This is a genomic window from Hymenobacter negativus, assembly GCF_016056375.1.
GTDB lineage: Bacteria > Bacteroidota > Bacteroidia > Cytophagales > Hymenobacteraceae > Hymenobacter > Hymenobacter negativus_A.
Genome location: NZ_JAEDAE010000003.1, coordinates 227,991 through 340,960, shown reverse-complemented (window position 1 = coordinate 340,960; position 112,970 = coordinate 227,991). Strand labels below are relative to the sequence as shown.

Genomic DNA, 112,970 nt, shown 5'->3' with positions numbered 1-112,970 from the left:
TGTGAAAATCAACGGCCGCCCGTTCGATGAGTTCGATGATGTGTACAAGCCCGAGGTCATTATGGGCGACAACTCCTACTACACCGTGGAGCGCAATGGGCAGCTGGAAGACATCAAAATTCCAAAAAACTTCCTCGACAAATTTGGCAAGCAGAGCGCCGACAGCCTGCTGGTGCGCCCCCGCGAAACCTTCGCCGTGGACCGCGTGACGCCCGGCGGCAACGCCGCCAAAGCCGGCCTGCAGGTGGGCGACGTGATTACGAACGTGGCCGGGCAGCCGGTGCAATTCTTCGATGAGCTCCAAGCCGTGCTGCTGGCCAACAAGGACAAGACCGTGCCCGTGCAGGTGCAGCGCGGTGGCCAGCCCCTCACGCTGAACATTGCCGTCACCAGTTCGGGCCGCATCGGCTTCGAGCGCAAGTCGACCCTGCAGCTCGGCACCCGCAAGTACACGCTGGCCGAGTCCATTCCGCAGGGCGTAAGCAAGGCCTTTGGGGTGATTGGCTTACAGGCGCGGGCCTTCGGCAAAATTTTCAAAGGCGAAGCATCGGCATCGGAAAGCCTGGGCGGGCCGGTGGAGATTGCGCAGCAGTTCGGCGGTACCTGGGACTGGCAGCACTTCTGGGGCCTGGCCGGCGGCCTGAGCATGGTGCTGGCCTTTATGAACCTGCTGCCCATTCCGGCCCTCGATGGCGGCCACGTGGTGTTCCTGCTCTACGAGATGATTCTGCGCCGCAAGCCATCGGACAAGTTTCTGGAAGGCGCCCAGCGCGTGGGCACGGTCCTGATTCTGGCCCTGATGGCGTATGTGATTGTGTTCAAGCAGGTGATGAAGCTGTTCCACTAAACGGAACTTATACCTGTCATCCTGAGCGCAGCGAAGGACCTTACCACGATTGAACGATGCAGGTAACTTACTTGGTTACTGCCGTTGTTTCAGCGTGATAAGGTCCTTCGCTGCGCTCAGGATGACGGAAACCTCTCACATCAGCACTCTTAAATCATTCTTTCCCCATGCGCCTGCTCACCCTCCTCGCGGCTGCGCTGCTCCTCTTTCCGCTGGCAGGGGCCGCGCCGGCGTTTCACGCCTATCACTCCACCATCACGGAGATGCGCTACAACGCGGCTAAAAAGCAGCTGGAATTTTCAGTTAAAGTCTTCGTTGACGACTTCGAAAAGGCGCTTTCGCAGGGCCAGCCCACCCGCGTTAACCTCGCCGATGCCGGCCCGCGTCCGCTGGTGCTGGCCACGGCGTACTTCCAGCGCACCCTGCAGGTGAGCGTGAGCAGCGGCAAGCCGCTACTGCTGCAAGTGCTGGGCATGCAGGCCGAAAACGACGGCTGCTGGTTCTACTGCAAAGTGCCCCTGCCCGGCCCGGTCACAGCCGTGAAGCTGCGCCAGGCCGTGCTGCTCGACACCTTCGCCGACCAGATGAACATCGTGAATATTGAGGCCAACGGCAAGAAGCAGAGTGCCCTGTTCCGCGCCGGCCACGAGGAAGAAACCATCGGTTGGTAATGTAGCGTGGACTCTGCGAGTCCGCGCCTTCGTGAACGGAAGCTAGCCCAGGCGCGGACTCGCAAAGTCCACGCTACGCCTCAATTGCGCCGCGCAGGAACTGGCAGAACGGCACCATCGCCGCAAATACGTCCACTACGTGGGCCCGAAAATCGGCGTGGCTCAGCACTTCGGCATCGCTCAGCTGGTGCGTGGCGGTGAAGCTTTTGTGCTTTAGCAGCTCGATTTCGGGGTGGTCGACGGAATAGGCGGCAGGGGATTTTTTGAGCTTGTCGCCGCTCATCGTGCCGAAGTAGCGCCGGAAATCGGGCGCGGCCAGAATGGCTTTCAGCTTGTCGGCGTTGTAGTCGATTTCCTGGCGGATGGCGGCCAGTTGCGCTTTATCGGGCATGTAGAAACCGCCGCCGATGAGCGTATTGCCATTGGGGCCAATCTGCACGTAGTAGCCGGGTGTTTCAATATCCTTGCCGCTGGCGGTGAAATAGGCCGAAAAGTGCGTTTTATACGGGTCTTTGTTGTTGCTAAAACGCACGTCGCGGTAGATGCGGAAGATGCTCTTGCGGCCTTCGGGGCCGGCGATGCCCGGGTCCAGCTTAGCCAGCTCCTGGTACCAGAACTCGGCGTCTTCCTCAAATTGCTTGCGTAACGCGTCGTAGGTGGCCTTGCGCTCCTGGAACCAGGGCCGCTCGTTATTTTTGGTGAGGGCAGTGAGGAAAGTGAAGAGGGGTTTGAGCTGCATAGCTTGAGAAGTGTGGTCAGTCGGACTCCCCTCACCAAGGAGGGGATGTTTCAGCTTTAGCTGAAACGGGGGGTGGTTGTTGGCGTTGAACAGCCTCGTCAGGCTTTCGTTCGGAATTATCCCAATGCCAACAACCACCCCAACTGCCGCGGCGCGGCAGCGTCTCCTCCTTGGTAAGGAGGGGAGTTTTCGTTTACTCAATCCTCTTCTTCTTCATGCTCAGCCTTCGCCTCGCGCACGGCGGCGCTGCGGCGTGGGGCGGGCATGCGGCTGTGCTCGCCCCGAATGGCCTGCCAGATGTTCTCGTTGAAGGCAAGGTCGGGGGCGGCGTCTTCGCGGGTCAGGTCGAACTTTAGGGAGCGGCGGGCGGGGGCGTTGAAGGCGGTGTTGCGCACGTCCTGCGGCGTGGTGGCGGGGCGCAGGGTGTAGGGTTTGAAATCGGGCTTGGCGGTAAAGCAGGCCCAGAGCGGCAGGGCAGCGGCATCGTACTGGCTCATGGGCGGCAGGCCGAGAATGAGCTCCAGCGTGCGCAGCATGCCCGAGGTGGTGTAGGCGGTGTGCACCACGGCGTGGCGGCGAATGTAGGGCCCCACCAGGTAGGCCGTGGAGCGGTGCGCGTCGATGTGGTCGGGGCCGTTCTGGGCGTCGTCTTCCACTATCATCACCACCGACTCCTTCCAGACGGGACTTTTCGAGAGGTGCTCGATGAGGCGGCCGAGGGCTAGGTCGTTGTCGGCGGCATAGCTCAGGGGGCTGAGTTCGCCCTTGCGGGCGCCGTAGGTGTGGTCGTTGGGCAGGCGGATGATGCTGAGGTCGGGCAGTTGGTTGGCGGCCACGAGGCGGTCGAAATCCTGCTCCCAGATTTGCTCGCGGTTCACGTCGCGCACGTGCAGGTCGAAGCCGGCGTAGGCTTCGCAAAAGTGGCCCTGGAGGGCCGGCACGCTGGCTTTGCCCTTGTACACAAATTCCCCGTAACTGCGGAAGCTGCGGCCGGCGCGGCGGCAATAGTCCCACAGGAAGCCGTCTTTGGGCTCGGCTACTTCGCCCCGGCGGCCTTCAAAATCGTACTCGCCGCCCCGGCCGCTGTAGCTGACCGGCCAGTTCTTCTCGACATAATCGGTGGCGTAGGCGGCGGTGCTCCAGTTGTGGCCATCGGCACTTACTTCGGCATCCACGTAGAAATTATCGAGCAGCACAAACTCCCGGGTGAGGGCGTGGTGGTTGGGCGTTACTTTTTCGGGGAAGAGGCAGAGGCTGGCGTCACCGTTGCCGGCCGGCAAATCACCCAACACCTGGTCGTAGGTGCGGTTTTCCTTGATGATGTAGAAGACGTGCCTGATGGGCGAGGCCTCGCCCACGCGCTGGGGCACGGGGCTGCCGACGGGCACTTCGGGCGCGGCCTCGCGGGCTTTGGTGAAGGGTGTGTTGGCATAAACTTGGGCGGAGAACGCAGCCAGAGCTTTTTCGTCGGGCACGGGCAGGCGCGAGAGCGAGCCCAGCAGCAACCCGCCGATGTAGCCTTTGCCCTTTTCGCCGTCGTCGCGCACCGGGTTGGGGCCGTCGGGATTGGGCTTGGAAGTGATGCCTTTGCCGTTGGCAATCAACAGCTGCTGGCCCACCACGCGCACCGCCGTGGGGTACCAGCCCGTGGGGATGAAGCCCAGCGGACGGCTGGCACGGGGCTCCCGCACATCAAACACGGCCAGGCAGTTGTTGTCGGCATTGGCGATGAAGAGTTGGGAGTCGTCGGCGCTCAGGGCCAGGCCATCGGGTGTGCTGCCGGCGGGCGAGGCGGGAAAAAGAGCCGTATTCAGCGTTTCGGTGACGAGGCCGGCGCGGGTGTCGATGACGGAAACCGAGTTGCTGTTAGCGTTGGCCACAAACAGGCGGCGGCCGTCGCGGGTCAGGGCGAGGTCGTTGGGGTGGCTTTCGACGGGAATCGAAGCCAATAGCTGTTGCTTTTCGGTATCATAAACCGCCACCGCATGGCCGCCCCAGAGCGTGACGTAGAGCCGCGTACCATCGGGACTGAGCAGGGCGCCGTATGCCTCGGCCGGCAGCCTGAGGGTGCGCAGGACGCGGCGCGTTTTCAGGTCGAAGGTGTAGAGCGAATTATCCTCCCGCGTCACGGCGTAGAGCGCGTTGCGGCGGCCATCGACGGCGAGGCCGGCCACGCCGATTTTCTGCTTCGGCCATTTCGCACCCAGCACGAAGGCGCTGTCGGGCTGGAGCTTCTGGCCCTCGATGTGGAAGCAGTGAATGCGGTTGTGCTGCCCGCCAGAGGCGTAGAGCGAGCGGCCATCGGGCGCGAAAGCGAGGCCGGCCCAGGCAGCAGGCACCACTTCGGTATCGAGCACCTGGCCGGTGGCGGCGTCGAGCAGCTGCACCGAGTTTTCGCCCCAGCCGGTGTTCACTACGGCGGCCAGGCGGCCGTCGGGGCTGGTTTGCAGGCTCAGGGGCAGGTCGCCGAGGGGCGTGGTGGTGCCGGCGGGGCTGAGCTTCCAGCCGTTGGAAAGCAGTGTCTGGCCGGTGCCGGCGATGGGACCGGGCAGCACGCCGGGGGCTTCGGGCGAGGCTTTGGTGCTGGGGTTGCCGGAGCAGCCGAGCAGCGCCAGCAGCGACAGTAAGGGCGCGAAACGGCGGTATTTGACGGAAATGTGCATAAGCGGGCGGCCGAGCGGAGCAACACCCGCGCCAGCCAACGCGAAGGTAGCGGGCAGGCCGCGCCGCGCCCATTAAGTGGGCGTTACCGATGCGGTGCGCGAACTTTTATCATCGGCATAAAATAGAAACTCCTGAATGCCGTTGTAGCCGCATTCCTCTTCATTACGGTTCTTTTTATGCTGCGTCGACTCTCGTGCTGCGTGCTGTTGGTATTGCCCGTTTTTCAGCTGCTGGCCCAGTCCTGCACCCCGCCCGCCGGTGGCCTGCCGGGCGCGAATCCGGCGGATTTCTGGAGGCAGCAGCGGCAGTTTCCGCGCGTGCGGGCTGCTGAAGCGGCTACCGGCCCGGCCGTGGCCAACCTGCTGCGCACCCACTACCTCGACCCGCGCCGGCTCGAAATCATGTTTCGCCTGGTGAAAACCCGGGTGGAACTGGAAGTGTGGGCGCGCAACCAAGGCGGTGGTCCGTTTGAGCTGCTCCACGCATATCCATTGGCAGCCACTTCGGGCTCGCTCGGTCCCAAGCGCCGGGCCGGCGACTACCAGGTGCCGGAAGGCTTCTACGAAATCGACCGCTTCAACCCCAAGAGCAATTACCACCTCTCGCTGGGCCTCAACTACCCCAACGCGGCCGATTTGGCGCTGGGCGAGCCCAACCCCGGCGGCGACATCTTCATCCACGGCGGCGAAGCCAGCATCGGCTGCATGCCCATCACCGATGCCGGCATCGAGGAAGTGTATTTACTGGCCGTTACGGCCCGGGCCGCCGGGCAGGCGGTCATTCCGGTGCACATTTTTCCGTTTCCACTCACGGAAGTAGAGCTGGCGAAGCACGCCACCAGCCCGCACCTGGCCTTCTGGCGCGGGCTGATGCCGGGCTACGCGTATTTTGAAAAGCACCACGAGCCGGCCGAGTTGCTGCAGCTGGCCGCGAAGTAGCGCGAACTTTCGCGGGGCAGCATTTCGGTTATGGCTCGCGCTGCTACCTTGCCGCTGTGCCGCGCTTATTTCTGCTCTTTCTGGTTTTAATTGCCCTGTTCAACGTCAGCCGCGTGCTGCGCGAGCCCCGCCCGGACGCCGACCGGCCCATGGATTTCCGCACCTGCTACGTGGGCCAGGCCGTGCTGCGCCAAGGCCAGAACCCTTACGCCGACGCCACGCTCAAAAGCGGCTGGCAACGCATCATTCGGCAGGAAAACATCCGCAGCCGCACCCAGCCGGGGCTGCCCAACCTGCCCTTTCTGTACCCGCCGTGGGCGGCGGGGCTATTCGGACTCACCATCGGCCGGCTGCCCTATGCGCTGGCGTGGCCGCTGTGGTATGCGCTGGCCCTGCTGAGCCTGCTGCTGCTGGCAAAGCTGTGGCCCAAAGCGCTGCGCATCAAAAACACTGAAATGGTGCCGTGGTGGCAGTTTCTGCTGGCAGCCGTGGCGCTGAAAGGCACGGTGCCGGCCCTGCTCACCGGCCAGCCCACGTTTGCGGCGTTGGCGCTGGGCGTGGGGGCGCTGGCGCTGGGCCGCAGGGTGCAGCGTGCTGCTAATGGCACCGATACTAGAAATGAACAACCCGCGACAGTTATTTCCGAAGCCGCATCAGTCTCACAAATTGCGGGCACAAAGCCACTTTGGCAACCAATAGCAACCGGCGTATTGCTGGGCCTTGCTGCCTTCAAAGTCACGCTGCTCCTGCCCTTCGCCGCGTGGTTTCTCTGGAAAAAGCAGTGGCTGACGCTGGCTGTGGCCGCCGCTGTGGGGTCGCTGCTGAGTACGGTGGCGTTCTGTTGGGCCAATTATCCAGCCGATTTATTGCCCACCTACCAGCACCTGCTGGCCCAGGTACGCGCCCAGTCCTTCGACCCCGCCGACCCTGACTACCCCCTCACCCAGGGCCTGACGCTGCGCCTGGAGCTGGCCAACGTGCTGGAATGGCTGTGCCCCGGCAGCAGCTCTTGGCACGTGGTGCTGCACAGCGTGCTATGGCTGGGAGCCGGGCTGCGGCTGCTCTGGCTGCGGCAGCAGCGGGTGCCCCTGGCCGACTGGTACCTGTTTCTGGTGCTGAGTACACTCACGCTACTCACCACTTACCACTTGTATTACGATGCCATTCTGCTGCTGCCGCTGCTGCTTTTTAGTCGCTTCCTGTCGTGCCGGTGGCAGTGGGGGCTGCTGGTTTTAATGTTGCCTTTGCTGCTGCCGCTCAACGGATTTGCGTTGGCGCTGGGCAACCCGGCGGGGCTGCATTTCCTGTATTTTCTGCCGCCGCTGGGGTTGTTGGGCGTACTGTGGCTGCTGCTGGCGCGGCCAGTCAGGGCAATAGGGGATTTGTCGGGCCGCTTATGATGCTACACCACCCGGCACGGTTTTTTCGTTAACTCCGCATTACCAATTGCCCCGATTACTCATGAAACGCCTTTTTCTTGCCTTGCTGCCGCTGCTGCTCACCCTGGCTGCCAGCGCCCAGCGCCCTACCGATATCTGGTATTTCGGCCAGCAAGCCGGCCTGACTTTCGCCGACGGCAACACCCCCAAGCCGCTGAACGACGGCAAGATGAGCACCTACGAGGGCTGCGCCGTGGCCACCAACTCCAGGGGTGAGCTCCTCTTCTACACCAACGGCGAGACCGTATGGAACCGCAAGCACCAGCCCATGCCCAACGGCCGCCAGCTGATGGGCAGCGGCAGCAGCACCCAGTCGGCCCTCATCGTGCCCGACCCCGGCTCGGGCAACATCTTCTACATCTTTACGGTGGCGCCGCAGGGCACGCCCAACGGCCTGCGCTACTCCATCGTGGACATGACCCGCGCCGACGGCTTCGGCGACCTGCCCCGCGTGAACCTGCTGCTCATTCAGCCGGTGGCCGAAAAGCTGGCCGCCGTGCGCCACGCCAACGGCAAGGACGTATGGGTGGTGGCCCACCGCTGGAACTCCAACGCCTTCGTGAGCTACCTCGTCACGGCCGATGGCGTAGCGGCCAAGCCGCTGATGAGCAACGTGGGCAGCATGAACGCCGGCCCCGGCCGCAACGCCATTGGCGCGCTCAAATTCTCGCCCGACGGCAAGCACCTGGCGGCCGCGCTCTGGCGCGAAACCAACAAGTTTGAAATCTATGATTTCGACCGCAATACCGGCAAGGTGAGCGACCCGCGCAGCTTCGGCCCCTTTGCCGAGGCCTATGGCGTGGAGTTTTCGCCCGACGGCAGCAAGGTGTACGGCACCTGCAACGGCACCGGCGGCGGCGAAACCCAAATCTGGCAGTTCGACCTCAAAACGAAAAGCAAAACGCTGGTCGGCAAGTCGGCCAACCGCAAAATCGGCGCCCTACAGCTCGGGCCCGACGGCCGCATCTACGTGGCCCGCGAGGACAACCCCAACCTCGGCGTCATTGAGCAGCCCAATGCCTTGGGCAAGGACTGTAAATACGTGGACGAAGGCCTGAAGCTGGGTGGCCGCCGCAGCAAGCTGGGTCTGCCGGCTTTTGTGGTGGTGCCGAATTAGAGCGGCTGTCATTGCGAGCGGAACGAAGCAACCCGTCCTGTACAATGTAATAAGCCTTGAGATGTAAAAAGCCCCGGTACTGTGCGGTACCGGGGCTTTCTGGTAAAAGAAAATGTCTGGTATTGACAGGACGGATTGCTTCGGCTACGCCTCGCAATGACAAATGCTCCGCCATGACAAACGGCCTACTCGCTGGCCCCAATCTTGAAACGCAGTACGCCAAGGGCCACCGAGCTATACGGTGAATCTTCGCTGAACAAGCCCACCACGTCGCGGGTGCTGATGCCGGCCTCCCAGATGGGCGACACGATGGTGAGGCCCAGCGGCAGGCTCTTGCCGTAGCCCGCGCCGCCCGTGAAGCCGCTGCTCAGCTTCAGCCAGTTGAGGGGTTTGTAGTCGACGCCGAGGCCCACGAAAGTGGTGGTGAGGTTGCCGGCAACTTTGTTGAGGGGCGCGGTAAGGTCGAGGCCGGCTTCGAAGAATTTGTTGATGCGAATGCCGCCACCCAGGCGCAGCTTGGCGGGCAGGGCGGCCGTGCGCTCTTTGGCGGTGGTGTAGGTGAAGAGGTTCTGCTTGTCGGTGTCGAACTGCGAGCTGATTTCCTTGAACACGTTGTAGGTCTGCACGCCGGTGGAAGCCGTTTGCTGGAGCTTCTGGTCGGAAGCTTCAAGCACGTTGCCGGTCCAGGTCATCGAGCCCATGTCGGTGACGGCCGCGCCGAAGCGGAAGATTTTGCCGATTTCGGCCGATAAACCGGCGTCGAAGCCGTTGCCGTGGCCCACCGGTTTCAGGCCCGAGCCCGACTCGTAGTTGAAGTTGGACGCATTGGTAGCCAGCGCGCCGTAGTCCACATCGAACACTGGCGAGAGCGACGTGTAGGCCGTCAGGCTGCCGCCGCTCACCCGGATATCGGCAATGCCGATGCCCTGAATGTAACGGTAGCCCGCGCCCAACGACAGCTTAAGGCCATCATTATGAAACACCTGAATGCCGTAGGCCACGTTAAACTCGTTGGTGACGGCCGCCTGAATGCTGGTGCCGTCGAGCACAGTGGAAATGAGCGGCGCATTGGCCGCCGTGGGCGTGGGCGTGCCGCTGGTGTTGGGCGTGGGGTAATACTGCTTCACCACGGCGGCGTTCTGGCCGTTGATGATGATGTCGGCGGCGTTGCGGTTGAGGGCCAGGTGGCCGCCGATGCGCTGCCGGCTGCTGAAAGCCAGCCCGCCCAGGCCGTTGGGCAGCGTCACGGCGAAGCCGAACAGGTTGGTGTCGAGGTTCAGGTTGAGCACGTTGTCGCCGCTGAGCTGGTCGACCAGCGTGGCTTTCTCTGCCGCCCCAATGCTCTGGCTGCCGTCGTAGAGAATGTGCTTGAATGTGGTTTTGGACAGCGACTGCGAGCCGATGCCCGCCCCTACTTCGCCAATGGTGAAGGCCACCCGGAAGTTGGTGCTGCGGCCCAGATTGGCGGGGTTGATGCCGATGGCCTGATAGTCCGTGGCGAAGGTGTTGATAACGCCGCCCCGGCCCGTGGCCGAGAAGTTGCTGAGCTCGTTTTGGGCGAAGGCGGTGGCGGGCAGGGCCAGCCAGGCGGCCAGGGATAAGAGGCAGTAAGGGACTTTCATGCAGAATTACGCTAAGGGGTGGCGAAGATGCGGACACAAAGAACTCGGCGCCGGCCCGCTCGCCCAACCGCAGTCGGCCAGCGCGCCGGTAGCGTCGACTATTTGCGCCCCGTGGCCGTATTGATTGTCGAAACGCCCGTTCTTTGCATTCGCAAGCTAACGCCAACCGCCCAAACATTGCCACCCAAACGCCTTTCCGCCGCCGAATACGCCGCTGGTATCCGGACCGGCTCCCGCACGGTGCTGGGCCGCGCCATCACCCTCGTCGAAAGCACGCTGCCCAGCGACCACGCCCTGGCCCAGGAGGTGCTGCAGGCGGTGCTGCCCCACACCGGGCGCAGCCTGCGGGTAGGCATCACGGGGGTGCCGGGCGTGGGTAAAAGCACGTTTATAGAGGCGCTGGGCCGGTTTCTGGTCGAAACCAAGGGCCTGAAGCTGGCCGTGCTGGCCGTGGACCCTAGCAGCCAGCGCGGCGGCGGCAGCATTCTGGGCGACAAAACCCGGATGCCCTGGCTTTCGGCTCAGCCGGCCGCATTTATTCGGCCCTCGCCCGCTGGCAGCAGCCTGGGCGGGGTGGCGCGGGCCACGCGCGAGGCCCTGCTGCTGTGCGAAGCAGCGGGCCACGACGTCATTATCGTGGAAACCGTGGGCGTGGGCCAGTCTGAAACTACGGTGCACGGCCTGGTCGATTTCTTCCTGCTGCTGATGCTGGCCGGGGCCGGCGACGAACTGCAGGGCGTGAAGCGCGGCATCATGGAAATGGCGGATGCCCTGTGCATTACCAAGGCCGACCACGGCAACGAGAAGGCCGCCCGCCGCGCCAAAGTAGACTACCAGAGCGCGCTGCACCTGTTTCCGGCGCCGCCGTCGGGGCAGGTGGTGCCGGTGCTGCTCACCTCGGCGGTGGAGGGGGCGGGCATCGGGGCTGTGTGGGAGGTCATCGAAAATTATGCCGCCGCCACCCGAGCCAGTGGCTATTTCGGGCAGCGGCGGCAGCAGCAGCAGTTGCAATGGCTGCACCAAAGCATCGCGCAAGCCTTGGAATCGCGTTTTTATGCCGATGCCAGGGTGCGGGAGCGGCTGCCGGCGGTGCAGGCGGCCGTGGCCACCGGGCAGCTCACGCCCTTCGCGGCGGCCGAGGAGTTGCTGGGACTGTAGCGGGCCAGGGCCGGCTAGAGCGCGGCCAGGCCGTTTTCGACGCGGTGCGTGGTGGTTTCGCGCACGGCGATGGTGGCCGCGCCAGGGGCTTTGTTCTCTACTTGGATGGTGTAGCGGTAGCGGTCGGGGCCCACGCGGAGGGTAAGGGCGTAGCGGCCGCTGGGCAGGGTGTTGAACTTGAGCCGTGTACCGTATGCGGGCAAGCGGTGGGTTTCGTTGAGGATGGTGGTGGCGGTGCTCAGGTTTTCGACCCGCATGGAAATGGGCCGGCTGAAAGCGCTGTAGACGCGAACGCGCAGGCTGGCGGCATCGGGCTGGGTAACCTGCACGGGCTGCGGCTGCTGGGCCTGAGCGGCGAAGCTGACCATGGCGGTCAGGACGAGAAAGGCGGGGCGGAAGTGAGCGGAGAAGTTCATGTTAACAAGCGAAAAAAGGTGGAGAATGGAGGTAGTGTCCCACGGCCGGTGTCCGGTTTCGAACGGTAGCGACCCGGGGACGCTATACTAACTTCCATCACCATGCCATTCTTTCAATTCACTAAAAATCAAAATCATACCTCAACAAACCGCTGTTTAGAAACGCAAAAAACCGTTCGAAGCCGGGCAGGTGCCCGATTCCGAACGGTTTGCGTGGTTTTAGGGTCTGAACGGCCGCTTATATCTCGTAGAACAGCGAGGTGGCGGGTTCGCGGCGCTGGTCGAGGGTTTCGCGGATGAAGCCGGTTTTGAGGTGTTCGTAGAGCGAATGGCGGTCGACCACGGCGGCAATGCCCTGGGCCAGCAGGCCGCCGAGCAGCAGCTGGAAGATGGCCCCGTGGCGGTCCGTCATTTCGAGCACCAGGATGGCGGCCGTGAAGGGCGAGCGCACCACGCCCGTGAGAAAGCCCACCATGCTCACCAGAATGAGCAGGTTGCGGTCGGGCACGGCCACGCCCAGCACCCGGCCAATGCCATCGCCCAGCAGGGCTCCGGCGCTGAGCGAAGTGGCAAACACGCCGCCCGCGCCCCCGCTGCTGTAGCTCAGGGCCATGCCCACAAAGCGCGCCGGGAACAGGTACCACGCCGTGAGGCCATCGTTCTGAAACAGCAACCGGTTGATGATGGGCTTGCCGGTGCCCACGCCATCCGCGCCCACGGCGTAGGCCAGGGCGGCCAACAGCAGCCCACAGCCCAGCACCCAGCCGGCCTGGGCGGGGAGCGAAACAAAGCGCTTACGAAAATTTCCCAACCAGAGCAGGGTTTTGGCAAACACGGCCCCGGCCAGCCCGCACAGCACAGCCACCAGCATGATGGTGGCCGTGAACCAGCCGCCGGGCGAGGTGATTTTGGGGTAGCCGAGGTAGAGGTACGGCCCCAAAAACTGCTGCGCCGTGAGCCCGGCGATGATAACGGCCGTGAACACGGCCATGCGGAAGCGCGACAGGTGAATCTGGGTCAGTTCCTCCACCACAAACACGATGCCGCCCAAGGGAGTGTTGAAAGCTGCGGCCAGCCCGGCCGCGCCGCCCGTGACCAGGGCAATCTGGCGCGAGAGCTGGGGCCAGCTGGCGGGCTGGAGTCGGTTGATGGCCCGGAAAATGGCGGCCGAAATCTGAATAGTGGGCCCCTCGCGGCCGATGACGCCGCCGCCCAGCAGCAGCACCACACTGCTCAGCACCTTCACGATGGCCACGCGCAAGCCCAGCAGGTGTACCGTGCGGGTGTGGTGGATGGGGTTCGACAGCTCGATGCCGGCCATTACCTGCGGAATGCCGCTGCCCCGTGCCGCCGGGGCCCACCGCTGCACCACCCACCAGGCCAGCAAAAAGGCCAGCGGCGTGAGCCCGAACGCCAGCAGCGGCTGCTGCCGGAGCCAGCTAAAGCTGAGCTGCTCGGCCCACACAAACAGCTTTTCGTAGCCCACGGCCATCAATCCCACCAGAAACGAGGCCAGCCAGAACGGCAGGCTTTGCAGAATCAGCTTGCGCACCCGCTCGGTGTAGAGGCGGCGAATGATGCGCTGGTCGAGCCAGGTGAGGATTCGTTGGTAGAGTGAGGAGGCTTCGGGCACGGGGAGTGGCGGATGGTACGCGGGCAAAGGTCCGGCCTGGTCCATGAACAACGCGTTAGTTACGCGGCCGGGGGCACTGGGCCCTGCGCAAAATTCGCCGGCCGGTCCCCTATTTCTGATTGTCCGTAGCTTGCCAGACCTTTTCCACCGCTTTTCTGCCACACATGAAGTTTTTTCTGCTGCTGCTTTTTCTGGGCTTCTTCAGCAATGCCTGGGCCCTCCAGCCGGAACCAGTGGTGCAGCTACAGGTGCGGGTGCTGCCCGAAACGCACGCCTTCACCTGTCGCTACACGCTCACGGTGCCAGCCGACGACACCGCCACCACCCTGGCCCTCCACCTGGACCGCCGCTTTCGCATCGAGCGCGTGCAGGCGCCGCGGGCCCGGCAGCAGCGCGTGGCGCGGGTATATTATCCCTTCTTCGCTGATACCGTGCAGTGCGTGCAGGTGCGCTACGCGGCCCGCAGCCACCACGCCCGGCGCATCACGCTCACCTATTCCGGGGTGCTGACCGAGAAGTTTTTCACGGAGCAGGTGATGGAGCTCAGCGGGCACACGGGCTGGCTGCCGTTTCGGCCCCGGCGCGAGTACGAGCCGGTGCGCTACGCGCTGGACGTGCGCACCCCGCCCGGCTACCAGGTGCTGAGCACGACGGCCCCACACCAGCATGGGCCGGGGCGCTGGACGTTTCGGGGGCGCACCAGCGCCATTGAAATCACGGCGTTGGTGGGGCCACATTTTGCGCAGGCTCAGGCACGGGCGCGGCCGTTGGTGGGTGTGGCCAAGGCCGGCCCAGCCTTGGCGCGGGCCGATTCGGTGCTGCTGCGCCAAGCGGCGGGCATTATCGGCTTCTACAACCGCACCATCGGGCGGCAGGATTCGATTAAGGGGTTCACGGTTTTTCTGCCGGGCACCAACCGCGACGCCTTTGGGCTACTGGCCAATGCCACGGTCATCACCTATTCAGAGTTTAACACGGCCGACCGGGGCGACTTGCTGATTCTGGCCCACGAAATCAGCCATAAGTGGTGGGGCTACGGCTCGGTGCACGACGAAAATGACTGGCTGAATGAGGCCTTCGCCACGTATTCGAGCCTACTCTACCTGCAAGCCCGCGGCGATACCGCCGGCTACCGCGCCGAGCTGGCCAAACGCGCTGCCACCATCGCCGGCACCCCGCCCCTGCTGGGGTTCGACCGCACCAAATACGACTACCCGATGTACCGCCGCGTCATCTACAACAAGGGCACAATGATATTGGCGGCCTTGCACGCCCGCTTGGGCACAACGCGGTTTGTAGAAGTGCTGGCGGCCACGGCGGCCCGGCAGGTGAGCACTACCACCGCATTTCTGGACGTGGTAGCCCAAACCGCCGGGCCGGATGCGCGGGCGTGGCTACTGGCCGAATTGCAACGGTAGTCCAACCGCCCTCTACCCCCGCCGCGGGCGCAGGGCCAGGTAATCCAGATAGTACAGCACTTTCACCGACACGGAGTTATTGTGTGGGGTGTTGATGGTGTTATTCAAGTTGTCGAAATAGAGCGGGGTGGCGGCGTTGGCTTCGAAGAAGGACGCACCGGCGTTTTTCCAGACGATGCTGACCTGGGAGCCGGGCGCGAACCACCAGGAATAGACGGCGTCGATGTTGAAGGCGTTGAAGGTGTTGTCGCGGTTGCGGTCGTAGGCGGGCTCGGGGGTTTCGAGGCCATCGGGGTGCAGGCGGGAGAAGTCGCGGTAGTGCACGTTGCTCACATAGTGCCGCAGGCGGATGTTGAACGACATGCGGTTGGTGAAGGTGTAGGTGGCCGTGGCGGTGTTGGTGAAGGTGGTGACGTGGCGGCGGCCCAGCAGCACGTCGCCCTGGTCGCCGCCAAAGCGGCGAAACACGGGCGCATCGGTGGAGTCAGAAGTATCGAGGCCGCCGGCGTAGCCAATCTGGTTGCGGGCAATGGCGTAGCCGATGGAGTACACGAAGCTGAGCTGGTTGCTGGCGCGGTAGCGCGGGCCGAGCGTGAGCGAGTAGCTGCTGCGGCCGGTGCGGTCGCCGTCGGCGGCAAAGTGCCGGAAGCTGTAGTTGAGGTCCCAGGCGAATTTCTTGCGGTAATCGGAGGAGAAAAAGCCGTTCAGGCCAAAGGTGGCGGGCTTGCGCACGTAGTATTTGCCCAGCGGCGCACGGCGCGGGTCGAAGTAGTCGCGGGTGAGGGGCGCGGCGTCGAGGTTGATGCCGGTGGTGAGGAAGTTTTTGGTAAAAGTGGTGTTGCCGCCCGCGTACAGGCCCATGTCTTGGTACAGATTGGGCTGCTCCAGGCGCGAATACGAGGCGCTGGCGTAGGTAATGAGCTTGTTAACCTTCCAGAAGGGTTTGTAGATGTTGTAGTTGGCGTAGAGCGACTGCGAGATGTTGTTGTTGGCAAAGAGCAGGCCGAGGTCGTTGGGGTTGTAGCTGTGCGATTCGATGCCGTGGTCAAGGCCCCAGGTAAAATTGCCCGAGATTTTGTTGAAGGCCAGGTAGTACTTGTAGCCGTTCTGGTCGTCGATTTCGTCGGTGGTGCCAAAGGCTTTGCCGCGCCGACGCGAGTACACCACGCGGCCGTCGAGGGCGTAGGTGTTGGCTTTGGTGGCGAAGCGGAAGAGGCCGCCCGTCACGTTGGCATCGTAGGTGGCGCCGGCCCGCGTCACGTTGGTGTTCACCAGGCTCACGTAGGAGTTGTTTTTGAGGCTCTGGTCGAGCACCACGATGTTGTAGTTGCTCAGCGGCTGGGTGAGGATGTCGCGCCGCTGGCCGGTGGTGCTGTCCTGCACGGTGGCGTACACGTCGTTGCTGATGGCGTTGAAGATGCCCACGCCCAGCCCTTTGCTGGTACGGCCCGAGACTTTGGTGGCGTTGAGCAGGCGCGTGATGCCGGGGTTCTGCACGATGAACTCGCCGGCGTGGCGCTTGCCGTCCTGGTCAGTGCTGCCGGTGCGCAGCTGGCCATCCACGCTGCCAAAGCCCAGCGGCTGCGCCCCTACCCGGCGCGAATAGAACAGGCCGCCCTTGTTGAACAGCTCGGTGCCTTCGGTGAAAAAGCCCCGGTTTTCGTTGTACTGCACCTCGAAGGGCGAGAGGTTGAGCACCTGGTTGTCGCTCTGCACCTGGCCGAAATCGGGCACCAGCGTGGCATCCAGCGTGAAGCTTTCGTTGATGCCCCACTTCACGTCGGCCCCGCCGTTGAAGGTGGTGGTGGTGTTCTGCTTGCCCTGCTCGTTGTAGGGGTAATGGTTTACGTAAGCCGACACGTAGGGCGTGAGCGAGAGGCGCAGCGGCGGCTTTAGGTCGCGCAGGCCGGTAAGCTCGCCCCACTGGTTCACAAAACCGTCGACCTGCGGCTTCACTTCGTTCCAGAAAAATTTCTGGCGGGAGCTGCGCCGCTGCCGGCCAAAGTTCAGCCCCCACACCTGCTCGGGGGCCTTGCTGAAGCGAATGGCGGAGTATGGAATGCGGATTTCGGCTATCCAGTCGTTGCCGCGCAGGGCAGTGCGCGAGTCCCACACGGCATTCCAGGAGCCGTCCTCGCCGTTGGTGGGCGACTGCCGGGCATCAAGCTGCACCCCGCCCGAAGTCAGGATGAATTCGTAGCCGTTCAGGTGGTCGTTGTAGGTATCGAAAAACACCCCAAACCAGTCCGAATTGCCAATATTGTCCCGCGCACTCAGCTCCCGAAAAATAGAATCCTGCGACACGTCGTGCATGATGGCGCCCACGTAAATCGCGGCATCGTCGTAGAGCACGCGCACTTCGGTGGGGTGTTTTTCGACGGGGCCAGGCGTGGGCTCCAGCTCGTAAAAATTGGTGGCGATGGGAGCCGACTGCCATACGGCCTCATCCAGCAGCCCGTCGAGCTTGGGCGGGGTGCTGATGCGCGTGGCCTGAAGCTGGCGCTTGGGGGCCGGCCGGGCCGCATCGGTAGCGACCGGCGCTTTCTGGGCCTGGGCCACCCCAATAAACAGACTCAACCAACAAAGCAGTAAAAAACAACGCATAGTATTCGTCCGAAACAGAATAGCTTTCGGAGGGGCGAAGAGATGCTGAATGAAGTGAGATAGTTGCTTGCCGGCGGGCAATTTTGCCGGGAACAGCGAGATAAACGGGCATAAAAAAGCCGGTTTCTCCCGAGAAAAACCGGCTTTTCTGCGTTTCCTTCTCCCCTATTCCTGGGTCGAAATCGTCATGTTAAACTTTTTGTCCTCGGCGTGGCCGGTGAGCTTGCGGTACTTAGCCGCCAGCTCATCCGACTGCTTTTTGCCGTTCACCGTCAGCCCCGAGTTGTTGAGCTGGAACTGGAGGTTTTTCTCATTCGCACCAAGAATGCCGTCCTTGCGCAGCTCGTTCCGCAGCTCTTCCGTGTCGACGCGGGGCGGGGCCGGTGGCGCGGGAGGGGCCGGCAAATCCATCATCGGCGGGGCCGGCGGGGCGGCCAATGGGGCCCGAGGGGCACGCGGCGGCCGGGGCGGGCGCGGCCCCGGGCTCATGTTGAAGCTGGTGTCGCTGCGGCCGTTGCGGCGAATGACGATGGCATCGTTGCCGCTGAGCGTGCGGCCGTTGGCTTCGGCAAACAGCTTCAGGTACTTGTCGCGCACTTTGGCCGACTGGTCCTTGCCGTTCACCGTCATGATGGTGGGCGTGAGGCGCAGCTGAAAATTGTCCTTGTCCTTGATGAGGCCATCCTTTTGCAGCTGGTCAATCAGGCCCTCATTGAGCTTGCGGTCCCGCTCGGCGCGGTCGCGGTCACGGTCGGCCCGGGCACGGTCGCGGTCAGCCTGGGCGCGGTCACGGTCAGCTTGGCGGCGGTCCCGTTCGGCCAGGATGCGGTCGTTGTCGGCGCGGTCACGGTCCCGTTCGGCCATGGCCCGGTCCCGGTCAGTCTGTTCCAGGTCCTGCATTTCCTCCTGCGACTCGCGAATGCGCTCCTTGATTTCCTGCCGGCGCTCCTGCATTTCCTGCTGATGCTCCTGCATGAGTTGGTTGTGCTCTAATATCAGCTTTTGGTGCACCCGCATTTCGGGGTCCTGGTCGCCATTCATGCGCAGCTGCCGGCTCGATGAGGCCGTGCTCTCGGCCTGCTTCAGCTGCACGCGCACTTTCTCCAGCTCCCGGTTGATTTCCTTGCGCTGGGTGGCGCTCAGGCCCTTGGTGGCAGCAGCGGTGCGCAGGCCGCGCTCGGCTCCGCGCAGGGCATCCAGAGTAGCGCGGCTGGTTTCGGGGTCCTGGCCACCGTTGAGGGTTTTCAGGCGATACACGCGGTTTATCGACCCGCCGGGGGCCATGCGGAACGCGCCATTCATCGGCCCGTTCATGCCCGGGAAATCGAACTGAAAATTCCGGTTGAAGTTGCGTTTGAACTCCTTCTCCGCTTCCACTTTCCGCCGCAGGTTGCGCTCCATGTGCCGCTCCATGTCGCCGTCATCGGTGCGGAAGGCAAAGCCTCGCATGTCAGGAGCCGGCGCCATCTGAATGATTTCCACCTGCTGGCCCTTCCCTTTCTTGGGCTTGCCAATGGCAGACTCCACGCGTTGGCCATTCACCACGAGGTCCGTCAGACGGCCCTTTTTATCCTTGGTCACCACCACCGTGCCGGGGTTGCCGGGGAAGGGCATAGGTCCCATTTCCTGGCCGTTGATGATAACGCGGCGCTGCTCACGCTTCCGGCGCGGGGGGCGGCCGTCATCGTTCCGCGAGTCCTCATCGGCCGGGCCCGCCTCGTCCTTGATAACCGTGATTTCGCGGCGCACTTCGGTAGGCTGGCCGGGCGTGCTTACGTTGGTAGTCGTGGTTGTGCTGGTAGTGGTGGCGCGCTTGTTGGTATCGGCCACGCCAGCGGCTTTGGCGGACGGCGTGGGGCCGGTTTGCCAGTCGAACGCGGCCGGCTTGGCTGCATGGCTGGTATCGGCCAGCGGGCCGGCCAGGGCCACGCTGCCGCCCAGCAGACCCAGACCGCCCAGCACCAGCGCGCCAGCCATCAGGCCTTCGGCTACGGTGGGGGCAGCGGGGCGACGCTGCACCAGACGGCGCACCCGCATCAGCAGGGCTCCGGGCCGGTTCATGGCGGCCAGGGCGAGGCGTGGGGCCGTGGGCACCACGGCACTTTGGCTCCATTCGGCCAGGGCCGTGAGGGCGCGGGCCAGCCGGAGCGGGTCGCCGCCCACGAGGGCCGTGGCGGTGTCGTCGCAGCAGTTTTCGCGCTCGGTGCGCACGCAGTTGGCCATAAACCACACGGCCGGGTGGTAGAAAAACAACACTTCGGCCACGGTTTGCAGCAGGTTCACGAGGTAGTCGCGGCGCAGCACGTGGGCCAGCTCATGGGCCAAAATTGCCTCCAGGCAAGCCGGCGACAAGCCCGCCACCGTGCCCAGCGGCAGCAGAATCACGGGCCGCAAGTGGCCCACCACCAGCGGCACCTGCACCAGCGCAGATTCCAGCAGCGCCACCGGCCGCTTCACGCCGCTGCGGGCAGCCAGCGCGGCCAGCCGCTCCTGCCACACGGCCGGCAGCGGGCGCACCCGGTAGTTGCGCAGCCGCTGCACATACAGCAGGCCGCCCAACATGCGCAGGCTCATGGCCAGCAGGCCCAGCAGCCAGGCCACCACCAGCAGTGGCAGGTTTTTATCGAAATACCGCAGGCCCGTGGCTAGCCAAGCGGGCGTGGACGAATGGGCAGCTGAGCTTGCGGCAGGAGTTGCCGCCGAGCGCAATTCTACAGCATTGGTGACGGTTGTCACCGCTTTTTCTACTCCTTTCGAAGCGACTGAAACGCCCGCCGCCGGAGACTCAGCTTGCTTCATCGGCACAATCTGCTGCGTTTTCACCGTACCAGGGCGCAGCAATACGTCTTGCGTCGGGCTTGAAGTAAAATACAGCCCAAACGTGATGCCGGCCAGCGCTACCACCACGCCCAGCGCCCCGGCCGAGGCCGCGTAGCGCACTTCGGCCCGCTGCCGGCGCAGCAATAGCAGCGCCCCGGCCAGCACGGCCGCCACCAGCGCGCCCTGCCACAGCGAATGCAGCAAGGTCCAGCCCAGCGCCCGCGTGAGGGCGGGCGAAACGAATTGCTCAAGCGTGGTCATCGTCGTCGGAGTTAGGTGTGGAGTTTTGGATTTCAATATCATTCAGCAGGCGGCGGATTTGCGCCAGCTCGTCGGCCGAGGTCTGGCGACTGCCCAGGGCCTGCATCACCAGCTTTAGGGCCGAGCCGCCGAACGTGGCGTCCACAAACTTGTCGAGGAGCAAGCCCTGGGTTTCCTGCTCGCGCACCGCGGCGCGGTACACGTGGCTGCGGTCGGCGTCGTCGCGCCGCACCAGCGCTTTTTCCAGCATCAGCTGCAAAATCTTGAGCGTGGTGGTGTAGCCCACCTCCGCCTGGCGGCGCTGGCTCAGGTGGTCGTTGATGGCCCGCACGGTGGCGGGACCGTGCTGCCAGAGCACATGCAGGATTTCCAACTCGGAATCCGTAGGTTTGGGGTGCGGTGCTTTGCTCATGTCGAAAGATACGAGTTTACTACGAATTATTTCGTAGGATGAGACAAAGATTATACGAACACATTCGTAGTTGCAAGATACATCTACGAATTATTTCGTAATCCCACCCTTGTCGATATCAATTCGCTGTCAAACAGTCGATTAATTTTCAACCAACATAGGCGGTTTGGTTTGCACTGGCCAACGGGAGACGCAAGTATGCGTCTCTACATCGGGCAGGGGCTAGTTCTCGTGCTGCCGGCGTTTCGTTAGCGTGACGCGGGCGCGCTGGCAGATGCCGCCCAGCGGCGGGTTGAACTTGCTAACGCTGATTTTCACCTTGCGCACGCCGGGCAGCTCGGCCGTAATGCGGTCGAGCACGCGGTGGGCTACGTGTTCCAGCAAACGGGCGGGGGCGCGCATTTCCTCGGCCACGAGGCGGTACAGCACCTCATAGTTCACCGTCTGCTGCAGCTTATCGGACTCGCCGGCGGCCAGCAAATCGGTTTTGATGTAGAGGTCGACGCCGTATTTGTTGCCGATTTTCTGCTCTTCATCATAGTAGCCGTGGAAGGCGAAAAATTCCAGCCCTTCGAGTGCGATTTGGCCCATGTGGTGGATTGGTAGGTTCGTGAATTGGTGGATGCGCACCGCGTATATATCGGCAAGTGGCCGGTACCTTGGCTGCACCAATGAAAACGGTGGTGCAAAGGTTACCTCGTAAAACAGGAAAGCCCACCCCAAGGGGTAGGCTTTCCTGTTTCTTTTACCGGTGACCGAATCTGCGCAATCCGTCAAATCCGTTAAATCAGCGGTCTAGATTTCATCAAAAAACGACTTCTCCCCTACCGCTGCTTCGGCCGGAGTGGCGGACGCCATGCCGGGCTGGCCGGGGTGCGTCACGGGCGAGGGCTGGTTGATTTCGGGATGGTTGGGCGCCACCGGCTGGATATCGGGCGAGGGCGGCTGCACGTAGGGCGGGTTGGGCTCGGGCACTTGCGAAGGCGCAGGCGGGTCGATGTGCGGGGCGGGCGAGATGCCGGGGTTTTCGGCCGGGGCGCCGGGCCGCTCAATTTCGGGGTGCGGGTTTTGGGCGGGCGCGCCGGGGTCGGGCTGCTGGCCGGGCTTGGGGTTGTAGCCGGTGGTTTGGGCGGCGCGCTCCAGCGCTTCTTCGGCCCGGCCCAACGACGTGGGCGCGAAAGAAGCCGGCGTGGCGGCAGCAACAGCCGAGGCCGATGAAACGGCGGCAGTGGAAGTGACTTGCATGGCGGAAGGGGTTTCGGGCGTGGGTTCGGCGGCGGCTTCCTTGGGCCGCTCTACCTGTACGCGGGCCGCACGCGAAAGGATGGCCGCCGTGCCGCCTTTGGGCCGGTTGCGGGCTTTTTCCACTTTTTCCAGCGCATCGGACGCCAGGTGGTGCAGGTCGCGCACGAGTCCGTCGAGCTGCTGCTCAAGGCGCTGGCACTCCTGGCCCAGACCGCCCACTTCGCGTTGCATGTCGGATACCGTTTTTTCGGCCTGCTGATAAGCGCCGTCCACCACTTCGCGGGCGCGCTGGCGGGCTTCGCTGATAATGCTTTCGGCCTGAAACTGGGCTTCGCGGATGCGCAGGTCGGCATCGCGCTGGGCTTGCTCAGTGATGTTGTTGCCGGTGTCTTCGGCGGTTTTCAAGGTGCGATAGAGGCTGCTTTCCACTTCGCGCATCTTCTGCACGTCCTGCTGGGCGTGCTCGAGCTTGAGGCGCAGCTCACGGTTTTCGTCGCCCATGCGCTCCCACTGCTGCGAAATAGTGGTCAGGAAGGCCTGCACCTCGTCCTTATCAATCCCGCGAAAGGATTTTTCAAACGTTTTCTGGCGGATATCGAGGGCGGTAAGTTTCATTGTTGCAAGGAGGAATGAAGAATGAGGAATGAAGAATTAACGCGAGGGGAAAACAGTAGGAAACAGCCTAAATTGGCTTAATTCCTCATTTTTCATTCCTCATTCTTCATTACCAATTGCCAGACGGCAAGGCTGCGGTCGTCGCTACACGAAACTAGCCGGTTTTGGTTGCCCGGCCAAACCAGCCGGTTCACCGAGGTGCCGTGCCCGGCCGAGCGGGCGCGGTCGAGCACGCGCAGCAGCGTGAGCGTGGCCGCGTCCCAGATTTTGATGCTTTTGTCGAGGCTGCACGAGGCCAGGTAGCGGCCATCGGGGCTAAATGCCAGGTGGTTGATGGTGTACATATGGGCGGGCACGGTATCGGCCAGGGCGTAATCGGCAGCCACGTTCCAGCGCCGAATCTGAGCATCGCGGCCAGCCGTGAGCAGGTGCGCACCATCGGACGAAAAGGCCACCGAAAACACCGAATTGGTGCTTTCGCCCAGCGTGAATTTGGTTTCCAGCGAATCCAGGTCGAGCACGCGGGTGAGGTGGTCGGAACTGCCAATGACCAGTTCGCCGCGCGCTTCGTGCAGGGCCAGCGTGCGCAGGCTTTTGTCGGTGATGCGCAACAGCTTCTCAAGTCGAAAATCGGGCAGACGCAACACGGCCAGCGTGCCATCGGCCAGGCCGGCATAAACCCGCTGCCGGCTGCCCGAAACCACGATTTCGAAGATGGCCACCGGCGGCAGCGCCGTGGCGTGGGCCAGCTGCTTTTGGCCTAAATCAATGGCCTGAATGCCCTGGAAGTTGTGCCCCAGCACCAGTAAACCGAGCTCTGGCAGGTGGCGCAGGGCATACACCGAATTCTCGACGCGGGCCAGCAGCTCGCCGTCGCGCTCAGGCTCAGCGGCATCCCAGCCCACCACCATGCCATCGGCGCTGCCGGAAAAAACGCGGCTGGCGGGGCCGCCCGTGAGGGCATATACGGCATCGCGGTGGCCAGCGAGAGTGGCAATTCGGGTAACGGGCGGGCGGAATATTTCGGGCATAACGGGGCCGCAAAGGTAGCTTTGCTTGGAGTCGATTGTCGTACTTGAATAGCGTTTGTCATCCTGAGCGCAGCGAAGGACCTTCACACGTTGAAACGACTTATTCCTGCGTGAAAAGGTCCTTCGCTGCGCTCAGGATGACAAACGCCTTCCGCCCTCTGATTCCTGCTCCCCATTCGCCAACCATGCCCCTGCACTCCATCCAGCGCCTCTCCCCTACCGCCGTGCTGGGCCTCTGGCACCTCACCGAAACGCCTGAGGACCTGTGGGCGGCCCTGCCCAATGCGGCGGCGTACCAGCCGCTGCTCCCCGCCACAGCCGATGCTAGGCGGCAGGCCCAATGGCTGGCCGGCCGCCGACTGGTCCACGCGCTGTTCGGGGAATTGCCCACGCCCCTGCCGCCAGAAACCCTGGTGCAGAACGACGCCACCGGCCGTCCCTGGCTGGCCGGCGCGCCCGCCGATGCGGTGGTCTCGCTGTCGCACTCCGGCGAATGGGCGGCGGCCGTGCTGGCCCAGGGTGGCCGCGCCGGGGTCGATATTGAGCTTATTCGCGACAAGGCCCAGCGGCTGGCCGGAAAATTTCTGGCCGAAAACGAGTGGGCGCACGCCCGCGCCGCCACCGCCGATGGCGTCGCCGACACGCATTATACCTTGCTCTGGAGCGCCAAAGAATCTTTGTATAAGCTGGCGGCCCATCGCGGCATTATCTTTCGCCAACAGCTGCTGCTTCAGGAATTTAATCCGCAAACATCCGGCGAAATCCCGGCTACGTTAGTGCTGGGCGGGGCCGAGACGCGGCACCGCATTTGCTATACCCAACCCGCACCCGGTTACGTGCTCACGTATTGCCACGAACCCGCCGGGTAGCCGCGCGTATGTTGCGCCGTGCCGTTTTGTCTTACCTTACCGCCATGTCTTTCCGTCGCATTTCTATTCTGACCGCCGTGGCCCTGCTGGCCGTCACGCTCGCCGTGGGCGTGGCCCGCGCCCAAGGCGGCGGCACCGTCACCGATTTCACCCTGAAAACCGCCGCCAACGCCGACGTAGCCCTGAAAAGCTACGCCCAGAACAAGGCCGTGGTGGTGGTGTTTCTGAACCCAGCCTGTGCCTTTTCGCGCCTCTACCAGGAGCGGCTGGCTTCGCTCAGCAGCACTTACCGCGGCCGGGGCGTGCAGTTTCTGTTCATCAACGTGCCCATCAACCTCGATGCGCCCGGCACCGCCGCTCCCGGCGAAGTCGAGCTGCCCACCCTCACCGATGCCAGCCAGCAGGTGGCCGGCCTGCTCGGCGTAACCAAAACCGCCGAGGCCGTGGTGCTGGAGCCCGCCGCTGGTGGTTTTGCCATCCGCTACCGCGGCGCGATTGATGATAACCCGCAGGTAGCCAGCAGCGTGCAGCAGTCTTATTTGAAACAGGTACTCGAAAACGTGCTGGCCGGCCGTCCCGCCGGCGTGGCCGACAAGCGCGCCGCCGGGTGTTTGATTAAGCGGTAAGTTGTCGCCTGCTATTGCTGGTAATCGGCTGTCATTGCGAGCGCAACGCGGCAATCCGTCATGTCAAATGCGACCAGCCCCGAGCTATGACAAAGCTATTTCTACGATAGAAAGCCCCAGTACTGCGAAGTATCGGGGCTTTCTGGTAGAAGAAAGTGTGTGGTGTTGACAGGACGGATTGCCGCGTTCCGCTGCGCTTCACTCGCAATGACAGGCGACTACTTATTGCGCAGAGAATCGAAACGCCGCCGGTGTGAGCCCGGTTTTGCTTTTGAACAGGCGCGTGAAATACTGCGGGTACTCGAAGCCAAGTTGAAACGCGGTTTCGTTGATAGTGAGCGAGGTGGTGAGCAGCAGGCGTTTGGCTTTCTCGATAAGAGCCTGATGCAGGTGCTGCTGCGTGGTGAGGCCGGTGAGGGTGCGCAGCATGTCGCTGAGATAGGCGGGCGACACGTGCAGGGCATCGGCGAAGTGCTGCACGGTGGGCAGGGGCTGCTCGGTATCGGCGGTGAAATAACTGGTTAGCTGGGCTTCGAAGCGGCTCAGCAGGTCGTGCTCGACCGTGCGGCGGGTGAGAAACTGCCGGTGGTAGAAGCGGTTGGCGTAGTTAAGCAGCACGTCGAGCTGCGATACCAGCACGTCCTGGCTGAAGGCATCGATGGGCCGGCTGTACTCGGCCCGAATGTTATCCAGCAGCGCATCTAGAGCCATTTCTTCCTGCGCCGAGAGATGCAGAGCTTCGTGCACGGCGTAGGAAAAGAAGCCGTAGCCGGTGATTTTCTGGCCCAGTGGGTATTTGCGCAGTAGGTCGGGGTGAAACACCACCATCCAGCCACTGATTTGGGAGATATCTAGCGTGGCATCGATGGCAAACACCTGCCCGGGCGCCTGGAAGCCCATCACGCCCTCGCCAAAATCGTAGGACTGATGGCCGTAATGCACCTTGCCCCTGAGGTTTTTCTTGACCCAGACGGTATAGAACTGCTGAAGCACCGGCGTCAGCTTTTCGGGCAGCACGTTGCCCCGGGTCTGCTCCAGGTTGATGACGGTGAGCAGCGGATGAGCCGGCGCGGGCAGCCCGCACAGGCGGGTGTAGTCCGTGACGGTCTCCAGCACGCGGATTTCGGCGGACGGCTGTTTCATGGAGAATGGCTGAATTAAGGGTCACTCAGTGGCGGGCAGGGCCATTTGCTCCAACAAAAACTGCAGGATTTCGGCTTGCATCTCACCCTGAAACTGCATCCGGTCGAACCCCGGCGGGTCCTGCGAAGGCGGAAAGGCCGGGCCGGTACGCCCCGGCGGAAACGGGCTGAAAAAAGAATAATGGCCGGCATTTGCAACAACGCGGTGCTGCACCTGCTGGCGGTCGGCCACGCCGTTGAGCACGATTTGGGCGTGAAAATCGGGCGTCCATTCGTCTTTTTCGCCCACCATGAGCAGAATGGGTACGCGCACGTTGCGCAGCGCCTTCGCCGCCCGGTACCACACGGTGGCCGGGGCCAGCAGCACCAACGCCTGCACCCGCGCATCGGCCACCACGGGGATGGGCTGCGGCGTACCGTCCGTGTGCTCGTGGGGGAGCGTGCCGGGCTGCCCACCGGCCAGCGCCAGCGCCGTGTAGCCACCCAGCGAGTGCCCAATCAGGGCCACCCAATTGGGCCGTAGCGCCCCTCCGAACTCAGCCAGCAGCCCATCAATGGCCAGGCTGAGGTGGCGCGGCCGGGCCACGAGGTTGTCGGGCGTGTTGTGCCAGGAATTGTCGTCGCGGTGGTTGGCGTGGTGCCGGACCAGGCCCACCACAAAGCCGTGGCGGGCCAGAAAATGCGCCAGCAGGCGGTGCGTGAGCGGCGTGCCACCGGTGCCGTGCGAAATCAGCACCAGCGGGAACGGGCCGGGTTCGATGGGCGCATCCAGCGCCACGTCGAGGGTGTAGGGACCAACGGTTTCGGGCTGGCCAGGCGTGCGGCTGGGGTACAGCACAAGCAGTGGAAACGTCAGGTTCAGGTTGGCATCAGCTATTCCCAGGGTGCGGCAGCCTACGAAGTTGGTCATGAAAAACGGGGTTAATTCGGGCGCAAGTACTGCCGAAAGCACGAGTACCCCGAACTTTCATTCGGGGCACTCGTGCTTTTAAAATCCTTCCGGGTACGCTGCGCCCGCCGGACTGCCCACCGGCATGATGGCCTCCAGCTCGGCCAGCTCTACCGGGCTCAATACCAGGCCGGCAGCGGCCACGTTCTGCTCCAGGTACTTGCGGCGCTTGGTGCCGGGAATGGCCACCACGCCCTGCGCCAGCACCCAGGCCAGGGCTAATTGCGCGGCCGTCACGCCCTTGACCTCGGCCAGGGCCTGCAGCTTTTCCACCAGCGCCAGGTTTTTGTAGAAGTTTTCGCCCTGGTAGCGCGGAAACCAGCGGCGCGAGTCGTTGGGCTCGAAGTCGTCGGGGGTTTTGATATCGCCCGACAAAAAGCCCCGGCCCAGCGGCGAGTAGCCCACGAAACCGATGCCCAGGTCGCGGGCGGCTTGCAGCGCGCCGGTTTCCTCCACGCCCCTATCGAAGAGCGAATACTCGGTTTGCAGGGCCGTGATGGGATGCACGGCGTGCGCCCGGCGCAGGATGTCGCCCGACACTTCGCTCAGGCCCAGGTAGCGCACTTTGCCTTCCTCCACGAAGCGGCTCATCATGCCCACGCTGTCTTCGATGGGGGTGTTCGGGTCGAGGCGGTGCAGGTAGTAGAGGTCCACGTAGTCGGTGCCCAGGTTGCGCAGCGAGCGTTCGATGGACTTGCGGGCGTACTCGGGCCGGCCGTTCAGCTTGCCGGTGAACTTCTCGTCGTCGCTCACCTCGAAGCCGAATTTGGTGGCCAGAATGATGTCGGCGCGGCGGCCGGGCAGCACCTTGGCCACCAGCCGCTCGTTCAGCATGGGGCCGTAGAGGTCGGCGGTGTCGAGCAGGTTCACGCCTAGCTCCAGGGCGCGGTGCAGGGTGGCCAGGCTTTCGGTTTCGTCGGCTTCGCCGTACACGCTCATGCCGTCGATGCCAGCCGTCATGCCCATGCAGCCCAGGCCTTCCACGGGTACTTCCAGCCCTTGGCTGCCGAGGGCTACTCGTTTGATTTCAGTAGTCATGTTGGGGTTGGTTTTGAGGATTTTTTGATGCCTCAAAGGTCCGGGCGGCCCAACCCAGCGGGCCTATACAAAACGCCGCTTCTGCAACACAAAACGCAGTAGGGTGCGGGGCTTGTGCCCCCGCCCGACTGTTTTATTACTCCAGAATGCTCAGCAACACCGCCACTTCGGCCGCTTTCACCGGTTCCTGCAGGCGCTCGAAACTCATTTGCAGGTTGCGCATGGCGCGACGCACGATGTCGAGGTGCGAGCAGGGCTCGTAGAAAATGGGGTTCGACGTAATGTTGAGCTGCGACACGTAGTGCTCGATGTCGGTGCGCGATAGCACCAGGCCGCGGTTGTAGCAGTTGATGTAGAACGGCTCGGCCCCCGGCAGCTCGGGGCGGAAAGTGAGCACGAACAGGTTAGGCAGGTTCACTCCGAACACTGGCAAATTGAGCCGCTGGGCCACCAGCAAGTAAATCACGCACAGCGTAAGCGGGTTGCCTCGCTTGGTTTCAATCACGCGCTGCAGCATGGAATTAGCTGGCGAGTGGAAATGCTGGGTGTTGGCCGCAAACTTGTGCTGCCGGAAGATGACGTAGTTCAGGGTTTGCACCTGGTCGGCGGGGTGCATGTCGGGGCGCAGGGCCGTCCAGGCCTCAAAGCGGAGCTGCTCAATGGCGCGGTTCAGGGCCTGGTAGTCGGCATCGGGGTATTGGTAGGTATTCAGCAGCCACATGCCTTCGAGCAGGTCGGTGGCCCCGGCTTCGCGCCACACTTTGAGGCGCTGCTGCAGGCCCTCAAACTGCAGGTGGTGAATCAAATCCTCGAGCCGGTGCTGCTGCTGGCTATCAAGCGTTTCCTCCCACGATTCCTCCAGAAAAGGAATGATGCTCTCGCCCAGGTTCTGAATTTTGTCCTGGATTTGCGGCGCGATTTCCGGGTCGTCGAGCAGCGAGATTAGGGCTTTGATTTCTTTGTTGGTCATGGATGCGAAACGGCCGCCGCTAGGGTTGCAGGGCCAAATTTAACACGCAGCAGGGCCTTTTGGGTTTCATGCCACGCGGTAGTTCTACCGGAATAGGTTCGTTTTCGCCACTTCCAGCAGCTCGCTGCCGCGCCCGTTCATCAGCGCTTTCAGCGCATACAGGCCAAAACCCGCCGCCTGCTTCGCCTCGATGCTGGGCGGCATGCTCAGCTCCTGGCGCTTCACCACGGCGTCCACCAGGGCGGGGCCGTCGTGGGCCAGGGCTTCGCGGAGCACGCTTTCCAGGTTGGCAGGGTCGCTCACGCGGAAGCCTTTCAGGCCAGCGGCAGTGGCCAGCGCGCCAAAATCGGGGTTGTCCAACTCGGTGCCGTATTCGATGATGCCGGCGGCCTTCATTTCCAGCTCCACGAAGCTGAGGGCGGAGTTGTTAAAGACAATTATTTTGACCGGGATTTTGTGCTGGCGGATGGTCAGCAGCTCGCTCAGGAGCATGGCCAGGCCACCGTCGCCGCACATGGCAATGACCTGCCGGCCGGGCTCTACCAACGCCGCGCCGTAGGCTTGCGACACGGCATTGGCCATGCTGCCGTGCACGAACGAGCCGAAGAGCCGGCGCTGCCCGTTCATGTGCAGGTAGCGGGCGGCCCAGATGGTGGGCGTGCCCACGTCGCAGGTAAAAATGGCATTTTCAGCGGCTATTTCGTCCAGCAAACGGGCTACGTGCTGGGGGTGCAGGCTGGTATCGCCGGCGTCGCCGGTGGCCAGCTCGGCGAGGTGGGCATCGTCGTCGCGGTGGCGCTGCTGGGCTGCTTCGAGGTGGGCGCGGTCGGTGCGCGGCGTGAGGTGAGGCAGCAGCTGGCGCAGGGTGTCGGCCACGTCGCCGGCCAGGCCGATTTCGACGCGGGTACGCCGCCCGATGTTCTCGGGGCGAATATCGACCTGCACCACGCGGGCCTTTTCGGGGTAAAACTGGCGGTAGGGGAAGTCGGTGCCCAGCATCAGGATGGTATCGGCGTCCATGAGGGCGTGGTAGCCGGCGGGCATGCCCAGCAGGCCCGTCAGGCCCACGTCGTAGGGGTTGCCGGGCTCCACGTGCTCCTTGCCACGCAGGGCGTGCACCACGGGGGCTTGCAGCGCGGCGGCGGCATGCACCAGCTCATCGAGCGCCCCAGCGCAGCCAATACCGGCCAAAATAGTGACTTTCCCGCCTGCGTTCAACAGTTCAGCCGCTTGCTGAATATCAGCTTCCGAGGGGCGCAACGTGCTGCGGCGGCCGTGGGTGGGCAGCAGGGTTCCGGGCGCTTCGGTTTCGAGGTAGGCCACGTCGCCGGGCAGCACCACCACGGCCACGCCGCGCTGGCCCAGGGCGGCGGCCACGGCGCTCTCGATGGTGCGCACGGCCTGCTCGGGCACCGAAATCAGCTCGCAGTAGTGGCTGCATTCGCGGAACAGGCGCTCAGGGTGGGTTTCCTGAAAGTAGCCGGTTCCGATTTCCACGCTGGGAATCTGGGCGGCCAGGGCCAGCACCGGTACGCGGCTGCGGTGGCAGTCATACAGGCCGTTGATGAGGTGGGTATTACCCGGCCCACACGAGCCGGCGCACACGGCCAGGTCGCCGGTGAGGTGGGCTTCGGCACCAGCGGCAAAGGCCCCGCCCTCTTCGTGCCGCACGGCAACAAATTCGATGTCGGAGCGGGTGCGAATGTTGTCGGTGATGCCGTTGAGCGAGTCGCCTACCACGCCAAAGACGCGCCGGACGCCGGCGGCAACAAGGGTATCGACAATGATTTCGGCTACGGATTTTTTGGGCATAATTTTCTGCGTTAGAGTCAGGGGCTCTACGCAAAAACAGAAGGCCCGGCAGTAGTTGCCGGGCCTTTTTATCAGCAGAGGGATTAACCGGAGACGCCGCCCGGCTCCTAATCCTGCTGCGAGGGCAACTGCTCAGTGGCCGGCACCGCCGAGCGGCGCGCCAGCTTGTAGGTCACGGCCAGCACGAGGTTGTTTTTGGCCGAGTTTATCTGCGGAATGAACTGGCCCGCCCGGTAAGCCGGCAGGTTGTAGTTGGCCTGGTTCACGAAACCCAGTTGCAGAATGAAGCGCGCCGTGGGCTGGTAGCCCAAGCCGCCATACACCCGGTTGCGCTCAAAAGTCGGCCCTTTGGGATTGAGAAAAATCTCATCGTAAGCCGATAAAAACCAGGTGCCCGCCGCAATGGTCGGCTTATTCAGCGGGTAGAATGCGTTGAGCCGATAGCGCAGCCGCTGCCGAAACGCGCTGCTGTCGTTGCGAAAGTCCAGCCAGCGCTGCTCGATGCGGTAGCGGTGCTCCAGCTTCAGGCGCTTCGAGAATTGCGTCAGGGTCAGTTGTTCCCAGAGGCGCTTTTCCACGTTCAGAGGGCCGGCGCTCAGGTCCTGGTAGTCGGCCGTGACGTAGCGGCCGCCGCCCACCAGCACCGAGAAATTAGGGTCGATGTCGTAGCTCACGCCGGCTTTCAGCTCGTGGTAGAAATACTGACTGAACACGCCGTTGGTGCGAGCCTGGGCTTCGGCGTAGCCGCCCAGCTTGTGGTCGGCGGTGCCCGGCAGTATCACGGTGCCGATAAACCAAGTGCCCCAGGGCTGGGTGGTGTTGGCCTGGGCCCGGGCCGCCAGCGGGCCCGCCAGCAATAGCGGCAGCAAGCCGGCAAAGACGTGTTTGCGCATACAGCATCGTCCGGTCAGGCAATTATTACCGCTATTCCGGACCGGTAAATATATCAACCCGATGGGCTGCTTGGTGCCGGGCGGCTTTAACTACCCGGCGCTCATCTGCGGTTGCCGGGCCGCGAAGTAGCGCCGCCGCCACGCCACCAGCAGCCCCACCGCGCCCACCAGCCCGCACACGCCCAGCCACAGCAGCATATTGTAGCCATCCGTAAAAGCCCGGTAGCCGGCCGTGAAGACGAACAGCCCCGCCCCCACCGCCTCCCACAGCCGGCTCTCAAACAGCGGCGACGTGGTTTCGGGCACGGCGGGCTGGTTCACCACCACGCGCAGGCGGTTCCAGTCCCAGGCCAGCAGCAGCAGGCCCGCCAGCAGCATCAGCCCGGTGATGATGGGCGTGCCCCGAAAGTCGTAGGACACAGTGATAACGAAGATGTTGGCCATGATGCTCACGTAGGCCAGCGCCCCCAGCAGGGCGAAGCGCTGCGTGAGCAGCAGCAGCCCCGCCAGCAACTGCGCCCAGCCAATGAACTGCCAGTACAGCCCCGACTGGTACATCATATCAAAAAAGTGGCCGACACTGTGCGCCTCCGCCGTATCCGAAATCTGCGTGAAGCGGTGCCCCTTGATTTTAATCAGACTGGCAAACACAAACGCGCCACCTACCAAGTACCGGGTGTAAATAATGCCTAGCTGCAGCAGCAGCGAGTGTTTCAGGGCCTGGCGAGTCATGGCGACGGGCGTATTATTTCAGGCTCAGCCCCTGCGCCGCCGCCCCGCCAAAGGTGACCGTGGCGCTGTCCGAAAACTGGTAGCGCAGCTGCGGGATTCTCGTTTTCAGGGAAAGCTTGCTTTGGTGCTCGATGGCCAAGTTGGCGGCCTGGATGTTGTTATTGCCGGCTATTTCCAGCGTGGGCGCACTGCCAGCCACCGTCCCGGCCTCGGCGCGCAGCTGCCGCAGGTTGTTGCTTTCCAGCGTCACGGTGCCGGCCCAGTGCTGGCTTAGGCGCAGGCTGTCCTGGTTGAAATTGCGCACCACCACCTCTCCGCCGGGGCTGTTACGGTGGTCTTTGCGCTGGGCCGGCGGGTAAGGCGCGTCCGTGGTTAGTTGCAGCAGCTGCGGGCAATAGATAATTACATGCGGCTGCCCCCCCAGGAAATGCTCTTCTTTGGGGTCGGTGAGCGTCACGGCCAGGGTCCGGCCGTGCTGGCGGAGGCGCACGTATTTGGTGGCCTCCTTATTTACCCACACCCCCGCCGGGCCGGCCTCAATCTTCACCCGGAAGTAGAGCCCCGCCGGCACTTCCACGAAATCAAAAGCGGTGCTGGCTTGCTTGGTGAAGTTCTGCAGCGGGTCTTTGTAGTGCCCGGTGCGGTACTCGGCGTGCAGGGCGGCATCATAGGTGACCAGCGAGCCGAGCACCAGAGCCACGGCGGCCACCAAAAGCTTGTTACTGGTTTTCATCAGGCAGGCGTGGAAAGGGGTTGGGATTGGGGTTGAGCGTTTTTAAATTCCTCGTAGCGGCGCTGCACTTCGGGCAGGCCAATGCCGAGCAGCAACATGGTGCCGAACACCTCCGGCAATTCTTGGCTCAGAAACCGCTCGCGGCGGGCGGCCTGCACCTGCTGCACGGCGGCGGGCGCCACAAAAAAGCCGATGCCGCGCTTGTTGTACAGCACCTCCTGGCTTTGCAGCAGCTCGTAGGTGCGCATCACCGTGTTGGGGTTCACCTGCAGGTCGCCGGCCAGCTCGCGCACCGACGGTATCTTGCTGTCCGTCGGCCACTTGCCCCGCATTATCAGCTCGCTCACATACCCGGCAATCTGCAGGTAAATGGCCTCATTATCTTTGAATTCCATGATGTACTTCCCTTAAATCTGCTTCTCCGTCACGCGCAGGTAGGCCGCCGCCCAGGCCAGCAGCATCATTCCCAGTGGCACCAGCGCAAACCAGCTCATCTGGGCGTGGGGCAGCTGCAGCACATGCCATTCTTTGCCCTCGCGCAGCGTCATTTCCGAAAATGGCATCACCGTGTTCAGCTTCTGCCCCACTAGGGCCTGCATCGCCTGGAAATTGAGGGCCACCACCACCACGGCCGCCAGCAGCACCCCAAAGGCCGTGCGCACAAAATGCTGCCTCACGAAGAAGATGCTGCCCCACAAAAACACCGAATTCACCACCGCGTACACCACCAGCGACCAGTAGAGCCGGCTCTCGCTCGAAAACAGCTGCACCATTTTGGCCGGTTGCCCGTCGCCGCTGTGCAGCTGCAGCACCAGGCTGTCAATCAGGAAAAAGCAGCCCACGTACACGGCCAGAAAAATCGGCAGCGAGTAGAGCCAGCCCACCAGATATTTTTCCCAGTGCGAAGCCGGCAGCATCAGCGCCGCCGTGGCCTGCTTCTTGTTGCCGAACGAGGCAAAAACAGTGCTCGTGAAAAACGAGCCCGCCGCCAGCAGCCCCATCGTGAAAATCACCTGCTGAATGTCCGGCAGCAGCGGCCCCGACGACATGTACGCAATGAACCCCAGCACCAGCCCAATGCCGCCCAGCAGCACGCCCGTGGCCAGCAGGTAGCCGCCGGCGTGCTCGGTGGTGTGCTTGTTGAACAAGCGACCGAAGCGCGAAAAATCAAAGAACTGGCTCATGGGTGGGTTGCTTTTGAGATAAGTAAGAAGTCAGGGCGGGCGCCTCGCCCACCAGCGCATTGAACAGCAATTCCAAATCGATGCGGCCGGCCACTCCGCTGCGGTTGGGCCGAATCACCTGCGCGCCCCGCACTGATTCTTCGGCGTAGAGGTCGGCGCCGCTCGCCTCCGGCACCGTGGCAAACGTGAGCCGCTCGGCCAGCTCGCCCAGGTCGGCATTCAGCACGATGCGCTGGCCGTGCAGCACCACCACGGTATCAATCAGGCTTTCCAAATCGCGCACCTGGTGGGTCGAGATTATCAGGCAGCGCTCCTCCGTGAGGGCCGTGGCCATGAGCTTACGAAACTGCGCTTTGCTTGGAATGTCAAGACCATTGGTGGGCTCGTCCATCACCAGCAGGCTGGTGTTGGCGGCCAGCGCGAAGGCAATCATGAACTTCTTCTGCTGCCCGAAGCTCAGCGCCGGGAGCACCGCCTGGGCCGGCACCTCAAACTCGGCGAGGTAGTACGCCAGCGCTTCGTGGTCGAATTTCGGGTAGAAGCCCGCCGTTTGCTCCACGAATTTCGCCGCCGTCACGGCCGGCACGTGGATTTCTTCGGGCAGGAAAAACAGGTCGGCCAGCACGGCCGGCAGCCGCCGCGCCGCTGGCTGCCCCAGCACCTCGCAGGTGCCGCCGTCCGGAAACGCCAGCCCCACCATGTTCTTGAGCAGCGTGGACTTGCCCGCGCCGTTCTTGCCCAGCAGGCCGTAGATGTGCCCGCGCTCCAGCGCCAGGTCGAGGTGTTGGAAGAGCGGGCGCTTGCGGGAGTACCCAAAATGGAGGTTGCGGATGTTGACCATATACACGCTTGTCTAGTGTATTATTGTTCTAGTACACTGCAAACATAGAACACAAATTCTCAAACCAACAAATTTTATTTTTGAGCCAATAAAAAAAGCCCGTTCCTGTTAGGGAACGGGCTTTTTTATCAAAACGAATTGCCTTCAACTAAAAGTTGGCCAGAATATCATTGCGGCGCTCGTCATACTCCGCTTCCGTGATGAGGCATTTTTGCAGCAGGCTTTTCAGCTCCCGCAGTTGCACCAGGGTGCGGTTGGGCGTGGAGGGAGCCACAGCGGGGGCGGCCTCCGCCTCAGCGGCTGAGGCCATGCGCTGGGCGCACTGGCTGCAGGTACCGCCAAGCACCGGATGGCCATGTTCGCAATATTCCTTTTTATAAATCATATCTATATTACTGAACTTCAAATATCCATAATTCTCATTGCCAAGTACAAAGTCCAAAAATTTCTTTTCGGCTGAATTCATATTATCTTCACTGCCGTGCCACGCCTCCCCCTACCCTTGCAGGCTGCCCTGCGCGAAGCCGTTGCGGCCCGCTTCGGCCAGCCGCTGCGCTACCCCAGCCACTGCGACGCCCTTGAGCTGGAACTGCAGCAAAACGCTGCCACTGCCGGCCGCCGCCTGAGTCCCAGCACCCTGCGGCGGTTCTTCGGCCTGGTCGACAAGGAAGGCGGCTACCACCTGCACACCCTCGATACCCTGGCGCGCTATGCGGGCCACGCCGATTTTGCTGCCTTTGGCCAATCGGTGTCGGGGCTGGCGATGCAGGAAACCTATGCCCCGGGCGCAGCCACCGACATTCCGGAGCTGCTGGCGATAGAGCAGCTGGCTTACCCCGAACGCCTGCTGCTGGGCTATTTTCTGGGGCGCATCACGCGGCCGGCCCAGCCCGGGGGAGCCGCTGCCCCGCTGGCCCTGCAGCTGGCTACGCACCCGGCAGGCCAGGAATTCTACGTGGAATCGTTCGTGGACCTGGCCCACCTCACCGGCGCGTTTGGCGAAGTGCTGACCACCTACCTGCAACACAAGCACACGCCCGAGGCCCAGCTGTTTGGCAATGCGGCGCTGTTTCTGGCCGAGTTTCTGGCCGAGGACGAGCCGGCCTGGCGCCGACGGCTGGCCGTGGTGCGGGCCCTGCCCGTGCCGCCCGAAGTGCACGCCTTCCCCCAGGGCCGGCGGGCATTTGCCGAGATAGTGACGGCCTGGCACGACGCGCCCGACCACGTGGTGCCACCCGCGCTGCTGGCCCACATCCGGCAGGAAGCCGCCGCTGTCCCGCGCACGCAGGTACCCCAGGCCCCGCTGCCGGCTTTCTACAACTTATTTCCGGCCGGCTACCACTTTTTTGTGGCCGAGGGGCTGTTTCTCACCGGCCAGTTTCCGGCCCTGCTCGACTGGCTGAGCTTTACCAACAGCGAATTTCCCGAGCTGGCTCGGTTGGAAACCAATGTATTCGACCAGCTCATGCGTGCCTTCCAAGCCGTGGCCGAGCTGCGCACCGGGCTCATCAGCGCCCGCGCGCCGCACCTGCATTTGCTCTTCAACCTGGAAACCAACAGCTGGCTGCTCGACTATTTCCAGGTACACATCTGGCTGGTGGAGCTGCACTTCGCCGTCGGCACCGATACGGCCGAAGAAACCCGGCTCCGCAGCCACATTAAGGAGTTTGCCACGCTGTACGGCATGCCATTTTTTGAGCGGGTGGCCGGGCAGATTGGGACGGCTTAAATGAACATTGTTTAGCAGGTAGCCGGCCTGGCACCGCCTAGCACACGCTACAGCTCCCCAAAAATGACCGAGCCTGACGCCCTGGCACGCACTACAGCGCACGCCAGAGGCGCCGGAAGGCTTACTTAGCGCCTTTTGCTGGCTTGGCCGGGGCGGCCCGAAAGGCCTTGAGGGCGGGCGAGGGCTTGCCGTCGTCGCCCCAGGCGCAGAGCTGGTAGCCGCTCCAGCTTTTGGCGCCCTCGGGCTCCCAGTAAAACACGCCCAGGCCCTTGTGCTGGGGCACGGCGCGCACGGCCTGCTGGGTAGCTATCAGCATATCGTAGGTGTTTTGCACGGCGGTGTAGTCGTTGCCCACTTCAGCCACCACCACTTCCTTACCGGGGTAGCGGGCTACCATGTCGAGCAGGTTGGCGCGCAGGTTGGCAATGGAGGCCGTGTAGTCCTGCTTGAGCCAGTAGGGGTAATACGACATGCCAATGACGTCGAACTTGCCGCCGTTGGCGGTGAGCTTATCGAAGAAGTCGCGGTACATGGCGTTGTCGTTGCCGCGGTCGAGGTGCACGATAACCTTGCTCTTGGGGCTGGCCGCCTTCACGGCCTCATAGCCTTTGTTGATGAGTTGGGTCAGCTGTGGGAAGTTTTTGGTGCTGCCTTCGGGCCAGAGCATGCCACCGGGAATCTCGTTGCCCACCTGCACCCACTCGGGCGTTACGCCGCTCGCCCGTAGCGCCTTCATTGTGCTGAAGGTGTGGTCGTACACATCGGTCAGGAGCTGGGGCAAGGGGTGGCTGGCCCAGGCGGCGGGCTTGGCCTGCTTGCCCGGGTCGGCCCAGGTGTCACTGTAGTGGAAATCAATCATCACCCGAAAGCCCAGTTCGGTGGCCCGCTTGGCCATCGTCACCACTTCGGCGGGGCTGCAATGCCCGCTGGCTTTATCGTCGGATGGATTCACGAACACCCGCAGCCGGATGGAATTGATGCCCTGCGCTTTGAGAATGGCAAAGCAGTCTTGGGCCACACCCTGCTCGTTGCGAAACACGTAGCCGGTGGCTTCCATCTGCTGCAGCCAGCCTACGTCGGCGCCTTTAGCAAATGCCTGCGCGGCGCCCTTGGGAGCGGAAAAGGCGGTGGTGCACCAAGCGGCGCCCAGCAGCAGGACGGTGCGGGAGAGGTGGTTCATGGCGATAAGGTGGGGGAACAAGCGGCAAAAATAGCCGGTACCGAGAGGCAGGTTTGCTTATGCTGTTGAGGATGGCTGGGAGGCAGAAGATTCCTAGGAATTAAGAATCAGTAGCACAAAAAAGCCGCTGGTCAGGCGGCTTCTGTTAACGGATGAACTACCTGCAGTTCGGCGAAGTGATTGGTTTGTTGTTCTTCCAGGTCATAATCGTTTTGCAAGCCTAGCCAGAACTTGGCCGAGTTTCCAAAATAGCGTCCCAGGCGCAGCGCTGTATCGGCTGTGATGCGGCGTTTGCCTTTCAGAATAGCCGCCACGCGGGTTTGGGGAATACGCAGGTCCTGCGCCAAGCGGTAGGCAGTAATGCGAAACTCGTTGAGAAATTCCTCTTGCAGAATTTTGCCGGGGTGAATGTTGGGAAGACGGTCCATAATCGTTTTAATGATAGTCAACAATATCAACCTCAGTGGCCTGGCCAGCGCTCCATTGAAAAATAATGCGCCATTGGTCGTTGATGCGAATACTATAAAAATCCTTGAGGCTGCCCGCCAGCTTTTCCAATCGATTAGCAGGCGGGATGCGCAAGTCGGCAATGTTCTGGGAGTTGTGAATCATCCGCAGCTTGCGCCGGCCAATCTTCTGCACCTCCAGCGGCAGCTTGGTCACCTGCTCACCCAGCCAAATTTGCTCGGTCTGTTTGGAACCAAATGATACAATCATACTTACGCCTTGCGTTACTAACGCCGAAGGTAAGCAATTGGTTTGATTGCGCTGACTAAGAACCTACGGCCGGACAGCAGCGATTAGGCGGTGGGCCTGCCTGCGCCATTGGAAACAGAGGGTTAATCCATAATCAGTACAGCCAGCCCTTCATTTCTCCAGATTTCAGCCAAAGCTCTAAGATTATTTAATTCATGCAATGAGGCAATTGTAATCAAACAACTCTCTTTAGACTTGTCCAGTCGGTGCACAAAACTCAATTTCCCCTTACCTGTGTGATTAGTGCGGCCCGCCCATTTGCCAGTATATCCATCTGATTCTATTGTCAGACTCTCCAAGGCAGCAACCAAAATTCCACGGCTTCCCAGAAACAGTTGTTTTTCCGATAAAGTGATAGAGTTTATGTCATTCATTTGGTAAATACTTATCCACCTGGCGGCAGCCATTAGCTTGAGTATTACCTGAACGCCGGTAAGAATTATTAAGAGACTTAGGCTCTTGGCGAAGAGAAGCGCATTTTGAAGCAACCGTCCCCAGACAAGAGAAAAGGCACTTACCAAGGTCAAGGCCGTTATCCACCCGGTAGCTATTGCAAACCACTTCTTCTTCGCTGCACGCGTGGATAAACGAACTTCTATCATCCGACTCACACCTGAATAACCCCCACATTGTACGCCTTCTCAATAGGCGCATGGTTGGCGGCGGCAATGCCCTCCGAAATCACTTTGCGGGTTTCCAGCGGGTCAATCACGGCATCGACCCAGAGGCGAGCGGCGGCATAGTAGGGCGAGAGTTGCTCGTCGTAGCGGGCCTTGATGCGGTCGAGTAGCTCCTTCTCGGCTTCGGGGGTGATGACTTCGCCCTTGGCTTTGAGGGAGGCCACCTGGATTTGCAGCAGGGTGTTGGCGGCCGCCGCGCCGCTCATCACGGCCAGTTGGGCGGTGGGCCAGGCCACGATGAGGCGCGGGTCGTAGGCTTTGCCGCACATGGCGTAGTTGCCAGCCCCGTAGCTGTTGCCCACGATGACCGTGAACTTGGGCACCACCGAGTTGCTCATGGCATTCACCATCTTGGCGCCGTCCTTGATAATGCCGCCCTGCTCTGAAACCGAGCCCACCATGAAGCCCGACACGTCGTGCAGAAACACCAGCGGGATGCGCTTCTGGTTGCAGTTCATGATGAAGCGCGCCGCCTTGTCGGCCGAGTCGGAGTAGATGACGCCGCCCATCTGCATACCGGTTTTCTTGCTCTTCACAATCTTGCGCTGGTTGGCCACGATGCCCACCGCCCAGCCATCGATACGCGCCAGCCCGCAGATGAGCGTCTGGCCGTAGAGGTCCTTGTAGGGCTCAAACTCCGAGTTATCGACCAGCCGACTGATGATGTCCATCATGTCGTAGGGCTTCACGCGGTCGGCGGGCAGCAGGCCGTAGATTTCCTGCTCGTCCAGCGCCGGCTTGGCGGGCGTGGCGCGGCTGAAACCGGCCGTGGCCTGCCCGCCCATTTTGTCAAAAATGTTGCGGATATGCGTGAGGCATTCTTCGTCGGTGTCGAACTTGTAGTCCGTCACGCCCGAGATTTCGGAGTGCATGCTCGCGCCGCCCAGCGCCTCGTTGTCAATGGTTTCGCCGATGGCCGACTTCACCAGGTAAGAACCGGCCAGGAACACCGAGCCCGTGCCGTTCACAATCATGGCCTCGTCGCTCATAATGGGCAAATAGGCCCCACCGGCCACGCAGGGCCCCATAATGGCCGAAATCTGGACGATGCCCATTGACGACATCACCGCGTTGTTGCGGAAGATGCGGCCGAAATGCTCCTTGTCGGGGAAAATTTCGTCCTGCATGGGCAGGTACACGCCCGCCGAATCGACGAGGTAAATAATTGGGAGCTTGTTTTCGATGCTGATTTCCTGGGCCCGCAGGTTCTTCTTGGCCGTAATGGGGAACCACGCACCGGCCTTCACGGTGGCGTCGTTGGCCACCACCACGCACTGCCGCCCGGCCACATAGCCGATGACCACGACCACACCGCCGCCGGGGCAGCCGCCTTCTTCTTTGTACATGCCCTCACCCGCGAACGCGCCGATTTCGACTTGGTTTGCGCCCTTATCCAGTAGAAAATCAATCCGCTCGCGGGCGGTGAGCTTGCCTTTGGCTTTGTGGGCGGCAATGCGCTTTTCGCCGCCGCCGAGGGCTACTTTCTGGAGCTTTTGGGTGAGGTTGAAGCTGAGTTGCTTGAGCTGGTCTTCGTTGCGGTTGAAATCGACGTTCATCAGGAAAGCGCGGTGGGAATTTGGTGGGATGGGCACAAAAAAATCCGCCCGGGGGCGGATTTCAAAGGTACTGTAGGAACGCGCCATGGCGCGTGCCGTCGGTGGTCTGGTTCCGGCGAAGATGGTGCGGCCGCAGTCGCAGAGATGCAGCCGCCGAACGCGCCATGGCGCGTTCCTACTTCACCGTGGTCTTCTTTTCGGTTTCCACCACGGTGCCGTTCGGCCGGGTCGTGGTCGTTTCTACCTCGGTTTTCTTCTTGCTGCCACCGCCCCCGAACACCGAGAAATGCACGTAGCGCTTGGGGTTGGCCTTGAGGTCGGTGAGCAGCTCGTTGGAGCTGGCTGTGGTGGCCGCCAGGTTGTTGTAGAGCGTGGAGTCGTGCAGCAGCTTGCCCATCGAGCCTTTCTGGTCGCTAAGGGCGGTGTTTAGGCTTTGCACGGTGGTTTGGGCATCGGCCAGGGTCGAGTTGAGGCGGCGCAGGGCGGGGCCTACGGGGGCGGCTTTCAGCGAGTCGGAGAGTTGTGAGAAATTCACCGCAATTCTATCGAGCTTGCCGGTGGTCTTGTTCAGGGCCGAACTCATCTGGGCCAGGTTGCGGGTGATGAGCGCCACATTGGCCTGGTTGGCAATGATGAGCTTTTGCAGGGCCTCGGTGCTGGCGCGCGCGCCCTGCAGGGTGCCCTGAATGTTGGTCTGGGCATCCTTGTTCAAAAAACCATTGATGTGGGCCAGCGTGGCGCCTACGGTATCGAGCACGGGCAGGGCCTTGGCCTGGAAGGCATCGGCAATGCTGGACGGCGTAACAGTGCGGATTTCTTCGCCGCCGGTGTAGTTCTTCGAGTTTTTGCCCAGCGTAAGGGTAATGGCCTTGGAGCCCAGCAGCGAGCCGCCCAGGCTGGCCGTAGTGGAGTCGCCCACTACCACGCCTTTGTCCAGCTCCAGCGCCACGCGCACCGTGTTGCCCTTGTCGGGCTGCAGCTCCATGCTTTTCACCTGGCCTACTTTGATGCCGTTGAGGGCCACCATGGCGCCCACGTTCAGGCCATCAACCCGCGGATAAGTGGCGTAATAGGTGTGGTCGGAGGAAAGCACATTGCTGCCCCGCAGGAAATTATAGCCAATAACAAGCGCGGCAATGGCGACGATGGCGAGGAGCGCCACTTTTATTTCTTTAGACACGAGAAGTGAATGAGTAAATGAGTAGATGAGTGAATGAAAGGAAGACGGAGAAAGAGCTAACAAAAACCAGCGGAAATCGGCCGGGCCATTCGCTTATTCGGTTAGTCGCTCATTCACTCATTAAAATCAGCCGCCTTCCAGCTCGCGCTTGTATTCGCGAAAGGCGCGGTAGATGCCTGCGGCCATATACGATTGATTGGCTTTATCGTTGAGGTAACGCTCTTCGGCCGGGTTGGTGAGGAAGCCCGACTCGATGAGGACCGAGGGCATGGTTGACTTCCAAAGCACCAGAAAGCCGGCCTGCTTCACACCGCGGCTGGGGCGGCTCACGCTGGTGCGCAGCTGCCGGTCAACGCGCTGGGCAAAGCGCAGGCTGTTGGTGATGTAGGCCGACTGGAACAGCGAAAACAGGATGTGGCTTTGGGGCGAGCGGGGGTCGAAACCGTCGTAACGGGTTTTGTAGTCCTTTTCTTGGAGAATTACCGAGTTTTCGCGCTGGGCCACGCCCAGGTTGGCGTCGGTTTTGTGCAGGCCCATGGTCCACACTTCGGTGCCGTGGCTCTGGCTGGGGCCAGCGTTGCAATGGATGGAAATGAACAGGTCGGCGTGGTTGCGGTTGGCGATGGCAGCGCGCTCATCAAGCTCGACAAACACGTTGGTTTTGCGGGTATAAATCACCTTCACGTCGGGCAGGTTTTCCTCAATCTGCTTGCCCAGGGCCAGGATGAGGCTCAGGGCCACATCGGCTTCGCGGGCGCTGGCCCCAGCGCAGCCCCGGTCTTTGCCGCCGTGGCCGGCATCGAGCACTACCGTGCGCAGGCGGTAGCGGTAGCGGTAGGGCGCATTTGCATTTTCAGGAGCGGCTGAAAGCGCCGAATCGGGGGCGACGCGGGCGGAGTCGGCTGGGGTTTGGGCCTCCGCTTTCCACTCGCCGCTGCCGGCGCCCAGCAATAGCAAAGCGGCACTGGCCAGGATGACAATAATCCGCACGTTGTTCGTTGAAGGGGCGGTAGCGACCTGCTACCTTTGTAGAAGCCCCAAAAGTAAACGATTTAACTGCTACTATACTTTGCCAGTTTGGTTTGGCCTTCGTTCCGAAGCTGATTTCCGGCCCGCGCCGCGTCGCCGCACCGGCTTTTTATGGGCCTATCCTGCCCTGTCCGGCCTCCTGTTTCTACTGCTGACCGGCCTGTCCGGCACCGCCTGGGGCCAGACCGGCCCGCCCGCCCAACCCAAGCCCAAAACCGCGCACAAGGCGAAAGTGCAGGCCCGTAAGGCGCGGGTGAAGGCCATTTTGGCGGCTCCTACCAGCCAGGGCGACACCACCACCGTGGCCCGCCCCAAAGCCATTCCGGCGGCCAAGCCTGGCCAGCGCGCCGGCTCGGCCCCTACCCCGCCGGTGCGCAATATATCCGTCGACCCGCGCGACCCCGTGGGGCCGCCCCCGCCCGGCGTGCGCAACACCGGCCAGGCCCGCATACCCGGCGCCTCGCGCAAGCCCGTGCCCGATACGCTGGCCCGCCCTAGCGGCTTGAATTCGCCCTCCGACACCAGTCGGCTGGTGAACGGGGTGCGCCGCACCAGCGACTCGCTGAAAGTGGCGGCCCAGCCCAAAGGTCAGATTGAAACCACCATCAACTACAAGGCGCAGGACTCCATCCAGTTCGATGTGACGCAGAAAGTAGCCAAGCTTTACAACAAGTCGAGCGTGACGTATGGCGAAACCGACCTGAAGGCCTACCTCATCACCATCAACTACGGCACCAACACCATGCAGGCCGACGGCCGGCTCGACTCGCTGAAGCACAAGCTGGAAGGCCGGCCCGTGCTCAAGGACAAGGGCGGCCTGTACACGGCTGGCAGCATTGCCTACAATTTCAAGAGCAAGAAGGCTAAAGTAACCGAGGCCGTGACCACCCAGGGCGAAGGCTACGTGAGCGCCGCCACCATCAAGCGCATGCCCAACGGCGACATCAACGGCCTGCTGGGACGCTACACTACCTGCAACCTGGAGCACCCGCACTTCTACATTCAGGCCAAGAAGATGAAGGTGATTCCGGGCGAGAAAGTGGTGACCGGGCCGTTCAACCTCGTCATCGGCGACATTCCTACGCCGCTAGGCTTCCTGTTCGGTTTCTTCCCGACGCCGAATAAAAGCCGGGGCTCGGGCGTACTTATTCCCACCTTCGGGCAGGCCGCCGACCGGGGCTACTACCTCACCAACGGCGGCTACTACTTCGCCCCGAACGACTACATCGGCATTCGCCTCACCGGCGACATCTACGCCGGCAACGCCCAGACCTGGGGCGGCTTCGGGGCCACCGCCGATTTTTCGTACCTGAAGCGCTACACCTACCAGGGCAATTTCAACTTCCGCTTCTCGAACCGGCCGCTGAACCCCATTCTGGCCACCGACGCCCTCACGACCACGCCGGTTTACATCAAGCCGCCGTCGTCCAACTCGTTCTGGGTGACCTGGAACCACACGCCGGTGCCCAAGCCCGGCGGTGGCCGCTTCACGGCCAGCGTGAACGCCGGCACCAGCAGCTTCAACAAAGTGAACAGCCTCGATGCCCGCCGCTACCTGTCCACGCAGTTCAGCTCCAGCATCGGCTACTCGAAGCAGATTCGGAACTCGCCCTGGAACTACGACATCAAAGTGAGCCAGAGTCAGGGCACCGACGGCAAAATGACTTTCGTGCTGCCCGACATTAGTGTGGGCCTGGCCCGCCAGTACCCCTACCAGTGGTTCGGCATTCAGCCGGGTGCGGGCGGCAAGCTGGGGGCCAGCACCTACGAGCAGTTCACCTTCAGCTACAACCTCACGGCCCGCAACGAGCTGAGCAACGTTCTGCCGGCCCGCAGCCTGAGCAACGGCCTGCCGCTGCTGGGCGGCACCAGCACGGAAACTAACATTCCGATAAGTTTCGCCAACATCGGCCGGCTGCTGGCCAACTCCCGCAACGGCATTCAGCACCAGTTTGGCATCGGGCTGGGGTCTTACTCGCTGGGGCCGCACCTCAAGCTGAGCCCGTCGGTGTCGTACAGCGAAGTGTGGTTTACTCAGAAGCTCAACTACAGCTACAGCCCCGTGGCCCAGGCCGTGCGCATCGACACCACGCACGGGTTCAACCGCGTCTACGGCTATTCGGCGGCCCTGAGCCTGAACACGACGTTCTACGGCACCATCGTGCGCAAAGGCACGCATAAAATTCAGGCCATTCGCCACAAAGCCACGCCCAGCCTGAACTACGCCTACGCCCCCCCCCTAGACAAGAACACCGACGTGTACCCACTGGGTGCCAACGTATTGAATGGCTACACCAACCAGTTCGGCCAGACTTTATACGCCAATAACCCCACCGACGCAGCGTTCCTCAACAGCTACGCCTTCAATAACTACAGCAACTTCCTGTATTCGGTGCCTGGCGGCGCCCGCCAGAGCCAGATTTCCTTCAGCCTGCAAAACTCGGTGGAAATGAAGGTGCGCGATTCCAAAGACACTACCGGCCTCAACCCCTTCAAGAAAGTGAGCCTGATTGACGGGCTCGATTTCAACATCGGCTACAATTTCGCCGCCCTCCCCGGCGTCCAGAAACTCACGCCGCTGAACGTAATTTTCCGCACCCAGGTCGCCAAGAAGCTCAGCCTCAACAGCGGCGCCAGCTTCGAGGCGTACCAACGCGACAGCCAGGGCCGGCCCATCAACAAATTCCTGTTCGAGGCCGACCCACGCAAGCTGCTGCGCCTGGCCTCGGCCACTTTCCAGACCAATTACACCTTCAACCCGGCCAGCGGCAAGAAGAAAAGCGCGGTGCCCCGCGCCGTGGCCCCCGCCAACAACCCCAGCCTGGGCGCGGTGGGCCCCAACTACTACGCCGACTACGTCGATTTCGACATTCCGTGGGAGCTCAACCTCTCGTACTCGGCCGGCTACACTACCAACGCCGTGCCTCTTACCTCGGAATACCTTCGCAAAAACCAGCGCCCGCCCCTGCTGGCCCTCAACACCATTCGGGCCGACGGCTCCATCAAGCTCACCGAAAACCTGCGTTTCACCACCGGCTTTGGGTATGATTTCACCAGTCAGGCCGTGACGTTCCCCACGGTGTCCTTTTTCCGTGACCTCCACTGCTGGCAGATTAACGGAACCTGGATTCCCTTCGGCCAGCTCAAAGGCTATAACTTCACCATCGCGGCCAAGAGCAGCCTGCTGCAGGACCTCAAGCTGAACCGCAACCGCTACGCGCAATACCAGTAGGCTCGGGCCAGGCAGTGCATTTCGTTTTCAGCCCCTGCGCTTCGGCCAGGGGCTTTTTGCTGGACGCCCGGCGCGGGCTAACGAAATTGTTGCCAGCTTTGCCCCGCCAAACGGCCTTTTACCTCGCAAACCTGCCTGCCCGCCATGTCTCAGCACAAGGAAGTCAAACTCATCACCACCCACCAGATGCTCGCCATGAAAGAGCGGGGTGAAAAAATATCCATGCTCACGGCCTACGACTACTCGATGGCCCAGATTCTCGACGGCGCGGGCGTCGATGTGCTGCTCGTGGGCGATTCGGCCTCCAACGTCATGGCCGGCCACGAAACCACCCTGCCCATCACCCTCGACCAGATGATATACCACGCCCAGAGCGTGGTGCGCGCCGTGAAGCGGGCCTTTGTGGTGGTCGATATGCCCTTCGGCTCCTACCAGGGCAATTCGTCTGAGGCGCTGCGCTCGGCCATCCGCATCATGAAGGAGTCGGGCGGCCACGGCATCAAGCTCGAAGGCGGGGCCGAGATTAAAGACAGCATCACGCGCATTCTCACGGCCGGCATTCCCGTCATGGGCCACCTCGGCCTCACGCCGCAGTCCATCTACAAGTTCGGCACCTACAGCGTGCGCGCCAAGGAGGAAGCCGAGGCTCAGAAGCTGCTCGAAGACGCCCGCCTGCTCCAGGAAATCGGCTGTTTCGGGCTGGTGCTCGAAAAGATTCCCGCTGCCCTGGCCAAGCAAGTTGCCGAGGAGCTCACCATTCCCGTCATCGGCATCGGGGCCGGCCCCGACGTGGACGGTCAGGTGCTGGTAGTGCACGACCTGCTGGGCATTACCAAAGAGTTCAAGCCCCGCTTCCTGCGCCGCTACGCCGAGCTGCACGATGTGATGACCGAAGCCGTGCAACACTACGTGGCCGACGTGAAAAGCCGCGAATTCCCAAGTAAGGAAGAAGGGTATTAATTTCCATTTGCCATTCTAAATGCATTAAAAGGCCTTCTCACGCTCGAACAAATCGTTCAGCGGTGAGAAGGCCTTCACTGCATTTAGGATGACAGCCACTACCCTGCGTACTCCCGTCCAGCGTCGTATCTTCGCCGCATAATCAGCAAGAGCGGAGCGCCTGGTGAGTGTGGTCTGACGACGTGCGGCAATGCCCCCGCGGGGCCCCGGCCCGCTCCTGCGAGTAACCCATTTCCGCTCGTTCCCACCGCGTGAATCGTCCCAACCTCTGGTCCGAAGGCAGAGAAATTCTGTTCGAAGACAACCACCTGCTCGTCATCAACAAGCCCGCCGGCATTCTCGTGCAGGGCGACGCCACCGGCGACGAGCCCCTCTCCAAAAAAGCGGCCGAGTACCTGCGCTTCAAGTACAAGAAGCCCGGCGAAGCCTTTGTGGGCGTATGCCACCGCATCGACCGGCCGGTGTCGGGCATTGTCATCCTGGCCAAAACCAGCAAGGCCCTGAGCCGCCTGAACGAGATGTTTCGGGACGACAAGATTCACAAAACCTATTGGGCCCTCACCGGCCGTCCCCCCGTGCCCGAAAGCGGCACCCTGGTGCACTGGCTGGTGAAGGACACCGTGCGAAACGTCACCAAAGCCTACCCCGAGAAGCACAGCCAGGGCCTGCGTTCCGAGCTGAAATACGAGCTGCTGGGCCAGGCCGGCAACCGTTATTTATTGCAGATTAATCCCGTCACCGGCCGTCCCCACCAGATTCGGACCCAACTGGCCACCGGCCTGGGCACGCCCATTGTGGGCGACGTGAAGTATGGCTTCATCGCCCCGCTGCCCGACGTGAGCATTGCCCTCCACGCCCGCCAGCTGCAACTGCAGCACCCCGTCACGAAAGAAGCACTGACGTTCACCGCTCCCCTACCCGATGCCCCCCACTGGGACGCGGCCCGCGAGTTTTATAGGTAAGCATCTGTCATCCTGAGCATTCTGCGAATCAAGCAGAGACGAAGGACCTTATCACGTTGCAACACAATGTTCAGCAGTGATAGGGCTCTTCGCAGCGCTTAGGATGACAGTACCACACTCATAGCGGATACGTGCAAGATTTTGGCCTTTCCGGACCGAAAATCCAGCTCCCCCCACCCCGGCCGTAATTTTGTATTGTCGCCGCTGAACCTAACCCAAGCCGTTTTGCTTGTGCCGTCAGCTTCTTCACAACAGCTTCACATGGCTATTCTGATTTTTTTTGTTGCCCATTATTATTTGTCCCTGTTCACGCAGACGTTCTATCTGCACCGTTACGCGGCGCACAAGATGTTCACGATGAACAAGTTTTGGGAGAAGTTCTTCTTCCTGTTCACCTACATCTGCCAGGGCAGCAGTTTCCTCTCGCCCCGGGCCTACGCGCTGCTGCACCGCATGCACCACGCCTACTCCGACACCGAGCTGGACCCGCACTCGCCTCACTTCTCGAACAACGCGTTCGACATGATGTGGAAAACCAAAAACATCTACAACGATGTGCTGAACCACAACTACGAGCTGGCTAACCGCTTCGAAGGCGAAATTCCGGAGTGGAAGCTCATCGAGAACATCGGCGACAAGTGGTTTTCGCGACTGGGCTGGGGCACGGCTTATGTGCTGTTCTACATCAATTTCGCTACGGCCTGGTGGCAATACCTGCTGCTGCCCATTCACTTCCTGATGGGGCCCATTCACGGTGCCATCGTGAACTGGGGCGGCCACAAATACGGCTACCAGAACTTTGACAACAACGACAAATCGATGAATACGCTGGCCCTGGACTTCCTGGCCTTCGGCGAACTATTCCAGAACAACCACCACAAGCTGCCCATGCGCGTCAACTTCGGCGTGAAGTGGTGGGAGTTCGACCCCACCTACGTCGCCATCTGGGGCCTCGACAAAGTGGGCATTATCAAGGTGAAACGCAAAAACATGAACCTGAACACAATTTCCAAATTGGCCAACAAGCCCAAGCGCGAAGCCGTGGCCGCGTAGTGGAATTGCCAAAGCGGAAAATCAAATTGGGGAGAAAGAAGATTTGTCGTTCATTTACGGCTTCATCTTCTTTCTCCCTTTCTTTTTTATGAAAAAATTGGTTCTCTTTCCAGCGGTTATCCTTTTTGCCGCGCTTTCCTCCGCATTTCGCCCGGCTCCTCCCGCCGATGGCACGGCAACTGTCTGCATCTACCGGGGGGGCCAGTTCATGGGAGCCTTGGCCAACTACGCCGTTTACATCAATGGCGAGAAAATCTGCAAACTGAGCAACGAGCGGTACATTGAGTATCAGGCAAAGCCCGGCACGCTGAACATTATGGCCAAAAACGGCGGGGTTGAAGTATTCAAAAAGGAAACCGGTCTGGAGCTGACCGTTGAGGCTGGGCACAAATACTACGTGCGCGGCGACATCAAAACCAGCATCACCCGGGCACGCATGGAGCTTTCGGAAGTAACCGAAAACACTGCCAAGCGCGACATGGCCAAGCTTACGCCCGACAACTGCCAGCAGACTACCAGCAAATAACGGCCGGTGTTGCACCGCGTTTTTTCGTGCTCGCGTTAGCTAATGCCCTGAACAAACGCTACCTTTGCACTCCCAATTTCGGGAAACCCTCACCCGACGGACGAGCTCCGTCACACAACCCCACCGGTTTATGGCAGTTAAAATCCGCCTCGCCCGCCGTGGCCGCAAAAAGGCCGCGACTTACGACATCGTAGTAGCTGACGCCCGCGCCCCCCGCGATGGCCGTTTCATCGAGAAAATCGGCACCTACAATCCCCAAACCAACCCCGCTACCATCAACTACGACGCCGACCGTGCGTTCTACTGGATGATGACCGGCGCTCAGCCCACCGACACCGTTCGGGCCATGCTCAGCTACCGCGGCGTGCTCTACCGTCGTCACCTGCAGCTGGGTGTTGACAAGGGTGCTATCACCCAGGAAGTTGCTGACCAGCGTTTCAGCGCCTGGAAAGAGGAGAAAGATGCCAAAATCGAAGGCAAGCGCACTGGCCTCGTTGATGCCAAGGCTACCGCCAAGAAAGCTGCTTTCGACGCCGAAACCAAGGTAAAAGAGGCTCGCGCCGAAGCTCAGCGTCAGAAAGCTGCTGCTCTGCTGGCTGCTAACGCTCCGGCTGCTGAAGAAGCTACCGAGGCTCCGGCCGAAGAGGCTACCGAAGCTGCCGAGTAGTATTCAGGCACCTGAAAACCAAAAGCGTTTGGGAGTTGTGAGCCGGACCGGCTGGCAACCCCCAAACGCTTTTTCGTTATCCCTTCCCCCACGACCATGACGCTCGACGAAACCTATCAGCTCGGCTACCTCATCAAAACCCATGGCCTGCGCGGCCACCTGGTAGCGCACTTCGATGTAGACGATGTTTCGGCTTACACCAAGCTCAAAACGGTGTACCTCACCCTGGCTGGCGCGCCCACCAAGCTGGTGGAGCACCAGGTTGAGAAAGTGCAGCCCCAGTCCGGCAACCGAGTGCTTATCAAGCTGCGCGGCATCGACCGCATCGAGGAAGCCGAACCTTTGCGTGGCTCCCAGTTGCACCTGCCCCTGGCCGCCCTGCCCGAGTTGGAGGACGACCAGTTCTATTTCCACGATGTCATCGGCTTCATCGTGGTTGATGAAAACCTGGGCACCTTAGGCACCGTGGAGAATTTCTACGAGCTGCCCCAGCAGGACATGCTGGCCATGCGCTACCAGGGCCAGGAAGTACTGATTCCGGTAGTGGATGAGCTAATCAGCCACGCCGACCATACCAAAAAGGAGATTTACGTGAACCTGCCCGACGGCCTGCTCGACGTGTACCTCAAGCCCGGTACCCGCCAGCAAGACGAAGCCGACGAAGCGTAATGCAGACCCTGTGAGTTCGCGCCCGAACGAACAAAATGCGGACTCGCAGAGTCCACGCTACACTATGAGAATTGACATCCTCACTTGCCTGCCGGAATTGCTGGTCAGCCCCTTCGCCCATTCCATCGTGAAGCGGGCGCAGGACAAGGGCCTGGCCGAAATTCACGTGCACCAGCTGCGCGATAAAGCCATTAACAAGCACGGCCAGATTGATGATTTCGTGTTTGGCGGGGGCGCGGGCATGGTGCTGCGCGTGGAGCCCATTGCCGCGTGGATGGACGAGCTAATGGCCCAACGCACCTACGACGCCGTCATCTACCTCACGCCGGATGGCGAAACCCTGCGCCAGCCGCTGGCCAACCGCCTCTCGCTGATGCAGAACGTCATCATGCTCTGCGGTCACTACAAAGGCATTGACGAGCGTGTCCGCCAGACCTACATCACCCACGAAATCAGCGTGGGCGACTACGTACTGAGCGGCGGTGAGCTCGGCGCGGCCATTTTGGTAGATGCCGTGGTGCGGCTGCTGCCGGGCGTGCTGGGCAATGAGGAGTCGGCCCTTTCTGACTCTTTTCAGGACGATTTGCTGGCCCCGCCCATTTATACCCGGCCCGCCGAGTGGCGCGGGCAGGCCGTGCCGGAAATCCTGCTTTCGGGCAACACCCCCAAAATTGAAGAGTGGCGGCACGACCAGGCCCTGGCCCGCACCCAGGCCCGACGCCCCGATTTGCTTTCGTAGCACATGCTTCAGCTTGTTTCTACGCACCCAGCTGTTGAATTAACAGCAAATCAGCGAACAAGCTGACCTTAGTTCTACAAAGCCCTTGTTATCATCACCGGAAAGCGCTATCTTTGCGCTCCGTTTCGATAAAATACTAATTCCCGACGGCGGCGCCGTCTTTCGCAATTTTCTCAGCCATGAGCGTACTACTTGACTTTATCCAGGCCGAATCGCAGGAGCGCCGCGCCAGCTTTCCCGACTTCGCCGCCGGCGACACCGTGAACGTGCACGTAAAAATCCGCGAGGGTGCCAAAGAGCGCATTCAGCAGTTCCAAGGCGTGGTGCTGCAGCGCCGCAACCCCAGCTCGAACGGCGAAACCTTCACCGTTCGCAAGATTTCGAACCAAATCGGCACCGAGCGTATCTTCCCCCTGCTGTCGCCCAACATCGAGAAAATCGAGGTAGTGCGTCGCGGTAAAGTACGTCGCGCCCGTCTGTTCTACCTGCGCGGCCTCTCGGGCAAGCAAGCTCGTATCAAGGAGCGTCGCCTGAACGTGGTAGCCAAAGCTCCCGTAGCGTAAGCACTCAACACAGCCTTCGGGTTGTTTGGAATAATAAAAAAGCCGGTTCCTCGCGAGGGACCGGCTTTTTTGGGTTTGAATCGCGCCATCGGACACTAACCGAACAAGTTAGTCGTGCGACGACATATCCTGCGGCACAGTGCCATCGGGCGCAGCCGAGCCGCCTCTCAGCTGCGCGGCCACGGCCGACAGCGTTTCGCCTAGCTTAGCTACACGCGGAGCGGTGTTGCCTTCTGCAAAGTTAGCGGCCTGGGTAGTGTTGGTACCCAGCCGGGCTAGCAACGGAGCAATCACGCTAACGTCGAGCGAGCCGCTGCCGAAGTGTGCTTTCAGGGCCTGCAGGTCGACTACCAACTGGTGGAAGGCGGGGTTGTTGGCCGCTTTCAAATCTTCAATCCAGCGCTGAAGCTGATTGTCCAGTCCGGCACGGTCGGTAGCTTCGGAAAGGTCGCCAGCGAGGAGGTGAATGGCGCTATCGAGGTGTACTTGGTTTTGAACTTCAGTCTTTTCCATGGGTGGGGCGTCTTAAGTTAGGTAATATGGCAGTAGCTACCGCCTTTATTACCAACGCAGTTGAGCCGGCAGGGTTGGCTGATGGGCAAACAAAAAGCCCTGCCGATGAGGGCAGGGCTTTTGTTGGTTAGCATATCGGTCAGGCGAGGTCGGCTGGCACTACTCAATTTTGTTCAGGCGGTCCTTCACAGCTTCGAGAGCAACGCGCATGTTCACAATGTCGCCACGGGCAGCCTCCTGCTCTTTCAGGTTGGTGTCGATGAGGTTGTTGAACTGCTGAAGCTCGGCGGCATTGGCGGCCAGCATCTGCTGGATTTCAATTTTACGGGCCTTGTTCTTTTCGATGTCCTTCTTGATGGTGTTGGCTTTCTCGATAACGGCCATGTGGTTGTTTTGCGAAGCAACCAAGGCGCGCTCAGCTTCCGAAATCTGCGACACCAGGTCTTCGCGGTACATCATGCGGGCGAAATCCTTCAGGTACTTCTCGGCCGATTTCCACTGCACGGGGGTAGACTCTTTGCCGAGGTAGGCGTTGCCGAGGTCAATGCTCCACCACACGGTGGTACCGGTGGGCGTCGCGTCAACCTTGCTGATAACACGAATCGGGTTGGGTGCAATTTCTTCGATAACCACACCGTCGAGCGTAATCACGCCCTTGGTGTTCTTCAGCTTGCTGCCAAATTTATCGCCTAGCTGCTTGAGCCAGGCGGCTTCCACGCGGCGGTTATCGAGCTGCATGCTCACCTGCTGGCCTTTGCGGGGAATGCTGTTGATTGACTTATCTGCTTCATCAACAGGGGATTTCTGGGCATAACTACCCAGCGTGGCCAGGCATATCAGGATTAGAACTAGTACGCTTCGTTTCATGGGAATAAAAACTTATGAAAGCATTAAAAATGGTCGGTCAAAAAGCCGTTGCGGGAGGTACCGTTGTCCGGCTTTTCAAATTTAGGACCTTTATTCTATGCAACTTCTGATGGACCGTACTTTTTTCAGAATAATGCCATTTTTGTTGATTTATTCATATCAGGGCCACATTAAATTCTACAAAAGTTTATTATTGCTACCCAGCTACCTCAGAATACTACCAGTGCGGGGCCACGCACCGCAACAAAATATCGGAATCCGAGGTTCTAGCCGCCTATGCTGATAACCGTTTGCCGCACCGAGCATTTCAACGCTGCCCACCGCCTGCACAATCCCGCCTGGGACGATGCCCACAACCAGCGGGTGTTTGGCAAGTGTAACAACCCGCATTTTCACGGCCACAACTACAACCTGACCGTGCGGCTGACCGGCGAAATCGACCCGGAAACCGGCTACGTGTACGACCTGAAGCGCCTGAGCGACCTCATCAAGCACGAAGTCCTCAACCGCTACGACCACCGCAACCTGAACCTAGATACGGAAGAATTCCGGAATCTAAACCCCACGGCCGAAAACATTGCCGTGGTAATTTGGCAGCGCCTGCGCCCGCACCTGGACGCGGCGCTGGCTCTGTCGGTCACGCTCTACGAGACGGACCGTAACTTTGTGGAATATCATGGATAACCTTTCCGGACCGGTTCCGGCCACCGACGCCCATTTGCCTGCGGGCCTGCGCACTCCTCTTCGCGATGACGCCTTCGTGCGCTCGGATGAGGACAAGATTACGGCCATCAGCGGCCACTTTGAGGCCATCATGCGCGAGCTGGGTCTCGACCTGACCGACGACAGCCTGGCGGGCACGCCGCGGCGCGTGGCCAAAATGTACGTGCAGGAGTGGTTCAAGGGCCTCGACCCGAAGAACCGGCCCGAGGTGCGCCTGTTCGACAACCGCTACGACTACCACCAGCTGCTGGTGGAACGCGACATCACGCTGTTTTCGTGCTGCGAGCACCATTTCGTGCCCATTATCGGGAAGGCGCACGTAGCTTACCTGCCGGGCAGCCACGTAGTGGGCCTGAGCAAGCTGAACCGCGTGGTGCAGTACTACGCGCGCCGGCCGCAGGTGCAGGAGCGCCTCACGCGCCAGATTGCGGAGGAGCTCAAGCAAAGCCTGGGCACCGACGACGTGGCCGTGCTCATCGAAGCCGACCACCTCTGCGTGATGAGCCGGGGCGTGAACGATACCAGCAGCTCAACGCTGACCAGTGAGTACGGCGGCCGGTTTGCCTCGGACGAAGCGCTGCGGCGGGAGTTTCTGCGGCAGATTGGGAAATAGTTCTTTAGCTATTAGCTGACAGCCATTAGCTAATAGCTTTTTGTGATTGACCATTATCAACCAAAAAGCTAACGGCTAATGGCTGTCAGCTAATAGCCAAACACATGAAAGTCCTCATCACCGGCGGCACCGGCCTCATTGGCACCCGCTTGGCCGAAATGCTGATTGATAGCGGCTACGAAGTGGCCCTGCTGAGCCGCGAGCCGGCCAAGAGCAGCCACTTCCGCAGCTTCCGGTGGGCCCCGCAGGCGGGCACGATTGACGAGGCGGCCATTCCGTATGCCGACTACATTGTGAGCCTGGCCGGAGCCAGCGTGGCCGACGGCAAGTGGACCGACGAACGCAAGCGCGAGATTATGGCCAGCCGGCTGGGCGGCCTGGCCCTGCTGGCCCGCGAACTGGCCAAGCCCGGCCACCACGTGCAAGCCGTGATTTCAGCTTCGGCGGTGGGGATTTATGGCGATGCCGGCGACAAGCTGGTGACCGAGGAAACGCCCCCGGCGTTGCCCACCAACGATTTTCTGGCCGATGTTTCGAACCAGTGGGAGCTGGCGGCGGCCCCCATCGCAGCGCTGGGCATCCGGACGGTGATTCCGCGCATTGGCGTGGTGCTGAGCACCGAGGGCGGGGCCCTTCCCCAGATTGCACGGCCCGTGAAGCTGGGCGCGGGCGCGGCACTAGGCAGCGGCAAGCAGTACATGTCCTGGATTCACCTCGACGACTTGTGCCGCCTGTTTATTGCCATGCTGGAAGACCCGACCTGGCGCGGCACCTACAACGCGGTGGCCCCCTACCCTGCCACCAACCAGGCCTTCACCGAAGTGCTGGCCGAGGTGCTGCACCGCCCGCTGATTCTGCCCAAGGTGCCGGCCTTCGGCCTGAAGCTGGCCATGGGCGAGATGAGCGAAGTAGTGCTGGCGTCGCAGAACGTGAGCGCGGCCAAGGTGCTGGCGCAGGGCTTCACATACGAGTATCCGGAGCTGCGCGGGGCACTGGAGGCGCTGTACGGCGAGGAATAAACCGGCGGGGTGGGCTAGTTGATAGTCTCGGAAGGTTTCCAATGCATCCGTAAACCACTCCGATGCTACTCGGATTACATTTGCCGTATGCGCCTTACTGCTGTTGTTACACTGCTTATACTCAAAGCAAGCCTGCTTTATGCCCAACCGAAAATGCGCTCTTTAACCGAGTTAATTAACACTCAGGAACCGGGTTGGGAATTGGTTCAGGTCTGGATTAAAGCAGCGAAAAACAACGTGCAGGTTTTGCCCAGGACGGCGGCAAAAGCTGATAGCGCTTTGCTGGCCGCACAGGTTACCACCAGGTCACCGATGGGTGCAGTGATTTATGAGACGGGCGGAATTATAGTGGCTGGGGGATGGCTCCGCATTTTGGGTTCTGGCTCACGCTTCCTCAACCGTGACATGATGGGCTGGAATAAGGGTAAGCAACAAGGCTTGCTACTCGTGGCCGACGATGTTCTAGGCGGCTTCTTTGCTATCAATGGTGGCGCTTTCGGCCAAGCATCACTAGGTAAAATGTATTACCTGGCCCCTGATGGTTTGGAATGGGAACCGCTTGAATTCGGCTATTCTGACTTTCTGGTCTTCTGCTTTTCGGGCAACCTGGACAAGTTTTATGACGGCTTGCAATGGAAAGGTTGGCAGAAAGAAATAGCGCAACTTGACGGTGACCACGGCATCTTTTGCCTTCCTCCTCTATTCACCAAAGAAGGCAAAGACCTGAACAAAGTGAGTAGGAAGCCAGTGCCCATTGCGGAACTCTGGGGATTGCACAACGACTTCCGCCAACAGCTAGGGATTCACTAGCGCCCGCCCTTCACGCTATCGGGTACGCCGCCCCCGTTGTTCATCTGCTCCAGCAGGTTGTCGGCGGCGATGGTGTCCACAGCCACGGCGCGGCGGCGCGGCTCCGATTCGGACACGCAGTTATACTTCTTGGTGATTTTGACCGAGGCGGCTGGGAAATGGCCGGGCGTGTAGCCGAGGTCTTTGTCCTTGTAAATCTTCTCCATGAACTTGCCGAAGATTGGCAGGGCCGTGCGACCACCCTCGCCCTGCTGCGAACCAGTGAAGTGGATGCTGCGGTCTTCGCCGCCCACCCATACGCCGGTCATCAGGTCCTTGGTCATGCCCATGTACCAGCCGTCGGAGTAGTTGGAGGTGGTGCCGGTTTTGCCGCCGATTTGGTTATCGTTGTGCCAGAGGTCGTAGTCCCAGAGTGCTTGGGAGGTGCCGCCGGGCTCTTCCATGCCGCCGCGCAGCATGTAGGTCATCAGCCAGGCGGTTTCGGCCGGGATGGCGCGGTGCTGCACGGGGTCGAATTGTTTGATAACGTTGCCGTTGCGGTCCTCAATGCGGGTGACCAGGCGTGGGTCGGAACGGAAGCCCGAGTTCATAAACGTGCTGTAAGCGTCCACCATTTCGTACACGCTCACGTCGCCGGCCGAGCCGAGGCCGATGCTGGGTACGGCCAGCAGCGGCGAGGTGATGCCGACTTTGTGGGCGTACTTGGCCACGTTGTCCCAGCCCACTTTCTCGGTGAGCTGGGCCGTCACAGAGTTCACGGAGCGGGCCATAGCGTGGCGCAGCGTCATGTTGATGCCGGTGTATTCGCGGGTCACGTTGTCGGGCTTCCACTCCATGGGCTTGCCATTTTCGACGTAGTTGATGGTGACGCGCTGGTCGCGGATGCGGTCGCAGGGCGAGTAGCCGTTGTCGAGGGCCGTGAGGTACACGAAGGGCTTGAACGTGGAGCCGGCCTGGCGCTTGCCCTGCTTCACATGGTCGTACTTGAAAAAGCGGTAGTCGAGCCCGCCCACCCAAGCCTTGACGTGGCCGGTGAAGGGGTCCATGCACATCATGCCCGACTGCAGGAAGTGCTTGTAGTAAGCCAGCGAATCGAGCGGCGACATCACCAACGTGGTGTCGTTGTCGTCGTGCTTCCAGGTGAAGACTTTCATCGGCCGCTTGGCGTTCAGGGCCGAATCCAGGCGCTGGGGCTGGTTGCGATAGTGGTTGGCGAGGGTTTTATAGCTCTCGGTGCGCTTCATCTGGGTCATGATGAAGTCGGGAATCACATTGCCTTCGTCGTCCACCCACGGGTCCTTGCCCTTGTTCTTCCAGAAATTGTCGAACTGGCGCTGCAGGGACTTCATGCGCTCGTGCAGGGCCTCCTCGGCGTGGGCCTGCATGCGTGAGTCGATGCTGAGGTAGATTTTAAGGCCGTCGCGGTACATGTCGTGGCCCGTGCTATCGCACCACGCATCCACAAACTGGCTGATGGCGCTGCGGAAGTAGGTATCCGGCCCGTCGATGTGCTTTTCGACGTGGTAGTCGAGCACGATGGGCGTGGCTTTGAGGGCCGTGATTTCGGCCTGGGGCAGCACTTTGGCCTGGGCCATGCGGTCGAGCACCACGTTGCGGCGGCGCAGTGCGGCGGCCGGGTGGAACTTGGGGTTGTAGGCCGTGGGGTTGTTGAGCACCCCCACCAGCATGGCCGCCTGCTCGGGTTTCAAGCTGTCGGGCGAGGTGTTGAAGAAGGTTTTGGCCGCTACTTTGATGCCGAACGCGCTGGAGCCGTACTCCACGGTGTTGAGGTACATCCGCAGAATCTCTTCCTTGGTGTAGCGCTGCTCCAGGTCCACGGCCGTGAGCCATTCCTTGGTTTTGGCCACGATGGTGCTCACCACCGGAATGTAGCCCAGAGCGCCCCGGCTCTGCTGGCGGCGGATTTTGTAGAGGTTTTTGGCCAGCTGCTGTGTGATGGTGGAGCCGCCGCGCTTCTCGCCGCGCAACGACGAAAACACCCCGCCGAGCACCGCCTCCAGGTCGATGCCCGAGTGCTTGTAGAAGCGCACGTCCTCGGTAGCAATAAGCGCCTTGATAAGCACGGGCGACATCTTATTGAGCGGCACCGGCGAGCGATTCTCGCGGAAATACTTGCCGATGAGGACGCCATCAGAGGTGTAGATTTCCGAGGCCTGCTCCACCTTGGGGTTCTCTAAATCGGCCAGGCTGGGCGACTTGCCAAAGAGGAACATGAAGTTGGTGCTCACCAGAAACGGGTACACCAGAAACAGAATAACAACCAAGCCGAACAGCACCCAGGCCCAACTGGCTACGCGCAGCGGCCAACGGCGGCGCGGCGGCTTGGGTTTAGCGCCGGAAGAAGAAGCGGAAGGAGACGTTTTGAAGTCGGCCATGCGAGGCGGCAAGTGGATGGCGGGGCCGAAGTCCCGCCGCGAAGAACGGCAAATATACCAGACCCTCGCCCCAATAGTCGGGATTAAGCGCCCGACAAAGCAAATCGGGCGATGTACTCCGGCCTGGTGTTAGTGGCGCTGCCGGGCCGTCAGGATGGCTTTGTGGTGCACATTGCGCTGGGACTTGGCGCGGCGGCGCTGCCAGCGCCAGCCCAACTCGGCCAGGGCCAGTAGGATAATGCCCAGGCCCAGGAAGTAGCTCCAGTGCAGCAGCCGAATCTGGCCCCTCGTGGGCGAATCCAGCTCCTGGAACAGCAGCAGGCCCCACAGCTCATCAATCAGGGTGAAGCCCCACACAGCAGCAGCAAACACGCGCCCCACGCGTCCCAGCGCCAGCTGCCAGTGCAGCAGGTACAGCGCCACGCCGGGCAGCGCCGACAGCAGCACCAGCGGCGCCGCCTTCACCAAGGGCAGGCCCAGGAAAATGATGCTCAGCGTTTCCTTGAGTACCTGCGCGCCGGCCAGGGCCCGGCCAAAGCGCGAGATTTTCGGAACGACGGCCAGCGGGTGCAAGTGAGAAGTGGGCATAGGGCGGGACAATGCAGCGCAGTTAAGTGGCCCCAAGATACTGAGCGCTGGCTAGTAACGCCGCGCCATGATGCGCGAGGCCTGGCAACGCCACGTCAGGATGATAATCAACAAGCCTTTTACGGAATCGAGCAACAAATTGTCGGGTTTGCCGAAGGCGAAATAAATGCCCGCCCCGATGCCTATCCACCACACGCCCAGCAGGTAGCACCAGGTGGCAAAGCCGGGCCGGCGCCGCATCACCTGCACCACGGCCACCGCCGCCACCAGCGACACAAACAGCAGCAGCCACGCCACGATGTATGTCAGAAACGTGGTATCGGGGCCATACGCCACCCCAAACTGCTTCAGCGTGAAAGCCGGCGCGAAAAACGCGCCCCCCGTCAGCGCCAGCTCGATGAGCAGGGCGATGATGAGAACAGTCAGAAGCAGCTTACGGGCCATGGGGATAGGCGATGGTGGTGCCGTAGCGGGCTGTTCTCAGGATGGGAAGCCCAACGGGCCGCCAAGCTAAACAATAAACTTTAATAAATCATTATTTCAAGTTTTGAGGCTCTTATCTGTGGCTGAAAGAAACCACCGCAAGTGCCTAATTGAAGTTTAACAACAGATTTTCTCAAGAATAACGGTCTTCCTGCTGAATTCAGCTTTTTACATAATCCCCTGATTGAGCCCTGCCCGGCCGCATTCCCATAATCAGGCAACGCCGCCTGAACTCACGTCTATTTCATCAAAATGCTTCCCAGGTTAAAGCATATGAACAGGGCAAATCCTGCTATCAGCAGCCCCGCCACCCCGTAAACGGGCAACACCGCGCCCCACAGCAGCAGACGCACCAGGCCGGGGCCGTGGTATTGACGAATCCAACTGCGCAACATCTTGATTAACTGGATGCTGCCAGCTTGCAGTAGGATTCCCAACACAATCCAGTTCCACAAGTGGGCCTTGGGGTGACCGGGCCATATTTCCATCCGAAAAATGATGCCCAGACCTGCTATGATAGCGGCTGCCGCCGTGAGCCACAGCTTGGGCGGCACCACGGGCCTTTGTGGCAGCCAACTGCGAATTAAGAAGCTCATTACGATAAGGAGAGGGCCTGCCCTACTGCCGCGACCACAGCAGCATGAGCTGGGTGAAGGCCAGCAGCAGCAGCGCCAGCAGCACAATGGTGGCCGGCAGTACGCCGCGAATCAGGCGGCGCCAGCGGGCATCGGGCGAGGCGGCGCGCTCCTGCCAGGCCAGCAGCAGGCCCAGCGCGGCCACATCGCCGATGCAGAACAGGACACCGAGAAAAGTGAGAGCGAATTGAGGAATCATTTCGGGAGTTATAAAGCGTTAAAATTCAGATTAGACACTCCAGGATTTGCCGTCGTCCAGCCAGCTGAACAGCATCAGAATCACGATGCCCAGGTCCAGCAGCAGCCAGGCCATCAGAATTATCCGCAGCACCAGGAGCCAGCCAAACGCCACAACGGTGGTCCAATCGCGCCATCGGGCTTGTTCAAACAAAGAGTTTGAGCCGGCAAACGCCCGGGCCAGAAATACCTTCGAGCCTAGCACAACCACAATCGCAAGCGGCGTGAGCAGCGCCGTGGTGCCGCAGGAGCGGCAATTGGCATCCTTCACCTCCATCGCCCAATACCAGAAGGCGGCGCAGGGCAGCAGGCAGACGGCGGTCCAGGCCAGGCTGGCGCTCAGCCACCGCAGCACGCCCGAGGGCAGGGCCGTGTGAATGAGCTTATTCATGGCCGCCGAGCTGTTGGTATGCCTGCCAGTCGGCGTAGGTGAAGCCCTGCCAGCCGGTTTGGGCTTCGTGGTGCGCCCGCCAGTTGGCCACGGCCACGTTGAGCCGCTTCTGGGCGTCCGCAGCCGTCATGGTAGCGGCGTTGCCGTATTCGTCCTCGGTGGTGAGGTGCGGGGTGGTGTCGAACCCCTGGCGGTGGGCTAGCAGGGTGGGCAGCGCGCGGCCGGGCATCGTCAGCAGAAAGCCCGCATCGATGCTCGGGAAGTTGCCCTGGAGGTTGTATTCAGCAATCCAGACTTCCCAGTTGCCGGCGGCCAGCAACAGCAGCACCGCGTACACGGCCAGCGAATTGAGGCGGATGAGGCTGTAGGCCGAGCGGCGCTGCCAGATTTTCAGCAGCACCGTGACCAGCCCAAAAAACACCAGCAGCAGGAAGAAGCACACACCGATGCGCTTGTACGCAATGCCACTGTTCAGGATGTAGTAGTAATTGCGCAGGCCCACCGAAATGGCTAGCACGGCATTCTGCATCACCCACACGGTGGCACCCCAGCGCAGCCACGGCAGGCCGGGCTGGTAGAAATTGAGGTTGCGGCGGAAGAACCACAGCACAATGCCCATGGCGAGCAGGATGCTGAAGATGAGCACATACGTGCCCTCGTGCACGAACTGGGCGAGGTCGAAGTCCGGCGCAGGCTCGAACCCAAACCATAGCCAGTTGATGTCGATGGCATTCACCGCCAGCAGCAGTACATTCACCAGCCCAAACACGGCGGCGGCGGCCAGAAACTCCTTGCGCAAATCGAGCATCCGGGTATCGCGGAAGCTGAAATCGGGGCGGCGCACGCCGAAAGATGCCACACGGTCGCGCTGCCGCCGAATAAACTCACCGAAGCGCGACTCGTGGTCGGCGAAGTAATACACTGGCACCGCTACCACTACCCCGGTCGTTACCAGAAAGCCCAGTGAGATGAACAGCAAATGGCCAATGGAAATATCGGGCAGCAGCTGCGCCAGCCACTCGCCGAGCTGCGCCAGCACTTGGCCGCTCAGGGCGTCGTAGCGCGGGTTGGCTACGGCGAAGAGTAGGTGAAAAGCTCCCAGAATGCCCAGCGGCACCAGAAACAAGCGGCCGTAGAACCAGCCCCGCCGCACACCGGCCCCGGCGTTGCGCGGGGGACGCACACTCTGCAACACCCGCAACCAGGCTTGCGCCAGGCTGTTGGCCGCCGTGAGCAGGGCGTAGAGCACCAGCTTCAGGTGCGGCTGGTTCACGTAGCCCAGCAGCATCAGCACCGAGGCCATGCAGGCCAGCGCCGCCACCGCCGAGCCGTACACGGCCATCATGGCGGCCCCAAACAAGCTGCCGCCCACCATCAGCCAGAAGTAGCCGGAGCGGCGCACCGCCGCGTGGCGCGGCAGCAGCACGAACTGCACAACCAGGATGAATACCGTGAACACCAGCATGTTCACGCCGCCGCCTTCGCGCCAGAACAGATAATCGAAGAGCACCACGCCCAGCAGCAGCAGCACCTTCTGGCTGGTTGAAAGCATAACAGCAGGGGCTGATTGCCGCAGCTCCGCCGAATCTTCGGATAATGAAATGACAGGATTCATTGAGAATGAGTTAGGTGATGAAGCAGGTTAGAATCAGGGGAAGGCGGACCGCTCAACGTCGGTGTACAGCTGCCACAGAATACTGTCTTGGCTTTAAAGAACTTTGAAATGCAAAGTATCGGTTCAAAAAAAAGAGCCTCGATGGCTTCCTTTTCAAAAAATCAGGGCCGCAGCAGCTTCTCCAGCGCGGCCAGGTGTTGTTGGAAAGCGGCCTTGCCGGCGGCGGTAGCGGTGTAGGTAGTGTTGGGTTTTTTGCCCACGAATTGCTTGCTCACCAGCACATATTCGGCCTTTTCGAGGGCCGCAACGTGGCTGGCCAGGTTGCCATCGGTGAGGTCAAGCGCTTCCTTCAAGTCGTTGAAGCTCACCGAGTCATTGGCCAGCAACACGGCCATCACGCCCAGCCGCACGCGGTGGTCAAAAGCCTTGTTGAGGGTATGAATGAGGTGCTTCACCGGAATACTAAAGGTTATTGGGCCGCCGCGCCCGTCCGCTCGTAGCGGTTATACATCAGCAGGCCGTAGCCGATGTGGCCCAGGCCGAAACCGAGCGCAAAGTAAAGCAGGCCCCAGCCGGGTTGCAGCATGGCCAGCAGTCCCAGCACAATTTGGGTAAGCCCCAGCCACCGGATTTCGTCTAATGTGTACTTGCTGGCGTTGAGCAGCGCCAGGCCGTAGAACACCAGCAGGCCCGGTATCACCATGCCCGCATCGCCGCCCAGGTACAGCCGCAGGCAGAACAGCCCGCCCGCCACCAGCGGCACCGCCAGGGCCACGGCCACCCGGCGCGCCGGGCCGCTCCACAGCGTCTGGCCAGCGCGCCGGGTGCGGCGCTGGGTGAAGAAAAACGCCACCAGTAATGCCGCCGCAATCACGCCACCCGCCAGCAGCAGCAGAAACGGCAGCGCCGCCTGCCGCTCGGTTTCGGTGCTGGCCACCAAGTGCGAATAGCCGGCCGGGCCGTACTCGCTGGGGTACTGGCTTTGCAGGTAGAAATGGCCGGCGGCCGCGCCCAGCAGTGCCACCACACCCGCCCCTACCCCGCTCAGGCCGGACAGCGATAAAAAGCGCGAGCTGCGCTCCATGATGGCGCGGATTTCGGTGAGCTGGGCAAGCGGGTCGGGAGCAGCGGCGGGCTTCATAACAATCGAAGTGCTTTGTGATGCAAAGTTGATGAATTAAATTGAATTCTGGTCTCGCTTCTTTTTATTTTTTTTCGAGCCCACAAACAGCCTCTATAAGCGGCGGCTGCGTATCATCGGACCATGCGCCTTCGCCTGCGGTTATTCGAGTTTGAGGATTTACCCTGGTTTCCGGCCACCATCCGGGCCGGGATGATGGACTACCTGCGGTTCATGATTTCGGCGCTCGGCACCTACCGGCCTATCGCGCCGCTGCTGGCCGAGGGCCTCGCCCGCACCGCCCAAACCCGCGTGTTGGAGCTGGGCGCCGGGGCCGGCGGCGGCACCGAAACCGTGCTGGCTGCCCTGCGTGCGCTGGGCCAGCAGGCCACTATTACTCTCACTGACCTCTACCCCCAGCCCGCCGCCTGGGCCGATATCGCCCACCGCACCAACGGGGCCATTGGCTTCGAGCCCACATCGGTGAATGCCCTGGCCGTGCCCGCACAGCTGACGGGCTTCCGCACCATTTTTTCGGCCTTCCACCACTTCCCGCCCGATGCGGCCACTGCCATGCTGCGCGATGCCGTGCGGGCTGGCACCGGCATTGGCGTATTTGAGGGCGCAGGCAAGCATTGGGCCGAGCTGCTGCTGGCCCTCACGGTGCTACCGGTGGCGCAGCTGCTGCTCACGCCGTTTTTTCGGCCTTTCCGCCTCAGTAGGTTGGTTTTTACTTATCTGATTCCGCTCATTCCACTCTGCACCATTTGGGATGGGGCGGTGTCGCTGCTGCGGATGTACTCAGTTGATGAGCTGCTGGCTCTGGCCCACGCCGCCGACCCGGCAGGTGCTTTCACCTGGCAGGCGGGCAAAAAGCGTCATTGGTGGGGGCCGCAGGTTACGTACCTTATCGGCTGGCCGGTTGGGGCTGCGCAACCGGCCAGCAACCATGACGCCTGAGTTGCGGCTGTTTCTGTTGCAGCTTTTGCTCACCTTTGCGGACGCCCGCTATATTGGCTAAGCCTAACTGACTGAACCCTTGCTCACTGCTTACAAGAAGGCACTGCCGCTGCTGCGCATTCCGTTTTCCGTTTACCTCATGCCCGTGTTCTGGTTCGGACTGAGCGCCTTGCGCGGTCCGTGGAGCGGGTGGCGGGCCGTGGGCGTATTTATAGTGCTGCACCTGCTGGCCTACCCGGCTTCCAACGGCTACAATTCTTACTACGACAAGGACGAAGGCAGCATTGGCGGCCTGAAAGCGCCACCCAAAGTCACGCCCGAGCTCCTGCACTTGGTCTGGCTGTTCGATACGCTGGCCGTGGCGGGCGCGGTGCTGCTCTCGCTGCCGTTTGCCGCGCTGGTGGTGGTGTATTTGCTAGTGTCGAAGGCTTACAGCTACGAGGGCATTCGGCTAAAGAAATACCCGCTGCTGAGCACGCTGGTGGTGGTGGTTTTCCAGGGCGCGTTCACGCTGCTGATGACACAGGTGGGCGTGGGGGCCGCGCCAGAGCAACTGTTCGAGAAAACCAATTTGCTGCTGGCGCTGGTTAGTACACTGTTTTTGTGCGGTTCCTATCCGCTCACGCAAGTATATCAGCACGAAGAAGATGCCCGGCGTGGCGACCGCACCCTGAGCCTGCGGCTGGGCATTCGGGGCACGTTCATCTTTGCGGCTATCGGGCTGCTGGCGGGCGCGGCGGCGCTGGGCCTGGCCTACTGGCTGCGGCAGGAAATCCGCCCACTGCTGATTTTTCTGGTGGCCACCGGGCCAGTGGTGGCACTGTTCAGCCGCTGGGCCTGGGCCGTGTGGCACGACGAAAGCGCGGCTGATTTCGAGCATACCATGCGAATGAATCAGGTGTCGTCGCTGTGCTTAAGCGCGGCCTTTATTGCCATGCTGCTCTGGCATTGAGCCTCTGTGGAAGAACGGCAGTAACTCAGGCGGTCCCTCACCGCGTATCAATAGGCATTTCACTTCAACGTGCCGTTGTCATGCGTACCACCCGACTCTTCCTGTTGCTGCCGCTACTGGCCGCCTGCAACTCCACTCCTTCAGCGGTGAACGAAGGCTCGGTTTCCCGCATGGCCGACCGCCAGGGACCGAATAGCACCACCACGCCCGCTGCTACCAATAATGCCCTGCCCGCCCCCGACACTGCCCATACCAAAGCCGTTTCGGCCGTGAGCGACACGCTGCGCGTGGCGCGACTGGCGCACAATTTCAGCCGGCCCAAAGGCCCGGCCGACAAATTTCAGCTCGTCTTTCGAGGTCCGTCCATTCTCGAAGGCACCGGCGAATTCACCATCACCGACCCCGACGGCCAGGTTATTTTCCGCGAAATGCTGACCGAGCCCGACCTCGAAGCCGCGCTGGTGTATGAGATGAAAGGCCCTACCGCTACCCGCGCCGAGCGCGAAACCTTCGTGCTGCGGCGCATCGACCGGTTTTTTCTGCCCAAGCAGTTCCACACGCCAGCCGTAGCGGCCAAAGCCGCGTTTCCGGACGGAGTCGAAAATCTTGACCGCGCTACCTGGAATGACTTTCAAAATCGGCCCGACGCCATCGGGTTCGAGTACCTGAAAGGCAAGGAAGATAGCCACCAGATTGCGTGGTCGCCCTTGAAAAAGCAGACCGTGCGGGTGCGCTAACGGCCGCGCTAGCGCCCCGATTCCTCCAACAACAACTGCTCCAGCCCCGCCCGCAGCTGCTCAAACGGCTGGTAGCCCCGTGTCAGCACGTAGCCCTGCTCCCCAATCCGCACCACCGCCGTGGGAAAGCCCTGCACGCCAATGCGGGCCACCGCCGCAAACTCCTGCCGGGCGGCCGTGGCCGTTTCGGACGCGGCAAAACGGCGCAGAAACTCCGCCTCATCCAGCCCGAACGGGGCCAGCAGCGGCGCATAAGTAGCAGCGGCGTTCAAGTCCTGGCCATCACGAAAAAAGGCCGTTTGCACGGCGTGGGCGAAGGCCACGGTGCGGGCCGGGTCTTGCGTGAGGTGGCGGAAGGCCACGATGGCCCGGCTCGGCGGCTCCGAGTCGTGGTGGTACGTGCCGGCCTCGCCCAGCGCTTTGAACGGCTCGCCAAACGCCACGCCGGTCACGTCTTCTACCTGCACCAACGATTGGCGGATGTAGTCCCAGCTTTCGCCAATCGGGCCGGCATCGGCATCGCGCACCATGCCGCCGCACAGCACCGACACGTCGACCCGCCCCGCAAACTCCCGTTGCACCTGATTGATAACCGGGCTCATACCATAGCACCAGCCGCACAGCGGGTCGTGAATGTAGAGCAATTCGGGCAGCTGGACGATGGATTTGGGGTTCATACGTACTTTTTTTCTGCCAAAAATAGGGCTCTATTGCTCGCCCGGCGGCCTGTATGGCTCGGGCGAAATTTATTTTTCGCGCGGTTGAATTTATTCCTTTGACCTGTAGTTTGCTCCGTGATACCTAATGCTATCCAAGTGGACAATTTTTATGCGTCCATTTATCATTACCCACGATTGTTATTCTACCGATGGCCCGTTACAGCAATGTAACGGGCTTTTTCGGGTCTAATTTCAGTTGCCTGGATTATTCTTATAAATTGAATAATCCAGGCAACAGCCAATGGTTTAGCTTATCAAAAAAAGGCCCGCTGCAGCAATGCAGCGGGCCTTTTTTTGCTTCTGAATAATTAGTCTGACTAGCCGTTCATGGCCAGCAGGAATTCTTCGTTGTCCTTGGTGCCTTTGATGCGGTCCTTGAGGAATTCCATGGCTTCGGTGGCCGTCATGTCCGACATGAACTTGCGGAGCACCCACACACGGTTCAGCTCGTCCTTGCTCATCAGCAGGTCTTCGCGGCGGGTGCCGGAAGCCGGGATGTCAATGGCCGGGAACACGCGCTTGTTGGCCAGCTTGCGGTCCAATTGCAGTTCCATGTTGCCGGTGCCTTTGAATTCCTCGAAGATAACCTCGTCCATTTTGGAGCCGGTTTCGATGAGAGCCGTGGCGATGATGGTGAGCGAGCCGCCGCCTTCCACGTTGCGAGCCGCGCCGAAGAAGCGCTTGGGCTTCTGAAGCGCGCCAGCGTCGATACCACCCGAAAGGATGCGCGACGAGCTGGGCTGCACCGTGTTATAAGCGCGTGCCAGGCGGGTGATAGAGTCGAGCAGAATCACCACATCGTGGCCGCACTCCACGAGGCGACGTGCCTTGTCGAGGGCCATTTCGGCGATTTTCACGTGGCGGTCGGCCGTTTCGTCGAAGGTTGAGCTCAGCACTTCGGCCTTCACGGTGCGGGCCATGTCGGTCACTTCCTCGGGGCGCTCGTCGATGAGCAGTACCATTAGGTAGACCTCGGGGTGGTTTTCGGCAATGGCGTTGGCGATTTCCTGGAGCAGCACCGTTTTACCGGTTTTGGGCTGGGCCACGATGAGGCCGCGCTGCCCCTTGCCGATGGGCGCAAACAAATCGAGCACGCGGGTGCTGATTTGGGTGGGCTTGGTGGTGAGCTTCATGCGGTGGTCAGCAAAAAGCGGCGTGAGGTGGCTGAACGGCACCCGGTCGCGGACTTCCTCCACGGTGCGGCCGTTCATGCTTTCCACGCTCACCAGGGCAAAGTATTTCTCGCCCTCGCGCGGGGGGCGGATGCTGCACACCACCGTGTCGCCGGCCTTCATGGCAAACTGCTTCACCTGCTGCGGCGACACGTACACGTCGTCGGGCGAGGCCAGGTAGTTGTAGTAGGGCGAGCGCAGGAAGCCGTAGCCGCCGTCGGGCATCAGCTCGAATGTGCCGCCACCGGGCACCACCAAATCCAGGTCCTGACGCTGAGGACGCTGATTCTGCTGCTGGTTTTGGCCTTGACTCTGGCCCTGGTCGGTGCGGGGCGAGCCGTCGGGGTTTTGCTGGCGCTGCTGGCGTTGCAGGTCGCGCTGGGCGTAGCGCTCCTCGCGGGTCAGGTTGCGGTGGTTGTTATTGTTGCCTTCGCCGCGGGGTAGGTCATTGCGCGGCTGGTCCTGGCGGGGTTCACGGTCCTGGCGGGGCTGGTCGTTGCGCGGTGGCTGATTATCGCGGTTTTCGCGGGGCTGCTGGTCCTGGCGGGCCGTGCGGGACTGGTCCTGACGGGGCTCGCGCACCTCCCGGTTGTCGCGCTCGAAGCGGTCGGCGCGGTTCTCGCGGCGGTCACCAAAGCCATTTCCCCCGAACTCGCGGCGGCCGTTGAGATTGCCTTCGCGGGTATCGGCAGTGGTTTCGGTAGCGGGTGCAGCAGCGGCAGCAGCTTCGTTAGCCGCTTTTTCGGCGGCCATTTCGGCGGCGCGCTGCTCGGTGATGGGCCGGCCGGCGCGGTCGACGCGCTCGCGGCGGGGGCGGTCGGTGCGCGGTGCCGCAGCGGCGCTCTGGTCGACGGTGGCAGCCGGGGCGGCAGTTTCTGCAGTAGTGGTAACAGCAGGAGCCTGGGCCAGGGTAGCACCGGTAGCTTCGGAGGGCGCAACCAGGGCCAGCCCCTCGATAGAATCCAATATCTCAACCGTAGGAGCTGGGGCAGCAGCCACTGCCGCTATCGGCTCTTCAGCTACTGCAACGGCGGCTTCGCGGCGTGGCTCGCGGGCGGGGCGGGCGTTCTGGGCTTTGGCGGTGGGCGGCGCCACATCGGAAAAAGGCTGTTCGTCCGTGCTGGGCGCGGCGCGGCGGGTGGCGGTGCGGGCAGGCCGGGCGGAGTTGGCAGCGGGTGCCGCAGCGGCAACTACCGGAGCAGCAGCCGGGGCAGAGGTAATTTCGGCGGCGCTGGGGGTGAGGGCCTGCTGGTCGAGGATTTTGTAAATCAAATCCTGCTTGCTGAGCCGTTTAAAGTTACCGACGTTTAGCTTTTCGGCAATTTCCTTGAGGTCGGACAGCAACCGGTCCTTCAGCTCGTTAATGGTGTGCATAATGGGAATAAAGGGGGGGACATCTGGCTGTTAAGCGCGGGGGGCTGGCTGCCCGCTGAGGCCCGCTAGGGGCACAAAAAAGCCAGCTACGGCACGGCGGCAAGGCCGCTGGAAATATTAATTCGCGGGGTCCGAACGGGCTACTGGTGAGCGACGCACGGCGCGAGATGAATACGCAAGAAAATGAGGTGCAGAATGGGCCGCTGGAAATTCAGCAAACAGACGGACCAGCGACGGGCACTACCGGCCCGCGGGCCCGACCAGGGCGGCCGGTTGCTCCCGCAATGTTAGCGCATTACGGACAAACCGCCAAATCGGGTGCCTCCCGAATAGCGTTTGAACGCGGGACGCGGCAAAATAAGTTGCGCGCCGCGCCAAAGCTTTCGCAGCCAAGGCGGTGGTGAGGTCGGGTTTTACTTACGACCTTTGTCGGGCTTACCCCAACCTGCCTCATGCTGCAACTTTCCGTTCTCCGCGACCAGACCGACCTTGTGCTGGCCGGCCTCGCCAAAAAACGCTACGCCACCGGCCCCGCCGACGTGGCCGCCATCCTCGACCTCGACCAGCGCCGCCGCCAGCTCCAGACCAGCCACGACTCGGCCCAGGCCGAAGCCAACAAGCTCGCCCAGCAAATCGGCGGCCTGATGAAATCCGGCGATAAAGCCGGCGCCGAAACCCTGAAAGCCCGCACCGCCGAGCTCAAGCAGCACACCCAAAGCGCCGCCGCCGAGCTGGCCCAGGTGGAAAAAGAGCAGCAACAGCTCCTCTACAAGCTGCCCAACCTGCCCCACGCCAGCGTGCCCGAAGGCCGCGCCGCCGCCGACAACGAAGTGGTGCGCGAGCACGGCGCCAAGCCCGAGCTGGGCTCCGACGCGGTGCCGCACTGGGATTTGATTAAGAAGTACGACATCATCGACTTTGAGCTGGGTGTGAAAATCACTGGCGCGGGCTTCCCCGTGTACAAAGGCCAGGGGGCCCGCCTGCAGCGTGCGCTCATCAATTTCTTCCTGGATGAGGCCCGGGCTGCCGGCTACACCGAGATGCAGCCGCCCATTCTGGTGAACGAGGCCAGCGGCTACGGCACCGGCCAGCTCCCTGACAAGGAGGGCCAGATGTACCACGACGCCAAGGACGACCTCTACCTCATTCCCACGGCCGAGGTGCCGCTGACGAACATCTACCGCGACGAGATTATTCCGGTGGAGAAGCTGCCCGTGCGCATCACCGGCCACACGCCCTGCTTCCGCCGCGAGGCCGGCTCGTGGGGCGCCGATGTGCGCGGCCTCAACCGCCTGCACCAGTTCGACAAGGTGGAAATCGTGCAAATCACGGAGCCGGAGCACAGCTACGCGGCGCTTGACACCATGGTGGCCCACATCGAAGGGCTGCTGCAAAAGCTGGAGCTGCCCTACCGCGTGCTGCGCCTCTGCGGCGGTGATATGGGCTTCACCAGCGCCCTGACGTATGATTTGGAGGTATGGAGCGCCGCCCAGGGCCGTTGGCTCGAAGTAAGCTCGGCTTCGAACTTCGAGACGTACCAGGCCAACCGCCTCAAGTGCCGCTACCGCGCTGAAGGCGGCAAGACCCAGCTGTTGCACACACTGAATGGTTCGGCGCTGGCGTTGCCCCGCATTGTGGCCGCCCTGCTGGAAAACAACCAGACGGCGGAGGGCATCAAGCTACCGGCGGTGCTGCACTCGTACTGCGGATTCAGCCAGATTGGGTAGTCGTCTGTCATTGCGAGTGGAGCGCAGCGGAACGCGGCAATCCGTCCTCTCATGAGCGACTAACCCTAAAATATGACAACGATTTTTAGTACCAGAAAGCCTCGACACTGCGAAGTATCGGGGCTTTCTGGTGAAAGAGCATGTCTGGTTTTGACAGGACGGATTGCCGCGTTGCGCTGCGCTCCACTCGCAATGACAGACGGCGCAGAGACTCCTTAGTACTCCGCCATTTCCTCATCCAGATAGCACCAGAGCCACCGCTCGCCGGGCTCGGCCGATGAAACGACCGGGTGCTGGCTAGCGTGGAAGTGTTTGGTGGCGTGCTTGTTTCGGGAAGAGTCGCAGCAGCCGACGTGGCCGCACTGCTGGCACACGCGCAGGTGTACCCACGTGTCACCGAGGGCCACGCACTCGGGGCAAGCGTATTCGGGGGCGGTTTTGAGGCTAGTGAGGGACGTGAGGTGCTGGCAGGGTTCGGTTTCGGGCATGATGAGGGCGGGTTTGGGGAAGGCAACAGACCGGCCGGAACTGCCCGGCCCATGAAATATAGCAATTGTTTTTGCGAGCCGAACGGCGAAACCGTCGAGCATCTGCCCGGAACTGGCGATTCGGGAGCAGCAGCGGGAATGTTAGGGGGCAGTTTTGGGTAATTAATCTGCAACCCGATTCCTTAACCGCTAAGCCGCTATCATCATGGAAAGAAAACACTTTTTGAAAAGCCTCCTGATGGGCACTGCCTCGGTACCCGTGCTGCTGTCGGCCTGCAGCAAAGACACGGTGACGCCCAGCACCACCAGCACCGCTAGCGGCACCACGGGAACTACGGGCACCACCGGCACCGGCTCGGGCAGCTGCGCGGTGGCCCCCACCGAAACCGAAGGGCCGTTCCCGACCAAAGTGCCGTCGTCGTACGTGCGCAGCGATATCCGCGACGGCAAGACGGGCTACCAGCTGGATATCAGCATCAATCTGACCAACAGCAACAGCAGCTGCGCCGCCCTGGCGGGTGCGCTGGTCGATATCTGGCACTGCGACGCCGAGGGCAACTATTCGGAGTACGGCGGCTCGGGCATGCAGGCCACCAACTACCAGTCGGTGCACTTCCTGCGCGGCCGGCAGGTGACGGATGCCAGCGGGCAGGTGAAGTTCACAAGCATTTTCCCGGGCTGGTATTCGGGCCGCGCCACGCACATCCACGTGCACGTGTATTCGGCCACCGGCACTTCTTTGAAAGTCACGCAGATTGCCTTTCCCGAAGGCACCGGCACGGCCGTGGCGGCCGTGAACGGCTACGCCAAAGGCCTGAGCGGCTACACTTCTAATGCGAACGACAACGTGTTCAGCGACGGTGTGGCGCAGGAACTGGCCACGGTGACGGGCAGTACGGCGGCGGGTTTTCAGCTAGCCTTTTCGATGGGCGTGCCGGCTTAAAATCAGTTAAGAGTTATAAGGTTAGGAGTTAAGAATTAAAAGTCAGCAGCCGAATTTCAACTCTTAACCTTTAACTCTGCTTCATGCGCCTCATCACGCTGTGCTACCGTAAAATCATCGATGCCACCGCCACCCGGTCCTGGGACCAGTTGGTTTGGGCCGACAGTTATGCGGAGTTTCGGTTGCAGGCGCAGAATTTCAACCCCGGCCAGCAGCACCGCTCGTTTGGCGAAATCCTGCACTTTGTGCCGGGCGCGGAGCGGCTGCATTTCCTGGTGAGCGGGGCCGTGAACGGCTACGTGCAACAGCTCAACGAGCGCCTGCCCGACATTACCGACAACCTGGGGCGGCAGTTTCTGCGATTCAAACGGTTTCAGTTCGAGCTGATTAATTCTGATTTACAGGATAAGAGCAAGCACCAGGTCGCGGTCAATTTCGTATCGGAACCCCTGCGCTGGCACGATACCGTGGGCACGTTTTTGGTGGTGTCAGAAGCATCGACAGGAGCAGGAGCTGCGGCCGAAACCCTGACGCATATGGTGCAGCTCCAGCCGTTTCTCAGCATTTACTCCATCCTCACGCCCGCTCCCGATGATAGCGCAAACGCCAGGTAAAATCTTTCTGGCCGATGAGCGCGGGCTGGCCGAATCGGACCGGTTCCGGCGCTACAGCACGTTCAGTTTCGGGCCGTGGGCGCGCCCGCACAAGGGGCCGTTTGGCCGGCTCTTTGGGCTGAACGAGGAAACCCTGGCCGGCGGCCACGTGCTGGTTTTTACGGTGGTGGAGGCTTCGCACGTGCTTATTATTCCCATTACGGGAGCGGTAGCACTGGCTTCCGATGTTCTCGAAACCACCGTGAGCGTGGAAGAAGCCACCGTGCTGATGCTGCCCGCCCGCAGTACGCTTCACGTGCGTAATCCTTACGATACCGAGTTAGTGAGTTTCCTGCACCTCTGGCTGCTGGCCGATGCGCCCGTAGCTGCCAGCAGCGAGCAGCGCGGTAGTTTCAGCAGCGAAGCTATCCAGAATCAGCTTGCGCGGCTGTTGCCGACAACGGCTAGCTTATTGCCATTTACGGCGAGCCTGGGCCGATTCGAGGGTCGTCAGGAAGCAGTTTATCAGTTGGAGAATACAGCCAATAGCCTGTTCGTGTTTGTCTTGGCTGGCGCTTTCGAGGTTGAAAGCCGGCTGTTGCACGAAAAAGACGGCCTGGCCTTGTGGGATGCGTCTGAAATTGAGCTGGAGGCCCTGAGCAACGATGCCCTGATTCTCGTACTGGAATTGGCCCCGCTAGCGTCCTGAGCTAACGTCCGGTGCGGGCCAGGGGCAAGTCCAGGTTCAGGGTTTGCTCACGCATGCACTTGAAATGGCCTTGCGGGCACTTAGCAAACCCGATTTTGGAGCACGGCCGGCAGCTCAGCCCCTGCACTTCCAGCACTTTGAACTCGGTGCGGTACGGGTACATGCCGAAGGCCGGCACCGTGTTGCCCCACACGCTGAAAATCTCCTTGCCAAAAGCCGCCGCAATGTGCATCAGGCCGGTATCATGGCTCACCACAAAATCGGCCTGCCGCAGCAGCGAGGCTGATTGGTGCAGCGAATAGCGCCCGCAACCCTGGTGGATTGGCGGGTTGGCAGATTGGTGGATTGGTGGATTTCCCTGGTTTACGGCTGCTATTAAGGCCTCTGCTACTGCGGCATCTTCGGGGCCGCCGAGCAGTACGATGGGGCGCGGGGCCAGCTTGTGGCACAGCTCCACCAGCTTATCCAGCGGCAGGCGCTTGGTGGCGTGCTGCGCGCCGATGGCCACGGCCGCGTAGCCACTGGCGAACCCGGCGGGCAGTGTGGCCAGGTCCACTTCCTGGCCGGCGGGAATGAAGTAGTCGAGGCCCTGGCTGTCGTCGTGCACGCCCAGCGGCGCAGCAGCGGCCAGGTAACGCTGCACGATGTGCACGCGCGGCAGCTTATCAATCTTAAAATTGACCAGCAGCCATTTCTGCCAGTTCAGCTTGTCGAAGCTGCTGGATTTTACGCCCAACCGCAGCTTGATGAGGCGGGTGCGCAGGTTGTTGTGCAGGTCGACGATGTAGTCGAACCGCTCGGCTTTCAGGGCTTCCACCAGCTCGCCTAGGCTGCCCGTGAGGCAGTGAACTTTGGTGACGTAGGGATTGGGTTCGAGCAGGCTGCGATAGCCGGGCTTGGTGGCGAAATGCACCTCCGCGCCCGGCACCTGCTGCGCCAGCGCCCGCACCACAGGCGTGGTCAGGACGATGTCGCCGATGGAAGAAAAGCGGAGAACGAGGATTTTCACGCTACTCAAACAACGACTTTTTATACTCCAGCGGCGGCTTGATAGCAGCTTTGCGGGCTTCAAAATAAGCCGCTACCTCCTCCACCGACTTCGCGTTGAACGTCATTTCCCTGGTCAGATGGCCTTTGCGGCCCATCAGCACGCCGTAGCGCATGTCCTCGTAGCCGTTGGTGTGGTGAGCGTCGGGGTTGATGCTGAGCTGCACGCCCTGGTCCAAGGCGTAGCGCACCCAGCGCCAGTCGAGGTCGAGGCGCCAGGGGTTGGCGTTAATTTCGATAATAACGTTGTGCTGAGCACAGGCGTCAATCACGGCTTTGTAGTTGATGGGGTAACCCTGGCGGCGCAGTAGCAGCCGGCCCGTGGGGTGGCCCAGCATGGTCGTGTAAGGGTTTTCGATGGCGCGCAGCAGGCGGCCAGTGGCCTTGGCTTCGTCCATTTTCAAATTAGAATGCACCGAGGCCACGATGAAATCAAAACTGGCCAGCACGTCGTTCGGGTAGTCGAGGGAGCCGTCGCCGAGGATGTCGCTTTCGATGCCTTTGAAGATGCGAAACGGAGCCAGCTCAGCGTTCAGCTGGTCAATTTCCTGGTGCTGCTGGCGCACGCGCTCTACGCTCAGGCCGTTGGCGTAGTGGGCGGCCTGGCTATGGTCGCACAGGCCCAAGTATTCGTAGTTGTGGTCGCGCAGCCAGGTAGCCATTTCGCGGATGCTGTGGTTGCCGTCGGACCAGGTGCTGTGGTTGTGCAGGGAGCCGCGCAGGTCGCCGTCTTCGAGCAGGCGGGGCAGCTTCTTATCGGCCGCCAGGGCAATTTCGCCCAAACCTTCGCGCAGTTCAGGCGCGATAAATTGCAGCCCGGCTTTCTCGTAAAGGGCTTCTTCCTGCTGGAATTTCTCGCGCCGCGCCAGCTGGCGCAGGGAGCCAGAAGTAGGCAACGACTCGCTCAAATGCGCATCGGCGGCCGAGTTCAGGAAAACCTCGGTCGTAAAATCCTCGGGCTTCACCAGCAGCACTTCCACCTGCGTGCCCGATTCTGTGGCTGTGCCGCGCCAGGCAAATGGCCCCGAGCGGCGCGGGTCGGGCGTGAGGCCGGCCGTGGTGTTCAGCAGCTCGTGCGCTTTGGCCGGGTTTTCAGTGGCGGCTACCAGGCACACGGTTTCCACAGTTTCGAGGCGACGGCGGATTTCGCCGGCCACGGCCACCTGCTCGGTTTTCAGGCCGTCGCGCAGCAGCTGGGCCAGGTCAGCGCCCAGCTTTTCGGCCTGCGGGTAGAGTAGCTTGCCCTTGCTCTGGCCCGCAAATTCCAGCGCTTCGAGAATGCTATCCTGGGTCTTTTTGCCGAAGCCTTTGAGCTTGCTTACCTGGTCGGTTTCGGCGGCTTCGCGCAGCTGCTCAATGGTTTCGAGGCCCAGCTCGCGCCACAGGCTGCGGATTTTCTTTGGGCCGATACCCTTGATGCCCAGCATCTCGACCACACCGGGCGGCGTCACTTCCAACAGGCGCTGCAGCTCGGAGAAGGTGCCGGTGTCGAGCAGCTCGGCCACTTTGGCGGCGGCAGTTTTGCTCAGGCCGGTGCGGTCGGGCAGGCCGGAGCGCTCTACTTCCGAAACCGGAAAGCTCAGCGCGTCGAGGGCATTGGCCGTGCCTTCGATGGCGCGGATTTTGAACGGGTTTTCGTCGTGCAGCTCCATGAGCTGGGCGGCCAGCTTGAAGGCACGGGTCAGGGCACGGTTGTCCACGGGGCAGGGGTTTTGGGGGGCACGAAGGTAGTTTATCCAAGGGCTTACGTGGCACGGCTGCGGGCGGCCAACTGGCTTGATAAAGCAGTGCCCGGCCGGCAAGCAGTACCTTGGCCGCCGGGCCGGGAGCGCGAAACAGCCCGCTCAACCGGTTCCATCGCCATGTTTAAACCGTCTTTTTCCGGCCGCCTGCTGCTGGCCCCGCTCCTGCTAGCCGCTGCCTGCAAGCACCGCAAGCCGGCCGTCGTCACCTCCTCCCCCGCTTCCATGAAGCAGCTGGAAGGCACCTGGCTGGCCTCGCACGAAGAAAACCGGGGCGATACGCTGGTGTACCGGCCCAATACGTACAATTTCCCCCCGACGCGGGGCCGCACGGGTTTCGCCATCAAATCCTTCGGCCGGTTCGAGCAGTTCGACATCGCGCCCGCCGATGGCTTGGCCGGCCACCCCGGCACCTGGACCGCCACTGGCGACACCCGACTCATCATCCACCTTACCGACGGCCACGAGCCCAACTACACGCTGGAAATTCTGTCGCTGAATAAAAAGGTTCTGAAGCTGCGCCGAGTGAAATAAGGGATTTACACATCAAATCAGCACTTTCGCAGTTGGCCCAACGTTCCGGCCCACGGCGTTTCACGGCATTTTCATTTCCTGGCAGGAGTTTTGGCATGATGCGGCCAGCGAATAGCTCCGGCTCCGCGTTTCAACTTCCGACCCGGCCCGTCGTAGAAACCAGCGCGGCGGGGGCGGCTTTTTTATAGTTTCTCACTTTTACGTGTCTATTCCCATGGCATTCGTCCTTTCTTTCAGCTATGTGCGAGCCTTTGCGCTTGGCCTGGCCCTCATCAGCCTGGCCCCGGCCCACGCTCAGAAAACCACGGTTAAGACCAAAACCAGTAAGGTTAAAACCAAAACCAGCGCGGCACTCACGCCCCCCGTCAGCGAACCCAAAGAGGTAGCCGCCGCCGCCGTGCCGATGGAGCCTATTCCAAAATCGCCCGGCGTATCGGCTCCGCAGGTGGTGAAGCCCGAGCTCCCCGCCGAATGGATTTCCGACCTCGGCGCGGCCCAGGCCCAGGCCAAAGCCACTAACCGGCCCATTGTGGCGGTTTTTTCGGGTTCCGACTGGTGCAAGCCCTGCATTATATACGAGCAGGAAGTGTTTGCCAAACCCGAGTTTATGGCCTACGCCAAAGACAAGCTGGTGCTGGCCCACTTCGATTTTCCGCGCCTGAAAAAGAACCAGCCCACTGCTGCCCAGCTCAAGCTGAACGAGGCCGCCGCCGCCCAGCTTAATAAGGAGGGCGACTTCCCGCTGGCCGTCGTCATTGCGCCCGATGGCAAGGTGCTGGCAAAAACCGGCTACATCGCCGGCGGCCCGGCGGCCTTCGAAGCCTACCTGAAGAAGGTGGTGCCCACGCTGTAGGAACTTATGCATTTGGCTTTAAAACCTAGAATTGCCGTTTGGGCGCTGCTGGCCATGCTTTTTTCGGCATGGTCGGGCAGCGCCCAATCTGTTTCTACTCCGCGCCACACCTTCACGCGCAGCGCCCACCTCATGGGCTCACACTTCACCTTCACGGTGGTGGCGGCCGATGACTCGACCGGGCAGCGGGCCTTGCGGGCGGGCCTGGGCGAAGTGAAGCGCATCGACCGGCTGATGTCGTTCTGGGATTCTACCTCCGAAGTGGTGCGGATAAACCGGGCGGCGGGCGTGCGGCCGGTGGCCGTATCGCCCGAAACATTTGATTTGATTAATCGCACGCTGCGCCTGTCCAAACTCAGCGATGGCGCGTTCGACATCACCTTTGCCAGCGCCGACAAGCTGTATAAGTTCGACCGGCAGGCCCACCCTGCCCTGCCCGATTCGGCGGCCATCCGGGCGTCGGTGCGGCGCATTGGCTGGCAGAAAATTCAGCTGGATGCGACCAAACACACCGTTTATCTGCCCGAAAAGGGCATGCGCATCAATCTGGCGGGCATTCTACAGGGCTACGGCCTGCGCCGGGCCAAGCAGGTACTCGACCAAATGGGCATCAAGGGCGGGCTGATGAATGGCTCGGGTGACATCTACTGCTGGGGCCGGCAGGCTGACGGCTCGCTCTGGCGCGTGGCCATCGGCGACCCTGACCACCCCAACAGCGTGGCCGCCTGGGTCGACGTGACCGATATGGCCGTGGTGACGGCCGGCAACTACGAGCAGTATTTTACGGTGAACGGGCAGGTGTACGGCCACATCATCAACCCGCACACAGGCTATCCGTCCATCGGGCTGCGCTCGGTCACCATCCTGTGCCCCGACGTGGAACTGGCCGATGGATTGGACGAAGTCGTCTTTGTGAAAGGCCCAACCGCCGGTTTGGCTTTCATCAACAGCCTGAAGGGCGTTGATTGCACGCTGATAACCGACGATAACCGCACGTTGGCCTCGCGGGGCATGACGTTGAACTACTACCACGGCGCAACTCCGGCCACCCGCCCCTGATTTATCGTACCCAATAATTGTGAAAAGAATATCCTTATCTGCGCATCCCCGCCTGGCGCTGGGGCTACTATTGCTGCCCCTGACAGCAGCGCTGCCGAGCTGTGTTTCGGTGAAAGCCTACCAGAAAGTGTACCTCAACGACGAGGACATGAAGCTGGCCAGCAAAACCGTGGAAACGCCCGAAACCAATTTCGAAAGCTACCGCGAGGGCGCCGGCGGGGCCAATGGCGGCAAAGTAGGCGGCGGCTGCGGCTGTAATTAATGACTCCGTATCAGCCCGATTTCGTGAAAAAGTTACTCTTCGTTCTGCTTACCCTAAGCGCCTCAGCCACTACGGCCCTGGCCCAAACCGGCACCACGCAAAATCCGAACCGCATCGACGGCTACGGCGCGCCCGTGAGCCCCTCGGTGCCGGTGAGCCGCGCGGCCGATGAGGCCACCATCGACATCATCGGCGGCTATTACCAGCAGGACGGCAGCCACGGCGCGGTGGAAGGCGGCCGCGGCACCCAGCAGCTCACCGACGTGCCTCCGGCCATCATCGTGAACGTGCCGCTGGACACGGTGAGCCGGCTGACCGTGAACGTAGGCGCCGATTTCTACGCCTCCGCTTCGACCGACCGCATCGACTTTGCGCTGAGCACGCCTTCGGCCCACGACGTGCGCTACCACGGCGATTTCGGCTATAGCCGCGAGCAGAAGTCCAAGGGCACCATCTGGGGCGTGGGTACAGGCGTGTCGAAAGAATACGATTACCTGTCGTTTAACCTCGCGGGCTCGTTCGCCAAAACCTCGCAGGACGGCAACCGCCAGCTGAGCCTGGCGGGTCAGGTGTTTTTCGACCGCGTGACGCTGATTCAACCGTTGGAGTTGCGGGAGGGCTACACAACCGGCTCGACTACCAACCGCGGTGAGAAAAACTACGGCACCGACACGCGCCAGACCTACAACTTCACGGCCACTTACTCGCAGGTACTGGCCAAGCGCTTGCAGGCGGCCATCAGCACCGAGCTGGTGTCACAGAATGGCTTGCTGAGCACGCCGTTTCACCGGGTGTATTTCCGGGATAATACGACGGAGCTGAACAAAGCGCCCACGAGCGTTGGCGACAGTTTCTCGCCCCGCGTAGCCACGGCGGCCCGCATCGAGAACCTGCCCCGGGCCCGCTTCAAGTACCCGGTGAGCCTGCGGGTGAACTACTACGCCACGGATTTGGTGCAGGTGCGCGCCTTCTACCGCTTCTACAACGACAATTTCGGCATCACCGCTCACACGTTCGAGCTGGAGTTGCCCGTGAAAATCACGCCCTTTTTCGTAGCCTACCCCTTCTACCGCTACCACACTCAGACGGCTGCCAGGTACTTCGCGCCCTTCATGGAGCATTCCATCACCGACACGTATTACACTTCCGATTACGACCTGTCGGCTTTCTCGGCCAACAAAGTGGGCCTGGGCCTACGCTACTCGCCGGTGTACGGCATCGGCCGCTTCCACGTGCCGGGCAAGAATGCGCAGGGCCTGCCCCGCGTCATGCGCTTCAAATCCCTGGATTTGCGCTACGCCAACTACCAGCAAACTGGTTCCACAATTTACACTGCTGCCAATCGAGCCGACCTGAAAGCCAACATCATCAGCTTCGATTTGGGCTTTGCGCTCTGAGTTGGTGGATTGACGGTCTGGTGGGCTGGCGGATTTACAAACAGCCCCGAGCGGGTCCGGACGCTTGCAAGGCGGGTCCGGACGACCCGACTTTATTTTCTTTGTGGTGTGCAAAGCAACGGCCGGCCGGCATCAATGCCAGTGCCGGCCGTTTGCATGTCGCCCCATTCACTCCCTCACTCAGTCACTCTTTTGAAACACTGGCTCGTTAAATCGGAACCTGAAGCCTACTCCTGGGCCACCTTCGTGCAGGAGGATGGCACCGCCTGGACCGGCGTGCGCAACTACCAGGCCCGCAACAACCTCAACCTGATGCAGCCCGGCGACCTCGTCCTCTTCTACCACAGCGTGAGCGAAAAAGCCATTGTGGGCCTGGCCGAAGTGGCCGCCCTGGCCATCCCCGACGCCACGGCCGAAGCTGGCTCGCCCTGGGTGGCCGTGCCGCTGCGGCCGGTGCAGCCGCTGTCCCGGGCAGTGAGCCTGGCCAAGCTCAAGGCCGATGCGCGGCTGGGCGAGCTGGCTCTCATCCGGCAGTCGCGGTTGTCGGTGCTGCCGGTGCGGCCCGAGGAATTTGATGCCATCCTGGAGTTGGGGGCCGAATAATCGGCTGCGCCACCAGACAAAACGCAGAATTCGGTTGTAACTTTAAAGCAGTAGCCACGCGTTAGAAACGGGTACCTTCACAGTGGTTTTTTACGGCGCACGGGCATGAAACTTTGCTACCTTTTGCTGCTTTCACTGGCCACGCTGGCCGCCCCGGCAGCGGTGCGCGCCCAGTTCAAGCTGCCTTTGCCGCTGCCCGCCAATGCGCCCCGCCAGCCGGCCCGCACCGAGCTGCCGCTGGAGCGCCACGAGAGCGAAGTGCACGTGCAGCCCCTGGCCGCCGATAGCACCGTGGTGCTGCTGCTGGGCCGTGACCGGCCGCTATCGAACAAAACCAAGTTCGCGTTTCAGCAGTACGACCGCGACCTGCACCTGCGGCAGGAGCTGCCGCTGGAAATTGCCGAGGAGTTTGACTTTGCCCGCCTGTGCGCCGAGGGCACCACGGTGTATGCCTTGTTCACCTCGCACAATACCCCTGGCCGGCTGCTGGTAGCCGCCTTCGATGGCCGCGTCAGCCAGACCCGCACCCAAACCTTCGACACCAAGCTCAGCCGCGAGGTGGTGGAGCTGAAGGCGCTGGACGGCCGGCTGTTTGCCACCGTGCTGCTCAACGACCAGCAGCACGTGACGGCCCTGCTGCTCGACGTGGCCACCGGCCAGATGCAGTACCTGCCCTCCGTGTACGAGCCGCTGCCCACCCAGCTCACCTTCGTGGCCGATGCCGCCAGCCAGCGGGCCGAGTACGTGCTGAGCCAAACCAACGGCCGCAAAAGCCGTCTGCTCCTCAAGCAGCTCACCGAAAAAGGCCAGCTGGTGAGCTCCGAGTTTGTGCAGGCCGAGAGCGAACGCAGCCTCATCACTGCCCAGCTCACGCCCCCGCAGGACACTACCGCCCGCCTGCTCATGGGCACCTACTCGCTCCGCGACCCTACCTACGCGCAAGGCCTGTTTGCCACCGACCTGCGCGGAGGTGCCAACACCGGTGCTAGGCCGCCGCTCCGGTTCTACGATTTCCTGCACCTCAAGCACTTCTTCGATTACCTCAAGCCCAGCCGCCAGGCCCGGCTGCGGCTGCGCACCGAGCGCCGCCTGGCCCGCTCGGTGCCGCCCCTGCGCTGGCACTACCGGCTGCTGCTGCACGAGCTGCTGCCCCAGCCCAACGGTGGCTACGTGCTGGTGGCCGAAGTGTACTACCCGCACTACCGCTACAACAGCTACGGCAGCTACACCGGCCCGCTCTACAGCGGCATTGGCAACCAGTATGGCTCGCCTTACGGCAGCGCCCGGATTTTCGATGGCTACGAAACCACCCACGCCCTGGTGTGCGGGTTCGACCGCGCCGGCAACCTTATCTGGGACAATACCTTCGTAGTGGAAAACCTGCGGCGCTCCGAGCTTGAAGAAGCCGTGCGCCTGCAAACCCTGCCCGATGGCCGCCTGGTGCTGGCCTACCTCGATGAGGAAAAGTTGCGCTACAAACTGGTACGCGGCGCCGAGTCGTCGCCCAACGACCAGCAGGTGCCCATCCAAATCGGGGCCGGCCCCGCCGATAATGGGACCGAGCGCGCCACCGAAACCTCCCAGGCCGACCTGCTACCCTGGTTCGGCAGCCGCTTTGTGGCCACTGGCTACCAGCACGTGCGCGTGGAGCACGGCAAAGACCGAGACGTGTTTTTCCTGAATTCGGTGGTGTTTTAGGATGCGATAAGTGAGGTTATTTGGCTTGTGAATAACCGTAGCGCGGGTTTGGTGCGTACAACGCACTAATCTTCTTGTCACTTTTGCTGCATGCTTACAAAACTCCGTTTCCCCGTCCTTATTCTGCTTTTGTTGTTAGCCGGCTGCCGGGCCGGTGGCCCCGGCTCGCCGGCTCGCACCGTGTCCTCGTTTTTCTCGAAATACGAAGGCCGCGAAGGCTTCAAAACCACCGAATGGTCGGCCGACCTGCTCCAGCGCCTGGCCCTGGTGAAAGCCGCCAAGCTCCTCGGTGGCTCCGACCTCACCAATGCCATTACCGGCATTCGCTCGGCCAAGGTCATCAGCTTCGCGCCCACCACCACCTCGGCCAAAGAGTTGGCGGCCCAGGGCCTGCGCAGCGAAGCCGCCGGTATTCTGCAAAACAATAAGTACGACCCGCTCACCACCGCCGGCTTTGGCGGCAGCAACTACGCGGTATCCACCCGCGGCTCGGGCAACAGCATTTCGGAATTCGCCGCCCTCGGCAGCCTGCCCGACGTGGCCGACTCCTTCGTGCTGGTGTCGGTGCAAGGCAATTTCACCAGCTCCCAGGTAGCGGCCCTGAGCAAGTATCTGCCGCAGATTGTGCAGGCCACCAGCAAGTAATTCGTCAACCCGTACTAAACGCAGAATGCCCGGCTGAACCTTCGCTCAGCCGGGCATTTCTGCGTTTACTCCATTATTCTATCGGCCCTGCGCCATTAGCGCCTCAATCTCCTCCGCCTTAATCGGAATATTGGCCATCAAATCTTCGTTGCCGTTGGCCGTGATGAGAATGTCATTCTCCAGGCGAATGCCCAGGCCTTCCTCGGGAATGTAGATGCCGGGCTCAATGGTGTACACCATGCCGGGTTCGAAGGTGCGGTACTTGTAGCCCACGTCGTGCACGTCGAGGCCGAGGTAGTGGCTGGTGCCGTGCATGAAATACTTCTTGTAGAGCGGCGCGGCGGGGTCCTGGTGTTGAACGTCGGCGGCATTCAGCAGGTCCAGCTTGATGAGCTGCTGCTCCATGAACTCGCCCACGGCCTGGTGGTAGGCTTCGATTTCGCCGCCGGGTACGAGGCGCGTTTTGGCAAAATCCATCACGCTCAGCACGGCATCGTACACCTGGCGCTGGCGCGGCGTGAATTTACCGTTTACCGGAATTGAGCGGGAGAGGTCGGCCGCGTAGTTGGCGTATTCGGCCCCGAAGTCGAGCAGAATCACGTCGCCGTCCTGGCACTGGTGGTCGTTGGTGGTATAGTGCAGCACATTGGCATTCTTGCCGCTGGCGATAATGCTGCCGTAGGCCGGCCCCCGGCTGCGGTTGCGCATGAACTCGTGCACGATTTCGGCCTCAATCTCAAATTCCCACACGCCCGGCTTCACAAAGCCCAGCAAGCGCCGAAACGCCTTCTCCGTAATGTTGCAAGCCTCGCGCATCACCCGGATTTCCTCGGGGCTCTTGATAGCGCGCAGCTGGTGCATCAGACGCGCCGCCCGGCGGTAGGTGTGCAGCGGGTACTGCGCCTGCAGGCTCTTGATGAAGCGGGCATCGCGCGTTTCCACCTCCACCACGGCCCGGATGTGCTCATTAGAGGGCAGGTACACATTCTCGGCCTCGTTCATGAGCGCGGGCAACACAGATTTGAAGCTATCCAGCCACATAATGGTCGGGATGCCGGAGTTCTGGCGGGCTTCCTCCTTGGTCAGCTTGTAGCCCTCCCAGATGAGAATGTGTTCCGACGTTTCCTTCAAAAACAGGATTTCGCGGTGCTGCGGCAGCCGCGCATCCGGAAAAATCACGAGAATGCTTTCCTCCTGGTCCACGCCGGACAGGTAGAACAAGTCGTTGCTCTGGCGGAAGGCCATGGTGCCGTCGGCGTTGGTCGGCATGATGTCGTTGCTCTGAAAAATGGCCAGCGACGCCGGCGGCAGCAGCTCGCGGAAGCGGCGACGGTTTTCAATAAAAAGCTCGGGGGCAAGGGGAGCGTAGCGCATGGGCAAGAGTTGAGTTGGAATGGGGCCGCAAGTTAGGTAGCCGGCGGCCGGCACAAGCCACCGCCCCGGCCGGCTGCGAACGAAAGTAAAATGCAAAAAAGCCCTTGCTCAGCCAGAGCAAGGGCTTTTCACATTCTTAACCGCCGGACCTTACATTTTGGTGGTGGTCTTTTTCACGGTTGTTTTGTTGGCTTTGTAGCGCATATCGGGCGTGCCGTCGGCCTTCAGGGGGCCGGTGCTCATCTTGGTGGTTTTGGTCGATTTGTTTTCCGAGTAGCGCATATCAGGCGTGCCATCAGCCTTCATTTTGGTGCTGCTGGTAGAAGTCGAAGACTTGGTCATGCCCGAAGGCGTGGTCATCGTGCTCGATTTGCTCATCGTGCCCGAGCCTTTGGTCATGGTGCTCGACTTGGTCATACCCGCCGGGTTGCTCATCGTCGACGATTTTACGGTCGTCTTGGTGGCTGGAGCCTGCATGGTTTTGGTCGTTGTCATTTTCGACGAGCTGGTGCTCATCTGGGTGCCGGTCGCCGGAGTGGCCGTTTGGGCCTGGGCTACCGAGCCGCCGAGCAAGCTGAGGGAAACGAGGAATCCGAGAATGCGTTTCATGGGAGTAAGGGTAAGCTGAAGAGTGAGAGAATGCGCCTCCTACGCGGTTTGGCCCCGCGTGGTTGGATGGCAATGTAGCTATTTTTTCATATCTCGTGCCAACTTCATTTCTCTTCTACAGCATGGGTTAAACCTTGCCCGCCGTCCGGCCTCCAACCCCCATCTTTTCCCCATCATTATTACGTATTCCCATGAAGAAGTCTTTGTTTTCGCTACTGGCCGCTACTAGCCTGCTGGCTGTTTCCTATACTTCCGTGGCCCAGGTCGTGACGCCCGGCATCAACGCCCGCCAGCGCAATGAGCGCGCCCGCATCCGCCAGGGCGTGGCCACCGGCGAGCTCACCCGCCCCGAAGCCGCCCGCCTCAAAGGCCGCGAAGCCGAAATCCGCCAGGACAAGCGCGCCGCCCGCGCCGACGGCATCGTAACCCGCGACGAGCGTCAGGACATCCGCAAGGATGAAAACCAAGCTAGCCGCGCCATCTACCGCCAGAAACACGACGGCCAGGTGCGGCCCCGCGCCGTGCGCTAGCCGGCTGTCCTATTATCTATTGCCATACTGCAAAAATCCCTGCATCGCTTATCGGATGCAGGGATTTTTTATGAACTATGGTTGAGTTTTTAAATTCAATATTACTTTAGTGCACACAAAAGCATTGCCGGCCGGATTCTGCCGGTTCATTTTCCCACTTTCTGCTGCCTGGCACATGAAGCACTTTCTTTACTCTGTCCTAACTATCAGCTCTTTGTTGCTAATCGGGTCACCTTCGGCCAGTGCAGCGCCCACCCGCCACAGCTTGAACGACACGCCCGCCGACGTGCAGCGCAAAGCGGCTGCCCGCGAGCAAAGGGCCGCCACCCGCGAAAAAGCTGTCGCCGCCAGAAAAGCTTCCAAACTGCAGCGGCTGACCGTCAAATCCCGCAAAGTCACCAACAAGCTGCAGCGGGCCATGCTTGTCATTCTCGGCCTCGAAGAAAGCAAAGCGGTTACCTCGCCCGCCCGCCTCCAGCGCCAGCTCCATGCCCACCAAAATCATCTGAAGCATCGGGCACGCATGGCTGCCCGGGCCCACCGCCACCGCGCCCACGACTAGCCTACGCGGCGCTTAACGTTCTAAAAAAGCCCTTTCTCATCCTTGAGAAAGGGCTTTTTGTTGTCCGACAATTTTGGCAACTGGGCACCCGTCTCCATGCGCGCTTCACACAACTTAAAAATTCATGACAAATTCATTAGGAATAATTTGCTATTAATTTTTAATATATATATTTTTATTATAAGCCTAAGCGACTGGTAAAGCTGTGCTTGCTCCCAATACCAGCCACCGCACTGCCTGGGCATTGCCAACATTTTTCATCTTTTTACTCATTGCCATGAATACGCACAGCTACAAGTTGTTAGTGGCCGGAGGGCTATTGCTCTTATGTTCCGGCTTTGTGCCCGCTACTCCTCGGCCCGCCTCGTCTTTCGACGACACCCCAGCCGAAATTCAGCGCAAAGCAGCGCGGGAGCGCGCTGTAGCGGCCAAAAAAGCGGTTCTGGTAAACCGTACCAACACTCGTACCACCCGCAAGTCGACGGCCAAAATAAACCGCGCTGTGCTCATTCTGCTAGGCTTGGAGGCTAACCGAAAAGTTACCTCCCCCGCCAAGCTGGAATGGCATATGCACCAGCACCAAAAGCAACTGAAACGGCAGGCCCTGCATGCTTCGCAAGCCCGCAAACGGCGCTGCAACCGCGCTCTGAACTAACGCCCGGCATAGCTATCAATCATTAAAAAAGCCCCTTGCCATATTGGCAAGGGGCTTTTTGCTACAAGGAACAGCGGGATTACGCCGTCACCTGAGCTTCCAGTTTCTGGGCGAGCACGTGCTTGGGCACGGCGCCTACTTGTTTGTCAACGATTTGGCCATTCTTGAAGACCAGCAGCGTAGGAATGCTACGGATACCGAACTTCATAGAAGTCTGAGGGTTAGCATCAACGTCAACTTTGCCGACTACGACTTTGCCTTCGTATTCGCCGGCCAGCTCTTCTACTACGGGGCCTACCATGCGGCAGGGACCGCACCATTCGGCCCAGAAATCGACCAATACGGGCTTGTCGCCGTTGATGATTTCGTCAAAGTTGGCGTCGGTTATCTCAATTGCTTTGTGTCCCATTTCAATTTGGGTTGGGGTTAATAAGAATAGTCTGGCGTATACGGCCAACGGGGTCGCAAGGTAGCAGATTGGATGGTAAAACAGCGGAGCCGGGGGAAAGTTCAGGAATAGGAGATTGGCCCGATGAAGGGCCTGGTTTTCTATCTAAACGTCGTAAAAAACACCTTTTGAACGTCATGCAGAGCATTCTGCGCGTCAAGCGGAATGCTCTGCATGACGGCCGGACTATTCCTTCTCCTGCCCGTCACTAAATCAGCGTGCAAACTTCCATGTCCAGCTCTTTCATTTTCTCGATGAAAGCTTTGGGCTCAATCTGGAAGCGGCGTGAGAACATATCCACCGCCAGGTGCTCGTGGGGCTCCACAAACTGGATTTCCAGCCGCTTGCCGCCAGGCGCGTGCTCGATGGCTTCTTCCAGCCGGTCGAGCATGGGGGCGGTCACGGTGCGCAGGTCGAGGCGCACGCGCACGCCTTTGCTGCGCTTTTCGGCCACGTCGGCCAGCGGCTCCATGGTCAGAATGCGCAGGTCCCATTGGTCCTGGGTGTGGCGGCGTAGCTCCTGCTTGAGTTTGACGTACATGGGCGGCACCTGCTCGTTGGGGTAGTTGCGCGGGTTGATGAGGGGTGCAAACTTGGTGTAGTCGTCGCGGAACAGAGCCGGGTTGATGCTCGTCTCGTAGTCTTCCAGGGTGAAGGTGCAGAAGGGCTGGCCGGTTTTCGTGGTCTTGAACAACACGTTGTTAATCAGACCAGCCACCGCAATTTCCTTGTTTTTGATTTCGTCCACCTTGTCCAGTCCGCAGGTGCAGTAGGCATCCAGCTCCAGCTTGTAGGCGTCGAGCGGGTGGCCGGAGAGGTAGAAGCCTACTACTTCTTTTTCGCGGCGCAGCTGCTCGGTTTTGCTCCAGGGCTCCATGTCGTGGATTTTGGGCATGGGCGCGGCCACCGCCCCAAAGGCCCCCGCGCCAAACAGACTGTGCTGGGCCGATTCCTTGGCCGCCGCGTGCTGCTGGCCCACGCGCATGGCCTTTTCAATCAGGTTTTGGTCGCCGGCGGGCGAATCCAGGTACAGGCGGCGGTGCTTGCCGAAGCCATCGAAGGCGCCGGCCTGGGCCAGGCTTTCGAAGGTTTTCTTGTTCACGGTGCGCAGGTTCACGCGCTTGGCGAAGTCGAAAATATCGGAGTACTCACCCGCTTTTTCGCGCTCCTGTACCATGCTTTCCACCGCGAGTTCACCTGCGCCTTTCACCGCGCCCATGCCGAAGCGGATGGCGCCTTCCTGGTTCACGTTGAATTTCAACAGGCTTTCGTTCACGTCGGGCCCCAGCACGGGCACGCCCTGCTTGCGGGCTTCCTCAATGAAGAACGTCACCTTCTTGATGTCGCCCATGTTGTTGGTGAGCACGGCGGCCATGTACTCGGCTGGGTAGTTCGCCTTCAGGTAACCAGTCTGATAAGCCACCACGGAGTAGGCCGCCGAGTGCGAACGGTTGAAGCCGTACTCCGCGAATTTCTCCATCACGTCGAACACTTCGTTGGCTTTTTTGGCCACGATGCCGTGAATGTTTTTGGCTCCTTCGATGAACTTCTCGCGCTCCAGGGCCATCTTTTTCATGTCCTTCTTGCCCATGGCGCGGCGCAGCAAGTCGGCGCCGCCGAGCGAGTAGCCGGCCAGAATCTGGGCCGTCTGCATAATCTGCTCCTGATACACCATGATGCCCTGGCTGTATTCCAGAATGGGTTTCAACAGCTCGTGCGGGTATTCCACTTCCTCGCGGCCGTGCTTGCGGTTGATGAAGTTCGGGATGAACTGCATCGGGCCGGGCCGATAGAGGGCGTTCATGGCAATCAAGTCCTCGATGTTGGTTGGTTTCAAGTCCTTGAGGTACTGCCGCATACCTTCCGACTCGAACTGGAACGTGCCAATGGTATCACCACGCTGGTAGAGCGCGTAGGTCTTCTCGTCATCGAGCGGGATGTTGTCGATGTCGATTTTCACGCCGTGGTTGCGCTCAATCAGGCGCATGGCATCCACGATAACCGTCAGGGTTTTGAGGCCCAGAAAGTCCATTTTCAGCATCCCCGCCGATTCAATCACCTTGCCGTCGAACTGCGTGATGAGCAGGTCCGAGTCTTTCGAGGTCGAAACCGGGATGTACTTCGTGATGTCGTCGGGCGCAATAATTACCCCGGCCGCGTGGATGCCGGTGTTGCGCACCGAGCCCTCGAGCTGCGTGGCGAGACGCAAAATCTGGCCCTTGAGGTTCTCGGGGCTTTCGTCGCGCCGAATCATGTCCAGCTCCTGGTTTTCGGCAAAGGCGCCGGCCAGGGTGGTGCCGGGCTTGTCGGGCACCATCTTGGTGAGGTCGTTGGTATGCGGCAGGGGCAGCTCCATGGCGCGGGCCACGTCCTTGATGCTGGACTTGGCGGCCATGGTGCCGAAGGTGATAATCTGGGCCACCTGCGTCTTACCGTACTTATTCACCACGTAGTCAATGACTTTCTGACGGTTCACGTCGTCAAAGTCAATGTCGATATCGGGCATCGACACACGCTCCGGGTTCAGGAAACGCTCGAATAGCAGCGAGTACTTAATGGGGTCGATGTTGGTGATACCCACGCAGTAGGCCACGGCCGAGCCGGCGGCCGAGCCCCGGCCCGGCCCCACGGCCACCCCGATGTTGCGGCCGTGGTTGATGAAATCCTGGGTGATGAGGAAGTAGCCGGCAAAGCCCATCGTCTGGATGATGCGCAGCTCATAATCAAGCCGTTCCTCAATTTCGGGCGTGCGCTCGGAGTAGCGCGGCGGCTTGCTCATGGTCACCACGCCCTGGCCGGCGCTGGGACCGAAGGCCCCCACGTAGGTCAGCTCGCGTAGAAATTCGTCGGCGTTGGCGAAGGGCGCGGGAATGGGGAAGTTGGGCAACAGAATGTCGCGCGCCAGCTTCGGGGGCGTGATTTTGTCGACAATCTCATTGGTGTTGTCCACGCTCTCGGGCACATCGGCGAACAGGTCGTTCATCTGCGCCTGCGTCTTGAAGAAGAACTGGTCGTTGGCGAAGCCGAAGCGGGTGTGCGGCTTGGGCTTCTGCAGTTCCTCGTCGATGCGGCGGAGCTGGCGCTGGGCGCGCTCGTCGCGCGCGTGGTCGCGGCGTAGGTTGTCGAGCAGGTCGTACTTCACCTCGCCCCCGCTGGTCATGAGGGTGTAGTAGTTGGTGCGAATATCACCGACCGGGATGCTGTTCTCCTCGCCGGTATTCACGCACAGCAGCAGGTCGTGGGCGGCGTAATCGGTCTGGTCGACGTAGTGCGAGTCGTTGGTGCAGATGACTTTGACGTTGTACTTCTTCGCAAAGCCCAGCAGAATCTGGTTCACGTCTTCCTGGCTTTTGCCGGTGCCGTCGAAATTCATCAGGCCGTGGCGCTGGATTTCGATGTAGTAGTCCTCACCAAACAAATCGAGCCACCACTTCAGCTTTTCCTCGGCCTCAGCTTCGGTGCCGAAGAGGATGGTTTGCGGAATCTCGGCCCCGATGCAGCAGCTCGTGGCAATCAGGCCCTCGTGGTACTTGAGCAGCAGTTCCTTGTCGATGCGCGGAAACTTGGAGTACACGCCCTCGATGAAACTCAGCGAGCAGAGCTTGGCCAGGTTGTGGTAGCCGGCCTGGTCCTTGGCCAGTAGCAGCTGGTGGAAGCGGTTGTCGCGCTCGCCTTTTTCCCGACTGAAGGTTTTGCGGTGCCGGTCTTCCACCAGGTAAAACTCGCAGCCCACGATGGGCTTCACGTTGTACTTGTTGGCCTCGGCCACGAAGTTGAACGCGCCGAACATGTTGCCATGGTCGGTGAGGGCTACGGCGGGCATCTCGTCCTTCTGGGCCTTCTTCATCAGGGCCGAAATGCTGGCCTGGCCGTCGAGCAGCGAGTATTGCGTGTGCGAGTGAAGGTGCGAGAAAACAGGCATAAGACAGGGCGTTGGGAACGGGCTAATCGTAAAGATACCCCCGGCTGGCGGGCATTGCCAAACCCCAAAAGCCTGCTGCCTGATTCCCTGACTGCTGCGTTTTTTACGGCTTGTGAGCCGGCAGTCCGCCCGCTTTGGGGGCTATTTTACTTCGTATCGGCCTGCACGCGCAGCACTTCGCCTAGCTTCACCGAGGCATCGGGCTTGTTGTTCCAGGCCTGCAGGTCGGCAACGGTTACCTGGTAGCGTTTGGCGATGCTGTACAGGGTTTCGCCTTTTGCAACGGTGTGCTGCGTAGCAACTTCTGCAACTGGCGCAGCTGGCGCGACAACAGTTTTAGCTGCCGGAACTCCCTTTTTGGGCACGTACAGCAACGCCGGGTTGATTTGGCCGGAGGCGTGAGCGGCCGGGACTTGCGCGGGCGCAGGAGCCGGAGCAGCCTTGGCGGCCGGAGCTGTTTGTTGTTCAGGAGCTTTCAGCGTCAGCACCTGGCCCGTGACCAAGCCATAAGGCGGCGCCAGCTGGTTGATGGCAATCAACGTGGCGGGCGAAATATTGTAGAGCCGGCCCACGGAATACACCGTTTCGCGGGCTTCCACGCGGTGAGTGGCATCACTGGGAATGGCGCGGACGGCCACAGTGGCGGGCTTTGGCGTGGCCGCAGCAACAGTAGGCGCCGAAGCGGCTTCCGGTTTTGGCGTAACGGCAGCCGGAGCAGAAACCGCGGGCGCAGCCACTTTTACCGGGGCTGGCTTTGGCACATATACCGGCGCCGTGGGGGCGTTGACAGGCTTGGCAACTACCGCAGGGCGGCTAACCGCAGGCACCGCCACGGTCGAGTCGGGCTGGCGCGGCTCATCGGCCAAGGGTGCGGGGGCCGGAGCAGCGGCGGGCGGCGGCAGGTAGGTTCGCTTGGCGAAAGACGGCTGCGTGGGAGCGGCGGCCGGAGCCGGGCGGGCCGGCGTTGGCGCGGCGCGAGCCGGAGCTGGGGCTGGCGCAACGGACGCTGGGACTACCGGCTCCGGCGCGGGTGCTGCAGCCGGCACGGTGGCGGCCGTTGTGGTGGCCGTTTCCAGGGCTTCGCCCCAGCCATCGGTGCTTTCCGTACTCACGGGCTTGGTTTTACCGGTGTCGCTTTTGACTTTAATTTTGACCTTGACTTTGCCATCATTGCCCGATTCGGTGCGGCGGGCGGCCACGGCTTCATTGGCCTGGTCGACGAGGTTATCTGTTTCGGTTTCGGCGGCCGTGGTGGCTACGCTGGGCCGCTCCAGGGCCGCGCCCTCGGGCTGGGAGCGGTATTCGATGGCGGTTTCGCGGGGGCGGGTGTGCTGGAGCCACAGCACCCGACCGGGCCGCAATTCCTCGACGCGGGCCATGCGGTTTTTGCTGTAAATGGCCTTCTGGCGAATGCCGTATTTCTGGGCCACGTCGAAAATTCGCTCGCCGGGCTGCAGGACGTGGTATTCGACGGCGGCCACGTCGCGCTTTTTCTCGAGGAAATAGGGCCGGCCGGTCACAACCTGGTCGAAGGCCGACAATTCGTTGTGCTTCAGGAATTCGCCCAGGCGCTGGTGACCCCGTTTGGCCAGGTCGGCCATGGTTTCGCCGGGCAGGGCAATGAGGGCGCGCAAGTTGTTGAGGCGCACTTCGGCGGCGTTGGCGGCCACGGTGGGCGCGTTCAGGAGCTGGCCGCGGCTTTGCAGGCGCTGGTTGGCCACGATGCCGGCGGCCTGGGTGATGTCGCCCACCGGCACGATGAGCGTGTAGGCTTTATCAGCGGGCACGGCGGCGGCCAGCAGCCAGTGGTTGTGGGTGGCCAGCGCAGCCGAGTCGACATGGAGCGTGAGGGCCTGGTCGTAAAGCGTTTGGCCGGCCACGGCAGGAAACTCCTGCAGCAGCAGCTTCGGCCGGGGGTTGAGGCCGCAGGCGGGCTCGAAGGCGACTTTCTGGGCCAGGAACATCAGCACGTAGGGCGACGTGGCCTCGGTGATGGCCATTTCGGTGGCGTCGAAATCGGTGGGCAGCGTGTAGGGCTTCACGCCGGCTGGGCCGGTGTAGTAGCTCAGCAGGGCGTTCAGCCAGTTGTGCAGGCTGGTGTTGCTGCGGGTGAGGTAGCGGGCGGCGGCGCGGGTGCTCGTGGTGAGGTGCTGACGCTCATCCACGGCGCTGTTCACGGTGAGGCCCAGTCCGGTAGCGGTTTCCTGCTTGAGCTGCCAGTAGCCCACGGCTTCGTGGTTGCTGCGCGCATTGCCCAGCAGGGCACTTTCCTGCAGGGCGAGGTAGCGGAAATCGAGCGGCACGCCTTCCTCCTTCAGTACCCGGTCGATGATGGGAAACGAGGCGTCAGCCAAATCAACCCGGGCCTGAAAGGAAGGCTGGTGGCGGCAAAGTCCATCGGCTTTTTGTTGCACGAGGCGCTGGGCTTCCTCACTAAGAACGAGGTGGATGCCGGCCACGTCCATGGCGGCGGGCACGTCGGGGTGCGGACGCGAGGCCAGCGGTTGGGCGGCCAGTGTGCCCGTAAACGTGAGTAGAATCCCCAGCAGCAGAATCGAATTTCGCATAAATAATCCCCGGTCGGTAGCGGCTACCGCAGCAGCATTCGACCCGGAAGCTACAAAGAACCTGATTTTCGGGGGAAATCCAGCCTAGACCCTACCAGCGGTACGCTCCGGCGGCAAACTCTGACTCCGGACCATAGTTGTAGCAGCAAAAAACAGTTTCAGCCCAATGCACACGCTCAGCAGCCAGCAGCCGGTCCCGATATACCCGTTCGAGCGGGACGAAGTGACCGGTAGCAAATTATTCACCCTCCTGCGCTCGGAGGGCGAGCTGACTTACGAGGAAAACCTGCTCATTCCGCACCGCAAGGCCTATTATCTGCTGGTGTTTGTGAAGCACAACCGTGGCCGGCATTGGGTGGACATGAAGTCCTACGACCGCAAGGACAACACGCTGTACTTCTCCACTCCCAACCAGGTGCTGGTAAAAGAAGCGCCTACGCCCTTCTGGGGCACCCGCCTCACGTTTACGAAGGAGTTTCTGGCCTTGCAGCAAAACGCGGCGCTACGCGACCTGCCCCTTATCCAAAACCCTTACAACGGGCATGAGCTGCTGCTAACGGATGCCGACGGGGCCCTGGTGGAGGAAATGCTGGCGAAGCTGGAAACGGAGTATGCCCGCCCCGGCGAGTGGCAGCACCGCATGCTGAGCGCCTACCTCACGGTGCTGCTCACGCATCTGAGCCGCTTGTACACGGAGCAGTTTACGGGCGAAGAGCTGTCGGCCGACCAGCAGCTATTGCGGACTTTCCAGGACCGAATTGAGGAAAGCTACCGCGAGCTGCACGAGGTAGGCGCGTATGCCGCCCAGCTTCATATCTCGGCGGGCCATTTGAGCGAGGTGGTTAAAGCACAGAGCGGCAAGCCGGCCATCAAGCACGTGCACGAACGGCTGGTGCTGGAAGCCCGGCGGCTGCTTTTCTACACCCAGCACTCGCTCAAGGAAATTGCGTTTGACCTCGGGTTTTCGGACGCGTCTTATTTCAACCGCTTCTTCAAGCGCGAAACCGGGGTCACGCCGGCCGAGTACCGCACCACCATCCGCAAAATGTACCAGTAATACCGCAGAATGGGTGCTAGCCCCGCCAATTGGGGCCAATAATTTTGTGCTGTTAATCATCTGGAAATCATTGACCATGAAAACCGCACTCATCACCGGCGCCAACAAAAGCATTGGCTTCGAAACCGCCCGGCAGCTGCTGCAGCAGGGCTACCACGTGTACCTCGGCAGCCGCGACCTTGACAAAGGCCAGCAGGCCGTGGACCAACTAAAGGCCGAAGGCTTGGCCCAGGTTGAGCCCCTGCAAATTGATGTCACCGATGACAATTCCATCAAAGCCGCCCGCGCAACAGTGGGCCAGAAAACGCCCATTCTCGATGTGCTCATCAACAATGCCGGCATCCTGGGCGGTATGTCGCAGCCGGCTGCCAGCACCGACATCAGCCTGATTAAGGAGGTGTTTGAAACGAACGTGTTTGGGGTAATCTCCGTGACGCAGGCTTTTCTCGACCTGCTACGGCAGTCACCCGCGCCGCGCATCGTGAACGTGACCTCGGGCCTGGGCTCACTCACGCTGCACAACGACCCGTCATGGAAATACTACGCCGTGAAAGGGGCCGCCTACCAGCCATCCAAAGCCGCCCTGAATGCCTATACCATCATGCTGGCCTACGAGCTGCGCGACACGCCCTTTAAAGTGAATGCCGTGGACCCCGGCTACACTGCCACCGATTTCAACCACCACAGCGGCCCCGGCAGCGTGGCCGATGCTGCCGCCCGCGTCGTAAAAGCCGCCGTGCTGGGCCCGAATGGTCCCACCAGCCAGTTTTTCAGCGATGACAACGCGCCGGAAACGGGTATCAGTCCGTGGTAGCGGGCGGCGGCTAACCCTGTTGAGTCAATTAAAAAGGCCGTTATGCTGCGCTCAGCATGACGGCCTTTTGTTTTAACCTTCGAAAACCAGTCTGTTTACTGCGGGCCGCCCCCACCGCCGGGCGGGCGCCCCCCGCCCCCATCGGGCCGGCCGCCGCCATCCGGACGGCCGAAGCCCCGGCCTTCGCCGCGCCCGCCGCCTTCGCCCGGCGCGGGTGCTATCACGTTGCCGCTGCGGATGTTATAGGTAAACATCAGCATGAAGTAGCGCTGCAGAATATTGGTTTGCACGTCCTCGTAGTAGGCATCGGTCACGTTGCGTGAAATGCTGCGGTTCTGGCCCAGCAGGTCGAAGGCATACACCCGGATTTCGCCGCGCTGGCCGGGGAAGAGCTTCTTGCCAATGCTGGCATTCCAGAGCAGGTACTGCTGGTTGTAGCCGGCCGAGAGGCCCGAATAGGCTTGGTGCAGCAGGTCGGTGGCCAGGTTGATGCCGGGGCCCACAATCCAGTTCAACCGGAAGCGCGTTACCTGCGAGAAGTAGTTGGTATTGAGCCGCGTCTGGAGCGTGTTGATAACGAAGTTTTTGTTCGAGGTGGTGGAGGCTGTGAAATCGAGGTTGGCGCTGATGTTGGAGCTGAGCGTGAGGCCGGCCCCGAAGGTGGGCACGCGAGCGTAGTTCAGGCCGCCGTTTACCAGGCCCGGGGTTTGGGTGAAGCCGGCATTAGCGCTCAGGTTCACGTTGGTTTTGATGGCCTTGATGGGCTGGCCGTAGCTCACCAGCGACCGCACCGTGTACTGCTGGCTGAGGTTGGTGGGCTGGATGAGCTGGCCGCCGGCGGGCAGGCGCACGGCGGGTGCGCCCTCGGGCGTCACGATGGTGTCGCGGGCGGCCACGATGGTGCGATTCGAAATCGGATTCTGGGTATAAGCCCCCGACAGCAGCGCGAAGAAGTTGCTCGACACCTCGGGGTTCGAGGCCGAGTAGCGGATGTTGACCGAATGCTGGAATTCCTGGCGCAGTGTGGGGTTGCCGATGGTGAGCTGCAAAGGGTTAGCGTTGTTCACCACAGCTTGCAACTGGTTCACGCTGGGGGCGTTGGTATTGGTGCGGTACATCAGGCGCAGGTTCTTCTGCTTCGTAAAGCGGTAGTTGAGCATGGCGTTGGGAAGCACGTTCACGAAGTAGTAGCGCCCGACGCTGGGGCGCGGAAACTGTGCGTCGCTGTACAGCTCCGAATACTGCCCGGCCAGCCCAAAACTAGCCTGGTACTTGGGCGTGATGTGCCGGTAAGTCAGCCCGCCCGACTGCGTGAGGTAGTAGTTCTGGAATACGTTGCTCAGCCCGTCGTTCTGCTGGCGCGTGTCGCCGGTGAGGATGTCGTAAGTGTATTTGCTGGAGTTATTGGGCGCGTAGTTGATGGCGTAGTTGCCCTGCAACACGTCCTGTCTGGTCAGCGCCTCCGTGAGCGAGAGGTTGGCGTTGATGCTGCCGCCGTGCTGCGTGAGGTCGCTGGCCTGGTTGAGGTTGTTGAGGCGCGAGCCGGTGTCGGTGGTTTGCAGCGTGGTGTTGCTGTTGCGCTGCGTATAAGTGCCGCCAATGCTGAGGCTGGCCGTGCGGCCGGCTTTGGCGAAGCGGTGGCGCAGCAGCAGGTCGCCCCCCGTGTTCAGACCCTTGTTGTTGGAGCCATAGAGGCTGTTGATTTTGCTCTGCGTCGTATCGGCGCGGCGCGTGAGGCCGTCCACGGTGCTGTTGGCGTCGTTCAGCTGGTAGCTGAAACGCGGACGGAACAGAATGGAATTGGCCGAGTCAATCTTGTGCTCCAGGCGCAGGTTGAAGCGCTGGTTGGTGTTGAGGCTGTTGGTATTGGCGTTCTGGGTGTAGCTGGTGCCAGCCGGCAGCACGTATTGGCGGTTGGTGTTGCTGTTGATGGTGTTGTCGGCCCTATTAAAGAAGTAGCTGGCCGAGAGGTCCGTCTTTTTGTTCCAGGAGTTCGAGTAGTTCAGGCCCACGGCGTTGGTTTTGGTGATGCCGCCGCTCTGGTTCACCAGGAAATCGCCGGCGTTGCCGCCGTTGCCGCCACCGCCCTGGCCCCCACCGCCGCGCTGGCCACCGCGCCCGCCGCCGCCCTGGTTCGAGTTGCCCACCACGCCCAGCAAATCCTCGGTACCGAAGTTCTGCTCGTTCACGTTGTTGCTCTGCGCCAGCACCGACATCCGTTCATTGCCGTTGAACTTGTTCACGTTGCCGCTCGCCTTGTAGCGGTCCGGCCCCGCCCCGGCCAACACCCGCCCAAAGGTACCGTTGCGGAATTCCACCTTGGTCACGATGTTGATGGTCTTGGTCGTATTGCCGTCGTCGAAGCCCGAGAAGCGGCTCTGTTCGCTACGCTGGTCAAATACTTCGACTTTGTCCACCATTTCGGCGGGCAGGTTTTTGAGCACCGCGTCGGGGTCGTTGCCGAAGAAGGGTTTGCCGTCAACCAGCACCTGCTGCACGTTTTCGCCCTGGGCCTGCACCTTGCCGTCGGTGCCGCGGCTCACGCCCGGCAGCTTGTCGATGAGGTCGCCGGTGGTGGCGTCGGGGTTAGTTTTGAAGGCGCGGGCGTTGAACTGGGTGGTATCTCCCTTCTGCACCGATTGCGCGGCGGCGCCCGTCACCACCACGCCCTTCAGCTGCACGCCACCGGCTTGCAGCGCCAGCGTACCCAGCTGCACGGGTGCGCCTGCCACCGTCACATTCTGACGGATTTTCTGGTAACCCACAAAGGAGGCATCAACCACGTAGCGCCCGGCGGCCACGTTATCGAACTGAAACCGACCGTCGGCATCGGCTGCTGCGCCGCTTTTGGCCGAGTCGGGCAAGTGAATCAGTAGCACGTTGGCCCCGATGAGGGCCGACTGGTCCTTGCCATCCGTCACGCGCCCGCTCACGGTGGTGGGGGCCTGCGCCCAGGCGGCCGGCAACCCAATCAGCAGGAAAAAGAAGACCGAAATATGCCGCATACACTTGGTTGAATTACTATAGAGGTGTCTGACGGTATTCCAGGGCCGAAGGTTGGCCGGGGCCGGCCGCCGCTACTTCTTGCGCAGCAGCAGCAGGCCATCGCGCAGGGGCAGGAAAACCGGCTCTACCCTTGCGTCCCGGGCCATCTTGTCGTTGAAGGCCCGCACCAGCGGTGTGTCTTTGTCGCCCGATTTCAATTTGTGCGCGGGCAGCACCTTGCCGCCCCACAGCACATTATCGACAATGAGCAGCCCGCCGGGCCGCACCTGGTCAATCACCGCTTCAAAATACGCGTCGTTATTCCGCTTGTCGGCGTCAATAAAGACCAAATCCCACACTTCATCGACCAGGCCCGGCAAAACGTCGAGCGCCGCGCCGATGTGCAGCCGCACCTGCTCCGTCAGGCCCGCCGCTGCCACGTAGCGCCGAATGCGGGCCTCCTTTTCGGGGTCTATTTCGATGGTGTGCAGCAGGCCATTATCCGCCAATCCTTCGGCCAGACACAGTGTGGCATACCCGCAAAACGTCCCGATTTCAAGGATGTGGCGCGGCCGCATCAAGTGGCTGAGCATGCTGAGCAGGCGGCCCTGCAGCGGGCCGCTGCTCATGCGCGGCATCAGGAGCTGCAGGTGGGTTTCGCGGGTGAGTTGGGCAAGAAGTAGCGGCTCGGGCGCGGTGTGCTGCTCGGCGTAGTCCTGGATAGCCGTTTCGTTGGTCGTCATTTTTTAATAAATCGGAATTACATCACGGGCCGCAACCGGAAGACGTACACCTGAAAGCCCGATTTGCCCGGCCCGTAGCTGGAGGCCACCACGCGGTAGAGCCCTTCGTAGCGGTACACGTCAAGCCCGCCATCCTCGGCGGGTACTTTGCGCATCACCCGCACTGGCAGGCCGGTTTCCACGCTTTTCAGCAACGCCAGGATGCCAGTGGTGGCTACCTGGTCGCTAATCTGATGGCCGGTTTTGGGGTCGCGGCCACCGTTGCCGGAGTACAGGATTTCATCCTCGCTGAAGTCGTCTTCCTCGTACTGGCCGGCCAGCACGATGCTTTCTGCACCCAGTGCCGGGGTACCGCACACGCCCGCCCGGCGCGGCCGGTGCACGCCGGTCAAGGACAGCTCGATGCGGTTGCGGAACGTGTCGCCCGGACGGTAGCTGCCCGCGTGGCCGAAAACAGGCTGCGCCATTACTTTCCTTCCGGCACGTATTGCAGCACGCTCAGGTGCTCCTCGGTCAGCACTTCGTTGGCCATGTCGCGCAGCTCGGCGGCCGAAATCCTCTCGATTTTCTGGAATATCTCGCTCAGCGGCTCCACGCGGCCCAGGTCCAGCGTGCTTTTGCCGAGGAGTTGCATCATGCCGCCGTTGCTTTCCTCGCTCATGGCCAGCTGGCCCATGAGCTGGTGCTTGGCGATATGAAGTTGGTTGGTGGTCAGCGCTTTTTCGCGCAGCAGCTTCAGCTCCTTCTGCACCAGGCCCAGCGTGCGCTTCACCTGCTTGCCCTCGGTGCCGAAGTAGATGCCAAACAGGCCGGTATCGGTGTAGGGCGAGTACGTGCTGTCGATGGTGTACACGAGGCCGTATTTCTCGCGCACGGCCAGGTTGAGGCGCGAGTTCATGCCCGGCCCGCCGAGGATATTGTTCAGCATGAAAAACGGGATGCGGCGGGCGTCGTTCAGCGAGTAGGCCGGGCCGCCCACCAGGCAGTGCGCCTGCGAGATGGGCCGGGTTTCGGTTTGGGTCTTGCGCTCGTAGCTGCCCACCGGGCGGCGCGTGCGCGGGCCCAGCCGGGCCGGCAGTGGGGCCAGAAATTTATCGGCCAGCTTCTTCACCGCCTCAAACGGCAGGTTGCTCACCGAGCTGAACACCAGCCGGTCGGTGCGCATCTGCTCCTGCAAAAAGGCGTGGAAATCAGCCGTCTGGAATCGGCTCACGCTCTCGCGGGTGCCCAGAATGTTCACTCCCAGCGGGTGGTCGCCGAACACGACGGTATCGAAATCGTCGATAATGGCATCTTCCGGGGCGTCCTGGTACATGCTCATTTCTTCCAGAATCACGCCTCGCTCCTTCTCCACCTCGCGGCCCGGAAACACGGAGTTGAATGTGAGGTCGGTCAGCAGCTCAAACGCCCGCTCGAAGTGCGTGCTGAGCAGCGAGGCGTAGAAGCAGATTTTTTCCTTGGTGGTGTAGGCGTTCAGTTCGCCGCCCACGGTTTCGAGGCGGTTGAGGATGTGAAACGACTTGCGTTTTTCGGTGCCTTTGAAGGCCATGTGCTCCCAGAAATGGGCCAGGCCCTGCTGGTGCGGGGCCTCATCGCGCGAGCCGATGTCAAGCAAAAACCCGCAATGCGCTATTTTAGTGTGCAGTACCTGCTTGTGTAAGAGGCGGATACCGTTGGAATATTCGTGAATGTGATAATCGAGCATAAGTAGAGCAAAGGTACGGCAGTCATGCATGTCATCCTGAGCGCAGCGAAGGACCTTATCACGCTCGAACGACTTTCGCTCATCGGTGATAAGGTCCTTCGCTGCGCTCAGGATGACAGACGGTTATTAGGAGGATACAACCGGCAAAGTGGCCAGTAGTTGCCCCACTTCAATGCCATACGCGCAGCGAAAGTGCCCCAGCGGACAGGCCGCGTGCCCGTGCAGCCCGCACGGCCGGCAGGCCAATTCCTCCTTGGTCTCCACAATGAAGGAAACCGGGCTCAGCGGCCCAAACCCAAACGCCGGCACGGTGCTACAAAAAACCGCCGTCACCGGCGCGCCCACGGCCGAGCAGAGGTGCATTGGGGCCGAGTCGTTCACGTAGTTCATCAGCGCGCCGCGCATAAGGGCGGCCGAGGCCAGCAGGCCAATTTTACCGGCAATGCTGGTCACGTTTTCGCGGCCGCTGGCGGCCGCCAGGCGTTCACAGGCGGCCACGTCGGGCGGGCCGCCAAGCAGGTACACCCGCACATTTTGAGGCAAAGATGCCAGCAATTCTAGCCACTTGGCTTCGGGGTATTGCTTCGTGAACCAGACCGAAGTCGGGGCCAGGCAGATATAAGGTCCGGCCGCGACGTAGGGCGCCACTGCCGCTTCATCGGCGGCCGAGGGATAGAGGCGGGGCAGCACCAGCGGCGTAGGCACGGCATCGGTGAGCAGGCGCAGGTTGCGCGTCACTTCATGCGTGCCGTCGCCAATGGCGTGCGGCACACGGCGCGTGAAAAACTGGCTGAGCGGGTTTTTGGCGAACCCGATGCGCTCTTTCGCTTTGGAAAACGCGGTGAGGAAGCCCGTGCTGGCAAAGCGCTGCAAGGTCACGACGCGGCCGTACTGCGCGGCCCGAATCTGACCCAGCAAGTCCCACAGCGCGGCGTATTTGCGGTGTTTCTTGTCCCAAATCAACACATGGCGCACGTGTGGGTGGCCGGCCAGTAGGCCCTCGTTGCCGCGCCGCACCAGCACATCGACGGGCGTAGCGGGCTCGGTCTGGTGCAGGTACTCCAGCAACGCCGTCATCAGAATTACGTCGCCGATGAAAGCGGTTTGGATGAGCAGCGTGGCGGGCGGGGCAGGAGTTGTGGACACGGCACAAAATTACGGCAGTTTCGGGCTGCGGGTGATATGCGTGCTAACCCGCTACCTTTCCGCAAATAATCCAAACGGTTATTTTATCGGAGGCTGTAATAACAAGTTTCGCCCGCCGATTCAGTTGCCACCGTTCCTTTTTTGACTCCTCCCCTTTCTGTATGCTACTAGCTCTTACTGTTTCCATTTTCTACGGCTTTCTGGGCGTGCTGGCAGCCCTGCTGTTCGTTCTGCTACTGGCCAAGTCTCTGCTCGGCATCGTCGTTATCGGCGAAATGCAGGTGGGCATCGTGGCCAAGAAATTCTCGCGCCGCAATCTGGCCCCCGGCCGCCTCGTGGCCCTGGAGGGGGAGGCAGGTTTCCAGGCCGACACGCTGGCGCCGGGCTGGCACTTCTTCCTGTGGCCCTGGCAGTATTCGGTCACCAAGGAATTTGTGGTGATTGTGCCGCAGGGCGAAATCGGCCTCGTGGTGGCCAACGGCGGTGAGCCCATCCCGCCCAGCCACATTCTGGCCCGCGAAATCGACTGCGATAACTACCAGGATGCCCGCGCTTTCCTAACCAAAGGCGGCGAGAAGGGCCGGCAAATCGGCATGCTCACGGCCGGCACCTATCGCATCAACACGGCCCTGTTCACGGTCATCACCCAGCGCAACGCCGGCAACATGGGCATGCGGCCCGAGGAGCTTTTCATCTACCGCGTGGCCCCCGATGCCGTGGGCATCGTCACCACGCTCGACGGCATTCCCATCACGCCCGGCGAAATTGCCGGCCCGGTCATCCCCAACCACAACAACTTTCAGGACGCCCAGGCCTTCCTCAACGCTGGCGGCAGCCGCGGCCTGCAGGAGCAAATCCTGCTTTCCGGCTCCTGGAACCTCAATCCGTGGTTTTGCCGTGTCGAGCAGGTGCCCATGACGGAAATTCCCATCGGCCACGTGGGCGTGGTTATTTCCTTCGTGGGCCGGCCGGCGGTGGACGTCAGCGGGGCTGATTTCACGCACGGCAACTTGGTTGAGGTGGGCCACAAGGGCATCTGGGCCACGCCACTTTACCCCGGCCGCCAGCCGCTCAACACCCACATTATGAAGGTGGAGCTGATGCCCACTACCAACATCGTACTCAACTGGGCCGTGCGCACCGAAGCCCACCATTACGACGACTCTCTGAGCAGCATCACGGTGCGCTCACGCGACGGCTTTTCCTTCAACCTCGACGTGGCCCAGATTATCCACGTGGCTGCGCTCGATGCGCCCCGCGTTATTTCCCGCGTGGGCTCGATGAAAAATTTGGTCGACCACGTGCTGGAGCCCATCGTGGGCAACTACTTCCGTAATTCAAGCCAGGAATTCACCGTGCTCGACTACCTCACCAACCGAGCCGAGCGCCAGCGCGAAGCCGCCGCCTACATTCGCAACGCGCTGCAGGAATACAACGTGCAGGCCGTCGATACGCTCATCGGCGACATTGTGCCGCCGCAGCAGCTCATGACCACCCAGACCGACCGCAAGCTGGCCGAGGAGCAACGCAAAACCTACGAAGTGCAGCAGGCCGCCCAAACCCAACGCCAGGCCCTGGTGCGCGAAACCAGCATCGCCGACATTCAGAACTCACTGGTGCAAAGCGAGCAGGGCGTAAACATTGCCGAGCTCAACGCCAATGCCCAGGTGAAAAAAGTGCGCGGCGAAGCCGAAGCCGCTAAGCTGCGCGCCGGCGGCGAGGCCGAAAGCACCCGCCTCCGCGCTATTGCCGACTCCGAAGCCACCCGCCTGCGCGGCGTGGGCGAGGCCGAAGCCATTCGTGCCATCGGCAATGCCAAGGCCGAAGCCTACCGCGTGGGTGTCGAAAGCCTCGGCACCCGCGAGTTCACCGGCCTGCAACTGATGCAAATTATTGGCGACCGTCAGGTAAAAATTGTGCCCGAAGTGCAAGCCAATGGCGGCGGTACCAACGCGGGCGGCGGCCTCGTGGAGGCACTTATCGGCCTGTTGGCCCAGCAGCAAACGGCGCAGTTGGGTAATCCAACAACACCGGCAGTGGCTCCCGCCCCCGAAAAGCCAACACCTCCTACCGAATAAAATCAACCACACAAAAACAGCCACCAGAATTGCTCCAATCATGTGTTTGGAGCAGTTCTGGTGGCTGTTGGCATTCGCGCCGGTGCAGCTACGTGAGCTGCGTGGGCCGGTTGACTACTTCTTCCAGCGAAATTAGGGTTTCGGTGCGCTCGATGCCGTCAATCGGCTGAATGCGGTCGTGGAGCACGTCGCGCAGATGCTGCGTGTCGCGGCACACCAAGCGCGCAAATACGCCATAGGCACCGGTGGTGAAGTTGATGCTCACCACCTCCGGTATTTCGCGCAGCTGCTGCACCACGCTGGTGTACACCGAGCTTTTCAGTAGGTAGATGCCCAAGAAGGCACTTACGCCGTACCCCAGCTTCTGGTAATCGATGCGCAGGGTTGCGCCCTGCACAATGCCCAACTCCTCAAGCCGGGCCATTCGCACGTGCACGGTGCCGCCCGAAACGTTGACTTTTCGGGCAATTTCGGTGTACGGCATCTTCGCATCCTGAATCAATAAGTTCAGAATATTCCGGTCGGTGTCATCAAGTTCGTAATTTCTGGCCATTTTTTGCGGAAAGGAGTTAGAAAGTGTGTTGAATTAAACGCTAAAAATTAAATTTATTGCAAAGTTCCCGTTAAATGAAAGAATTATTTGCATCATCTAACCAGACATCTTACATTTGTTACAATCCTAGGCAGAAGGCCACGGTGCTAAGCAGGAACCCAACAGCGTATGGAACAGGGCCGATACCTCGGCAATGTTACGCGCTAAGTTCTTCACAAAAGGATACTTCCTTTTGTTACGGCCGTGGTTGGATACGGAGGAGAAGAGGGGAAAACGAGGCCGCGCATCTGGGTGGGTGCGCTCCTCACACTTGTAAGAGGCGGCCTCTGGGTGGGGGCCGCCTCTTCGTGCTTTCAATCGTTTGGGGTTGGTTTCTGCTACCGCCACGAACCTAGTCAACTGATTTTCAGCGAGCCGCCACGGGGCCGCGCTGGTTGCGAAACTGCCTGGAGCCCGCTTGCAAAAAGGTACTGAATTGCGCCACGTCGGGCTCATAGGCAATAGGCGTCACCAACGGCTTATTGGTTGCATCGTCGGCATCAAGAATTACATAATACGGCTGCGCGTTGATGCCGTAGCGCGTTATCTGCAGGTCAGCATTCTGCTTACCGAGGGTGGTTTTCAGCTGGTTGTCGTGGGCGGAGGTGTACCACTCATTTTGGGGCAGCTCGGTTTTATCGTCCACATACAGGGCTACCACCACGTAGTCATTGCGCAGTTGGGTGAGCACCTGCGGGTCGCTCCACACGGTGGCCTCCATTTTGCGGCAGTTCACGCAGGCGTGGCCGGTGAAGTCAACAAAAATGGGCTTGTGCTGCAGCCGGGCCACGCGCTTGGCCTGCTCCAGGTCAAAATAGCCCGCGAGGTTGTGGGGCAACTCCAAGAAATCGCCGAAGCGTGGAGTTTCTTGTGTGGCGGCACTGCTGGCGGCTACGGCAGGTGCCGCCGCGCCTTCGGCCGAAGCTACCGTGAAATCGTGCTTGCTCTGGGGCGGGAGGTAGCCGGCCAGCAGTGGCAGCGGGGCACCAAACAGGCCCGGCACCAGGTACACGGTGAAGGCGAAGGCTAGCACGGCCATTAGCAGGCGGCCTACGCTGAGGTGGTCGAGGGGCGAGTCGTGCGAGAGGCGGAACTTGCCCAGCAGGTAGAAGCCCAGCAGTGCCGAAAGCACAATCCAGAGCACGATGTACACGTCGCGGTTGAGCAGGTGCCAGTGGTATGCCAGGTCGGCGGTGCTCAGGAATTTGAGGGCCAGCATCAACTCAATGAAGCCCAGCACGACTTTCACCGTGTTCAGCCAGCCGCCGGAGCGGGGCAGGCTTTTCAGCCACGAGGGGAAGATGGCAAACAGCGTGAATGGCAGCGCAAACGCCAGCGAGAAGCCCAGCATGCCCACAATGGGCGTAATCCGCTCGCCCCGGGCGGCCATGCTCAGGATGCTGCCCACAATGGGCGCGGTGCACGAAAACGACACCACCACCAGCGTGAGAGCCATGAAAAAGATGCCGGCCCAGCCGCCTTTATCCGCCTGCGCATCCACGGTATTCACAATCTGGTGGGGCAGTGTGATTTCAAACAAGCCCAGAAACGACAGGCCAAACACCACGAAAACCACAAAGAAAATCAGGTTCGGAATCCAGTGCGTGGCAATAAGGTTGGGGCCGTCTTCGCCCAACAGCACCGACACTAGCACGCCCATCAACACATAAATACCGATGATGCTGGCCCCGTACACGAGGGCCTTGAATATGCCGCGCTGGCGGCTGTCGTTGCCGCTGGTGAAGAGCGAAACCGTCATCGGCACCATCGGGAACACGCAGGGGGTGATGAGGGCGGCCAGGCCAAAGGTGAAAGCCAGCAGCGCGAAAGCCCACAAGCCGCCGGCCTTGTTCACGGGGTCGGCGTTGAGCGCAACATCGGCCACGGCGGGCGCGGGGGCAGCTTTGGTGTCATTTGAGGCGCTGGCGGCTGGGGCGGCGGGCCGGGCGAGCGCGGGCGCAGCAGTCGGGGCAACGTTAGTATCAGGAGCAACAGTGGCGACGGGAGTGGCAGCAGTCGCAGGAGGCGTGGCCGTAGTAGCCGGAGCAGCCGCAACGGACGTAGCCGTAGTAGTTGCGGCGGGCGCCACAGCGCCGGTGGCTTTGGCGGGAGTGGCCGCCGCGCCGGTCACTTCCAGCGGGCCGAATTTCAGGGTTTCGTTGCCAGGCACGCACTTGCCATCTACGCTGGTGCAGCTCTGGTAATCGGCATCGGCCGAGACGGTGAGCGGGCCGGGCTGCAGGACTTTGATGCGCTGGCGCATCTGGCCGGTTTTCTCCCAGAAGGCCACTTCGCCCTTGAACACCTCGTCCTGCTCGTGGTGCGACTTGATGGCCTGCAGTTTGCCCACCACCTCGTAGGCCGGACTGGGCTTGAACTTGAGCGTGAACACCACCGGCCCCACTTCATCGCTGAAATCGGAAGCGTAGAGGTGCCACTTGTCGTCGATGCGGGCGTTGATGATGAGCTCGACTTCCTCGCCCACTTTGGCGGTGGGCTTGCTCAGGGCGGTACTCAGGTGGGTGGGCGTGAGAATCTGGGCGGTGGCCGGCCCCATCAGGCCCAGCCAGAGCAGCACCGCAGTCAGTATCCGAAAATTCTTCATTGGTAATTGAATGACGCGTTATCGTTGGCCACGCCTGGCTTCTTCCTAACCGGCAAAGGGCCGTTCTCGTTGCAAATACCCTGTTGGAGGCAATGGGCAGTCGGGCCAGCCGGTCGAGGCTTACACCTACTTCGGGCCCCAAAATTAAGTCCCGCTACATGACAAACCGGTGAGTTAAAAGTTCAGCACACCAACCACCTGCGTCGGACTGCGTACTTTTGGGCTACAAAGGCCCTCAGACCGAACGCGTCGCGGGGGCCGCCGACATGGGTTTACAAATACTTCTGACCGTCTTACTCGTCTTAGTAAACGGATTTTTCGTGGCCGCCGAATTCTCGCTGATTCGTGTGCGCCTCTCGCAGCTCGAAATTAAAGCCAAGGAAGGCAGCCGGCTGGCCGGCCAGGCCCTGGGCGTGCTGCACCGACTCTACGACTACCTGTCGGCCACGCAGTTGGGCGTTACCATTGCCTCGCTGCTTCTGGGTGCGGTGGGCGAAGAGCTGTTCACGGAAATTTTTCTGGGCTTCCTGCCCCGGCTGGGCCTGCCCATTTCGGCCCTCACGGCGCACAGCCTGGCCGTGGGCCTGGGCCTGATTGTGCTGACGTTTATGCACGTGCTGTTCGGCGAGCTGTTTCCGAAAGCGCTGGCCATTCAGCGGCCCGAGGCGGTGAGCCTGGCGCTGGTGCTGCCGTTGCGCGGCTTCTATTTCATCACGCGGCCCCTCACCTGGTTTCTTTCCAAAGCCAGCAACCTGATGCTGGGCGCGGTGGGCATCCAGAACGTGCACGGTACTGAGGCCCACACTTCCGACGAGCTGCGCCTGCTGCTCGACCAGAGCAAGGAAAGCGGCGAAATTCAGGACTCTGAGCACGAGCTGATTGAGAACGTGTTTCAGTTCAACGACCGCATGGTGAAGCAGATTATGGTGCCCCGCACCAAACTCTCGGCCCTGGACGTGAACGCGCCCGCCGATACCATCCTCGACCTCGTGTTCAGCGAAGGCTTCTCGCGCATGCCGGTGTACGAGGGCAACATCGACAACATCGTGGGCGTGCTCAATGTGAAGGACCTGCTGCCCATCATCCGGCGCGGTGAGGCCGTGGAGTTGGCGCGCATCATGCGCCCGCCCTACTTCGTGCCCGAAACCAAGAAAATCAACCGCCTGCTGCGCCAGTTCCAGCGCAAGCACATTGTGATGGCCATCGTGAGCGACGAGTTCGGCGGCGTGTCGGGCATCGTCACCATCGAGGACATCATGGAAGAATTGGTGGGCGAAATCCAGGACGAGTATGACAACGAGGTGCCCGTGGTGGAGAAAGTGGCCGAGGACGAGTACCGCGTGAACCCCGCCACCGCCATCCCCGACGCCAACGAATTCCTCCCCTACCCCCTGCCCGAGGGCGACGACTACGAAACCGTGGGCGGCCTGCTCAACGTCATCTACGGCAGCATCCCGGAAGTGGGCGACGTGGCCGTGCTCGACCCCTACGAGTTCCGCGTGCTGCAACGCTCGCGCCGCGCCGTAGAGCTGGTGCAGCTCCGTGTGACCACGCCCGCCGAGCGCGAAGCCCCGCGCGGCGAGTTGAGCGACGAGGTGTAGAAAACCCGAACTGGCCATAAACAAGTGTTTCCGCCCGGTTGGAATTCCCAACTCGGCGGAAACACTTGTTTATGGCCAGTTTGAAGTTCCAACTCTACAGCAGGGGGCCCTGCCGGGCAGTTTGAAATCCAAAGAGGGCAGCAGGGGTCCCTGCCGGGCAGTTTGGAGTTCCAATTCGGCAGCAGGCACCCCTGCTGCCTTACTTCAGCCAGCTGGCGTAGGTCTGGTAATTGGCGGCGGTGCGCTTCAGGCCTTCGCGCTGGGCCTCCGTCACGGGCTTGATTTTTTTGGCCGGCACCCCGGCGTAGAGAAAGCCCGGCTCGCACACGAAATTTTCCAGTACCACGGCCCCGGCCGCGATGATGCAGCCGGTGCCCACCACGGCGTGGTCCATCACGATGGCGCCCATGCCGATGAGCACGTCGTCCTCCACGGTGCAGCCGTGCACCAGCGCCCGGTGCCCAATGCTCACGCGGCTGCCGATGCTTAGCGTAGCTTTCTGGTAAGTGCAGTGCAGCACCGCGCCGTCCTGGATATTGGTTTCGTCGCCGATGCGGATGCGGTGCACGTCGCCGCGAATGACGGCCGTGAACCAGACGGTGCACTTACTGCCTAGCTCCACGTCGCCGATGATAGTAGCATTGTCGGCAACATAGCAGTCGGCGGGGATGGTGGGCGAGATACCGTGAACGGGGAGGATGAGGGCGGGCATGGAGGTTGAGGTTATTTTTTTCGTTGTCATCCTGAGCGCAGCGAAGGACCTTATCACGCCAGAACTGTTTGCAATTTCAATCGGAACAAGCGTGATAAGGTCCTTCGCTGCGCTCAGGATGACAGACGATTTAACGGTTCTACCCCACCCCCACGAGCCGCTTCCACGTGCCCTTCTCCCAGTTATACTTCAGCGTGCTGGGCAGCGCCTGCCAGAAATACTTGCTGGTTTCGACCGCGAAGCTGGGCTGCATGTAGCAATTGATGGTGCAGCCCTCGCAGGCGGGCAGGCGGCCTTCGAGGGCAGCCAAGCGCTGGGTTTCGGGCGCGTTGTAGAGTTCGTATAGCTTGCCCTCAATGGGAAATTTCTGTTCGCCGAGGTGGTAGCAGGGCAGCACCAGCTCGTTGCTGGGCGAGATGACGAGCGTGGTGCTGGCGGCCCGGCACACGGGCGCGGCAATGTGGTTGCCGCCGTCGCGCCGCAGTTGGATGAAGGCCTCGTTCAGATACACGCCCTTGCGCTTGCCGAAGGCTGAGAGGTAGTCCAGTTCCTCGGGGGTGAGTTGCTCGCCGGTTTCCACGTCGCCGTACTCGAAGGCGGGGTTGAGAATGAGCACGAGGCCGTTGGGCTGGGTGATGTCGCGGTACATGGCTTCCAAATCCTTCAGGTTTTTGCGGAAGACGGTGAAGAGGATGTCCGGCCGCTCGCCCAGCTCTTTGGCCACGCGGATGCTTTCGAGCACGAAATCGTAGCAGGCCACGCCCCGGCCCAGGTCGTGGGTGTCTCGGTCGGCCGAGTCGAGCGAGAAGTGCAGCATGTCGACCTTGCCGCGCAGCTTCTCGGCGTTTTTGGGGTAGAGCAGGCCGTTGGTGGTGACGGTGGTGATGAAGCCCAACTCCCGCGCCAGCGCCAGAAACTCGGGCAGCTGCCGATGCAGCAGCGGCTCGCCCCCGGTGAAGTCAATGACGGACACTCCCAGCCGCTTGAGGTCGCGCAGGTTGCGGTCCACATCTTCGAGCGTGATGTAAGGCGAGGGCTTCTCCCAGATGTCGCAAAACGCGCACTTCGCATTGCAGCGGTACGTGACGTAATAATTGCAGAGTACGGGGTGCTTGACGAGG

105 protein-coding genes (2 of these 105 cut by a window edge) are annotated in these 112,970 nt (G+C 61.3%); 45 read left to right on the top strand and 60 right to left on the bottom strand.

All coding sequences use genetic code 11. The features are described from left to right. Positions 1-847 carry the 3' portion of an RIP metalloprotease RseP gene (rseP, locus tag I7X13_RS09475; protein ID WP_198075293.1) on the top strand. Its footprint begins 500 nt before the window's first position, so 847 of the gene's 1,347 nt are visible here — the last part of the coding sequence; its start codon lies off the left edge, out of view; its stop codon occupies positions 845-847. 167 nt (positions 848-1,014) lie between these two features. After that, positions 1,015-1,518, top strand: coding sequence for a DUF6702 family protein (locus I7X13_RS09470; protein WP_198075292.1), 504 nt, complete (start codon positions 1,015-1,017; stop codon positions 1,516-1,518). Positions 1,519-1,591: 73 nt separating this feature from the next. Here I7X13_RS09470 and I7X13_RS09465 read toward each other — a convergent pair whose 3' ends face one another. Further along, positions 1,592-2,257 (bottom strand): DUF2461 domain-containing protein, encoded by a 666-nt coding sequence (locus I7X13_RS09465; protein WP_198075291.1) that lies wholly within the window; start codon positions 2,255-2,257, stop codon positions 1,592-1,594. 197 nt (positions 2,258-2,454) lie between these two features. After that, entirely contained in the window at positions 2,455-4,920 is a 2,466-nt protein-coding gene (locus I7X13_RS09460) for a bifunctional YncE family protein/alkaline phosphatase family protein (protein ID WP_198075290.1), read from the bottom strand. Between the two features lie 177 nt (positions 4,921-5,097). On the opposite strand from I7X13_RS09460, the gene I7X13_RS09455 reads away from it, so the two are divergent. The 3 genes from I7X13_RS09455 (at position 5,098) to I7X13_RS09445 (ending at position 8,415) form a co-directional block, all read left to right on the top strand. After that, on the top strand, positions 5,098-5,859 hold the full coding sequence (locus tag I7X13_RS09455; RefSeq protein WP_198075289.1) for a L,D-transpeptidase family protein: 762 nt from the start codon (positions 5,098-5,100) through the stop codon (positions 5,857-5,859). 56 nt (positions 5,860-5,915) lie between these two features. Continuing rightward, entirely contained in the window at positions 5,916-7,259 is a 1,344-nt protein-coding gene (locus I7X13_RS09450) for a glycosyltransferase family 87 protein (RefSeq protein WP_198075288.1), read from the top strand. A gap of 61 nt (positions 7,260-7,320) precedes the next feature. Continuing rightward, positions 7,321-8,415, top strand: coding sequence for a TolB family protein (locus tag I7X13_RS09445; RefSeq protein WP_198075287.1), 1,095 nt, complete (start codon positions 7,321-7,323; stop codon positions 8,413-8,415). 185 nt (positions 8,416-8,600) lie between these two features. Here the strand turns inward: I7X13_RS09445 and I7X13_RS09440 are convergent, their stop codons facing one another. After that, positions 8,601-10,037, bottom strand: a complete 1,437-nt coding sequence (locus tag I7X13_RS09440) for a DUF5723 family protein (protein WP_198075286.1) — start codon at positions 10,035-10,037, stop codon at positions 8,601-8,603. A gap of 177 nt (positions 10,038-10,214) precedes the next feature. Here I7X13_RS09440 and meaB point away from each other — a divergent pair, with 177 nt between their 5' ends. Next, on the top strand, positions 10,215-11,195 hold the full coding sequence (meaB, locus tag I7X13_RS09435) for a methylmalonyl Co-A mutase-associated GTPase MeaB (protein WP_233454729.1): 981 nt from the start codon (positions 10,215-10,217) through the stop codon (positions 11,193-11,195). Between the two features lie 14 nt (positions 11,196-11,209). On the opposite strand, the gene I7X13_RS09430 is transcribed toward meaB, so the two are convergent. Both I7X13_RS09430 and I7X13_RS09425 read right to left on the bottom strand, forming a co-directional pair. After that, positions 11,210-11,611 carry a hypothetical protein gene (locus I7X13_RS09430; RefSeq protein WP_198075284.1) on the bottom strand — a complete coding sequence of 134 codons (402 nt, stop codon included), beginning with the start codon at positions 11,609-11,611 and terminating at the stop codon, positions 11,210-11,212. Between the two features lie 238 nt (positions 11,612-11,849). Continuing rightward, entirely contained in the window at positions 11,850-13,244 is a 1,395-nt protein-coding gene (locus I7X13_RS09425; RefSeq protein WP_317191556.1) for a chloride channel protein, read from the bottom strand. A 164-nt stretch (positions 13,245-13,408) separates the two neighbouring features. Between I7X13_RS09425 and I7X13_RS09420 the strand changes: the two genes are divergently transcribed. Continuing rightward, positions 13,409-14,662 carry a M1 family aminopeptidase gene (locus I7X13_RS09420; RefSeq protein ID WP_198075282.1) on the top strand — a complete coding sequence of 418 codons (1,254 nt, stop codon included), beginning with the start codon at positions 13,409-13,411 and terminating at the stop codon, positions 14,660-14,662. Between the two features lie 12 nt (positions 14,663-14,674). On the opposite strand, the gene I7X13_RS09415 is transcribed toward I7X13_RS09420, so the two are convergent. The 6 genes from I7X13_RS09415 to I7X13_RS09390 form a co-directional block, all read right to left on the bottom strand. Continuing rightward, on the bottom strand, positions 14,675-17,239 hold the full coding sequence (locus tag I7X13_RS09415; RefSeq protein ID WP_198067788.1) for a DUF5916 domain-containing protein: 2,565 nt from the start codon (positions 17,237-17,239) through the stop codon (positions 14,675-14,677). A 192-nt stretch (positions 17,240-17,431) separates the two neighbouring features. Next, entirely contained in the window at positions 17,432-20,347 is a 2,916-nt protein-coding gene (locus tag I7X13_RS09410) for a M56 family metallopeptidase (protein ID WP_198075281.1), read from the bottom strand. Next, on the bottom strand, positions 20,334-20,759 hold the full coding sequence (locus tag I7X13_RS09405) for a BlaI/MecI/CopY family transcriptional regulator (RefSeq protein ID WP_198067786.1): 426 nt from the start codon (positions 20,757-20,759) through the stop codon (positions 20,334-20,336). The genes I7X13_RS09410 and I7X13_RS09405 overlap by 14 nt, the downstream gene beginning before the upstream one ends. 222 nt (positions 20,760-20,981) lie before the next feature. Then, positions 20,982-21,350, bottom strand: a complete 369-nt coding sequence (gene folB, locus I7X13_RS09400) for a dihydroneopterin aldolase (RefSeq protein ID WP_198067785.1) — start codon at positions 21,348-21,350, stop codon at positions 20,982-20,984. A gap of 204 nt (positions 21,351-21,554) precedes the next feature. Then, complete coding sequence (locus tag I7X13_RS09395; protein WP_198075280.1) at positions 21,555-22,619, bottom strand: DivIVA domain-containing protein; 1,065 nt, start codon at positions 22,617-22,619, stop codon at positions 21,555-21,557. Positions 22,620-22,711: 92 nt separating this feature from the next. Next, on the bottom strand, positions 22,712-23,650 hold the full coding sequence (locus I7X13_RS09390; protein ID WP_198075279.1) for a WD40 repeat domain-containing protein: 939 nt from the start codon (positions 23,648-23,650) through the stop codon (positions 22,712-22,714). A 185-nt stretch (positions 23,651-23,835) separates the two neighbouring features. Here I7X13_RS09390 and I7X13_RS09385 point away from each other — a divergent pair, with 185 nt between their 5' ends. Then, a complete protein-coding gene (locus I7X13_RS09385; RefSeq protein ID WP_198075278.1) occupies positions 23,836-24,519 on the top strand; it encodes a 4'-phosphopantetheinyl transferase family protein in 684 nt (227 codons plus the stop codon). Between the two features lie 44 nt (positions 24,520-24,563). After that, entirely contained in the window at positions 24,564-25,145 is a 582-nt protein-coding gene (locus I7X13_RS09380; protein ID WP_198067781.1) for a redoxin domain-containing protein, read from the top strand. A 222-nt stretch (positions 25,146-25,367) separates the two neighbouring features. On the opposite strand, the gene I7X13_RS09375 is transcribed toward I7X13_RS09380, so the two are convergent. From I7X13_RS09375 to I7X13_RS09320, 12 genes are all read right to left on the bottom strand, one after another. Next, complete coding sequence (locus I7X13_RS09375; RefSeq protein WP_198075277.1) at positions 25,368-26,288, bottom strand: helix-turn-helix domain-containing protein; 921 nt, start codon at positions 26,286-26,288, stop codon at positions 25,368-25,370. Positions 26,289-26,309: 21 nt separating this feature from the next. After that, complete coding sequence (locus I7X13_RS09370; RefSeq protein WP_198075276.1) at positions 26,310-27,197, bottom strand: alpha/beta hydrolase family protein; 888 nt, start codon at positions 27,195-27,197, stop codon at positions 26,310-26,312. A gap of 78 nt (positions 27,198-27,275) precedes the next feature. After that, positions 27,276-28,274, bottom strand: a complete 999-nt coding sequence (locus I7X13_RS09365) for an aldo/keto reductase (RefSeq protein WP_198075275.1) — start codon at positions 28,272-28,274, stop codon at positions 27,276-27,278. A 136-nt stretch (positions 28,275-28,410) separates the two neighbouring features. Beyond that, a complete protein-coding gene (locus I7X13_RS09360) occupies positions 28,411-29,244 on the bottom strand; it encodes a transglutaminase-like domain-containing protein (RefSeq protein WP_198067777.1) in 834 nt (277 codons plus the stop codon). Positions 29,245-29,328: 84 nt separating this feature from the next. Then, positions 29,329-31,056, bottom strand: a complete 1,728-nt coding sequence (poxB, locus tag I7X13_RS09355) for a ubiquinone-dependent pyruvate dehydrogenase (RefSeq protein ID WP_198075274.1) — start codon at positions 31,054-31,056, stop codon at positions 29,329-29,331. Positions 31,057-31,163: 107 nt separating this feature from the next. Next, entirely contained in the window at positions 31,164-31,949 is a 786-nt protein-coding gene (locus I7X13_RS09350) for a DUF2490 domain-containing protein (protein WP_198067775.1), read from the bottom strand. Between the two features lie 90 nt (positions 31,950-32,039). Beyond that, positions 32,040-32,681, bottom strand: a complete 642-nt coding sequence (locus I7X13_RS09345; RefSeq protein WP_198075273.1) for a hypothetical protein — start codon at positions 32,679-32,681, stop codon at positions 32,040-32,042. A 13-nt stretch (positions 32,682-32,694) separates the two neighbouring features. Next, complete coding sequence (locus tag I7X13_RS09340) at positions 32,695-33,414, bottom strand: hypothetical protein (protein WP_198075272.1); 720 nt, start codon at positions 33,412-33,414, stop codon at positions 32,695-32,697. After that, complete coding sequence (locus I7X13_RS09335; protein WP_198067772.1) at positions 33,414-33,809, bottom strand: GntR family transcriptional regulator; 396 nt, start codon at positions 33,807-33,809, stop codon at positions 33,414-33,416. The genes I7X13_RS09340 and I7X13_RS09335 overlap by 1 nt, the downstream gene beginning before the upstream one ends. Before the next feature lie 12 nt (positions 33,810-33,821). Next, positions 33,822-34,598: a hypothetical protein gene (locus I7X13_RS09330; RefSeq protein WP_198075271.1), complete on the bottom strand. Its 777-nt coding sequence runs from the start codon at positions 34,596-34,598 to the stop codon at positions 33,822-33,824. Further along, a complete protein-coding gene (locus I7X13_RS09325) occupies positions 34,582-35,439 on the bottom strand; it encodes an ABC transporter ATP-binding protein (protein WP_198075270.1) in 858 nt (285 codons plus the stop codon). Before I7X13_RS09325 ends, I7X13_RS09330 begins: the two co-directional genes overlap by 17 nt. Positions 35,440-35,587: 148 nt before the next feature. Beyond that, positions 35,588-35,905 carry an SHOCT domain-containing protein gene (locus I7X13_RS09320; RefSeq protein WP_198075269.1) on the bottom strand — a complete coding sequence of 106 codons (318 nt, stop codon included), beginning with the start codon at positions 35,903-35,905 and terminating at the stop codon, positions 35,588-35,590. 15 nt (positions 35,906-35,920) lie between these two features. Between I7X13_RS09320 and I7X13_RS21465 the strand changes: the two genes are divergently transcribed. After that, positions 35,921-37,168: a hypothetical protein gene (locus I7X13_RS21465; RefSeq protein ID WP_233454728.1), complete on the top strand. Its 1,248-nt coding sequence runs from the start codon at positions 35,921-35,923 to the stop codon at positions 37,166-37,168. Positions 37,169-37,289: 121 nt separating this feature from the next. Here I7X13_RS21465 and I7X13_RS09310 read toward each other — a convergent pair whose 3' ends face one another. From I7X13_RS09310 to I7X13_RS09280, 7 genes are all read right to left on the bottom strand, one after another. Further along, a complete protein-coding gene (locus I7X13_RS09310; protein WP_198075268.1) occupies positions 37,290-38,348 on the bottom strand; it encodes a glycoside hydrolase family 53 protein in 1,059 nt (352 codons plus the stop codon). Positions 38,349-38,479: 131 nt separating this feature from the next. Beyond that, entirely contained in the window at positions 38,480-38,776 is a 297-nt protein-coding gene (locus tag I7X13_RS09305; protein WP_198075267.1) for a HigA family addiction module antitoxin, read from the bottom strand. A 7-nt stretch (positions 38,777-38,783) separates the two neighbouring features. Then, on the bottom strand, positions 38,784-39,065 hold the full coding sequence (locus I7X13_RS09300) for a type II toxin-antitoxin system RelE/ParE family toxin (RefSeq protein ID WP_198075266.1): 282 nt from the start codon (positions 39,063-39,065) through the stop codon (positions 38,784-38,786). A 122-nt stretch (positions 39,066-39,187) separates the two neighbouring features. Next, positions 39,188-39,706 carry a hypothetical protein gene (locus I7X13_RS09295; protein ID WP_198075265.1) on the bottom strand — a complete coding sequence of 173 codons (519 nt, stop codon included), beginning with the start codon at positions 39,704-39,706 and terminating at the stop codon, positions 39,188-39,190. A 5-nt stretch (positions 39,707-39,711) separates the two neighbouring features. Continuing rightward, positions 39,712-41,340: an acyl-CoA carboxylase subunit beta gene (locus I7X13_RS09290; protein WP_198075264.1), complete on the bottom strand. Its 1,629-nt coding sequence runs from the start codon at positions 41,338-41,340 to the stop codon at positions 39,712-39,714. Positions 41,341-41,515: 175 nt separating this feature from the next. Beyond that, positions 41,516-42,520, bottom strand: coding sequence for an MlaD family protein (locus tag I7X13_RS09285; RefSeq protein ID WP_198067765.1), 1,005 nt, complete (start codon positions 42,518-42,520; stop codon positions 41,516-41,518). 126 nt (positions 42,521-42,646) lie between these two features. Beyond that, positions 42,647-43,510, bottom strand: a complete 864-nt coding sequence (locus I7X13_RS09280) for an N-acetylmuramoyl-L-alanine amidase family protein (RefSeq protein WP_317191555.1) — start codon at positions 43,508-43,510, stop codon at positions 42,647-42,649. 79 nt (positions 43,511-43,589) lie between these two features. On the opposite strand from I7X13_RS09280, the gene I7X13_RS09275 reads away from it, so the two are divergent. The 9 genes from I7X13_RS09275 (at position 43,590) to rplS (ending at position 52,920) form a co-directional block, all read left to right on the top strand. Continuing rightward, positions 43,590-46,781, top strand: coding sequence for a putative LPS assembly protein LptD (locus I7X13_RS09275; protein ID WP_198075263.1), 3,192 nt, complete (start codon positions 43,590-43,592; stop codon positions 46,779-46,781). A 144-nt stretch (positions 46,782-46,925) separates the two neighbouring features. Continuing rightward, on the top strand, positions 46,926-47,741 hold the full coding sequence (gene panB / locus I7X13_RS09270; protein ID WP_198067763.1) for a 3-methyl-2-oxobutanoate hydroxymethyltransferase: 816 nt from the start codon (positions 46,926-46,928) through the stop codon (positions 47,739-47,741). Positions 47,742-47,992: 251 nt separating this feature from the next. Continuing rightward, on the top strand, positions 47,993-48,703 hold the full coding sequence (locus tag I7X13_RS09265; RefSeq protein WP_198075262.1) for an RluA family pseudouridine synthase: 711 nt from the start codon (positions 47,993-47,995) through the stop codon (positions 48,701-48,703). A gap of 261 nt (positions 48,704-48,964) precedes the next feature. Beyond that, positions 48,965-49,756, top strand: coding sequence for an acyl-CoA desaturase (locus I7X13_RS09260; RefSeq protein ID WP_198067761.1), 792 nt, complete (start codon positions 48,965-48,967; stop codon positions 49,754-49,756). A gap of 88 nt (positions 49,757-49,844) precedes the next feature. Continuing rightward, positions 49,845-50,282: a DUF2846 domain-containing protein gene (locus I7X13_RS09255; RefSeq protein ID WP_198067760.1), complete on the top strand. Its 438-nt coding sequence runs from the start codon at positions 49,845-49,847 to the stop codon at positions 50,280-50,282. A gap of 130 nt (positions 50,283-50,412) precedes the next feature. Further along, positions 50,413-50,949 (top strand): 30S ribosomal protein S16, encoded by a 537-nt coding sequence (locus I7X13_RS09250; RefSeq protein WP_198075261.1) that lies wholly within the window; start codon positions 50,413-50,415, stop codon positions 50,947-50,949. A gap of 96 nt (positions 50,950-51,045) precedes the next feature. After that, a complete protein-coding gene (gene rimM / locus I7X13_RS09245; protein ID WP_198067758.1) occupies positions 51,046-51,618 on the top strand; it encodes a ribosome maturation factor RimM in 573 nt (190 codons plus the stop codon). Positions 51,619-51,682: 64 nt separating this feature from the next. After that, positions 51,683-52,357: a tRNA (guanosine(37)-N1)-methyltransferase TrmD gene (trmD, locus tag I7X13_RS09240; protein WP_198067757.1), complete on the top strand. Its 675-nt coding sequence runs from the start codon at positions 51,683-51,685 to the stop codon at positions 52,355-52,357. 179 nt (positions 52,358-52,536) lie between these two features. Further along, positions 52,537-52,920, top strand: a complete 384-nt coding sequence (gene rplS / locus I7X13_RS09235; RefSeq protein WP_198067756.1) for a 50S ribosomal protein L19 — start codon at positions 52,537-52,539, stop codon at positions 52,918-52,920. Between the two features lie 108 nt (positions 52,921-53,028). Here the strand turns inward: rplS and I7X13_RS09230 are convergent, their stop codons facing one another. Beyond that, positions 53,029-53,433, bottom strand: a complete 405-nt coding sequence (locus I7X13_RS09230) for a hypothetical protein (RefSeq protein WP_198075260.1) — start codon at positions 53,431-53,433, stop codon at positions 53,029-53,031. 159 nt (positions 53,434-53,592) lie between these two features. Next, complete coding sequence (locus I7X13_RS09225) at positions 53,593-54,300, bottom strand: hypothetical protein (RefSeq protein ID WP_198067754.1); 708 nt, start codon at positions 54,298-54,300, stop codon at positions 53,593-53,595. Between the two features lie 276 nt (positions 54,301-54,576). On the opposite strand from I7X13_RS09225, the gene I7X13_RS09220 reads away from it, so the two are divergent. From I7X13_RS09220 to I7X13_RS09205, 4 genes are all read left to right on the top strand, one after another. Further along, positions 54,577-54,984 (top strand): 6-pyruvoyl trahydropterin synthase family protein, encoded by a 408-nt coding sequence (locus I7X13_RS09220; protein WP_198075259.1) that lies wholly within the window; start codon positions 54,577-54,579, stop codon positions 54,982-54,984. Then, positions 54,977-55,636, top strand: a complete 660-nt coding sequence (gene folE, locus I7X13_RS09215) for a GTP cyclohydrolase I FolE (RefSeq protein WP_198067752.1) — start codon at positions 54,977-54,979, stop codon at positions 55,634-55,636. The genes I7X13_RS09220 and folE overlap by 8 nt, the downstream gene beginning before the upstream one ends. A gap of 104 nt (positions 55,637-55,740) precedes the next feature. Then, positions 55,741-56,655 (top strand): TIGR01777 family oxidoreductase, encoded by a 915-nt coding sequence (locus I7X13_RS09210; protein WP_198075258.1) that lies wholly within the window; start codon positions 55,741-55,743, stop codon positions 56,653-56,655. 87 nt (positions 56,656-56,742) lie between these two features. Further along, positions 56,743-57,465 (top strand): DUF2625 domain-containing protein, encoded by a 723-nt coding sequence (locus I7X13_RS09205; RefSeq protein ID WP_198075257.1) that lies wholly within the window; start codon positions 56,743-56,745, stop codon positions 57,463-57,465. Here the strand turns inward: I7X13_RS09205 and I7X13_RS09200 are convergent. From I7X13_RS09200 to I7X13_RS09160, 9 genes are all read right to left on the bottom strand, one after another. Further along, positions 57,462-59,861: a transglycosylase domain-containing protein gene (locus I7X13_RS09200; RefSeq protein WP_233454727.1), complete on the bottom strand. Its 2,400-nt coding sequence runs from the start codon at positions 59,859-59,861 to the stop codon at positions 57,462-57,464. The genes I7X13_RS09205 and I7X13_RS09200 overlap by 4 nt on opposite strands. A gap of 129 nt (positions 59,862-59,990) precedes the next feature. Then, positions 59,991-60,449: a hypothetical protein gene (locus I7X13_RS09195; protein ID WP_198067749.1), complete on the bottom strand. Its 459-nt coding sequence runs from the start codon at positions 60,447-60,449 to the stop codon at positions 59,991-59,993. A gap of 51 nt (positions 60,450-60,500) precedes the next feature. Further along, positions 60,501-60,893 (bottom strand): hypothetical protein, encoded by a 393-nt coding sequence (locus tag I7X13_RS09190; RefSeq protein WP_198075256.1) that lies wholly within the window; start codon positions 60,891-60,893, stop codon positions 60,501-60,503. 278 nt (positions 60,894-61,171) lie between these two features. Further along, the gene (locus I7X13_RS09185) at positions 61,172-61,528 is read right to left on the bottom strand and encodes a hypothetical protein (RefSeq protein WP_198075255.1); all 357 of its coding nucleotides are present in this window, start codon (positions 61,526-61,528) and stop codon (positions 61,172-61,174) included. Positions 61,529-61,550: 22 nt separating this feature from the next. Further along, the gene (locus tag I7X13_RS09180) at positions 61,551-61,766 is read right to left on the bottom strand and encodes a hypothetical protein (protein ID WP_198067746.1); all 216 of its coding nucleotides are present in this window, start codon (positions 61,764-61,766) and stop codon (positions 61,551-61,553) included. 30 nt (positions 61,767-61,796) lie between these two features. Continuing rightward, complete coding sequence (locus I7X13_RS09175; RefSeq protein WP_198075254.1) at positions 61,797-62,195, bottom strand: hypothetical protein; 399 nt, start codon at positions 62,193-62,195, stop codon at positions 61,797-61,799. Then, positions 62,188-63,747 carry a DUF4153 domain-containing protein gene (locus I7X13_RS09170; RefSeq protein WP_198075253.1) on the bottom strand — a complete coding sequence of 520 codons (1,560 nt, stop codon included), beginning with the start codon at positions 63,745-63,747 and terminating at the stop codon, positions 62,188-62,190. Before I7X13_RS09170 ends, I7X13_RS09175 begins: the two co-directional genes overlap by 8 nt. 224 nt (positions 63,748-63,971) lie before the next feature. After that, entirely contained in the window at positions 63,972-64,265 is a 294-nt protein-coding gene (locus I7X13_RS09165) for a winged helix-turn-helix domain-containing protein (RefSeq protein WP_198067743.1), read from the bottom strand. Between the two features lie 14 nt (positions 64,266-64,279). Next, complete coding sequence (locus I7X13_RS09160; RefSeq protein ID WP_198075252.1) at positions 64,280-64,951, bottom strand: hypothetical protein; 672 nt, start codon at positions 64,949-64,951, stop codon at positions 64,280-64,282. Positions 64,952-65,074: 123 nt separating this feature from the next. On the opposite strand from I7X13_RS09160, the gene I7X13_RS09155 reads away from it, so the two are divergent. From I7X13_RS09155 to I7X13_RS09145, 3 genes are all read left to right on the top strand, one after another. Further along, entirely contained in the window at positions 65,075-65,890 is an 816-nt protein-coding gene (locus I7X13_RS09155; RefSeq protein WP_198075251.1) for a class I SAM-dependent methyltransferase, read from the top strand. Between the two features lie 79 nt (positions 65,891-65,969). Further along, positions 65,970-66,842 carry a UbiA family prenyltransferase gene (locus tag I7X13_RS09150; protein WP_233454726.1) on the top strand — a complete coding sequence of 291 codons (873 nt, stop codon included), beginning with the start codon at positions 65,970-65,972 and terminating at the stop codon, positions 66,840-66,842. An 80-nt stretch (positions 66,843-66,922) separates the two neighbouring features. Then, positions 66,923-67,579: a hypothetical protein gene (locus tag I7X13_RS09145; protein ID WP_198075250.1), complete on the top strand. Its 657-nt coding sequence runs from the start codon at positions 66,923-66,925 to the stop codon at positions 67,577-67,579. Positions 67,580-67,587: 8 nt separating this feature from the next. Here the strand turns inward: I7X13_RS09145 and I7X13_RS09140 are convergent, their stop codons facing one another. Further along, positions 67,588-68,256 carry a DsbA family protein gene (locus I7X13_RS09140; protein WP_198075249.1) on the bottom strand — a complete coding sequence of 223 codons (669 nt, stop codon included), beginning with the start codon at positions 68,254-68,256 and terminating at the stop codon, positions 67,588-67,590. A 359-nt stretch (positions 68,257-68,615) separates the two neighbouring features. Next, positions 68,616-70,844, bottom strand: a complete 2,229-nt coding sequence (gene rho, locus I7X13_RS09135; RefSeq protein WP_198075248.1) for a transcription termination factor Rho — start codon at positions 70,842-70,844, stop codon at positions 68,616-68,618. 452 nt (positions 70,845-71,296) lie between these two features. Here rho and serS point away from each other — a divergent pair, with 452 nt between their 5' ends. Further along, positions 71,297-72,571, top strand: a complete 1,275-nt coding sequence (serS, locus tag I7X13_RS09130) for a serine--tRNA ligase (protein ID WP_198075247.1) — start codon at positions 71,297-71,299, stop codon at positions 72,569-72,571. Positions 72,572-72,786: 215 nt separating this feature from the next. Here serS and I7X13_RS09125 read toward each other — a convergent pair whose 3' ends face one another. Continuing rightward, positions 72,787-73,059 carry a UBP-type zinc finger domain-containing protein gene (locus I7X13_RS09125; protein ID WP_198067736.1) on the bottom strand — a complete coding sequence of 91 codons (273 nt, stop codon included), beginning with the start codon at positions 73,057-73,059 and terminating at the stop codon, positions 72,787-72,789. Positions 73,060-73,264: 205 nt separating this feature from the next. On the opposite strand from I7X13_RS09125, the gene I7X13_RS09120 reads away from it, so the two are divergent. The 3 genes from I7X13_RS09120 (at position 73,265) to I7X13_RS09110 (ending at position 75,304) form a co-directional block, all read left to right on the top strand. Then, positions 73,265-74,002: a dioxygenase family protein gene (locus I7X13_RS09120; protein ID WP_198075246.1), complete on the top strand. Its 738-nt coding sequence runs from the start codon at positions 73,265-73,267 to the stop codon at positions 74,000-74,002. An 83-nt stretch (positions 74,003-74,085) separates the two neighbouring features. Continuing rightward, the gene (locus I7X13_RS09115) at positions 74,086-74,616 is read left to right on the top strand and encodes a hypothetical protein (protein WP_198075245.1); all 531 of its coding nucleotides are present in this window, start codon (positions 74,086-74,088) and stop codon (positions 74,614-74,616) included. Further along, positions 74,594-75,304, top strand: a complete 711-nt coding sequence (locus tag I7X13_RS09110) for a pirin family protein (protein WP_198075244.1) — start codon at positions 74,594-74,596, stop codon at positions 75,302-75,304. The genes I7X13_RS09115 and I7X13_RS09110 overlap by 23 nt, the downstream gene beginning before the upstream one ends. 1 nt (position 75,305) lies before the next feature. On the opposite strand, the gene I7X13_RS09105 is transcribed toward I7X13_RS09110, so the two are convergent. After that, a complete protein-coding gene (locus tag I7X13_RS09105) occupies positions 75,306-76,313 on the bottom strand; it encodes a glycosyltransferase family 9 protein (protein ID WP_198075243.1) in 1,008 nt (335 codons plus the stop codon). A 1-nt stretch (position 76,314) separates the two neighbouring features. Then, entirely contained in the window at positions 76,315-78,051 is a 1,737-nt protein-coding gene (locus tag I7X13_RS09100; RefSeq protein WP_198075242.1) for a helix-hairpin-helix domain-containing protein, read from the bottom strand. Positions 78,052-78,213: 162 nt separating this feature from the next. Here I7X13_RS09100 and I7X13_RS09095 point away from each other — a divergent pair, with 162 nt between their 5' ends. From I7X13_RS09095 to I7X13_RS09060, 8 genes are all read left to right on the top strand, one after another. Beyond that, complete coding sequence (locus tag I7X13_RS09095; protein ID WP_198067730.1) at positions 78,214-78,627, top strand: hypothetical protein; 414 nt, start codon at positions 78,214-78,216, stop codon at positions 78,625-78,627. 214 nt (positions 78,628-78,841) lie between these two features. Further along, positions 78,842-79,480: a thioredoxin family protein gene (locus tag I7X13_RS09090; RefSeq protein ID WP_198075241.1), complete on the top strand. Its 639-nt coding sequence runs from the start codon at positions 78,842-78,844 to the stop codon at positions 79,478-79,480. Positions 79,481-79,534: 54 nt separating this feature from the next. Then, on the top strand, positions 79,535-80,539 hold the full coding sequence (locus I7X13_RS09085; RefSeq protein WP_198075240.1) for an FAD:protein FMN transferase: 1,005 nt from the start codon (positions 79,535-79,537) through the stop codon (positions 80,537-80,539). A 52-nt stretch (positions 80,540-80,591) separates the two neighbouring features. Beyond that, on the top strand, positions 80,592-80,801 hold the full coding sequence (locus tag I7X13_RS09080; RefSeq protein ID WP_213019054.1) for a DUF4266 domain-containing protein: 210 nt from the start codon (positions 80,592-80,594) through the stop codon (positions 80,799-80,801). A 23-nt stretch (positions 80,802-80,824) separates the two neighbouring features. Beyond that, positions 80,825-82,198 (top strand): DUF3570 domain-containing protein, encoded by a 1,374-nt coding sequence (locus I7X13_RS09075; RefSeq protein ID WP_198075239.1) that lies wholly within the window; start codon positions 80,825-80,827, stop codon positions 82,196-82,198. A gap of 192 nt (positions 82,199-82,390) precedes the next feature. After that, positions 82,391-82,801, top strand: a complete 411-nt coding sequence (locus tag I7X13_RS09070) for an EVE domain-containing protein (protein ID WP_198075238.1) — start codon at positions 82,391-82,393, stop codon at positions 82,799-82,801. Between the two features lie 105 nt (positions 82,802-82,906). Next, positions 82,907-84,499, top strand: a complete 1,593-nt coding sequence (locus tag I7X13_RS09065; protein WP_198075237.1) for a hypothetical protein — start codon at positions 82,907-82,909, stop codon at positions 84,497-84,499. A 90-nt stretch (positions 84,500-84,589) separates the two neighbouring features. Beyond that, positions 84,590-85,144 carry a DUF4252 domain-containing protein gene (locus tag I7X13_RS09060; protein WP_198067724.1) on the top strand — a complete coding sequence of 185 codons (555 nt, stop codon included), beginning with the start codon at positions 84,590-84,592 and terminating at the stop codon, positions 85,142-85,144. A 78-nt stretch (positions 85,145-85,222) separates the two neighbouring features. Here the strand turns inward: I7X13_RS09060 and I7X13_RS09055 are convergent, their stop codons facing one another. Together I7X13_RS09055 and I7X13_RS09050 are read right to left on the bottom strand one after the other, a co-directional pair. Then, the gene (locus tag I7X13_RS09055; protein WP_198075236.1) at positions 85,223-86,518 is read right to left on the bottom strand and encodes an aminopeptidase P N-terminal domain-containing protein; all 1,296 of its coding nucleotides are present in this window, start codon (positions 86,516-86,518) and stop codon (positions 85,223-85,225) included. Between the two features lie 150 nt (positions 86,519-86,668). Then, positions 86,669-87,127: a hypothetical protein gene (locus I7X13_RS09050; RefSeq protein ID WP_198068076.1), complete on the bottom strand. Its 459-nt coding sequence runs from the start codon at positions 87,125-87,127 to the stop codon at positions 86,669-86,671. 191 nt (positions 87,128-87,318) lie between these two features. Here I7X13_RS09050 and I7X13_RS09045 point away from each other — a divergent pair, with 191 nt between their 5' ends. From I7X13_RS09045 to I7X13_RS09035, 3 genes are all read left to right on the top strand, one after another. Further along, a complete protein-coding gene (locus I7X13_RS09045; RefSeq protein WP_198067722.1) occupies positions 87,319-87,657 on the top strand; it encodes a hypothetical protein in 339 nt (112 codons plus the stop codon). Positions 87,658-87,832: 175 nt separating this feature from the next. After that, on the top strand, positions 87,833-88,219 hold the full coding sequence (locus tag I7X13_RS09040; protein ID WP_198075235.1) for a hypothetical protein: 387 nt from the start codon (positions 87,833-87,835) through the stop codon (positions 88,217-88,219). A 277-nt stretch (positions 88,220-88,496) separates the two neighbouring features. Further along, positions 88,497-88,874: a hypothetical protein gene (locus I7X13_RS09035; RefSeq protein ID WP_198075234.1), complete on the top strand. Its 378-nt coding sequence runs from the start codon at positions 88,497-88,499 to the stop codon at positions 88,872-88,874. 79 nt (positions 88,875-88,953) lie between these two features. Here the strand turns inward: I7X13_RS09035 and trxA are convergent, their stop codons facing one another. The 3 genes from trxA to I7X13_RS09020 all read right to left on the bottom strand — a co-directional run bounded on the left by trxA (position 88,954) and on the right by I7X13_RS09020 (position 95,811). Next, entirely contained in the window at positions 88,954-89,283 is a 330-nt protein-coding gene (trxA, locus tag I7X13_RS09030; RefSeq protein ID WP_198067719.1) for a thioredoxin, read from the bottom strand. Positions 89,284-89,530: 247 nt separating this feature from the next. After that, positions 89,531-93,244 carry a DNA polymerase III subunit alpha gene (gene dnaE, locus I7X13_RS09025; RefSeq protein WP_198075233.1) on the bottom strand — a complete coding sequence of 1,238 codons (3,714 nt, stop codon included), beginning with the start codon at positions 93,242-93,244 and terminating at the stop codon, positions 89,531-89,533. Positions 93,245-93,390: 146 nt separating this feature from the next. Next, positions 93,391-95,811, bottom strand: coding sequence for a LysM peptidoglycan-binding domain-containing protein (locus tag I7X13_RS09020; protein WP_198075232.1), 2,421 nt, complete (start codon positions 95,809-95,811; stop codon positions 93,391-93,393). A gap of 166 nt (positions 95,812-95,977) precedes the next feature. On the opposite strand from I7X13_RS09020, the gene I7X13_RS09015 reads away from it, so the two are divergent. Both I7X13_RS09015 and I7X13_RS09010 read left to right on the top strand, forming a co-directional pair. Next, positions 95,978-96,868: a helix-turn-helix transcriptional regulator gene (locus tag I7X13_RS09015; RefSeq protein WP_198075231.1), complete on the top strand. Its 891-nt coding sequence runs from the start codon at positions 95,978-95,980 to the stop codon at positions 96,866-96,868. A gap of 76 nt (positions 96,869-96,944) precedes the next feature. Further along, positions 96,945-97,682, top strand: coding sequence for an SDR family oxidoreductase (locus I7X13_RS09010; protein ID WP_198067715.1), 738 nt, complete (start codon positions 96,945-96,947; stop codon positions 97,680-97,682). A gap of 95 nt (positions 97,683-97,777) precedes the next feature. On the opposite strand, the gene I7X13_RS09005 is transcribed toward I7X13_RS09010, so the two are convergent. The 5 genes from I7X13_RS09005 to I7X13_RS08985 form a co-directional block, all read right to left on the bottom strand. After that, positions 97,778-100,687, bottom strand: a complete 2,910-nt coding sequence (locus I7X13_RS09005) for a TonB-dependent receptor (protein ID WP_198075230.1) — start codon at positions 100,685-100,687, stop codon at positions 97,778-97,780. 72 nt (positions 100,688-100,759) lie between these two features. Continuing rightward, positions 100,760-101,410 (bottom strand): O-methyltransferase, encoded by a 651-nt coding sequence (locus I7X13_RS09000; protein WP_198075229.1) that lies wholly within the window; start codon positions 101,408-101,410, stop codon positions 100,760-100,762. A 17-nt stretch (positions 101,411-101,427) separates the two neighbouring features. Then, on the bottom strand, positions 101,428-101,877 hold the full coding sequence (locus tag I7X13_RS08995) for a YDG/SRA domain-containing protein (RefSeq protein ID WP_198075228.1): 450 nt from the start codon (positions 101,875-101,877) through the stop codon (positions 101,428-101,430). Further along, positions 101,877-103,115 carry a M16 family metallopeptidase gene (locus tag I7X13_RS08990; protein ID WP_198075227.1) on the bottom strand — a complete coding sequence of 413 codons (1,239 nt, stop codon included), beginning with the start codon at positions 103,113-103,115 and terminating at the stop codon, positions 101,877-101,879. Before I7X13_RS08990 ends, I7X13_RS08995 begins: the two co-directional genes overlap by 1 nt. Before the next feature lie 126 nt (positions 103,116-103,241). Continuing rightward, positions 103,242-104,261, bottom strand: a complete 1,020-nt coding sequence (locus I7X13_RS08985) for a glycosyltransferase family 9 protein (protein WP_317191554.1) — start codon at positions 104,259-104,261, stop codon at positions 103,242-103,244. A 161-nt stretch (positions 104,262-104,422) separates the two neighbouring features. On the opposite strand from I7X13_RS08985, the gene I7X13_RS08980 reads away from it, so the two are divergent. After that, positions 104,423-106,339: an SPFH domain-containing protein gene (locus tag I7X13_RS08980; protein ID WP_198075226.1), complete on the top strand. Its 1,917-nt coding sequence runs from the start codon at positions 104,423-104,425 to the stop codon at positions 106,337-106,339. 88 nt (positions 106,340-106,427) lie between these two features. Here the strand turns inward: I7X13_RS08980 and I7X13_RS08975 are convergent, their stop codons facing one another. After that, complete coding sequence (locus I7X13_RS08975; RefSeq protein WP_198067709.1) at positions 106,428-106,892, bottom strand: Lrp/AsnC ligand binding domain-containing protein; 465 nt, start codon at positions 106,890-106,892, stop codon at positions 106,428-106,430. A gap of 406 nt (positions 106,893-107,298) precedes the next feature. Beyond that, positions 107,299-109,536, bottom strand: a complete 2,238-nt coding sequence (locus I7X13_RS08970) for a protein-disulfide reductase DsbD family protein (RefSeq protein WP_198075225.1) — start codon at positions 109,534-109,536, stop codon at positions 107,299-107,301. Positions 109,537-109,802: 266 nt separating this feature from the next. On the opposite strand from I7X13_RS08970, the gene I7X13_RS08965 reads away from it, so the two are divergent. Further along, positions 109,803-111,137 carry a hemolysin family protein gene (locus tag I7X13_RS08965; RefSeq protein WP_232342293.1) on the top strand — a complete coding sequence of 445 codons (1,335 nt, stop codon included), beginning with the start codon at positions 109,803-109,805 and terminating at the stop codon, positions 111,135-111,137. Positions 111,138-111,336: 199 nt separating this feature from the next. Here the strand turns inward: I7X13_RS08965 and I7X13_RS08960 are convergent, their stop codons facing one another. Both I7X13_RS08960 and I7X13_RS08955 read right to left on the bottom strand, forming a co-directional pair. Next, entirely contained in the window at positions 111,337-111,849 is a 513-nt protein-coding gene (locus I7X13_RS08960; protein WP_198075224.1) for a gamma carbonic anhydrase family protein, read from the bottom strand. 139 nt (positions 111,850-111,988) lie between these two features. Then, positions 111,989-112,970, bottom strand: the 3' portion of a protein-coding gene (locus I7X13_RS08955; protein WP_198075469.1) for a radical SAM protein. The gene runs 5 nt beyond the window's last position; the window shows 982 of its 987 coding nt (coding positions 6-987); its start codon lies off the right edge, out of view; it ends in the stop codon at positions 111,989-111,991.

What these genes read in the sequence shown, in the direction of transcription:
- I7X13_RS09470 (WP_198075292.1), top strand. Translation starts at nt 1,015, where the DNA reads ATGCGCCTGCTCACCCTCCTCGCGGCTGCGCTGCTCCTCTTTCCGCTG.
- I7X13_RS09465 (WP_198075291.1), bottom strand. Translation starts at nt 2,257, where the DNA reads ATGCAGCTCAAACCCCTCTTCACTTTCCTCACTGCCCTCACCAAAAAT.
- I7X13_RS09460 (WP_198075290.1), bottom strand. Translation starts at nt 4,920, where the DNA reads ATGCACATTTCCGTCAAATACCGCCGTTTCGCGCCCTTACTGTCGCTG.
- I7X13_RS09455 (WP_198075289.1), top strand. Translation starts at nt 5,098, where the DNA reads ATGCTGCGTCGACTCTCGTGCTGCGTGCTGTTGGTATTGCCCGTTTTT.
- I7X13_RS09445 (WP_198075287.1), top strand. Translation starts at nt 7,321, where the DNA reads ATGAAACGCCTTTTTCTTGCCTTGCTGCCGCTGCTGCTCACCCTGGCT.
- I7X13_RS09440 (WP_198075286.1), bottom strand. Translation starts at nt 10,037, where the DNA reads ATGAAAGTCCCTTACTGCCTCTTATCCCTGGCCGCCTGGCTGGCCCTG.
- I7X13_RS09430 (WP_198075284.1), bottom strand. Translation starts at nt 11,611, where the DNA reads ATGAACTTCTCCGCTCACTTCCGCCCCGCCTTTCTCGTCCTGACCGCC.
- I7X13_RS09420 (WP_198075282.1), top strand. Translation starts at nt 13,409, where the DNA reads ATGAAGTTTTTTCTGCTGCTGCTTTTTCTGGGCTTCTTCAGCAATGCC.
- I7X13_RS09410 (WP_198075281.1), bottom strand. Translation starts at nt 20,347, where the DNA reads ATGACCACGCTTGAGCAATTCGTTTCGCCCGCCCTCACGCGGGCGCTG.
- I7X13_RS09405 (WP_198067786.1), bottom strand. Translation starts at nt 20,759, where the DNA reads ATGAGCAAAGCACCGCACCCCAAACCTACGGATTCCGAGTTGGAAATC.
- folB (WP_198067785.1), bottom strand. Translation starts at nt 21,350, where the DNA reads ATGGGCCAAATCGCACTCGAAGGGCTGGAATTTTTCGCCTTCCACGGC.
- I7X13_RS09395 (WP_198075280.1), bottom strand. Translation starts at nt 22,619, where the DNA reads ATGAAACTTACCGCCCTCGATATCCGCCAGAAAACGTTTGAAAAATCC.
- I7X13_RS09390 (WP_198075279.1), bottom strand. Translation starts at nt 23,650, where the DNA reads ATGCCCGAAATATTCCGCCCGCCCGTTACCCGAATTGCCACTCTCGCT.
- I7X13_RS09385 (WP_198075278.1), top strand. Translation starts at nt 23,836, where the DNA reads ATGCCCCTGCACTCCATCCAGCGCCTCTCCCCTACCGCCGTGCTGGGC.
- I7X13_RS09380 (WP_198067781.1), top strand. Translation starts at nt 24,564, where the DNA reads ATGTCTTTCCGTCGCATTTCTATTCTGACCGCCGTGGCCCTGCTGGCC.
- I7X13_RS09375 (WP_198075277.1), bottom strand. Translation starts at nt 26,288, where the DNA reads ATGAAACAGCCGTCCGCCGAAATCCGCGTGCTGGAGACCGTCACGGAC.
- I7X13_RS09370 (WP_198075276.1), bottom strand. Translation starts at nt 27,197, where the DNA reads ATGACCAACTTCGTAGGCTGCCGCACCCTGGGAATAGCTGATGCCAAC.
- I7X13_RS09365 (WP_198075275.1), bottom strand. Translation starts at nt 28,274, where the DNA reads ATGACTACTGAAATCAAACGAGTAGCCCTCGGCAGCCAAGGGCTGGAA.
- I7X13_RS09360 (WP_198067777.1), bottom strand. Translation starts at nt 29,244, where the DNA reads ATGACCAACAAAGAAATCAAAGCCCTAATCTCGCTGCTCGACGACCCG.
- poxB (WP_198075274.1), bottom strand. Translation starts at nt 31,056, where the DNA reads ATGCCCAAAAAATCCGTAGCCGAAATCATTGTCGATACCCTTGTTGCC.
- I7X13_RS09350 (WP_198067775.1), bottom strand. Translation starts at nt 31,949, where the DNA reads ATGCGCAAACACGTCTTTGCCGGCTTGCTGCCGCTATTGCTGGCGGGC.
- I7X13_RS09345 (WP_198075273.1), bottom strand. Translation starts at nt 32,681, where the DNA reads ATGACTCGCCAGGCCCTGAAACACTCGCTGCTGCTGCAGCTAGGCATT.
- I7X13_RS09340 (WP_198075272.1), bottom strand. Translation starts at nt 33,414, where the DNA reads ATGAAAACCAGTAACAAGCTTTTGGTGGCCGCCGTGGCTCTGGTGCTC.
- I7X13_RS09335 (WP_198067772.1), bottom strand. Translation starts at nt 33,809, where the DNA reads ATGGAATTCAAAGATAATGAGGCCATTTACCTGCAGATTGCCGGGTAT.
- I7X13_RS09330 (WP_198075271.1), bottom strand. Translation starts at nt 34,598, where the DNA reads ATGAGCCAGTTCTTTGATTTTTCGCGCTTCGGTCGCTTGTTCAACAAG.
- I7X13_RS09325 (WP_198075270.1), bottom strand. Translation starts at nt 35,439, where the DNA reads ATGGTCAACATCCGCAACCTCCATTTTGGGTACTCCCGCAAGCGCCCG.
- I7X13_RS09320 (WP_198075269.1), bottom strand. Translation starts at nt 35,905, where the DNA reads ATGAATTCAGCCGAAAAGAAATTTTTGGACTTTGTACTTGGCAATGAG.
- I7X13_RS09310 (WP_198075268.1), bottom strand. Translation starts at nt 38,348, where the DNA reads ATGAACCACCTCTCCCGCACCGTCCTGCTGCTGGGCGCCGCTTGGTGC.
- I7X13_RS09305 (WP_198075267.1), bottom strand. Translation starts at nt 38,776, where the DNA reads ATGGACCGTCTTCCCAACATTCACCCCGGCAAAATTCTGCAAGAGGAA.
- I7X13_RS09300 (WP_198075266.1), bottom strand. Translation starts at nt 39,065, where the DNA reads ATGATTGTATCATTTGGTTCCAAACAGACCGAGCAAATTTGGCTGGGT.
- I7X13_RS09295 (WP_198075265.1), bottom strand. Translation starts at nt 39,706, where the DNA reads ATGATAGAAGTTCGTTTATCCACGCGTGCAGCGAAGAAGAAGTGGTTT.
- I7X13_RS09290 (WP_198075264.1), bottom strand. Translation starts at nt 41,340, where the DNA reads ATGAACGTCGATTTCAACCGCAACGAAGACCAGCTCAAGCAACTCAGC.
- panB (WP_198067763.1), top strand. Translation starts at nt 46,926, where the DNA reads ATGTCTCAGCACAAGGAAGTCAAACTCATCACCACCCACCAGATGCTC.
- I7X13_RS09260 (WP_198067761.1), top strand. Translation starts at nt 48,965, where the DNA reads ATGGCTATTCTGATTTTTTTTGTTGCCCATTATTATTTGTCCCTGTTC.
- I7X13_RS09255 (WP_198067760.1), top strand. Translation starts at nt 49,845, where the DNA reads ATGAAAAAATTGGTTCTCTTTCCAGCGGTTATCCTTTTTGCCGCGCTT.
- I7X13_RS09250 (WP_198075261.1), top strand. Translation starts at nt 50,413, where the DNA reads ATGGCAGTTAAAATCCGCCTCGCCCGCCGTGGCCGCAAAAAGGCCGCG.
- rimM (WP_198067758.1), top strand. Translation starts at nt 51,046, where the DNA reads ATGACGCTCGACGAAACCTATCAGCTCGGCTACCTCATCAAAACCCAT.
- trmD (WP_198067757.1), top strand. Translation starts at nt 51,683, where the DNA reads ATGAGAATTGACATCCTCACTTGCCTGCCGGAATTGCTGGTCAGCCCC.
- rplS (WP_198067756.1), top strand. Translation starts at nt 52,537, where the DNA reads ATGAGCGTACTACTTGACTTTATCCAGGCCGAATCGCAGGAGCGCCGC.
- I7X13_RS09230 (WP_198075260.1), bottom strand. Translation starts at nt 53,433, where the DNA reads ATGGAAAAGACTGAAGTTCAAAACCAAGTACACCTCGATAGCGCCATT.
- I7X13_RS09225 (WP_198067754.1), bottom strand. Translation starts at nt 54,300, where the DNA reads ATGAAACGAAGCGTACTAGTTCTAATCCTGATATGCCTGGCCACGCTG.
- I7X13_RS09220 (WP_198075259.1), top strand. Translation starts at nt 54,577, where the DNA reads ATGCTGATAACCGTTTGCCGCACCGAGCATTTCAACGCTGCCCACCGC.
- folE (WP_198067752.1), top strand. Translation starts at nt 54,977, where the DNA reads ATGGATAACCTTTCCGGACCGGTTCCGGCCACCGACGCCCATTTGCCT.
- I7X13_RS09210 (WP_198075258.1), top strand. Translation starts at nt 55,741, where the DNA reads ATGAAAGTCCTCATCACCGGCGGCACCGGCCTCATTGGCACCCGCTTG.
- I7X13_RS09205 (WP_198075257.1), top strand. Translation starts at nt 56,743, where the DNA reads ATGCGCCTTACTGCTGTTGTTACACTGCTTATACTCAAAGCAAGCCTG.
- I7X13_RS09200 (WP_233454727.1), bottom strand. Translation starts at nt 59,861, where the DNA reads ATGGCCGACTTCAAAACGTCTCCTTCCGCTTCTTCTTCCGGCGCTAAA.
- I7X13_RS09195 (WP_198067749.1), bottom strand. Translation starts at nt 60,449, where the DNA reads ATGCCCACTTCTCACTTGCACCCGCTGGCCGTCGTTCCGAAAATCTCG.
- I7X13_RS09190 (WP_198075256.1), bottom strand. Translation starts at nt 60,893, where the DNA reads ATGGCCCGTAAGCTGCTTCTGACTGTTCTCATCATCGCCCTGCTCATC.
- I7X13_RS09185 (WP_198075255.1), bottom strand. Translation starts at nt 61,528, where the DNA reads ATGAGCTTCTTAATTCGCAGTTGGCTGCCACAAAGGCCCGTGGTGCCG.
- I7X13_RS09180 (WP_198067746.1), bottom strand. Translation starts at nt 61,766, where the DNA reads ATGATTCCTCAATTCGCTCTCACTTTTCTCGGTGTCCTGTTCTGCATC.
- I7X13_RS09175 (WP_198075254.1), bottom strand. Translation starts at nt 62,195, where the DNA reads ATGAATAAGCTCATTCACACGGCCCTGCCCTCGGGCGTGCTGCGGTGG.
- I7X13_RS09170 (WP_198075253.1), bottom strand. Translation starts at nt 63,747, where the DNA reads ATGCTTTCAACCAGCCAGAAGGTGCTGCTGCTGCTGGGCGTGGTGCTC.
- I7X13_RS09160 (WP_198075252.1), bottom strand. Translation starts at nt 64,951, where the DNA reads ATGAAGCCCGCCGCTGCTCCCGACCCGCTTGCCCAGCTCACCGAAATC.
- I7X13_RS09155 (WP_198075251.1), top strand. Translation starts at nt 65,075, where the DNA reads ATGCGCCTTCGCCTGCGGTTATTCGAGTTTGAGGATTTACCCTGGTTT.
- I7X13_RS09145 (WP_198075250.1), top strand. Translation starts at nt 66,923, where the DNA reads ATGCGTACCACCCGACTCTTCCTGTTGCTGCCGCTACTGGCCGCCTGC.
- I7X13_RS09140 (WP_198075249.1), bottom strand. Translation starts at nt 68,256, where the DNA reads ATGAACCCCAAATCCATCGTCCAGCTGCCCGAATTGCTCTACATTCAC.
- rho (WP_198075248.1), bottom strand. Translation starts at nt 70,844, where the DNA reads ATGCACACCATTAACGAGCTGAAGGACCGGTTGCTGTCCGACCTCAAG.
- serS (WP_198075247.1), top strand. Translation starts at nt 71,297, where the DNA reads ATGCTGCAACTTTCCGTTCTCCGCGACCAGACCGACCTTGTGCTGGCC.
- I7X13_RS09125 (WP_198067736.1), bottom strand. Translation starts at nt 73,059, where the DNA reads ATGCCCGAAACCGAACCCTGCCAGCACCTCACGTCCCTCACTAGCCTC.
- I7X13_RS09120 (WP_198075246.1), top strand. Translation starts at nt 73,265, where the DNA reads ATGGAAAGAAAACACTTTTTGAAAAGCCTCCTGATGGGCACTGCCTCG.
- I7X13_RS09115 (WP_198075245.1), top strand. Translation starts at nt 74,086, where the DNA reads ATGCGCCTCATCACGCTGTGCTACCGTAAAATCATCGATGCCACCGCC.
- I7X13_RS09110 (WP_198075244.1), top strand. Translation starts at nt 74,594, where the DNA reads ATGATAGCGCAAACGCCAGGTAAAATCTTTCTGGCCGATGAGCGCGGG.
- I7X13_RS09095 (WP_198067730.1), top strand. Translation starts at nt 78,214, where the DNA reads ATGTTTAAACCGTCTTTTTCCGGCCGCCTGCTGCTGGCCCCGCTCCTG.
- I7X13_RS09090 (WP_198075241.1), top strand. Translation starts at nt 78,842, where the DNA reads ATGGCATTCGTCCTTTCTTTCAGCTATGTGCGAGCCTTTGCGCTTGGC.
- I7X13_RS09085 (WP_198075240.1), top strand. Translation starts at nt 79,535, where the DNA reads ATGCTTTTTTCGGCATGGTCGGGCAGCGCCCAATCTGTTTCTACTCCG.
- I7X13_RS09065 (WP_198075237.1), top strand. Translation starts at nt 82,907, where the DNA reads ATGAAACTTTGCTACCTTTTGCTGCTTTCACTGGCCACGCTGGCCGCC.
- I7X13_RS09060 (WP_198067724.1), top strand. Translation starts at nt 84,590, where the DNA reads ATGCTTACAAAACTCCGTTTCCCCGTCCTTATTCTGCTTTTGTTGTTA.
- I7X13_RS09055 (WP_198075236.1), bottom strand. Translation starts at nt 86,518, where the DNA reads ATGCGCTACGCTCCCCTTGCCCCCGAGCTTTTTATTGAAAACCGTCGC.
- I7X13_RS09050 (WP_198068076.1), bottom strand. Translation starts at nt 87,127, where the DNA reads ATGAAACGCATTCTCGGATTCCTCGTTTCCCTCAGCTTGCTCGGCGGC.
- I7X13_RS09045 (WP_198067722.1), top strand. Translation starts at nt 87,319, where the DNA reads ATGAAGAAGTCTTTGTTTTCGCTACTGGCCGCTACTAGCCTGCTGGCT.
- I7X13_RS09040 (WP_198075235.1), top strand. Translation starts at nt 87,833, where the DNA reads ATGAAGCACTTTCTTTACTCTGTCCTAACTATCAGCTCTTTGTTGCTA.
- I7X13_RS09035 (WP_198075234.1), top strand. Translation starts at nt 88,497, where the DNA reads ATGAATACGCACAGCTACAAGTTGTTAGTGGCCGGAGGGCTATTGCTC.
- trxA (WP_198067719.1), bottom strand. Translation starts at nt 89,283, where the DNA reads ATGGGACACAAAGCAATTGAGATAACCGACGCCAACTTTGACGAAATC.
- dnaE (WP_198075233.1), bottom strand. Translation starts at nt 93,244, where the DNA reads ATGCCTGTTTTCTCGCACCTTCACTCGCACACGCAATACTCGCTGCTC.
- I7X13_RS09020 (WP_198075232.1), bottom strand. Translation starts at nt 95,811, where the DNA reads ATGCGAAATTCGATTCTGCTGCTGGGGATTCTACTCACGTTTACGGGC.
- I7X13_RS09015 (WP_198075231.1), top strand. Translation starts at nt 95,978, where the DNA reads ATGCACACGCTCAGCAGCCAGCAGCCGGTCCCGATATACCCGTTCGAG.
- I7X13_RS09010 (WP_198067715.1), top strand. Translation starts at nt 96,945, where the DNA reads ATGAAAACCGCACTCATCACCGGCGCCAACAAAAGCATTGGCTTCGAA.
- I7X13_RS09005 (WP_198075230.1), bottom strand. Translation starts at nt 100,687, where the DNA reads ATGCGGCATATTTCGGTCTTCTTTTTCCTGCTGATTGGGTTGCCGGCC.
- I7X13_RS09000 (WP_198075229.1), bottom strand. Translation starts at nt 101,410, where the DNA reads ATGACGACCAACGAAACGGCTATCCAGGACTACGCCGAGCAGCACACC.
- I7X13_RS08995 (WP_198075228.1), bottom strand. Translation starts at nt 101,877, where the DNA reads ATGGCGCAGCCTGTTTTCGGCCACGCGGGCAGCTACCGTCCGGGCGAC.
- I7X13_RS08990 (WP_198075227.1), bottom strand. Translation starts at nt 103,115, where the DNA reads ATGCTCGATTATCACATTCACGAATATTCCAACGGTATCCGCCTCTTA.
- I7X13_RS08980 (WP_198075226.1), top strand. Translation starts at nt 104,423, where the DNA reads ATGCTACTAGCTCTTACTGTTTCCATTTTCTACGGCTTTCTGGGCGTG.
- I7X13_RS08975 (WP_198067709.1), bottom strand. Translation starts at nt 106,892, where the DNA reads ATGGCCAGAAATTACGAACTTGATGACACCGACCGGAATATTCTGAAC.
- I7X13_RS08970 (WP_198075225.1), bottom strand. Translation starts at nt 109,536, where the DNA reads ATGAAGAATTTTCGGATACTGACTGCGGTGCTGCTCTGGCTGGGCCTG.
- I7X13_RS08965 (WP_232342293.1), top strand. Translation starts at nt 109,803, where the DNA reads ATGGGTTTACAAATACTTCTGACCGTCTTACTCGTCTTAGTAAACGGA.
- I7X13_RS08960 (WP_198075224.1), bottom strand. Translation starts at nt 111,849, where the DNA reads ATGCCCGCCCTCATCCTCCCCGTTCACGGTATCTCGCCCACCATCCCC.